The sequence below is a fragment of the Roseateles sp. GW823-FHT07B05 genome, assembly GCF_058794515.1.
On the sequence record NZ_JBXAGX010000001.1, the window covers coordinates 222963 to 336605 of the forward strand.

94 protein-coding genes and 2 tRNA genes (2 of these 96 running past the window's edge) are annotated in these 113643 nt (G+C 69.4%); 34 read left to right on the top strand and 62 right to left on the bottom strand.

From position 1 onward, the window contains the following. Positions 1-951, top strand: the 3' portion of a protein-coding gene (pgi, locus tag AC1Q7O_RS01005) for a glucose-6-phosphate isomerase (RefSeq protein WP_492659345.1). 684 nt of this gene lie to the left of the window's left edge; the window shows 951 of its 1635 coding nt (coding positions 685-1635); its start codon lies off the left edge, out of view; its stop codon occupies positions 949-951. Continuing rightward, positions 948-1568, top strand: coding sequence for an HAD family hydrolase (locus AC1Q7O_RS01010; RefSeq protein WP_492659344.1), 621 nt, complete (start codon positions 948-950; stop codon positions 1566-1568). Before pgi ends, AC1Q7O_RS01010 begins: the two co-directional genes overlap by 4 nt. On the opposite strand, the gene AC1Q7O_RS01015 is transcribed toward AC1Q7O_RS01010, so the two are convergent. The 9 genes from AC1Q7O_RS01015 to AC1Q7O_RS01055 all read right to left on the bottom strand — a co-directional run bounded on the left by AC1Q7O_RS01015 (position 1558) and on the right by AC1Q7O_RS01055 (position 10049). Further along, positions 1558-1779 (bottom strand): DNA gyrase inhibitor YacG, encoded by a 222-nt coding sequence (locus AC1Q7O_RS01015; protein ID WP_492659343.1) that lies wholly within the window; start codon positions 1777-1779, stop codon positions 1558-1560. The genes AC1Q7O_RS01010 and AC1Q7O_RS01015 overlap by 11 nt on opposite strands. Then, entirely contained in the window at positions 1776-2531 is a 756-nt protein-coding gene (gene zapD, locus AC1Q7O_RS01020; protein WP_492659342.1) for a cell division protein ZapD, read from the bottom strand. The genes AC1Q7O_RS01015 and zapD overlap by 4 nt, the downstream gene beginning before the upstream one ends. Before the next feature lie 14 nt (positions 2532-2545). Continuing rightward, on the bottom strand, positions 2546-3151 hold the full coding sequence (gene coaE, locus AC1Q7O_RS01025; RefSeq protein ID WP_492659341.1) for a dephospho-CoA kinase: 606 nt from the start codon (positions 3149-3151) through the stop codon (positions 2546-2548). Between the two features lies 1 nt (position 3152). Further along, on the bottom strand, positions 3153-4100 hold the full coding sequence (locus tag AC1Q7O_RS01030; RefSeq protein ID WP_492659340.1) for a prepilin peptidase: 948 nt from the start codon (positions 4098-4100) through the stop codon (positions 3153-3155). A gap of 67 nt (positions 4101-4167) precedes the next feature. Next, positions 4168-5385, bottom strand: coding sequence for a type II secretion system F family protein (locus AC1Q7O_RS01035; protein ID WP_492659339.1), 1218 nt, complete (start codon positions 5383-5385; stop codon positions 4168-4170). Positions 5386-5405: 20 nt separating this feature from the next. Then, on the bottom strand, positions 5406-7073 hold the full coding sequence (gene pilB / locus AC1Q7O_RS01040; RefSeq protein ID WP_492659338.1) for a type IV-A pilus assembly ATPase PilB: 1668 nt from the start codon (positions 7071-7073) through the stop codon (positions 5406-5408). Between the two features lie 271 nt (positions 7074-7344). Continuing rightward, on the bottom strand, positions 7345-8346 hold the full coding sequence (locus AC1Q7O_RS01045; RefSeq protein WP_492659337.1) for an NADP-dependent oxidoreductase: 1002 nt from the start codon (positions 8344-8346) through the stop codon (positions 7345-7347). Positions 8347-8405: 59 nt separating this feature from the next. Beyond that, positions 8406-9224: an oxidoreductase gene (locus tag AC1Q7O_RS01050; protein WP_492659336.1), complete on the bottom strand. Its 819-nt coding sequence runs from the start codon at positions 9222-9224 to the stop codon at positions 8406-8408. Positions 9225-9260: 36 nt separating this feature from the next. Then, positions 9261-10049 carry an SDR family NAD(P)-dependent oxidoreductase gene (locus AC1Q7O_RS01055; RefSeq protein ID WP_492659335.1) on the bottom strand — a complete coding sequence of 263 codons (789 nt, stop codon included), beginning with the start codon at positions 10047-10049 and terminating at the stop codon, positions 9261-9263. A 129-nt stretch (positions 10050-10178) separates the two neighbouring features. Here AC1Q7O_RS01055 and AC1Q7O_RS01060 point away from each other — a divergent pair, with 129 nt between their 5' ends. After that, complete coding sequence (locus AC1Q7O_RS01060; protein ID WP_492659334.1) at positions 10179-10787, top strand: TetR/AcrR family transcriptional regulator; 609 nt, start codon at positions 10179-10181, stop codon at positions 10785-10787. Between the two features lie 155 nt (positions 10788-10942). Here the strand turns inward: AC1Q7O_RS01060 and AC1Q7O_RS01065 are convergent. Further along, positions 10943-11019 (bottom strand) — tRNA-Pro (locus AC1Q7O_RS01065). 23 nt (positions 11020-11042) lie between these two features. Beyond that, on the bottom strand, positions 11043-11972 hold the full coding sequence (locus tag AC1Q7O_RS01070; RefSeq protein ID WP_492659333.1) for a polyprenyl synthetase family protein: 930 nt from the start codon (positions 11970-11972) through the stop codon (positions 11043-11045). Positions 11973-12333: 361 nt separating this feature from the next. Here AC1Q7O_RS01070 and rplU point away from each other — a divergent pair, with 361 nt between their 5' ends. The 4 genes from rplU (at position 12334) to proB (ending at position 15259) form a co-directional block, all read left to right on the top strand. Continuing rightward, positions 12334-12645 (top strand): 50S ribosomal protein L21, encoded by a 312-nt coding sequence (rplU, locus tag AC1Q7O_RS01075; protein WP_492659332.1) that lies wholly within the window; start codon positions 12334-12336, stop codon positions 12643-12645. 38 nt (positions 12646-12683) lie between these two features. Continuing rightward, a complete protein-coding gene (rpmA, locus tag AC1Q7O_RS01080; protein WP_119043685.1) occupies positions 12684-12947 on the top strand; it encodes a 50S ribosomal protein L27 in 264 nt (87 codons plus the stop codon). 135 nt (positions 12948-13082) lie between these two features. After that, positions 13083-14147: a GTPase ObgE gene (gene obgE / locus AC1Q7O_RS01085; RefSeq protein WP_492659331.1), complete on the top strand. Its 1065-nt coding sequence runs from the start codon at positions 13083-13085 to the stop codon at positions 14145-14147. Continuing rightward, complete coding sequence (gene proB / locus AC1Q7O_RS01090) at positions 14144-15259, top strand: glutamate 5-kinase (protein ID WP_492659330.1); 1116 nt, start codon at positions 14144-14146, stop codon at positions 15257-15259. Before obgE ends, proB begins: the two co-directional genes overlap by 4 nt. A gap of 71 nt (positions 15260-15330) precedes the next feature. Here the strand turns inward: proB and AC1Q7O_RS01095 are convergent, their stop codons facing one another. After that, positions 15331-15924 carry an RNA pyrophosphohydrolase gene (locus tag AC1Q7O_RS01095; RefSeq protein WP_492659329.1) on the bottom strand — a complete coding sequence of 198 codons (594 nt, stop codon included), beginning with the start codon at positions 15922-15924 and terminating at the stop codon, positions 15331-15333. 140 nt (positions 15925-16064) lie between these two features. Between AC1Q7O_RS01095 and AC1Q7O_RS01100 the strand changes: the two genes are divergently transcribed. From AC1Q7O_RS01100 to AC1Q7O_RS01110, 3 genes are all read left to right on the top strand, one after another. After that, positions 16065-17810 (top strand): proline--tRNA ligase, encoded by a 1746-nt coding sequence (locus AC1Q7O_RS01100; RefSeq protein WP_492659328.1) that lies wholly within the window; start codon positions 16065-16067, stop codon positions 17808-17810. Further along, on the top strand, positions 17807-18409 hold the full coding sequence (locus tag AC1Q7O_RS01105) for a lytic transglycosylase domain-containing protein (protein ID WP_492659327.1): 603 nt from the start codon (positions 17807-17809) through the stop codon (positions 18407-18409). Before AC1Q7O_RS01100 ends, AC1Q7O_RS01105 begins: the two co-directional genes overlap by 4 nt. Positions 18410-18537: 128 nt before the next feature. Beyond that, complete coding sequence (locus AC1Q7O_RS01110; protein ID WP_492659326.1) at positions 18538-20628, top strand: M3 family metallopeptidase; 2091 nt, start codon at positions 18538-18540, stop codon at positions 20626-20628. Between the two features lie 21 nt (positions 20629-20649). Here AC1Q7O_RS01110 and AC1Q7O_RS01115 read toward each other — a convergent pair whose 3' ends face one another. The 8 genes from AC1Q7O_RS01115 to hemA all read right to left on the bottom strand — a co-directional run bounded on the left by AC1Q7O_RS01115 (position 20650) and on the right by hemA (position 26665). Beyond that, positions 20650-21228: a hypothetical protein gene (locus tag AC1Q7O_RS01115; protein ID WP_492659325.1), complete on the bottom strand. Its 579-nt coding sequence runs from the start codon at positions 21226-21228 to the stop codon at positions 20650-20652. Between the two features lie 176 nt (positions 21229-21404). Further along, a complete protein-coding gene (locus AC1Q7O_RS01120; protein WP_492659324.1) occupies positions 21405-21803 on the bottom strand; it encodes a hypothetical protein in 399 nt (132 codons plus the stop codon). After that, complete coding sequence (locus tag AC1Q7O_RS01125; protein ID WP_492659323.1) at positions 21803-22366, bottom strand: UbiX family flavin prenyltransferase; 564 nt, start codon at positions 22364-22366, stop codon at positions 21803-21805. The genes AC1Q7O_RS01120 and AC1Q7O_RS01125 overlap by 1 nt, the downstream gene beginning before the upstream one ends. After that, on the bottom strand, positions 22366-22677 hold the full coding sequence (gene grxD, locus AC1Q7O_RS01130) for a Grx4 family monothiol glutaredoxin (protein WP_492659322.1): 312 nt from the start codon (positions 22675-22677) through the stop codon (positions 22366-22368). Before grxD ends, AC1Q7O_RS01125 begins: the two co-directional genes overlap by 1 nt. A gap of 57 nt (positions 22678-22734) precedes the next feature. Further along, positions 22735-23307, bottom strand: coding sequence for a hypothetical protein (locus AC1Q7O_RS01135; protein WP_492659321.1), 573 nt, complete (start codon positions 23305-23307; stop codon positions 22735-22737). A 127-nt stretch (positions 23308-23434) separates the two neighbouring features. Then, the gene (prmC, locus tag AC1Q7O_RS01140) at positions 23435-24256 is read right to left on the bottom strand and encodes a peptide chain release factor N(5)-glutamine methyltransferase (protein WP_492659320.1); all 822 of its coding nucleotides are present in this window, start codon (positions 24254-24256) and stop codon (positions 23435-23437) included. Next, positions 24253-25338, bottom strand: coding sequence for a peptide chain release factor 1 (gene prfA, locus AC1Q7O_RS01145; RefSeq protein WP_492659319.1), 1086 nt, complete (start codon positions 25336-25338; stop codon positions 24253-24255). The genes prmC and prfA overlap by 4 nt, the downstream gene beginning before the upstream one ends. A gap of 64 nt (positions 25339-25402) precedes the next feature. Further along, positions 25403-26665 carry a glutamyl-tRNA reductase gene (gene hemA / locus AC1Q7O_RS01150; protein ID WP_492659318.1) on the bottom strand — a complete coding sequence of 421 codons (1263 nt, stop codon included), beginning with the start codon at positions 26663-26665 and terminating at the stop codon, positions 25403-25405. 57 nt (positions 26666-26722) lie between these two features. On the opposite strand from hemA, the gene AC1Q7O_RS01155 reads away from it, so the two are divergent. Then, positions 26723-26998 carry a hypothetical protein gene (locus AC1Q7O_RS01155; protein WP_492659317.1) on the top strand — a complete coding sequence of 92 codons (276 nt, stop codon included), beginning with the start codon at positions 26723-26725 and terminating at the stop codon, positions 26996-26998. Here AC1Q7O_RS01155 and miaB read toward each other — a convergent pair. The 4 genes from miaB to AC1Q7O_RS01175 all read right to left on the bottom strand — a co-directional run bounded on the left by miaB (position 26988) and on the right by AC1Q7O_RS01175 (position 30545). Then, positions 26988-28340 carry a tRNA (N6-isopentenyl adenosine(37)-C2)-methylthiotransferase MiaB gene (gene miaB, locus AC1Q7O_RS01160; RefSeq protein WP_492659316.1) on the bottom strand — a complete coding sequence of 451 codons (1353 nt, stop codon included), beginning with the start codon at positions 28338-28340 and terminating at the stop codon, positions 26988-26990. The two genes, AC1Q7O_RS01155 and miaB, sit on opposite strands and share 11 nt — an antisense overlap. Beyond that, positions 28337-28714: a hypothetical protein gene (locus AC1Q7O_RS01165; RefSeq protein ID WP_492659315.1), complete on the bottom strand. Its 378-nt coding sequence runs from the start codon at positions 28712-28714 to the stop codon at positions 28337-28339. The genes miaB and AC1Q7O_RS01165 overlap by 4 nt, the downstream gene beginning before the upstream one ends. A gap of 78 nt (positions 28715-28792) precedes the next feature. Continuing rightward, positions 28793-28869 (bottom strand) — tRNA-Met (locus AC1Q7O_RS01170). Positions 28870-28895: 26 nt separating this feature from the next. Continuing rightward, positions 28896-30545 carry a rhamnogalacturonan acetylesterase gene (locus AC1Q7O_RS01175; protein ID WP_492659314.1) on the bottom strand — a complete coding sequence of 550 codons (1650 nt, stop codon included), beginning with the start codon at positions 30543-30545 and terminating at the stop codon, positions 28896-28898. Between the two features lie 133 nt (positions 30546-30678). Here AC1Q7O_RS01175 and AC1Q7O_RS01180 point away from each other — a divergent pair, with 133 nt between their 5' ends. From AC1Q7O_RS01180 to AC1Q7O_RS01220, 9 genes are all read left to right on the top strand, one after another. Then, a complete protein-coding gene (locus tag AC1Q7O_RS01180) occupies positions 30679-32031 on the top strand; it encodes a TolB-like translocation protein (RefSeq protein WP_492659313.1) in 1353 nt (450 codons plus the stop codon). 340 nt (positions 32032-32371) lie between these two features. Further along, on the top strand, positions 32372-35581 hold the full coding sequence (locus AC1Q7O_RS01185; protein WP_492659312.1) for a TonB-dependent receptor: 3210 nt from the start codon (positions 32372-32374) through the stop codon (positions 35579-35581). A gap of 225 nt (positions 35582-35806) precedes the next feature. Continuing rightward, on the top strand, positions 35807-37654 hold the full coding sequence (locus AC1Q7O_RS01190; RefSeq protein WP_492659311.1) for a rhamnogalacturonan lyase: 1848 nt from the start codon (positions 35807-35809) through the stop codon (positions 37652-37654). Then, entirely contained in the window at positions 37651-38652 is a 1002-nt protein-coding gene (locus AC1Q7O_RS01195) for a hypothetical protein (RefSeq protein WP_492659310.1), read from the top strand. The genes AC1Q7O_RS01190 and AC1Q7O_RS01195 overlap by 4 nt, the downstream gene beginning before the upstream one ends. A gap of 85 nt (positions 38653-38737) precedes the next feature. Continuing rightward, the gene (locus AC1Q7O_RS01200) at positions 38738-41140 is read left to right on the top strand and encodes a glycosyl hydrolase 115 family protein (protein WP_492659309.1); all 2403 of its coding nucleotides are present in this window, start codon (positions 38738-38740) and stop codon (positions 41138-41140) included. Positions 41141-41143: 3 nt separating this feature from the next. Next, positions 41144-42574 (top strand): nucleoside hydrolase-like domain-containing protein, encoded by a 1431-nt coding sequence (locus AC1Q7O_RS01205; protein WP_492659308.1) that lies wholly within the window; start codon positions 41144-41146, stop codon positions 42572-42574. A gap of 7 nt (positions 42575-42581) precedes the next feature. Next, entirely contained in the window at positions 42582-43574 is a 993-nt protein-coding gene (locus AC1Q7O_RS01210; protein ID WP_492659307.1) for a family 43 glycosylhydrolase, read from the top strand. 76 nt (positions 43575-43650) lie between these two features. Continuing rightward, a complete protein-coding gene (locus tag AC1Q7O_RS01215) occupies positions 43651-44559 on the top strand; it encodes a hypothetical protein (protein ID WP_492659306.1) in 909 nt (302 codons plus the stop codon). Positions 44560-44821: 262 nt separating this feature from the next. Then, positions 44822-45712 (top strand): hypothetical protein, encoded by an 891-nt coding sequence (locus tag AC1Q7O_RS01220; RefSeq protein WP_492662649.1) that lies wholly within the window; start codon positions 44822-44824, stop codon positions 45710-45712. A gap of 6 nt (positions 45713-45718) precedes the next feature. On the opposite strand, the gene AC1Q7O_RS01225 is transcribed toward AC1Q7O_RS01220, so the two are convergent. Then, positions 45719-46480: a MipA/OmpV family protein gene (locus tag AC1Q7O_RS01225; protein ID WP_492659304.1), complete on the bottom strand. Its 762-nt coding sequence runs from the start codon at positions 46478-46480 to the stop codon at positions 45719-45721. Between the two features lie 137 nt (positions 46481-46617). On the opposite strand from AC1Q7O_RS01225, the gene AC1Q7O_RS01230 reads away from it, so the two are divergent. Genes AC1Q7O_RS01230 through AC1Q7O_RS01240 form a run of 3 tightly spaced genes read left to right on the top strand, consistent with a single transcriptional unit; the run spans position 46618 to position 49315 of the window. Further along, positions 46618-47289, top strand: a complete 672-nt coding sequence (locus tag AC1Q7O_RS01230; protein ID WP_492659303.1) for a response regulator — start codon at positions 46618-46620, stop codon at positions 47287-47289. Continuing rightward, positions 47286-48617, top strand: coding sequence for a sensor histidine kinase (locus AC1Q7O_RS01235; RefSeq protein ID WP_492659302.1), 1332 nt, complete (start codon positions 47286-47288; stop codon positions 48615-48617). Before AC1Q7O_RS01230 ends, AC1Q7O_RS01235 begins: the two co-directional genes overlap by 4 nt. 35 nt (positions 48618-48652) lie before the next feature. Continuing rightward, positions 48653-49315: a DUF2306 domain-containing protein gene (locus AC1Q7O_RS01240; protein ID WP_492659301.1), complete on the top strand. Its 663-nt coding sequence runs from the start codon at positions 48653-48655 to the stop codon at positions 49313-49315. A gap of 12 nt (positions 49316-49327) precedes the next feature. Here the strand turns inward: AC1Q7O_RS01240 and AC1Q7O_RS01245 are convergent, their stop codons facing one another. From AC1Q7O_RS01245 to AC1Q7O_RS01305, 13 genes are all read right to left on the bottom strand, one after another. After that, positions 49328-50179, bottom strand: coding sequence for a hypothetical protein (locus AC1Q7O_RS01245; RefSeq protein WP_492659300.1), 852 nt, complete (start codon positions 50177-50179; stop codon positions 49328-49330). Positions 50180-50223: 44 nt separating this feature from the next. Then, positions 50224-50991: an alpha/beta hydrolase gene (locus tag AC1Q7O_RS01250; protein ID WP_492659299.1), complete on the bottom strand. Its 768-nt coding sequence runs from the start codon at positions 50989-50991 to the stop codon at positions 50224-50226. Beyond that, a complete protein-coding gene (locus AC1Q7O_RS01255; protein ID WP_492659298.1) occupies positions 50988-52028 on the bottom strand; it encodes a glycoside hydrolase family 43 protein in 1041 nt (346 codons plus the stop codon). The genes AC1Q7O_RS01250 and AC1Q7O_RS01255 overlap by 4 nt, the downstream gene beginning before the upstream one ends. A 2-nt stretch (positions 52029-52030) precedes the next feature. After that, a complete protein-coding gene (locus AC1Q7O_RS01260; RefSeq protein ID WP_492659297.1) occupies positions 52031-54394 on the bottom strand; it encodes a glycoside hydrolase family 95 protein in 2364 nt (787 codons plus the stop codon). After that, positions 54391-57330, bottom strand: a complete 2940-nt coding sequence (locus AC1Q7O_RS01265; protein WP_492659296.1) for a sugar-binding domain-containing protein — start codon at positions 57328-57330, stop codon at positions 54391-54393. The genes AC1Q7O_RS01260 and AC1Q7O_RS01265 overlap by 4 nt, the downstream gene beginning before the upstream one ends. Positions 57331-57475: 145 nt before the next feature. Further along, the gene (locus tag AC1Q7O_RS01270; protein WP_492659295.1) at positions 57476-60199 is read right to left on the bottom strand and encodes an exo-rhamnogalacturonan lyase family protein; all 2724 of its coding nucleotides are present in this window, start codon (positions 60197-60199) and stop codon (positions 57476-57478) included. A 227-nt stretch (positions 60200-60426) separates the two neighbouring features. Continuing rightward, entirely contained in the window at positions 60427-62265 is a 1839-nt protein-coding gene (locus AC1Q7O_RS01275) for a glycoside hydrolase family 2 protein (RefSeq protein WP_492659395.1), read from the bottom strand. After that, entirely contained in the window at positions 62265-63803 is a 1539-nt protein-coding gene (locus tag AC1Q7O_RS01280; protein ID WP_492659294.1) for an alpha-N-arabinofuranosidase, read from the bottom strand. The genes AC1Q7O_RS01275 and AC1Q7O_RS01280 overlap by 1 nt, the downstream gene beginning before the upstream one ends. After that, complete coding sequence (locus AC1Q7O_RS01285) at positions 63803-64558, bottom strand: DUF6250 domain-containing protein (protein WP_492659293.1); 756 nt, start codon at positions 64556-64558, stop codon at positions 63803-63805. Before AC1Q7O_RS01285 ends, AC1Q7O_RS01280 begins: the two co-directional genes overlap by 1 nt. Next, the gene (locus AC1Q7O_RS01290; RefSeq protein WP_492659292.1) at positions 64522-64848 is read right to left on the bottom strand and encodes an L-rhamnose mutarotase; all 327 of its coding nucleotides are present in this window, start codon (positions 64846-64848) and stop codon (positions 64522-64524) included. Before AC1Q7O_RS01290 ends, AC1Q7O_RS01285 begins: the two co-directional genes overlap by 37 nt. 13 nt (positions 64849-64861) lie before the next feature. Beyond that, positions 64862-66241 carry a glycoside hydrolase family 28 protein gene (locus AC1Q7O_RS01295; protein WP_492659291.1) on the bottom strand — a complete coding sequence of 460 codons (1380 nt, stop codon included), beginning with the start codon at positions 66239-66241 and terminating at the stop codon, positions 64862-64864. Then, the gene (gene rhaI / locus AC1Q7O_RS01300) at positions 66241-67536 is read right to left on the bottom strand and encodes an L-rhamnose catabolism isomerase (RefSeq protein ID WP_492659290.1); all 1296 of its coding nucleotides are present in this window, start codon (positions 67534-67536) and stop codon (positions 66241-66243) included. Before rhaI ends, AC1Q7O_RS01295 begins: the two co-directional genes overlap by 1 nt. A gap of 16 nt (positions 67537-67552) precedes the next feature. Further along, entirely contained in the window at positions 67553-69661 is a 2109-nt protein-coding gene (locus AC1Q7O_RS01305; RefSeq protein ID WP_492659289.1) for a bifunctional rhamnulose-1-phosphate aldolase/short-chain dehydrogenase, read from the bottom strand. 462 nt (positions 69662-70123) lie between these two features. On the opposite strand from AC1Q7O_RS01305, the gene AC1Q7O_RS01310 reads away from it, so the two are divergent. Together AC1Q7O_RS01310 and AC1Q7O_RS01315 are read left to right on the top strand one after the other, a co-directional pair. Then, entirely contained in the window at positions 70124-71005 is an 882-nt protein-coding gene (locus tag AC1Q7O_RS01310; RefSeq protein WP_492659288.1) for a DeoR/GlpR family DNA-binding transcription regulator, read from the top strand. Further along, the gene (locus AC1Q7O_RS01315) at positions 71002-72384 is read left to right on the top strand and encodes an FGGY-family carbohydrate kinase (protein ID WP_492662650.1); all 1383 of its coding nucleotides are present in this window, start codon (positions 71002-71004) and stop codon (positions 72382-72384) included. The genes AC1Q7O_RS01310 and AC1Q7O_RS01315 overlap by 4 nt, the downstream gene beginning before the upstream one ends. A gap of 64 nt (positions 72385-72448) precedes the next feature. On the opposite strand, the gene AC1Q7O_RS01320 is transcribed toward AC1Q7O_RS01315, so the two are convergent. The 8 genes from AC1Q7O_RS01320 to AC1Q7O_RS01355 form a co-directional block, all read right to left on the bottom strand. Next, the gene (locus AC1Q7O_RS01320; RefSeq protein ID WP_492659286.1) at positions 72449-73114 is read right to left on the bottom strand and encodes a PEP-CTERM sorting domain-containing protein; all 666 of its coding nucleotides are present in this window, start codon (positions 73112-73114) and stop codon (positions 72449-72451) included. Positions 73115-73131: 17 nt separating this feature from the next. Beyond that, positions 73132-74961, bottom strand: a complete 1830-nt coding sequence (locus AC1Q7O_RS01325; protein WP_492659285.1) for a rhamnogalacturonan lyase B N-terminal domain-containing protein — start codon at positions 74959-74961, stop codon at positions 73132-73134. 199 nt (positions 74962-75160) lie between these two features. Further along, a complete protein-coding gene (locus tag AC1Q7O_RS01330) occupies positions 75161-76402 on the bottom strand; it encodes a serine hydrolase domain-containing protein (RefSeq protein WP_492659284.1) in 1242 nt (413 codons plus the stop codon). Continuing rightward, the gene (locus AC1Q7O_RS01335) at positions 76402-77655 is read right to left on the bottom strand and encodes a rhamnogalacturonan acetylesterase (protein WP_492659283.1); all 1254 of its coding nucleotides are present in this window, start codon (positions 77653-77655) and stop codon (positions 76402-76404) included. Before AC1Q7O_RS01335 ends, AC1Q7O_RS01330 begins: the two co-directional genes overlap by 1 nt. A gap of 13 nt (positions 77656-77668) precedes the next feature. Continuing rightward, positions 77669-79333 (bottom strand): MFS transporter, encoded by a 1665-nt coding sequence (locus tag AC1Q7O_RS01340; RefSeq protein WP_492659282.1) that lies wholly within the window; start codon positions 79331-79333, stop codon positions 77669-77671. A gap of 9 nt (positions 79334-79342) precedes the next feature. After that, positions 79343-80506: a beta-galactosidase BglB gene (gene bglB, locus AC1Q7O_RS01345; RefSeq protein ID WP_492659281.1), complete on the bottom strand. Its 1164-nt coding sequence runs from the start codon at positions 80504-80506 to the stop codon at positions 79343-79345. A 20-nt stretch (positions 80507-80526) separates the two neighbouring features. Further along, positions 80527-82938 carry a glycoside hydrolase family 2 TIM barrel-domain containing protein gene (locus AC1Q7O_RS01350; protein ID WP_492659280.1) on the bottom strand — a complete coding sequence of 804 codons (2412 nt, stop codon included), beginning with the start codon at positions 82936-82938 and terminating at the stop codon, positions 80527-80529. Positions 82939-82946: 8 nt separating this feature from the next. Next, positions 82947-86858, bottom strand: coding sequence for a beta-galactosidase (locus tag AC1Q7O_RS01355; RefSeq protein WP_492659279.1), 3912 nt, complete (start codon positions 86856-86858; stop codon positions 82947-82949). A 125-nt stretch (positions 86859-86983) separates the two neighbouring features. Here AC1Q7O_RS01355 and ftsY point away from each other — a divergent pair, with 125 nt between their 5' ends. Beyond that, a complete protein-coding gene (gene ftsY / locus AC1Q7O_RS01360) occupies positions 86984-88207 on the top strand; it encodes a signal recognition particle-docking protein FtsY (RefSeq protein ID WP_492659278.1) in 1224 nt (407 codons plus the stop codon). A 126-nt stretch (positions 88208-88333) separates the two neighbouring features. Here the strand turns inward: ftsY and AC1Q7O_RS01365 are convergent, their stop codons facing one another. Then, complete coding sequence (locus AC1Q7O_RS01365) at positions 88334-88873, bottom strand: hypothetical protein (RefSeq protein WP_492659277.1); 540 nt, start codon at positions 88871-88873, stop codon at positions 88334-88336. A gap of 195 nt (positions 88874-89068) precedes the next feature. Between AC1Q7O_RS01365 and AC1Q7O_RS01370 the strand changes: the two genes are divergently transcribed. Beyond that, complete coding sequence (locus AC1Q7O_RS01370; RefSeq protein ID WP_492659276.1) at positions 89069-91120, top strand: S9 family peptidase; 2052 nt, start codon at positions 89069-89071, stop codon at positions 91118-91120. 63 nt (positions 91121-91183) lie between these two features. Here AC1Q7O_RS01370 and ffh read toward each other — a convergent pair whose 3' ends face one another. Continuing rightward, positions 91184-92569: a signal recognition particle protein gene (ffh, locus tag AC1Q7O_RS01375; RefSeq protein WP_492659275.1), complete on the bottom strand. Its 1386-nt coding sequence runs from the start codon at positions 92567-92569 to the stop codon at positions 91184-91186. 55 nt (positions 92570-92624) lie between these two features. Between ffh and AC1Q7O_RS01380 the strand changes: the two genes are divergently transcribed. The 7 genes from AC1Q7O_RS01380 (at position 92625) to AC1Q7O_RS01410 (ending at position 102569) form a co-directional block, all read left to right on the top strand. Continuing rightward, complete coding sequence (locus AC1Q7O_RS01380) at positions 92625-93482, top strand: cytochrome C assembly family protein (RefSeq protein ID WP_492659274.1); 858 nt, start codon at positions 92625-92627, stop codon at positions 93480-93482. Continuing rightward, entirely contained in the window at positions 93479-93715 is a 237-nt protein-coding gene (locus AC1Q7O_RS01385) for a PP0621 family protein (RefSeq protein WP_492659273.1), read from the top strand. Before AC1Q7O_RS01380 ends, AC1Q7O_RS01385 begins: the two co-directional genes overlap by 4 nt. 4 nt (positions 93716-93719) lie before the next feature. Then, positions 93720-95387 (top strand): sensor histidine kinase, encoded by a 1668-nt coding sequence (locus AC1Q7O_RS01390; protein ID WP_492659272.1) that lies wholly within the window; start codon positions 93720-93722, stop codon positions 95385-95387. After that, positions 95384-96844 carry a sigma-54-dependent transcriptional regulator gene (locus AC1Q7O_RS01395; protein WP_492659271.1) on the top strand — a complete coding sequence of 487 codons (1461 nt, stop codon included), beginning with the start codon at positions 95384-95386 and terminating at the stop codon, positions 96842-96844. The genes AC1Q7O_RS01390 and AC1Q7O_RS01395 overlap by 4 nt, the downstream gene beginning before the upstream one ends. A gap of 623 nt (positions 96845-97467) precedes the next feature. Next, the gene (locus tag AC1Q7O_RS01400; RefSeq protein WP_492659270.1) at positions 97468-100386 is read left to right on the top strand and encodes a ribonucleoside-diphosphate reductase subunit alpha; all 2919 of its coding nucleotides are present in this window, start codon (positions 97468-97470) and stop codon (positions 100384-100386) included. A 156-nt stretch (positions 100387-100542) separates the two neighbouring features. Then, on the top strand, positions 100543-101718 hold the full coding sequence (locus AC1Q7O_RS01405) for a ribonucleotide-diphosphate reductase subunit beta (RefSeq protein ID WP_492659269.1): 1176 nt from the start codon (positions 100543-100545) through the stop codon (positions 101716-101718). Between the two features lie 209 nt (positions 101719-101927). Next, positions 101928-102569 carry a histone gene (locus AC1Q7O_RS01410; RefSeq protein ID WP_492659268.1) on the top strand — a complete coding sequence of 214 codons (642 nt, stop codon included), beginning with the start codon at positions 101928-101930 and terminating at the stop codon, positions 102567-102569. A 127-nt stretch (positions 102570-102696) separates the two neighbouring features. On the opposite strand, the gene AC1Q7O_RS01415 is transcribed toward AC1Q7O_RS01410, so the two are convergent. The 14 genes from AC1Q7O_RS01415 to AC1Q7O_RS01480 form a co-directional block, all read right to left on the bottom strand. Continuing rightward, a complete protein-coding gene (locus AC1Q7O_RS01415; RefSeq protein ID WP_492659267.1) occupies positions 102697-103656 on the bottom strand; it encodes a zinc-ribbon and DUF3426 domain-containing protein in 960 nt (319 codons plus the stop codon). Next, positions 103653-104540 carry a 50S ribosomal protein L11 methyltransferase gene (prmA, locus tag AC1Q7O_RS01420; protein ID WP_492659394.1) on the bottom strand — a complete coding sequence of 296 codons (888 nt, stop codon included), beginning with the start codon at positions 104538-104540 and terminating at the stop codon, positions 103653-103655. The genes AC1Q7O_RS01415 and prmA overlap by 4 nt, the downstream gene beginning before the upstream one ends. An 80-nt stretch (positions 104541-104620) precedes the next feature. Further along, positions 104621-105541, bottom strand: coding sequence for an ankyrin repeat domain-containing protein (locus AC1Q7O_RS01425; protein ID WP_492662651.1), 921 nt, complete (start codon positions 105539-105541; stop codon positions 104621-104623). Between the two features lie 13 nt (positions 105542-105554). Further along, the gene (locus AC1Q7O_RS01430) at positions 105555-106370 is read right to left on the bottom strand and encodes an ankyrin repeat domain-containing protein (protein ID WP_492659265.1); all 816 of its coding nucleotides are present in this window, start codon (positions 106368-106370) and stop codon (positions 105555-105557) included. Between the two features lie 78 nt (positions 106371-106448). Further along, positions 106449-107507, bottom strand: a complete 1059-nt coding sequence (locus AC1Q7O_RS01435; RefSeq protein ID WP_492659264.1) for a Tle-like phospholipase domain-containing protein — start codon at positions 107505-107507, stop codon at positions 106449-106451. After that, on the bottom strand, positions 107504-107920 hold the full coding sequence (locus AC1Q7O_RS01440) for a hypothetical protein (protein WP_394511374.1): 417 nt from the start codon (positions 107918-107920) through the stop codon (positions 107504-107506). Before AC1Q7O_RS01440 ends, AC1Q7O_RS01435 begins: the two co-directional genes overlap by 4 nt. Positions 107921-107945: 25 nt before the next feature. Beyond that, positions 107946-109295 carry an acetyl-CoA carboxylase biotin carboxylase subunit gene (gene accC, locus AC1Q7O_RS01445; RefSeq protein ID WP_492659263.1) on the bottom strand — a complete coding sequence of 450 codons (1350 nt, stop codon included), beginning with the start codon at positions 109293-109295 and terminating at the stop codon, positions 107946-107948. A 13-nt stretch (positions 109296-109308) separates the two neighbouring features. Next, on the bottom strand, positions 109309-109773 hold the full coding sequence (accB, locus tag AC1Q7O_RS01450; protein WP_492659262.1) for an acetyl-CoA carboxylase biotin carboxyl carrier protein: 465 nt from the start codon (positions 109771-109773) through the stop codon (positions 109309-109311). Positions 109774-109831: 58 nt separating this feature from the next. After that, the gene (aroQ, locus tag AC1Q7O_RS01455; protein WP_492659261.1) at positions 109832-110281 is read right to left on the bottom strand and encodes a type II 3-dehydroquinate dehydratase; all 450 of its coding nucleotides are present in this window, start codon (positions 110279-110281) and stop codon (positions 109832-109834) included. Between the two features lie 109 nt (positions 110282-110390). Next, complete coding sequence (locus AC1Q7O_RS01460; protein WP_492659260.1) at positions 110391-110912, bottom strand: TlpA family protein disulfide reductase; 522 nt, start codon at positions 110910-110912, stop codon at positions 110391-110393. Next, a complete protein-coding gene (locus tag AC1Q7O_RS01465) occupies positions 110909-111499 on the bottom strand; it encodes a hypothetical protein (protein WP_492659259.1) in 591 nt (196 codons plus the stop codon). The genes AC1Q7O_RS01460 and AC1Q7O_RS01465 overlap by 4 nt, the downstream gene beginning before the upstream one ends. Beyond that, the gene (gene mtgA / locus AC1Q7O_RS01470; protein ID WP_492659393.1) at positions 111496-112209 is read right to left on the bottom strand and encodes a monofunctional biosynthetic peptidoglycan transglycosylase; all 714 of its coding nucleotides are present in this window, start codon (positions 112207-112209) and stop codon (positions 111496-111498) included. Before mtgA ends, AC1Q7O_RS01465 begins: the two co-directional genes overlap by 4 nt. Next, the gene (gene aroE, locus AC1Q7O_RS01475; RefSeq protein ID WP_492659258.1) at positions 112209-113036 is read right to left on the bottom strand and encodes a shikimate dehydrogenase; all 828 of its coding nucleotides are present in this window, start codon (positions 113034-113036) and stop codon (positions 112209-112211) included. Before aroE ends, mtgA begins: the two co-directional genes overlap by 1 nt. 70 nt (positions 113037-113106) lie before the next feature. Then, positions 113107-113643, bottom strand: partial view of an energy transducer TonB family protein gene (locus tag AC1Q7O_RS01480; RefSeq protein ID WP_492659257.1) — the 3' portion only. 315 nt of this gene lie beyond the right edge of the window; 537 of the gene's 852 nt are visible here — the last part of the coding sequence; the start codon falls outside the window, past its right edge — the gene reads right to left on this strand; the stop codon is at positions 113107-113109.

A 113643-nucleotide genomic window follows, 5' to 3' on the forward strand; every position in this document is an offset into this window, starting at 1 on the left:
GCGCGCCACTTCGTCGCCACCAGCAGCAACACCGCCGCCGCTGCCGCGTTCGGCATCGACACCGCGTTCGGCTTCTGGGACTGGGTCGGCGGTCGCTACTCGCTGTGGTCCGTCATCGGTCTGCCCATCGCCATCGCCGTCGGTGCCGACAACTTCCGCCAACTGCTGGCCGGCGCGCACGCGATGGACCAGCACTTCGCGTCCACGCCGCTCGCGCAGAACCTGCCGGTGCTGCTGGGCCTCGTCGACATCTGGTACCGCAACTTCCACGGCTTCACGAGCCGCAGCGTGGCGCCCTATCACCAGGGCCTGCGCCGCCTGCCGGCCTATCTGCAGCAGCTGGAGATGGAAAGCAACGGCAAGGGCGTGGACCTGGACGGCCATGCGCTGGCCATCGGCACGTCGCCGGTCGTCTGGGGCGAGGCCGGCACCAACGGCCAGCATGCCTACTTCCAGATGCTGCACCAGGGCACGGACGTCATCCCGGTCGAGTTCATCGCCGTGAAGCGGCCCAACCATGGCGCGACGGGCGAGCTGGCGGAGAAGCTGCTCGACCAGCACCGCAAGCTGCTCGCCAACTGCCTCGCGCAGAGCCAGGCGCTGATGCAGGGCAAGACCGCCGCCGAGGCGCTGACCGAGAAGGCGCCGACGGCCTCGGCCACGCTGGACCGCGACGTGCTGTCGCGCCATCGCAGCTTCCCCGGCAACCGCCCCAGCACGACGCTGGTGCTGGACGCGCTGACGCCGCGCTCGCTGGGCGCGCTGATCGCGCTGTACGAGCACCGCGTCTTCGTGACCGGCGCGCTGTGGGGCATCAACAGCTTCGACCAGTGGGGCGTGGAGCTCGGCAAGGCGCTGTGCAACCAGCTGCTGCCGCGGCTGGATTCCGGCGACACATCGGGCCTGGACGGTTCGACCGCCGGTCTGCTGACCCGACTGACCGCGGCATGAGGATCGTCTTCGACTTCGGCGGCGTCGTCTTTCGCTGGCACCCGGCCAGCTTCCTGGCGCGCGTCTGGCCGCACCGCATCGAGACGCTGGAGCAGGGCGCCCAGGTCGCGTCGGTGTTCTTCCAGAACTACGGCGGCGACTGGGGCCTGTTCGACCAGGGGCTGATCGGTGCCGACGAGGTCGTGCGTCGCATCTCGGCCCGCACCGGCTGGCCGCGCGGCGAGGTGGAGCAGGTCGTGCGTGCCGTGCCGGAGGAGCTGATGCCCATCCCGGCCACGGTGGTGCTGATCCGTGACCTGAAGGCTGCGGGGCACACGCTGCATTTCCTGTCCAACATGCCCGAGCCCTACGCGGACCACCTCAGCCAGACCTACCCGCTGACGGACTGGTTCGAGTCGGGGCTGTTCTCGGGGCGCGTCAAGCAGATCAAGCCCGGCACCGAGATCTTCGCGATGGCCGAGCGGCACTTCGGCGCGGCGCCGCAGGAGCTGGTGTTCCTGGACGACCACCCGGCCAACGTCGACGCGGCGCTGTCGCGCGACTGGCAGTCCTTCCTGTTCACCGATGCCGCCAGTGCGCGGCGCGAGCTGGTGTCGCGGCGTCTGCTCAGTGCCTGACCGGCTCGCCGCCGTCGGGCCCCAGCATCTCGTCGGGGTCCTGAGGCGGCGTTGCCGGCACGCGGAAGCTCTCGCTGGCCCACGCGCCCAGGTCGATCTGGCGGCAGCGTTCGCTGCAGAACGGGCGCCACTTGTTGCTGGGCGCGAACACGCTGTCGCCACCGCATTGCGGGCAGCGCACCAGGCGCTCGCCTTGAGCGTTCTTCTTCATTGGCACAACGCCAGTTCGAAACCGGTGTCCTCGGGTGCCAGCTTGAGCCGGCCTTCCTCGTCCTGGCGCATCAGCCGGATGGACACCATCAGCCGGTGGCCGGTGATCTCGGGGATCAGGCCCAGGCTGGGGTCGATGCGCATGCGCAGCAGCTGGTAGACGCGCCCGGCCGGCAGGCTTTGCTGGAACTGGCCGGCCGTGGCCGCCACCTTGTGCGGTGTGCCGGAGTCGCGCAGCAGGCCCAGCAGCACCTGCAGTGCCTCGGCCAGCGGCATCAGCGACTGGGCCCAGGCCATCAGGTCCTTGCGGCGGCGCACCGGCAGCAGCTGCTGCCAGTGGTAGTAGGCGGGCAGGTCGAACTCGCAGGTGCCACCCGGGATGCTGATGCGGCTGCGGATGCTCATCAGCCAGTCGTTGCCGGCCAGCGCCGCGCCGGTCTTGCCGCTGAGCGCGTTGAGCCGCTGGAAGGCGCCGTCGATGCGGGCGATGACCTCGTCCAGCCGCGTCTCGTCCAGCCCGGCATTGCCGCGGTAGGCGTTGAACTGGGCCTTGTGCTTCTCGAGCTCCTTCAGCAGGTCGCTCTTCAGGTCGGCGCGCGAGGCGACGTCGAGGATCTCGAACAGCGTGACCAGCGCGAAATGGTGATCCAGCGCGGGGTCGCGGGCCATCAGGGCGCCGAGGCGGTCGAACAGGTGTTCGAGGCGGAGCATCGTGCGGATGCTCTCGTTGAACGGGTACTCGTACAGGACCACGGCGGGAACTTCAGTCAGGGCGGCGTCATTGTTTCACAGCCCCAGCGTGCGGCCAGGCTCACGACCTCGCTTCTGAGTGCGGCCAGCGGCAGCCCGTCGTTCAGGATGACGGCGTCGGCCGCGGCGCGGCGGGCCTCACGCGTGGTCTGCGCGGCCAGCGCGCCCTCGACGCGCTCGTGCGTCCAGCCCGGGCGCTGCAGCACGCGGGCGCGCTGCGTGTCGACCGTGCAGTCGACGACCAGCACGCGCGCCACGCGCGGCCGCCAGCGACCGGACTCGACCAGCAGCGGCACGTCGAACACCACCAGCGGCGCGCGGGCCGACTCGGCCTGCGCCAGCGCCTCGGCGGTGATCAGCGGATGCAGGATGGCCTCCAGGCGGCGCTTGGCGGCGGCGTCCGAGAAGGCGAGGGCGCGCATGCGGTCGCGGTCCAGCGCGCCATCGGCCGTCACGAACTCCGCGCCGAACTGCTGGGCAATGGCCGGCATGGCCGCGCCGCCCGGCAGTGTCAGCGCACGCGAGATTGCATCGGTGTCGACGATGGCCGCGCCGGCCTCGCGCAGGAACCCGGCCACCGTGCTCTTGCCCGAGCCGATGCCGCCCGTGAGTCCGACGCGCATCTCAGCCCAGCTGGAACAGGCCGAGCACGTCCAGCAGTTCGCGCTGGCCCACGTACAACGCTGCCAGGCCACCGCCCACGAGGTAGGGGCCGAAGGGAATGTGGATCTCCCACTTGTGTCCGCGGAACAGGATCAGGAACACGCCCACCACGGCGCCCACCGCCGAAGACAGCAGCACGATGGGCAGCAGCATGGGCCAGCCCAGCCATGCGCCCATCGCGGCGAGCAGCTTGAAGTCGCCGTAGCCCATGCCCTCGCGGTTGCGCACCAGCTTGTAGAGCCAGTAGATCGACCACAGCGACACATACCCGGCGGCGGCGCCGATGACGGCCTTGTCCAGCGGCACCGTCCAGCCCAGCGCCGAGGCTGCGAGGCCGGCCCACAGCAGCGGCAGCGTGATGTCGTCGGGCAGGAATTGCGTGTCCAGGTCGATCATCGCCAGCGCGATCAGCGCCGCGACGAAGCCGCACCACAGCAGCGTCGTCGGCTGCGCGCCGAGGCGCCAGGACAGCGCGGCGAACGCGAGGCCCGTGAGCAACTCGATGACGGGATAGCGCTTGGAGATCGGCGCCTTGCAGGCCGCGCACTTGCCGCCCAGCCGCAGCCAGCCGACGAGCGGCAGGTTCTCGTGCCAGCGCAGCTGGTGGCCGCAGTGTGGGCAGCGCGAGCGCGGCGTGGCGAGGCCGAAGTGCGGCAGCGCCTCGATGCGGGTGCCGTAGTCGTCGACGGCCTTGGCCAGCTTGTCGGCGTCGGCCAGCGGCACCTGCGCGACGCGCGCCATCGCGGCGGCGTCGGTCAGTTGCGCGGCGGATTCATGCAGCCACTGCCGCTCCAGCATCCGCGGCAGCCGGTGGATGACGACGTTCAGGAAGCTGCCGATGCACAGGCCCAGGATGCCCAGCACCCAGGGCGAGAGCCAGATGGACCAGTCGATGGAGGCGAGGGGCATGGTGGGCGGCGTGTGGATGGATGCGGGCAGCAATCTACCCGCATTCCGGCGCACCGCGCCGCTCGGATCACACGACCGAGCCGATCTTGAAGATGGGCAGGTACATCGACACGACGATGCCGCCGATCAGGCCGCCCAGGATGACGATGATGAAGGGCTCCATCAGGCTGGACAGCGCCTTCACGGCTTCGTCCACCTCATCCTCGTAGAACTCGGCCGCCTTGGACAGCATGTGGTCCAGCGAGCCGGACTCCTCGCCGATGGAGGCCATCTGCAGCACCATGGTCGGGAAGATGCCGGTGGTCTGCATGGACGTCGTCAGCGCCGAGCCGGTGGACACGTCGCGCTGGATCTGCTCGGTGGCCTCCTGGAACACCGCGTTGCCCGACGCGCCACCGACCGAGTCCAGTGCCTCGACCAGCGGCACGCCGGCGGCGAACATCGTCGACAGCGTGCGCGTCCAGCGCGCGACGGCGGACTTGTACATCAGGTCGCCGAAGACCGGGATCTTCAGCAGGATGCGGTCCATGCGCTTCTGCAGCTTCTCGGAGCGCTTCCAGCTCTGGATGAAGAAGTACAGGCCGCCGCCGATGCTGCCGAAGATCAGGTACCAGTAGCTGACGAAGAACTCCGACATCGCCATGACGATGAGCGTGGGCGCCGGCAGGTCGGCGCCGAAGGACGTGAACACCTCCTTGAACGCCGGGATCACGAAGATCATGATGACCGCGACGACGATGAAGGCCACCGTCAGCACCGCGATGGGGTAGGTCAGCGCCGACTTGATCTTGTTCTTCAGCGCGACCGTCTTCTCCTGGTAGATGGCCAGACGGTCCAGCAGCGCCTCCAGGATGCCGCCCGCCTCGCCGGCCTCGACGAGGTTGCAGTACAGCGCGTCGAAGTACATCGGGTGCTTGCGGAACGCGGACGACAGGCTAGTGCCGGTCTCCACGTCCTGGCGGATGTCGTTCAGCAGCCGCGTCAGGCGCGGGTTGGTGGCGCCGCGGGCGACGATGTCGAAGGCCTGCAGCAGCGGCACGCCGGCGCGCATCATCGTGGCGAGCTGGCGCGTGAAGACGGCGATGTCCTTCTGCTTGATGGACGAGCCGCCGCTGGCGCGGCGCTTCTTGACCTTGTTGACGAGGATGCCCTGGCGGCGCAGTGTGGCGCTGACCATGGCTTCGCCGCCGGCGCGCAGTTCGCCCTTGACGATCTTGCCGTTGCGGTCCTTGCCCTCCCATTCGAAGACAAAGTCCTTGACGCCTTTTGCTGCGGCGGTGGCCATGCGCTCTCCTCGCGACTGTTCTATTCGTTGGTGGCCGACAGGACTTCTTCCAGCGTCGTGACGCCGACGCGGACCTTCACCAGGCCCGACTGCCGCAAATCACGCACGCCTTCCTTCCTGGCCTGTGCGGCGATGTCCATCGCCGTTCCCTCGGCCAGGATGATGCGCTGGATGTCTTCCGTGATGGGCATCACTTGGTAAAGGCCCACGCGGCCGCGGTAACCATTTGTGCAATTGCTGCAGCCCACCGCGCGGTAGGGCTTCCAGCTGCCGTCGAAGTCCTCCTCGACGAAGCCGGCCTTCAGCATCGCGTCGCGCGGGTACTCGGCCGGTGCCTTGCAGTTCTCGCACAGGCGGCGCACCAGCCGTTGCGCGGTGATCAGCAGCACGCTGGACGCGATGTTGAACGGCGCGACGCCCATGTTCAGCAGCCGGGTCAGCGTCTTGGGCGCGTCGTTGGTGTGCAGCGTGGACATGACCATGTGGCCCGTCTGCGCCGCCTTGATCGCGATGTCGGCGGTCTCCAGGTCGCGGATCTCGCCGACCATGATGATGTCCGGATCCTGGCGCAGGAAGGACTTCAGTGCCGCCGAGAAGTTCAGGCCGGCCTTGTCGTTGACGTTGACCTGGTTGATGCCCGGCAGGTTGATTTCGGCCGGGTCCTCGACGGTGGAGATGTTGACGCCTGGCTGGTTCAGGATGTTCAGGCAGGTGTAGAGCGACACCGTCTTGCCCGAGCCGGTCGGGCCGGTCACGAGCACCATGCCGTAGGGCCGGTAGATGCACGCCAGCAGGCGTTCCTTCTCGATCTTCTCGTAGCCCAGCGCCTCGATGCCCAGCTTGGCCGAGGACGAGTCGAGAATCCGGATGACGATCTTCTCGCCGAACAGCGTGGGCAGCGTGCTGACGCGGAAGTCGATGGACTTCGCGCCGAACTTGAGCTTCATGCGCCCGTCCTGCGGCACGCGCTTTTCGGCGATGTCCAGGCGCGAGATCACCTTGATGCGCGAGGCCAGCTTGTCCTTGATCGCGATCGGCGGCTGCGTGATCTCGCGCAGCTCGCCGTCGACGCGGAAGCGCACGCGGTAGTGGAACTCGTAGGGCTCGAAGTGCAGGTCGGACGCGCGCAGGTTGATCGCATCCACCAGCATCTTCTGCAGGAAGCGCACGACCGGCGCGTCCTCCACGTCGGCCAGCTCGGCGGCCTCCTGCTGCGGCGTGGCGTCGTCCTCGGCGATGTCGAAATCGAAGTCGCCGCCGGCGATGGACTCCAGCGTCTCCGTCGCGCTGACGCCGACGTTGCTGAGCATCTTGGTCAGCTTGTCGTGCTCGACGATGACCCACTCGGGCTGCAGCTGCGTCGCGAACTTGATGCGCTCGATGACTTCGAGGTCGGTCGGGTCCGCGCCACCGACGAACAAGCGGTTGCCGCGGCGTGACAGCGCGACCACCTGGTACTGCTGCGCCAGCTTCGCATCGATGACGTTCTGCGGCATCTTCTGCGGGTCCATCGCCGACAGGTCCAGCAGCGGCAGCGCCAGCGCACTGGACAGCGTGTGGGCCAGGTCCGACGCGGACACCTGGCCGCTGGCGATCACGGCGTTGACGAAGCTGGTCTTCTTCTCGCGGGCCTGGCGCACCAGGTCTTCGGCGGCCTTGGCTTGCAGCTTGCCGGCATGCACAAGCATGCGCGCAACCCCGGACAGGGCGGACTGGAGCGGCTCGGCAAGCGTGGTTTCCACTGCGGTGGCGTCGGCGACGCAAAGACCAGAAGTCCGTTGATTGTGCCAGCGGCCGAACCCGCGCCGGACCCGCGGATCTACCGGGTTTGCGGGACGGCGTCTGCGCGCGCCAGCCGGCAGCCCAGGCCATGGGTTGGCGCCCCGGGCCCGGGGCATGCCGGAGGCTGGGGCGTGTACGGAAACGGCCGAGGGGCTTCAGTGGCAGGTTTGCCCGGCTCTACCTGAGCTTGACGACCACCTTGCCCTTGGCGCGGCCCTGCGCCAGGTAGTCCAGGGCCTGCCTGGCCTCGTCGAAGGAGAAGACCCGGTCGATGACCGGCCGGATGCGCTCCGCCTTGAGCAGCTCGCCAATCTCGGCGAGCTGCCGGCCGTCGGGCCGCACGAACAGGAAGGCGTAGTCCACCCCCCGCTTGCCGGCCAGCTTCATCAGCTTGCGGCTCATCAGGCCGAACACAAACTTCAGGAAGAAGTTGAGCTTCTTCGCTTGCGCGAAGGCCGCGTCTAGCGGGCCGATGAGCGAGACGATGCGGCCGCCCGGTTTCAGGATGCGTAGCGACTTCTCCAGCGCGTCGCCCTTGACCGTGCCCAGCACTGCGTCGTAGCCCTGCAGGACCTGCTCGAACTCCTGCTTCTTGTAGTCGACGATCTCGTCGGCGCCCAGGCCGCGCACGAGCTCGATGTTGCCGGTGCTCACCGTCGTGCCCACCTTGGCGCCGAGCTGGCGCGCCAGCTGGATGGCGAAGGTGCCGATGCCGCCCGAGCCCGCCGGGATGAACACCTTCTGGCCGCGGCGCAGGGCCATGCGTTCCTGCAGTGCCTGCCAGGAGGTGAGCCCCACCATGGGGATGGAGGCCGCCTGCACAAAGTCCAGGTTGTCCGGCTTCAGCGCCGCGGCACTCTCCGGCACCGCGGCGAACTCGGCCAGCGAGCCCTTGCCCAGGTCGAAGATGCTCGCGAAGACCTCGTCGCCCGGCTTGAAGCGGGTGACCCGGCTGCCGACGTCGACCACCACGCCGGCCAGGTCACTGCCCAGCACCGCCGGCAACTTGAAATGCATGACGGGCTTGAAGGTGCCCACCGGGATCATGTTGTCGATGGGGTTCAGGCCCGCCGCGTGGACCTGCACCAGCAGTTCGTCGGGCTGCAGCGTGGGCCGGTCGATGTTCTCGAACCCGATGTCGGGCGACTTGCCGTAGCGCTTGAAGGTGAGTGCTTTCATGTGTGCTTCCTGGCCTCTGGCCAACTGGGTGTGCTGGTGTAGTGCGAGAGGCTGGCCCTCTAGGTCAGGCCGAACTGCTTGTGCAGCACCTTGTCGAACAGCGACCGGGGCAGGAAGCGCCGCGCGAAAGCGCCTTGCCGTGCCGACTTGCCGGACGGGTAGCGCAGCAGCGGGCGCGCGGTGAGCGCGGCCAGCACGATGGTTTGCGCGACGCTCTCCGGCGTGTCCGCCACGGCCATGGCGCGGTCGTAGGCAGCCAGGTAGCCGGCGCGCAGCGAGTCGTAGGCGCTCAACGGCTTGTCGGCGGCGGCCGTGCTCGACTCGAACGACGTCTTCGTCGCGCCTGGCTCGATGACGGCCACGCGGATGCCGAAGCCGCGCACCTCGTGGTCCAGCGATTCCGAGTAGCCCTCCAGCGCATGCTTGGTGGCCGAGTAGTAGGCGCTGAACGGCGAGGGGATGAAGCCCAGGCCGGAGCCGACGTTGAGGATGCGCCCGCTGCGCTGCTGGCGCATCAGCGGCAGCACCGCATTGGTCACGCGCACCACGCCATGGAAGTTGGTGTCGAACAGGGCGCTGACCTGTTCGATGGAGCTCTCCTCGGCGGCGCCCGTGATTCCGATGCCGGCGTTGTTGACCAGCAGGTCGATGCGGCCCTCACGCCGCGCGAGCTCGGCGACCGCGGCCTGCACGGAGGCGTCGTCGGTGACGTCGAGGGCCAGCAAGGGGTAGGCCCCGTTGGCGCCATTGGCGCCGCGCCGGCTGGTGCCGTAGACCGTGAAGCCGGCGGCCATCAACTGTCTCGCCGTGGCCTCGCCGATGCCCGACGAGGCCCCGGTGACGAGGGCAACGCGCTTGGGCTGGTTGGATGAACTCATGGGATGCCTGGGTAGAGGTTGCGGTGCCATGACGGCTCAGGGCAGGGACAGGTAGCGCTCGGCCACATGCGCCTGCTGGATGCCGGACAACAGCTGCAGCCGGGCGACTTCCAGGGCGCTCCAGCGCCCGACGTCATGCAGCGGCGGGATGGTCACGGGCTCGCGCCGGTCGAAGCCGACGAGAGCTGCATCGACCAGCTCGCCGACGTCCATCAGGTCGCTCATGGTGCTGGCGTCGATGCCGGCGCGCTCCCAGATCTCGGTGCGCGTGCCGGCCGGCAGCACGGCTTGCACGTACACGCCCTTGGGCGCCAGTTCGACGCTCAGCCCCTGGGACAGCAACTGCACGAAGGCCTTGGTGGCGCCATAGAGCGACATGCCGAACTCGGGCGCCAGGCCGACCACCGAGCCCAGGTTGACGATGGCGCCGCTGCCGGCTTCGGCGAAGCGCGGCGCCACGGCCGCAGCCAGCCGGGCCGGCGCGGTGGTGTTGAGCGCGATCAGGCGCTCGATGGCGTCGGCGCTCTGCCGCAGGATGCCGCCCGACTGCGCCGCGCCCGCGTTGTTGACCAGGATGCCGATGCGGCTGTCCTCGCGCAGCCTGGTTTCGACGACGGCCAGGTCAGACGGATTCGTCAGGTCGGCCTGCAGCACCTCGACGGCCACCTTGCTCTGCGCACGCAGGCGGTCGGCGAGCGCGTCCAGGCGCACCTTGTCGCGGGCAACGAGGACGAGGTCGTGGCCGCGTTGCGCGAAGCGCTCGGCGTAGGTGGCACCGATGCCGGTGGATGCGCCGGTGATGAGGACTGAGTTGCCCATGGACATGACGTGACCTTCTGATGAAGCGGTCAGCCATTATGATTACGATCATCATCCATTGTCAAATGTTTGATGATGAATGACATCAATATAGAATCGGCGCCGTTACAGCGACCAGATCCACCGCGAGCAAGCATGAAAGTCACCAAGGCGCAGGCGCAGGCGAATCGGGCGCACGTGGTCGAGACGGCCTCGCGGCTCTTCCGCGAGCGCGGCTTCGACGGCGTGGGCGTGGCCGACCTGATGGCGGCCGCCGGCTTCACGCATGGCGGCTTCTACAAGCAGTTCGGTTCCAAGACGGACCTGATCGCCGAGGCAACGGCATGCGGCATCGGGCAGACGACTGCGTTGGCCGGCGGTGCCGACCCGGCGGAGTTCGTCAGGCAGTACGTCTCGAGAGCGCACCGGGATGGCCGCGCCGACGGATGCACGATGGCTGCTCTGGGGGGCGACGCCGCGCGGCAGCCGGAGTCCGTCCGAACGGCTTTTGTCGACGGCATCGAGGGGCTGGTGGCCGGCATGAGCCAGCAGGGCAGCTTGTCGGGTGTCGATCCCGATCAGGCGCGTGCCAGGCTCCTCGACATGATGGCGCACGCGGTGGGGGCCATCGTCATGTCCCGGGCCTGCCCGGACGACTCACCCCTGGCCGACGAGATCCTTGCCGTCTGTCGCGACGCCATCCTGGGCACGATGCCCCAGCCGAAGCCGCCCACGGCGCCGCGGCGGCAACGACAGGCCCGATAGGGGCTCGTGACACGCCCGCGCGGTGACGGACTGCTGGCTGCGCTGTGCGCGACCCAAGGTGCGCCGCGGTGCGACATGCGGACAAACAACCCAGAAACGCAAAAAGCCGCGGAGTCCGCGGCTTTTTGCGAGTCCTTGCTGAACAAGGAAAATTCTGGTCGGGGTGAGAGGATTCGAACCTCCGGCCTCTACGTCCCGAACGTAGCGCTCTACCAGGCTAAGCTACACCCCGATGTCTTCGGCTGCGGTTGAATGTCAGGAATGACGCTCAACCGACCGAATTGCGAATTCTAGCAGAGATTCTGTCCATTTGTTGCAAGGTAGCAACTTTAGGCAATCTCCCGCCTGTTGCGCCTCGGTGCGGGCGGCTTCGCGGGTCGACTCCAGCGCGCCCGTGGAACGCACGATGGCGACGATGTCCTGCAGCTTCTCGAGCTCGCCTTCCTCGATGGCGTGGCGCAGCAGCGCGCGCTGCTCGGGCGTCGCGCGCTCCATCGCGATCAGCAGCGGCAGCGTCGTCTTGCCTTCGCGCAGGTCGTCGCCGATGTTCTTGCCGAGTTCGTGCGTGTCGCCTTCGTAGTCCAGCACGTCGTCGATGAGCTGGAACGCCGTGCCCAGCGCGCGGCCGTAGCTGGCGCAGGCTTCCTCGATCTCCGGCGACGCGTTCGCGAGCACGGCGCCCAGGCGCGCGCTGGCCTCGAACAGCTTGGCCGTCTTGAAGCGGATGACACGCAGATAGCTATCGACGGTGATGTCGGGGTCGTGCATGTTCATCAACTGCAGGACCTCGCCCTCGGCGATGACGTTGGTGGCTTCGGCCAGCACCTCCAGCACGCGCATGCGGTCCACGGAGACCATCATCTGGAAGGCGCGCGAGTACAGGAAGTCGCCCACCAGCACGCTGGCGGCGTTGCCGAACAGCGCGTTGGCCGTCGGCTTGCCGCGGCGCAGCGACGACTCGTCGACAACGTCGTCATGCAGCAGCGTGGCGGTGTGGATGAACTCGACGACGGCGGCCAGCTCGAAGCGCGCCGCGCCTTCGAAGCCCAGCGCATTGGCGAACAGCAGCACGAGCTTGGGCCGCATGCGCTTGCCGCCGGCATGCACGATGTAGTGGGCGATCTGGTCGATCAGCGCCACCTCGGAACTCAGGCGCTGGGCGATGACCGCATCGACCTGGGCCATTTCTGCGGCCAGCAGGGCGAGTGCCTCGGCAACTTGGGATGGGGGCGAGGCAGACTCGACGCGCACTCTTGACTCTCAAGCTAGGGATTGGGCCATTATAGAAACGGCCCGCGACCCGCTCCGGGACGTTGCGGGCATGCAGGCAGTCTCGAAGCCGTCGGCGCACCGCCAGGGCCGCGTTGCATGATCGGCAAGACTACGGGTATACTCGCGGGCTCTTTGCAATTCGTGCGTCTGGCGTGCTGGGCGTGGCCGGGTTGTCGAGAGAATCAAAACCCACAAAAAGGCCAGACGAACGCGCGGCGGCGAAAGCAGCGGCGGCAGTCCGGTGAGTGCACCCTCAAGGTGCGGAAGGAAGTCTATGTACGCAGTCATCAAGACTGGCGGCAAGCAATACAAGGTTGCTGCCGGCGAAAAGATCAAGGTCGAGCTGCTCGACGCCGAAGTCGGCGCCGTGGTCACGATCGACCAGGTGCTGGCAGTTGGCAGCGGTGACGGCCTGACCGTCGGCGCGCCGCTGGTGGCTGGCGCCACCGTCAGTGCCAAGGTCGTCAGCCATGGCAAGCACGACAAGGTTCGCATCTTCAAGCTGCGCCGTCGCAAGCACTACAAGAAGAGCCAGGGCCATCGCCAGAACTACACCGAGCTGGAAATCAGCGCGGTGAACGGCTGATCCCACCATCTTCTTTCGCTAATTTCTAGGAGCTAAACATGGCACAGAAAAAGGGCGGCGGTTCTACACGGAACGGCCGCGACTCCAAGCCCAAGATGCTGGGCGTCAAGGCTTACGGCGGTGAACTGATCTCCGCTGGCTCGATCATCGTCCGCCAGCGCGGCACGAAGTTCCACCCCGGCGTCAACGTCGGCATCGGCAAGGACCACACGCTGTTCGCGCTGGTCGATGGCCACGTGAGCTTCACCGTCAAGGGCGCCAACAACCGTTCGACGGTTGTCGTGACCCCGCTGGCCGCCTAAGGCGACAGCGATTGCGGGCGACGACATCGCCCGACACACGAGCCCCGGCCTGCCGGGGCTTTGTCATTTCTGAAGTCTGGCGCGTCGCACGACGGTGCGCCGGATTCAACCCAGCCATTACGATGGCCGACCGCCATGAAATTCGTTGACGAAGCCACCATCGATGTCGCCGCCGGGAACGGTGGCGCCGGCTGCGCGAGCTTTCGCCGCGAAAAGTTCATCCCGTTCGGCGGGCCGGACGGTGGCGACGGCGGCAAGGGCGGCAGCGTCTGGGCCGAGGCCGACCGCAACCTGAACACGCTGATCGACTACCGTTACGCGCGCCGCCATGAGGCGCGCAACGGCGAGGCCGGTCGCGGATCCGACTGCTTCGGCGCAGCCGCCGACGACATCGTGCTGCGCATGCCGGTCGGCACCATCATCACGGACCTGGAAACCGAGTCTGTCATCGGCGAACTGCTGGAGCCTGGCGAGCGCATCCTGCTGTGCAAGGGCGGTGACGGCGGCTTCGGCAACCTGCATTTCAAGACGTCGACGAACCGCGCGCCGCGGCAGAAGACGCCGGGCTGGCCGGGCGAAATCAAGAAGGTGCGGCTGGAGCTGCGCGTGCTGGCCGACGTGGGCCTGCTGGGCCAGCCCAACGCGGGCAAATCCACGCTGATCACGGCGGTGTCCAACGCCAAGCCCAAGATCGCCGACTACCCGTTCACGACGCTGCACCCCAACCTGGGCGTCGTGCGTGTCGCGCCGGAAAAGAGCTTCGTCGTCGCCGACATCCCCGGCCTCATCGAAGGCGCAGCGGAAGGCGCCGGCCTGGGCCACCAGTTCCTGCGCCATCTTCAGCGCACGCGGCTGCTGCTGCATGTCGTCGACCTGGCGCCGTTCGACCCCGAGGTCGATCCGGTCAAGGAAGCCAAGGCCATCGTCGCCGAGCTCAAGAAGTACGACCCCGAGCTGCACGCCAAGCCGCGCTGGCTGGTGCTGAACAAGCTGGACATGGTGCCCGAGGAAGAGCGCGCCGCGCGCGTGAAGGACTTCGTCAAGCGCTACAAGTGGAAGGGCCCGGTCTTCGAGATCTCGGCGCTGACCCGCGAAGGCTGCCAGCCGCTGATCCATGCGATCTACGACCACGTTGCCGCCGAGCAGCGTGTCATCGAAGAGCGCGACATCCGTTTCGATTCCCCCGATCCCACCGAATGAGTCTGCTGTCCAGCGCGCGCCGCATCGTTGTCAAAGTCGGTTCCAGCCTCGTCACCAACGAGGGCCGCGGCGTTGATGCCGAAGCGATCGCGAACTGGAGCCGCCAGCTGGCGGCGTTGGCGGGCGAGGGGCGCGAGCTGGTCATGGTCTCCAGCGGCGCCATCGCCGAGGGCATGAAGCGGCTGGGCTGGACGACGCGGCCCAAGGAGTTGCACGAGCTGCAGGCGGCTGCCGCCGTTGGGCAGATGGGCCTGGCGCAGATGTATGAAAGCCAGCTCAGCGCGCACGGCATGCACAGCGCGCAGGTGCTGCTGACGCACGCCGACCTGGCCGACCGCGAGCGCTACCTGAACGCCCGCTCGACGCTGCTGACGTTGATGGCGCACCGCGTGCTGCCGGTCATCAACGAGAACGACACGGTCGTCAACGACGAGATCAAGTTCGGCGACAACGACACGCTGGGCGCGCTGGTGGCCAACCTCGTGGAGGCCGATGCGCTGGTCATCCTGACCGACCAGCGCGGCCTGTATTCGGCCGACCCGCGCAAGGACCCGAACGCCCGCTTCATCGACAACGCCCAGGCCGGCGACCCGGAACTGGAGCGCATGGCCGGCGGCGCAGGCTCCAGCATCGGCCGTGGCGGCATGCTCACCAAGATCCTGGCCGCCAAGCGTGCCGCGGGCAGCGGTGCCGGCACAGTCATCGCCTGGGGTCGCGAGCCCGACGTGCTGCTGCGCCTGGCGCGTGGCGAGGCCATCGGCACCGCACTGCATGCCGCCACGGCCAAGCTGCAGGCGCGCAAGCAGTGGATGGTGGACCACCTGCAGATGCGCGGCGCCGTGAAGGTGGACGCCGGTGCCGTGACCAAGCTGCGCGGCGAGGGCAAGAGCCTGCTGCCCATCGGCGTCACCGAGGTGCAGGGCGACTTCCACCGCGGCGACGTCATCGCCGTGCTGGCGCCGGACGGCACCGAACTGGCGCGTGGCCTGGCCAACTATTCAGCCGCCGAGTCGCGGCTCATTGCGCGCAAGCCATCGTCGGAGTTCGAGAGCCTGCTCGGTTACGCGGCCGAGCCTGAACTCATCCACCGGGACAATTTGGTCCTCCGTTAGGACGGGCAAATTGCGGCGCAGCTCATATCGCTGGCGATGTGAGCGTAGACACAATTTGGTCCTCCGCTGAGTCAGCTCTGCGGCTCACCCTCGGGCGGCGTCGCCGTCGCCTCCAGCGGCATCGGCCCGCTGTGCCGCTCGCCGCGGTGTGCCGGCCGCATGCCGGCGCGCAGGTAGCGGTTGTGGTGGTTGATGCGGGGCAGGTAGCGGGCGAGTTCCGTCAGCGCCATCTCGTAGACGCCGCGCTTGAACTCGATGACGGCCTCCAGCGGTACCCAGTACTCGTTCCAGCGCCAGGCGTCGAACTCGGGGTGGTCCGTCGCGCGCAGGTTCATGTCGCAGTCGCGGCCCATCATCTGCAGCAGGAACCAGATCTGCTTCTGGCCCCGGTAATGGCCGCGCGCGTCGCGCCGGATGAAGTGCTCGGGCACCTCGTAGCGCAGCCAGTCGCGCGTCCGCGCAATGATGCGCACATGCTCTGGTGTGAGCCCCACTTCCTCGTGGAGCTCTCGGAACATCGCCTGCTCAGGCGTCTCGCCGTGTTTGATGCCCCCTTGCGGGAACTGCCACGAATGCGTCCGGATGCGTTTGCCCCAGAACACCTCGTTGCGCTGGTTGAGCAGGATGATGCCGACGTTGGGGCGGAACCCTTCACGGTCGAGCATAATCAACCTCAAATCTCTAGTTGGTTCGATTATTGCATCGGGCCGCGATTGCGGTAGCGCCCTCGCTAACCCGGAGAGTTCTCTCCCTTTTGTCGTGACTTGGCCGGGTTTTCACCCGGCCTTCGCATTCCAGCCCCGCCATGAAAGCCTCCCAGTTCTTCATCTCCACCCTCAAGGAAGCGCCCGCGGACGCGGAGATCGTCAGCCACAAGCTGATGATGCGCGCGGGCATGATCAAGCGGCTGGGCGCCGGCATTTACAACTACATGCCGATGGGGCTTCGCGTGATCCGCAAGGTCGAGAAGATCATCCGCGAGGAGATGGACGCCGCCGGCGCCGTCGAGTGCCTGATGCCCGTCATCCAGCCCGCCGAGCTGTGGCAGGAGACCGGCCGCTTCGACAAGATGGGCCCGGAGCTGCTGCGCGTGAAGGACCGCCATGGCCGCGACTTCATCGTGCAGCCGACGAGCGAGGAGGTCATCACCGACATCGCCCGCCAGGAGCTGCGCTCCTACCGCCAGCTGCCGAAAAATTTCTATCACATCCAGACCAAGTTCCGCGACGAGCGCCGGCCGCGCTTCGGCCTGATGCGCGGCCGCGAGTTCACGATGAAGGACGCCTATTCCTTCGACCGTGACGTCGACGCCGCCGGCCGCAGCTACGACAACATGTACGCGGCTTACTGCAAGATCTTCGAGCGTTTCGGCCTGGAGTACCGCGCCGTGGCGGCCGACACCGGCGCCATCGGCGGCGACCGCTCGCACGAGTTCCAGGTCATCGCCGAGACCGGCGAGGACGCCATCGTCTACTGCCCCACCAGCGACTACGCGGCCAACATGGAGCTGGCCGAGGGCGTGGCGCTGACGGCCGCGCGCGGTGCCGCGACGCAGGCGCTGGCCAAGACGCCCACGCCGGGCAAGGCCACCTGTGCGGATGTGGCCGAGCTGCTGGGCCTGCCGCTGGCGCAGACCGTCAAGTCGCTGGTGCTGGCCACCGACGAGCTGGACAAGGACGGCCACATCGTCAAGAGCCAGGTCTGGCTGCTGCTGGTGCGTGGCGACCATGAGCTCAACGAGGTGAAGGCCGGCAAGGTCGAGGGCCTGAAGGGCGGCTTCCGCTTCGCGACGGGCGCCGAGATCGACGCGCACTTCGGCTGCAAGCCGGGCTACCTCGGCCCCATCGGCCTGAAGGCGCCGCTGAAGATCGTCGCCGACCGCACGGTCGCGAACATGAGCGACTTCGTCTGCGGCGCCAATGAGGTGGACTTCCACTTCACCGGCGCGAACTGGGGCCGTGACCTGCCCGAGCCCGACGTCGTCGCCGACATCCGCAACGTCGTCGCGGGCGATCCGTCGCCGGACGGCAAGGGTGTGCTGGCCATCCAGCGCGGCATCGAGGTGGGCCATGTGTTCTACCTGGGCACCAAGTACTCAGCCGCGATGAACGCGACCTTCCTGGACGAGAACGGCAAGCCCAAGCTGCTGGAGATGGGCTGCTACGGCATCGGTGTGACGCGCATCCTGGGGGCGGCCATCGAGCAGAACCACGACGCGCGCGGCATCATCTGGCCGGACGCGATCGCGCCGTTCACCGTCGTCGTCTGCCCCATCGGCGCGGACCGCAGCGCCGACGTCAAGGCGGCTTCCGAGAAGCTCTACGACGAGCTTCGGCTGCTTGGCGTGGACGTGCTGCTGGACGACCGCGGCGAGCGCCCGGGCGCGATGTTCGCGGACTGGGAGCTGATCGGCGTGCCGCACCGCGTGGTGCTGGGCGACCGCGGCCTGAAGGAAGGCCAGGTCGAGTACCAGGGCCGCCGTGACGAGGCCGCGACCAAGGTCGCGGTGGGTGACGTCGTGGCCCACCTGAAGGGCCTGCTCAAGCTTTGAAGCGCCGGCTGCTGCTGTCGGGCCTGCTGGCCGCGCCCCTCGCGGCGCGGGCCGGCGCGCAGCTGGAAGAGCCGCTGGCGGACTCCATCCGCTCGGCGTTGAGCGCTTCCATCGCGCAGGCGGCGCCGCCGCGGCCGAAGTTCGACGACACCGAGGCGCGCATGGCCTACCTGCGCTGGTTGGGCGCCACCAGCGAGCGGCTGAAGAAGCGCAAGACCGAGACGCAGATCCGCATCGAGTTCCTGGAGACGGTCTGGTACGAGGCCCGGCGTGCGGGGTTGGAGCCTAGCTTGGTGCTGGGGCTGATCCAGGTGGAAAGCGGCTTCCGCAAGTACGCGATCAGCACGGCCGGCGCACGCGGCTACATGCAGGTCATGCCGTTCTGGACCAAGGCCATCGGCGATGGCAACGCGTCGGCGCTGTTCCACATGCAGACCAACCTGCGTTTCGGCTGCGTCATCCTGCGCCACTACCTGGACCGCGAGAAGGGCGACATGTTCCTGGCGCTGGGCCGCTACAACGGCAGCCGGGGGCGACCGGAGTATCCGAACGCCGTGTTCGGCGCGCGGCGCCAGTGGCTGCTGCCGGGCGAGACGTAAAGCCGGCTTTACAAGCGTGGCTTCCGGCCGGGCGGGGCAGGGCGGTTAGCCTTGAGGGTTTCGTCCACAAGACACCCTTGCCCATGCCCGCTGCCAAACGCATAGCGCCCCTGCTCCTGTCTGCCCTGATGGCCACCGGCCTGGCGGGCGCCCAGGCCCCTGCCGACAACCCGCTGCTGGCCACCAGCCCGCTGCCGCTGCGCTACCCGCAGTTCGACAAGCTGCGCGACGAGCACTTCGCGCCGGCGCTCGACCGCGGCATGGCCGAGCAGCTGGCCGAGGTGCAGGCCATCGCCGACAACCCGGCTGCGCCCACCTTCGACAACACCATCCTCGCGCTGGAGAAGAGTGGCCGGCTGCTGTCGCGCACCAACAATCTGCTGGGCAACCTGATGGGCGCTGACGCCAACCCGGCCCGCCAGCAGCTGCAGACCGATTACGCGGCCAAGCTGGCCGCCCAGCGCGACGCCGTGGTGCTGAACGCCAAGCTGTTCGCCCGCGTGCAGGCGCTCTACGCCCAGCGCGACAAGGCCGCGCCGTCCGCCGAGGGCAAGCGCCTGCTGGAACGCACCTATCGCGACATGGTGCGCGCCGGCGCGTTGCTGAACGACGAGCAGAAGACGCGCATGAAGGCCATCAATGCCGAGCTGGCGACGCTGGGCGCGCGCTTCAACAAGGCGGTGCTGGCCGAGGTGAACGACTCGGCCGTCATCGTCGACAGTGCTGAGGAACTGGCCGGCCTGACGCCCGCGCAGATCGCCGCGGCGGCCGACCTGGCTGCCAAGCGGGGCCAGAACGGCAAGTACGCCATCGCGCTGCTGAACACCACCATCCAGCCTTTCGAGACCAGCCTGCAGAACCGGGCGGTGCGCGAGCGGCTGCACCGTGCCTCGGTCGCCCGCGGCGCGCGCGGCAACGAGTTCGACACCCGCGCCACCGTGGCCCGCGTGCTGGCGCTGCGCCAGGAGCGCGCGGCGCTGCTGGGCTACGCGACGCCGGCGGCTTTCGTGCTGGAGGAAGAGACGGCCAAGTCCGCCGACACTGTCAACGCGCTGCTGCGCAAGCTGGCCCCCGCGGCGGCCGCCTCCGCCAAGGCGGAAGCGGCCGAGCTGCAGCAGCTCATCGACAGCGACCAGGCCGCCAAGGGCCAGCCCGGCTTCGCACTGCAGGCCTGGGACTGGAGCTTCTACGCCGAGAAGCTGCGCGCCGCCAAGTACGGCTTCGACGAGAGCCAGCTCAAGCCCTACCTGGAGCTGACCAGCGTGCTGGAGCGCGGCGTGTTCTTTGCCGCCGAGAAGCTGTACGGCATCACGTTCAAGCGCCGCACCGACCTGCCGGTCTACCAGGCCGACGTGCGCACCTATGACGTGTTCGATGCCAACGGCAAGCCGCTGGCCATCTTCATCGCCGACATGTACGCCCGGCCAGCCAAGCGCGGCGGTGCGTGGATGAACTCCTACGTCAGCCAGAACCCGCTGGAGGGCACGCAGCCGGTGGTGGCCAACCACCTGAACATCCCCAAGCCGCCGGCCGGCGAGCCGACGCTGATGACCTGGGACGAGGTCAACACGCTGTTCCATGAGTTCGGCCACGCGCTGCACTACATGTTCAACCAGAGCCGCTATCCCAGCCTGGCCCGCGTGCCGCGTGACTTTGTCGAGTACCCGTCGCAGGTCAACGAGGTCTGGGCCGACTGGCCCAGCGTGCTGGCCAACTACGCCAAGCACTACCAGACCGGCGCGCCCATGCCGCGCGAGCTGCTGGACAAGGTGGCCCGTGCCAAGCGCTTCAACCAGGGCTACACGACGCTGTCCTACCTGCAGTCGGCCATCCTGGACCAGCGCCTGCACCAGGCCACCCAGGCGCCGGCGCCCGAGGCGCTGATGGACGTCGAGGCCCGTGTGCTGCAGGAGGAGGGCGTCGCCTTCCCGCCGGTGCCGCCGCGCTACCGCACGCCGTACTTCAGCCACATCATGGGCGGCTACTCCGCCGGCTACTACGCCTACATCTGGAGCGAGGTGCTGGACGCCGACACGGTGGAATGGCTGCAAAAGCGCGGTGGCCTGAAGCGCGCCAACGGCGACGCGCTGCGCGCCAAGCTGCTGTCGCGCGGCGGCAGCGAGGATGCGATGGTGCTGTTCCGCAACCTCGTGGGCCACGAGCCGGACATCGCGCCGCTGCTGGAGCGCCGCGGGCTGGTGCTGCAGAAGCAGCCTTGAGTCGCTGATTTGTCGCGGACTTCAGGCCCTGGCCGCGAGCGCGCCCGGGTAGCTCAGCGAGCTGCCCGTGGCCGACACCGAGAACACCACGCTGGACGTGCCGGCCTGCTGCATCAGCGACGTGTAGAGCGCCATGACACCGCCGGCGCTCCTGGCCGCCTTGGCGGCCTGCGAGATGGCGGCACTCTGCTGCAGCGTCGTCGACAGCTGCAGCGCGTCCTTGGCCTGTGTCGCAATGCGGTTGGCGAACGAGGGCCGGCTGGTGTCGGCCTTCAGGAAGGCCTGCGTGGCGGCCTTGTCGGCGTCGCTGCCCTTGAGGTCGACGCTGCCGTCGCTCTTCACGGTGAACTCGATCGGACCGGTCAGCTTGACGCTGGCCTTGCCCATCGCCGCGCGCAGGTCGGCGGACAGGACCTTCTGGCGGTCCTCCAGCGTCTGGATGGCGTTGGCGTTCTTGGGCGTGCCACTGACCCGCTGCATCGCGGCGGGCGAGATGGCGGCGGCGGTGGCCGACTTGCCATTGGATGCGATGGCCTTGCTGCCGTCCTGCCCCTGGTTGGACAGATAGCCGAGCAGCGCGCTGTTGATGCTGGAAACCATGGTGCCGGCATGTTGCGGCACAGCCTTGCGGCCTAACGCCGCAACAGCGAGGGATTGGCGGCCCTGCTTGGGCGATGCGGCGCCACGGTCCGGTCAAGCCCTTGAGCCGGGCCTGTGCCCTGTGATCCAGCACCGGCCCCGTTCGTCTTGGCGACCCTCGCGTGTCGCCCTGAGGCTCAGGCAGTGTCGCGCGTGCGCTGCGTGCCGGTGAATGCCAGCGCCTGGCCCAGGCACAGAAACGCCCAGGGGCTGACGACGTTGAAGGACAGAAAGAGACCGAGGACGAACGCGACGAAAGCCAGGACGGTCAGCGCGCCGCCGAGGCGTGCGCATTGCTGAGGAGACAGCCGGTGCCGCCAGACCAGGGCCGCCATCGCGGGCACGTACAGCGCCAGCAGACCCGCCTGCACCTCGGGGTGGAGCACGCCTTTGGTGAAGAGCGGCATGTCCGGGGTGCGTTCGGGCGCGAGAGCCCAGTAGCCCAGCACGGCGATGCGCAAGGCGCAGTCCAGCCCGGCCAGCGCCAGGGCGGTCCAGACGATCCAGGAACGCTTCATGGCCACGGCGTCCGTCATCAGAGGCCGATCCAGACCTTGGGCTGCGCCTGCGCGATGCCGGCCAGCTCCAGCACGCGCTCCACCGTCTCGGCGACCATCTCGTCGATGCTCTTGGGGTGGTGGTAGAACGCCGGCAGCGGCGGGAAGCAGATGCCGCCCATCTCCGTCACGGCCACCATGTTGCGCAGATGGGCCAGGTTCAGCGGCGTCTCGCGCACCATCAGGATGAGCTTGCGGCGCTCCTTCAGCGTGACGTCGGCGGCGCGCGTCAGCAGGTTGTCACCCAGCCCGTGTGCGATGGCCGCGAGCGACTTCATCGAGCAGGGCGCCACCACCATCGCGGCGGTCGAGAAGCTGCCGCTGGCGATGCAGGCGCCGATGTCGCCGGGCGAATGCGCATGGTCGGCTTCGGACTCCAGCGACGAGCGGTCCAGCCCCAGCTCGTGGTGGGCGTTCAGGATGCCGGCGGGCGTGGCCACGAGGTGAGTCTCCACGCCCAGCTCCCGCGCGCGCCGCAGCAGCCGCAGCGCGTAGGCCGCGCCGGTCGCTCCTGTCAGCCCGACGACGAGCCTTGAAGCCATCAGGCGGCGAGGGCCTGCTGCAGCTCGCCCGACTCGTACATCTCCATCATGATGTCCGAGCCGCCGACGAATTCGCCGTTGATGTAGAGCTGCGGGATGGTGGGCCAGTTGGCGTAGTCCTTGATGCCCTGGCGCACGGCCTCGTCTTCCAGCACGTTGAAGGTCTTGATGTCGCTGGCACCGGCGGCCTTCAGGATCTGGATGGCGCGGCCGGAGAAGCCGCACATCGGGAACTGGGCCGTGCCCTTCATGAAGAGCATGACGCGGTTGGACTTGACCAGGTCGTCAATGCGTTGCTGAACGTCGCTCATGGGGATCTCGGGTTTTATGAGGAAACCCGGATTATCGGAGACGGCGGCGCCGCGCCGTCAGTAGCTGTACGCCAGGCCCAGTTGCAGCAGGGGCTTGAAGCGCAGGTCGCGCATCGCATCCTCGAAGCCCTGGGCGCTGCTGCGGCCCAGCCGCATATCGCCGACCGTGCCGGACATCAGGCCCAGGTCGGCACTGAACGCGAAGCCGCTGCCCTTGAGCCGGCCCGTGTAGCCGATGCCCAGGTAGGACAGGTTGCCGCTGGGTTCCAGCGAGTAGGCGTCCAGCCGGCTGAGCGAGAAACTGCGCCGGCCGGCGGCCAGCGGGCCGCTGCCCAGCGCCAGGCCGCCGCTGCTCTGCGACACGGACAGCGGGCCCAGCAGCAGGCCGCCGGTGGCGCGCAGGCCGCCGTTGACGCCGGACAGGCCGGACTTGGTCAGGTAATAGTCGCCCAGCAGGTTGGCGCTGAGGATGCGGGAGCCGCCCAGATGGGGCGCGGCATCCAGCCCGCCATCGTTGCTGCTGAGCTGCACGCGGGCCTGCCAGCGCGGATTGGCATCGCTGTCAGCCGAGGCGGACGCGGTGAACAGGGCGGTAAGGCTCAGGACTGCAGCGCTGGCAAGGCGGGACATGGCGGGCTCCTGCGCGGTGCAAGATGGGGCACCGGAGCTAAATACTACGCCGCCCCCGATGACCGGTGAATGAGGAACTGACGGCAAAACCTCACGCAATGGGGTCTTGCATGTTCGGCGCGGCCGCTCAGGCGAGGCCTGGCCAGCGGCCGCCGCTGGCGCGCGCCCGGCCACCGAGGTCGCGGCGCAGCGTGATGTCCCCGAAACCATGGGCAGCCAGCTGTTGCGCCACCGCATCGGCCTGGTCCCAGCCGTGCTCCATCAGCAGCCAGCCACCGGCCTGCAGGTGGGCGGGCGCGCCGGCGGTGAGCTGGCGCAGGTCGGCCAGCCCGTCGCCGCCGGGCGTCAGCGCCGTGATCGGCTCGTGGCGCAGCGCCGGCAGGTGCGGGTCGTCGCCGGCGATGTAGGGCGGGTTGCTGACGATGAGGTCGAAGCCTTCCCCGGCCAGCGGTGCGAACCAGCTGCCGTGGCGCCAGTCGATGTGTAGCGCAAGCCTTTCACCATTCGCGCGGGCGACGGCCAGCGCGTCGGCGCTGACATCGACGGCCGTGACCTGCGCGCGCGGGCAGGCGGCCTTGAGGGCCAGCGCGATGGCGCCGCTGCCGGTGCCGAGGTCGACGACGCGGGGCTCGCCGGGCAGCGCGGCCAGCCGTTCCAGCGCCCAGTCGACCAGCGTCTCGGTGTCCGGGCGTGGGATCAGCGTGGCCGGCGTGACAGCCAGCGTCAGGCCGTGGAAGGGCTGCCAGCCGGTCAGGTGGGCCAGCGGCTCGCCGTCGGCCAGGCGGCGCAGCAGGCTTTCCGCGCCGGCCACGGGCGCGTCGCCGTGCGTGACGAGCCACGCACGCCCCTGGCCGGTCAGGTGGGCCAGCAGCGTCTGCGCGTCGCCGCGCTCGACGCCGAGCTGGCGCGCCAGGGCCAGTGCTTCATCGACCGTCAAGCCGGTGGTCATGCGCGGCCGGCCTCCAGCTCGGCCAGCTGCTCGGCGGCCTGCGCGGCCAGCAGGCCCTGGATGACGTCGCTCAGATCGCCGTCCATGATCTGCCCGAGCTTGTACAGCGTCAGGTTGATGCGGTGGTCGGTGAGGCGTCCTTGCGGGAAGTTGTAGGTGCGGATGCGGTCGCTGCGGTCGCCGGTGCCGACCAGGCCCTTGCGCGTGGCGGCCTCCTTGGCGGCGCGCTCGCTGCGCTCCTTCTCCTGGATGCGTGCCTGCAGCACCTGCAGCGCCTTGGCCTTGTTGCTGTGCTGGCTGCGGCCGTCCTGGCACTCGGCCACGATGCCGGTGGGCAGGTGGACGACGCGCACGGCGGAATCCGTCTTGTTGATGTGCTGGCCACCGGCGCCGCTGGCGCGGAAGGTGTCGATGCGCAGGTCGGCCGGGTTCAGCGTGATGGCCTCGGCCTCGTCGGGCTCGGGCATCACGGCGATGGTGCAGGCGCTGGTGTGGATGCGGCCCTGCGTCTCAGTGGCCGGTACGCGCTGCACGCGGTGGCCGCCGGACTCGAACTTGAGGCGCCCGTAGACGCCGTCGCCTTCGACACGGACGACCAGCTCCTTGTAGCCGCCCAGGTCCGACACGTTCTCGGACAGGATCTCGGTGCGCCAGCCCTGGCTCTCGGCGAAGCGCAGGTACATGCGCGCCAGGTCGCCGGCGAACAGCGCCGACTCGTCGCCGCCCGTGCCGGCGCGGATTTCGAGGAAGGCGTTGCGCTCGTCGTCCGGGTCCTTGGGGATCAGCGCGAGCTGCAGCTCCTGGTCCAGCGCGGCCAGCGCTGCCTCGTTGGACGCGATCTCCTCGCGGGCCATCTCGGCCATCTCCGGGTCGGCCAGCAGGTCGCGCGCGGCGGCCAGGTCGGCCTCGTGCGCCTGGTAGCGGCGGTAGCGCTCGACGAGACCCGACACCTCGGACTGTTCGCGGGTCAGCGCGCGGTAGCGCTTCATGTCCGACGCGATGCTGCCGTCGGCCAGGATGGTGTCCAGCTCGGCGAGACGGAAGCCGAGGCGGTCGAACTGCTGGCGCAGAGAATCTTTCATGGGGGGCGGGAGTGGCAGTCAGGGAACGGCGCCGCGGGCGCCAGACGACGGAGCGAGTTCTTCGCTAGGACTGCTTGCTGCGCAGGAACAGGCGCGAGACGGTCTGCGCCAGCAGCAGGCGCTGTTCGCCGTCGCTGGCGTGCAGCTCGGCCAGCGTGCCGTGCAGCAGCTTCTGCGTCAGGCCCTTGGTGAGGGCGTCCAGCACCTCGTCCACATCCGCGCCCTTGGCCAGCAGCTTGCGGGCGCGGGCCATCTCGATGGCGCGCCAGTCGTCGGCCTGCGCGTGCAGGGCCTGGATCAGCGGCACGGTGTGGCGCTGGTCCAGCCAGTGCATGAAGCTCTGCACGCCGGTCTCGACGATGGCCTCGGCCTGCTCAACGGCGGCCTGGCGCTTCTCGCCGGCGGTCTGCACCTGCTGGGCGAGCTCGTCGACGGTGTAGAGGTAGACGTCGTCCAGCTGGGCGACCTCGGGCTCGATGTCGCGCGGCACGGCCAGGTCGACCATGAACATCGGGCGGTGCTTGCGCTTCTTCAGCGCCCGTTCGACGGCGCCCAGGCCGATCAGCGGCAGGCTGGACGCGGTGCAGGAGACGACGATGTCGAACTCATGCAGGCGCTCGGGCAGGTCCGACAGGCGCACGGCCTCGGCGCCGAAGCGCGTGGCCAGCTTCTCGCCGCGCTCCAGCGTGCGGTTGGCCACGGCCATGTGGCGCGGCGTGCGGGCGGCGAAGTGCGTCGCCGTCAGCTCGATCATTTCGCCGGCGCCGACGAACAGCACGCGCGTCTTGGCCAGGTCCTCGAACAGCTGACCGGCCAGGCGCACGGCCGCGGCGGCCATGCTGATGGAGTGGGCGCCGATCTCGGTGGAGGAGCGCACCTCCTTGGCGACCGAGAAGCTGCGCTGGAACAGCTGGTGCAGCGTCGTGCCCAGCGCACCGGCGGCCTCGGCCTCCTTCACGGCCTGCTTCATCTGGCCGAGGATCTGCGGCTCGCCCAGCACCATGGAGTCCAGCCCGCTGGCGACGCGGAACGCGTGGCGGGCGGCGGCGCTGCCCTGCATCACATAGGCGTGTTCGCGCAGCGCGCCGGCATCGACGCCGCCGGTCTGGGCCAGCCAGGCGATGGCGGGCTGCACCTGCGCCTGCGGCGCCGCCACGTACAGCTCGGTGCGGTTGCAGGTGGACAGGATGGCCGCCTCGGGCGCGCCAGGCAGCTTCTGGCGCAGGCCGGCCAGCGACGGGGCGAGCTGCTCCAGCGTGAACGCAAACCGCCCGCGCAGATCCAGCGGGGCGGTGTTGTGATTCAGGCCGAGAGCGAAGACCGACATGGGTGGCAATTGTAGGATTCGCGGCCTTCGCCGCCCCTGACACGGATCAATCCCCGCATGAGCCCTTTGGATGCTTTCTGGCATATCGCCAACCTGTTCGCGCCCGCCTGGGGGCTGGCGGCGTTGCTGGCGGCGGCCATCAAGCTGGCCTGGTGGCGCGAGGCCCGGCCGCTGCGCTGGCTGCGGCTGTGGGGCTGGGGCGCGGCGGGTGGGGCGGTAGCCGTCGTGCTGTCGCTGGTGCTGCTGGGGCGCGACGGGCGGATGGCGGGCTACGCGTTGCTGGTGCTCGGCGTGGCCCTGCCGCAGTGGTACCTGCTCAGCGTCAGGCGCTGAGCACCTCTTCCGTCGTCACGACCTCGCCGCGCAGCGAGTGCGCGAAGGCGGTCGTGATGCGCACGTCCACCAGCTGGTTCATCAGCCGCGGCGAGCCGGCGAAGTTGACGATGCGGTTGCACTCGGTGCGGCCCATCAGTTCGGACGCGTCCTTGCGGGCGTTGCCAGTGACGAGCACCTTCTCGACCTTGCCCACCATGCCTTGCGAGATGCTGATGGCGTGGGCCTCGATGGCGGCCTGCAGTTCCTGCAGTCGCTTGACCTTGACCTCGTAGGGCGTCGTGTCCTCCAGCGCCGCGGCCGGCGTGCCGGGGCGCGGGCTGAAGATGAAGCTGAACGACGCGTCGAAGCCGACGTCGTGCACCAGCTTCATCAGCTTGGCGTGGTCCTCGTCGGTCTCGCCGGGGAAGCCGACGATGAAGTCGCTGGCCAGGCGCAGGTCCGGGCGGATGGCGCGCAGCTTGCGCACGATGCTCTTGAACTCCAGCGCCGTGTAGCCGCGCTTCATCGCCATCAGGATGCGGTCGCTGCCGTGCTGCACCGGCAGGTGCAGGTGGTTCACGAGCTGCGGGATCTTGCCGTAGGCCTCGATGAGGCGCGGGCTGAACTCGTTGGGGTGGCTGGTCGTGAAGCGCAGGCGGCGGATGCCGGGGATCTCGGCGGCGTACTCCAGCAGCAGCGCTAGGTCGGCGTGCTCGCTGGTGTCGCCCATCTTGCCGCGATAGGCATTGACGTTCTGGCCGAGGAGGTTGATCTCCATGACGCCCTGGTCGGCCAGGCCGGCGATCTCGGTCAGCACGTCGTCGAACGGGCGCGAGACCTCTTCGCCGCGGGTGTAGGGCACCACGCAGTAGCTGCAGTACTTGGAGCAGCCTTCCATGATGGAGACGAAGGCCGAGGCGCCCTCGACCTTGGCCGGCGGCAGGTGGTCGAACTTCTCGATCTCGGGGAAGGAGATGTCCACCTGCGGGCGGCGCTGCTCGCGGCGGGCTTCCAGCATCTGCGGCAGGCGGTGCAGCGTCTGCGGGCCGAAGACGACGTCCACGTAGGGCGCGCGCTCGATGATGGCCGCGCCTTCCTGGCTGGCCACGCAGCCGCCCACGCCGATCATGACGCCCTTGGCCTTCAGGTGCTTCACGCGGCCGAGGTCGCTGAACACCTTTTCCTGCGCCTTCTCGCGCACCGAGCAGGTGTTGAACAGGATGAGGTCGGCCTGCTCGGGGTCGTCGGTGGGCGTGTAGCCCTTGGCGGCGCCCAGCACGTCGGCCATCTTGTCCGAGTCGTACTCGTTCATCTGGCAGCCGAAGGTCTTGATGTAGACCTTTTTGGAGGTGTCGCTCATGGCTTGATCCAGGTCTGGCTGGCGGGGATGAACTGCCACGTGGCGGACTCGGCGGGCGTCGTCGGCCAGGGCTTGTTGGCGATCTCGGCGGGGTTCAGCACCCAGACGTCCATGATCAGCCCGCTGCCCTCGACCGTGTAGTGCACGATGGCCTTCTGGCCGGTGAGGCCGGCGGGCGGCACCCACAGGTTGGTGTCGGTCTTGATGCGGCTGCCGGGGGCGAGGCGCACGGGCCGGCCGTTCATCAGCGCGTCGGGGAACTGCGTGATGACGAGTTCGCCGCGCAGCGCGTGAGCGGGAAAGGCGCGGTGCTGCTGGGCTTGGGCCGTCAGGCTGGCGGCGGCCAGAAGCAGGGGGAGGGCACAGCGGTACATGGTATGTGTCCAGTGGCTGCGAAAGCGGGCTGAAAAGACAAACGGCCCGAGCTGTTGGTGCTCGGGCCGTTCGGATTTTGGTGGCGCTTCAGGGATTCGAACCCCGGACCTGCGGATTATGATTCCGTCGCTCTAACCGGCTGAGCTAAAGCGCCTAAGCCCGCCATTCTAAGCGCACTTTTCAGGGCTTGGCAAGAAGTGCTGAAAAATTTTGTTTCGGCAGGCGCTTCAGGCCCTCGACGACCTGGGCGGCGTTGAAGCGGGCGCCGGCGTCGTTGGTGTGCGTGCGGGCGTCGGAGAACAGGCCGTCCACCGTCTCGGCGCCGGCGGCGCGGTAGGCCGTGGCGACGAGCATCGTCAGGTCGACGAACTGCGCGCCGTGGGCGCGGGCCACCTGTTCGCCCCAGGCGGCGTAGTTCTCGAAGTCGCGGGGTTGATCGGGTTTCCAGCGGTCCTTGTGCGGGATGGGCGACAGCACGACGACGTTGGCGCCCCTGGCCTTGGCATCGGTGATGTAGCGGGCCAGGTACCAGCCGAAGCTCTGCACCATTTCCTTGGTGCCATCGGGCCGGGTGTCTTCCACGGTCTCCGGGCCGATACCGGGCACCGAGCCGCGGTTCTTGCCGGCGGGGTCGCCGATGCGCGCGCCGTCGTTGTGGCCGAACTGGATCAGCAGCCAGTCGCCGGCCTTCAGTTGCTCCAGCGCGGCGGCCCAGCGGCCTTCGGTGAAGAAGGTGCGGCTGCTGCGCCCGCCGATGGCGTTGTTGACGATGTTCACCTTGCTGGTGTCGAAGAACGCGCCGAGCCGCTCGCCCCAACCGAAGGCGCCGTTCTGGCCGCCGCTGCGCACGGTGGAGTCGCCGATCAGCACGATGCTGGGCAGCCGCGGGTCGCGCGGCGCTTCGACCTTGACCTTGCGGGCATCCACGACCGGCCGGTCGTCGCTGCCGTCCGGCGCGAAGCGCTGCTTGTAGACGTCCTCCGGCAACACCTTGTTCTGCAGCAGGCCGGCGATGACCAGCTGCGCGTTGACGGCAGCGCCGAGCCAGTTGGTGTGCACGGTCTCGGGGTCGGGCGGGAACATCGTGGCCACGATGTCCTTGCCCAGCGCCTCGTAGCGTTTGGCACCCCACTCGTTGAGGTCGATGAAGGCCACGCCTTCCTGCTTGGCGACCTCGGCCGCCCAGCCGGCGAAGTTGCCGCCGGCGCGGGTCACGGTCTTGCCGTCGGCCTCCCAGCGCTTGCGGATGACGGGCGACGCGACGACCGGCGTGGCGCCCGCCGCGCGGATCTCGGCGATGTAGCCGCGCAGGTAGGCGCCGTAGGTGACGACGGTCTCGGGTTTGCCGGTCAGCAGGTTGGTGATGGCTTCCTGCTCCGGCCCGGTGCCGCGCAGCACGCCGCGGGCGCGGCTGTTGTCGTTGACGGGGCTGGCGTCGTTGTGGCCGAACTGCATGACGACCCAGTCGCCGCGCTTGATGAAGGGCTTGGTGCGGTCCCAGTGCCCGCTGGTGCGGTAGGTGCGGCTGGACAGGCCGCCGACGGCGCGGTTGACGACGTTGATCTTGCTCGTGTCCAGGTAGGCGGCGATGGGCGTGCCCCAACCCCACTGGCCCTCGGCGCCCTTGCCCTGGCCGTCGTCGCGGCCGTTGCGCACGGTGGAGTCGCCGATGAGGATCAGCGACGGCAGCGCCGGGTTCGCCGGCTCGGGCAGCGTGACCTGGGCGCGCGCGGGGTCGGTGGTGGCGGTGAACTCCTGGGCCTGCAGCGGGGCCAGGGGCAGGGTGAGCAGCAGCGACGCGAGGAGGCGGCGGGTGGGCAGGGCGATCATGGCGCGGATGCTAGGAGCAGCCGGGCCGCGCGTGCCGGCCGCGTCGGCGCAAGTTCTTGAGCGATTGGCGGCCAGCAACATCCAGCAACGTGGCCGCTTCTAGAGTGCCGCCACCTTGAACCGGGAACCCACCATGTCGTTTCGCAAGACCTCCCTGCTGCTGGCCGTCCTGATCGCCGCGGCGCCGGCCTGGGCCCAGATCGGCCAGCGCTTCCCGTCTGAAAAGAAGGTCGTGGCCGATCCCGTCACCGGCACGCCGCTGACCTTCCTGACCACGCAGCCGCGTGGTGATGCCAAGATCTATCCCAGCCATCCGCAGTGGACGGCCGACGGCCAGTGGCTGGTGTTCCGCTCCAACCGCGTGAAGGGCGAGGCCATCGCCGTCAACGAGGCCAGCGGCGACATGGTGCTGGTCACCGAGGGCGGCTACGAGGGCATGCTCAATCTCGCGCAGTCGGGCGGCAACCGGCTGTACTTCCTGCGCAAGGACCCGGCCGGCGGCAACGACAAGGTCCGCCAGGCCGTCGAGGTGGACCTGGACCGACTGTTCGCCGACAGCAAGGCCGGCACGCTGAAGCCGGCGGGCAGCTACCAGCGCATCTTCGCCACGCTGCCGGCCGAGCTGGAGGCCTACGGCGACAACGCGCTGGACGCCGATGGCCAGTGGTTCTACTTCCGCATCCAGGGCAAGGCCTACGCCGGCGCCCGGCTGCCGGCGGGCACCAAGGCCGAGCTGCCGTTCGGCCCGCGCGGCATGGGCGCCGGCCCGCACGCCATCGGCAAGATCAACGTGAAGACGGGCGAGGTGCAGCACGTCGTCTCGGTGCCGTTCCAGATCGGCCACATCCAGAGCAACAGCTGGAACCCGGGCGAGCTGGTGTTCAGCTGGGAGACGGGTGGCAAGTCGCCGCAGCGCACCTGGACGGTCAAGGGCGACGGCACGGGCCTGCGCCCGCTGTACCCGGAGGCGCCGTACGAGTGGGTCACGCACGAGGCCTTCATCGGCCGCGACGAGGTGGCGCTGGCCATCATGGGCCACCGGCCCATCCCGGGCGTCGTCGACCCCCGGCGTGCGGCGGGCACCGCCGTCGAGGGGGCCAACCCCGGCCAGGAAGATGGCTGGGGAAACACCGGCACGCGCGAGAAGCCCACGGGCCTGGCCATCGTGAACCTGCGCACGCGCGAGATGACCATCGCCGGCCAGACGCCCTCGGGCAGCGGCCTGTGGCATGTGCATGGCTCGCCGGACGGCCGCTTCGCCGTGGGCGACGACTTCAGCCGCAGCCTCTACCTGATCGACCGCCGCACGCGCGAGATGGTGCTGCTGACCACCGGCCACAAGGACACCGCGCGGGACCACCCGCACCCGACCTTCAGCCCCGATGGCCGCAAGATCCAGATCCAGTCCGCCATGCTGGCCGCCGACGGGCGCGAGATGAGTATCTGCATCGTGCCGGTGCCGCAGGCCTGGCTGGACAGGAAATAGTATCTGGGCGCGTGGCTGAATGGGTTCATGAGTATTTCGCTGCTGGATATTTGAAATATTCAGACCCAACTGCCAAATATTCACGCGGGAGAATCCCGCCGCGCCGGCAGGCACCGGGACGGTGCCATGCGCGCCCACGCTGCGCCGCAGCAAGGCTGGGGATCGCGCACGGATTTGAGCGAATGGCGCACCAGTTCAGGGTTTACGAGAATCCAACCGATCAGCGCCGTGATTCTTTGGCGCGCGGTGAGCACGCTGTGAATCTCGACCCCTAGACTGATCTCAGGGGCAATAAGGGCGGCATATCGAGTGCGCGCCTGCAGATATTCGGAGATCGAGAATGCTGAAGAAGAATTCCGGCGCCATGCCGGTGTTGCGTTGGACGCCGCTGGCGCTGGCCGTGTCGGCCGCGCTGACCACCCAGGCTCAGGCCCAGCAGGCCGCCGCGCCCGCGGCTGCCGCGTCGGCACCGGTTGCCGCCGCTGCCAAGCCTGCGGCCAAGGACACCAATCAGCTCGAGACCGTCGTCGTCACGGGCATCCGCCGCTCCATCCAGAGCGCGATCGAGCGCAAGCGCAACGCCGCCACCGTCACCGACAGCATCGTTGCCGAAGACATCGACCAGTTCCCGGACAAGAACGTCGGCGAGGCGCTGTCGCGCATCACCGGCGTGCAGCTGACGCGTGATTTCGGCGAAGGCACGCAGGTCGCCATCCGCGGCGTCGAGCCCGACCTGAACCGCGTCGAGATCAACGGCATGTCGGTGCTCAGCGCCAACGGCGCCGGCGGCAACCGCGGCGCGGACCTGCGCGAGCTGGCCTCCGAGCTGATCGCCTCCATCGACGTCTACAAGGGCGTGCTGCCCAACGTGACGGAAGGCGGCATTGGCGGCACGGTGCGCATCAACACCCGCAAGCCGCTGGACTTTGCCAAGCGCACGATGGCGCTCAGCCTGGCCGGCGAGCAGGCCTCGCTGCGTGGCGGCGCGCAGCCGCGCGCTTCGCTGCTGGTGGCCGACAAGTTCCTGGACGGCAAGCTGGGCTTGATGGCCAACCTCGTCTACGACAAGGTCTACACGCGCGGCGACTTCGCCCGCAACACCGGCTGGACTTTCCTGCGCGACTGGGACAACTCCGCCGAGAAGACCCGCACCAGCCTGGACTCGCAGTACGCCGCCGTGACGACCAAGGCCGGCTGCAGCACCTTCACCGGCACCGCCCGCACCGCCTGCGAGACGCAGTGGTACGACTACGCGCCCAACACGCCCCGCGTGGGCATCTGGACGCGTGACAACAAGCGCACCACGGTCGACCTGGCGGCCCAGTACAAGTTCTCCAGCAAGTTCGACGCCGAGATCAGCTACCAGGCCAACTCGCAAGAGCAGCGCCTGAACGACCGCAACTACGGCACCAGCTTCGGCAACAACGCCAACAACGGCACGTCGCTGAACGCGGCCCACCAGCGCCTGGCCACGCAGGCCGGTGGCGTGGCCCCGGTCTACAACGCCAACGGCACGCTGCGCACGGCGGGCACCTGCGGCGCCGTGTCCACCACGGCCACGCCGGCCGGCATGACGTTCGACAACCATGTGGTCACCGGCTACACGGTGGGCGATTGCATGAACGTCGAGTCCAACGGCACCGGCCCGTTCGGCGGCTACAACGCGTTCAGCACGTCGGCACGCGACTTCAAGCTCAACATCGACTCCAAGTACCTGCGCACCGGCGCCCGCTACAAGGACGACCTCTGGCTCATCGAAGGCATGGCGGCCACCGCCAAGGCTGACTATGACAACCAGACCAACAACATCTCGATGTCGATGAGCGCGCCGGGCCTGAAGGTGTCGCTGGACGGCGACCATCTGCCGCACTTCGACTTCCCCGCGAACTACGACCCGACGAACCCCGCGTCGTACTACCGCGCGGACATCCAGTACCGCCCCATCCTCACCAGCGACCGCGAGAGCACGGCCAAGCTGGACTTCCAGCGCGCCATCACCGAGCTGCCGCTGCTGAACCGCCTGTGGTTCGGTGGCCAGTTCACGAACAAGCACACCAAGTCCTACGGTGGCGGCCAGCGCACGGTCAGCAACGGCGCGACGACGGCGACGTCCGACGACGTGCTGACGATGAGCGGTAACGTCAACGGCGCCCTCGTCTACGACCGCCTCGCGCCGGCCGTGGCGCCCATGCTGTCCAGCCCGTTCGGCTCGCCCAGCAACTACACCAAGTACGTCGACAAGGCGACGATGGCGGCGCTGGCCCAGGCGGCCCTGCAGCCCACGGGCGGCAGCGGCTTCTTCTCCGGCTACAGCGGTGTGTCGGGCTATCCGTCCGGCTGGCTGTCGCCCAACTACGCGGTCGCGTCGCAGTCCTTCGACACGTCGCTGTTCAACCTCGACCACGTCTACAACTCGCCCGGCAACGACGGCAAGACCTACCCGCAGCTGCCCACGTTCGACATCACCGAGAAGGTGTCTGCCGCCTACGGCCGCCTGGACTTCGGCACCACGGTCTACGGCATGGACCTGGACGGCAACGTCGGTGCGCGCTACGCCCGCACGCAAGCCCACGCCACCGGCACGGTGAACATCAAGACGGCGGTGTGGAACCCGACGACGCGCGCCTTCGTCGTCTCCGGCAACGAGACCGCCATCACGACGCTGGACCGCACCTACAACGACGTGCTGCCCAGTGCCAACGTCGCGCTGACGGCGCTGGACGGCAAGCTCATCACCCGCGCCGGCTGGGGCAAGGTGCTGGCCCGCCCGAACCTGTCGCAGATGGCGCCCAACGTCAGCTGCACGATCGGTCAGGGCTCCGACACCACCAACGGCGGTGACGGCTTCGATGACTGCACGGCCGGCAACCCGGGCCTGAAGCCCTACCGCGCCACCAAGTACGACCTGAGCTTCGAGTTCTATCCGAGCAAGAGCGACCAGTTCAGCCTGGGCCTGTTCCGCAACGACATCAAGAGCTACGTGCTGCCGCAGCGCCAGCTGTTCACGCAGACCGACTTCTTCGGCGACGGTCGCCTGTTTGACGTGACGATGTGGGCCAACGGCGAAGGCGCGATCACGCAGGGCGTGGAACTCGCCGCCCGCAAGGCGCTTAACTTCCTGCCCGGCTGGGCCAGCGGCTTCGGTGTGGACGTGAACTACACCCGCATGGGCTTCAAGTACCGCTCGGGCAAGGAACTCATCAACACGCTGGACGGCTCCGTGCTGCCGTATCCCGGCATGTCCAAGAACGCCTACAACGTGGGCCTCTGGTATGACCAGGGCATGGTCAACGCGCGCCTGGCCTACCACCACCGCGACAAGTACTACACCGGCGGCAACGACGTGACGGGCAACCCGAACTTCCGCGACAAGACGGCCTACCTGGATGCCAAGCTGCAGCTGCGCGTGACGTCCAACCTGACCATCTCGCTGGAAGGCAAGAACCTGACGGACCAGGCCGAGCTGACCTACGCGGGCGACCTGTCGCGCCCCAACGAGCTGGCATGGTCGGGCCGCCGCTACTACGTGACGCTGGGCTACAAGCTCTGATCTCCGGGCCTGGCCCGAGTGGCCAATCCTGTTGCGCCTGCTTGCCAGGCGCCCGGCCTCGCAAGAGGCCGTTTTTTTTGTTCGCCCCTCGCCCAGACCTCCGCGCTGGACGCGGGCGGTCCGGTCGGTCCCCCGGGGGACGGCGCTGCTTGGGAGCGGCCCGGCGCTCGGCCCGAGGCGGGGCATGACGGCCGCGTGAAGCGTGAAGATAGAAGGAACACGGACATGACTCTCTCGTCCTCGATCTCCAGGCTGGCCTGCAGCATGTTGCTGGCGGCCGGCGTTGCTGCGCAGGCCCAGCCCAAGCAGGTCGAAAAGCTGGACCGCGGCGTCGTCGCGCTGGCCACGTCGTCGGGCGTCTTCGTCAGCTGGCGGCTGCTGGGCACCGAGCCGGCAGGCGTGCGCTTCAACGTCTACCGCGACGGCCGGCGCGTCAACCACGAGCCGCAGGCGCTGACCAACCTTGTCGACGCGCAGGGCCGCCACGACAGCCTCTACACCGTGCGCGCCGTCGTGTCGGGCCACGAGCAGGCGGCGTCGGCGGCGGCGTCGCCGTGGAGCCAGCCCTACCTGCGCGTGCCGCTGCAGAAGCCCGAGGGCGGCACCTCGCCCGACGGTGTGGCCTACCGCTACGAGGCCAACGACGGCGCGGCGGCCGATCTCGACGGCGACGGCCAGTACGAGCTGATCGTGAAGTGGCAGCCGACGAACGCACACGACAACTCGCACAAGGGCTACACCGGCCACACGCTGCTGGACGCCTACCGGCTGGACGGCACGCGGCTGTGGCGCATCGACCTCGGCGCCAACATCCGCGCCGGCGCGCACTACACGAGCTTCCTCGCCTACGACTTCGACGGTGACGGCAAGGCCGAGGTCATGATGAAGACGGCCGACGGCACCGTGGACGGGCAGGGCACGGCTATCGGCGACGCCAGGGCCGACTTCCGCAACGAGGCCGGCTACGTGCTGGCCGGCCCCGAGTTCCTGACCGTCTTCAACGGCCTGACCGGCGCGGCCATGGCCACCGTCGACTACACGCCGCCGCGCGGCGACGTGGGCGCCTGGGGTGACGCCTACGGCAACCGCGTGGACCGCTTCACGGCCGGCGTGGCCTACCTGGACGGCCAGCGGCCCAGCGCCGTGTTCGCGCGCGGCTACTACACGCGCGCCGTGCTGGCCGCGTGGGACTGGCGCGGCGGCAAGCTCACACAACGCTGGGTGTTCGACAGCGCCGCCGACGAGGCGAGCAAGCCGGCCGCGGGGCAGGGCGCGCACTGGTTTTCGGTGGCCGACGTGGACGGCGACGGCCGCGACGACATCGTCTACGGCGCCGCCACCATCGCCAGCACCGGCCGCCTGCTCTACAGCACCGGCCTGTGCCACGGCGACGCGCTGCACGTCAGCAACTTCGACCCCGCGCGCGACGGCCAGCAGATCTACATGGTGCACGAGAGCCCGCGCTGCTACGGCGAGCATGGCCTGGAGATGCACGACGCCGCCACCGGCAAGGTGCTGTGGAGCATGTCCGGCAACAAGACCGACGTGGGCCGTGGCGTCTGCTTCGACATCGACGCCGCCCACCCCGGCGCCGAATGCTGGGGCTCCGTCGGCGGGCTGATGAACGCCAGCGGCAAGCTCATCAGCGACAGGCACCCGAATCGCTTCAACTTCGCCGTCTGGTGGGACGGCGACCTGCTGCGCGAGTCGCTGGACCATGTCGCCATCGACAAGTGGAACCCGGCCGCGTTCAAGTTCGAGAACCTGCTGAACGGCAAGCAGTTCGGTGCCGCGTCCAACAACGGCACCAAGGGCAACCCGGTGCTGTCGGCCGACCTGTTCGGCGACTGGCGCGAAGAGGTCGTCTGGCGCAACGAGGACAGCACCGCGCTGCTGGTGTTCTCAACCGCCATCCCGACCGAGCATCGCCTCGTCACGCTGATGCACGACCCGCAGTACCGCGTGCAGGTGGCCGCGCAGAACGCCGGCTACAACCAGCCGCCGCACACCAGCTTCCACCTTGGCGCGGCGATGAAGCCACCGCGCTACCTGCCCATCCAGGCCACGCCATGAAGTTCATCGCCTCGTTGACGCTGCTGGCCGCTATTGCCGGACTCTCCGGCTGTGCCACGCCCGAGCCCGCCCCGCGCCCGCTGTACCGCGACCCCGTGCTGGACGGCGCGGCCGACGTGTCGCTGGTGTTCAACCGCGGCCTCAAGCGCTGGGAGATGTTCTACACGAACCGCCGCGCCACGCTGCGGCTGGACGACCCCAAGGACGTCTCCTGGGTGCACGCCACGCCCATCGCCATCGCGACCACGGACGACGGCAACCACTGGCGTGCGGCTGGCGAGGCGAAGTTCCCCGCCGAGTGCACCGGCACCACGCTGTGGGCGCCGGAGATCCAGGACTTCGACGGCGTCTACCACCTGTGGCTCACCATCGTGCCCGGCGTCCACAAGAGCTGGACCGGCGAGCGCCGCATCGAGCACCTCACCAGCACCGACCTGCGCAACTGGACCTGCGCCGGCCGCGCAGACCTGGGCTCGCCCAAGGTCATCGATGCGTCGGTCATCCGCGCGCCGCAGGGCGGGTACCGGATGTGGTTCAAGGACGAGCAGGGCGGCAGCAAGCTCAAGGTGGCCGACAGCGCCGACCTGACCACCTGGACCGTGCGCGGCCCGGTGAGCCAGTTGCCCGGTGAAGGCCCCACAGTGTTCCAGTTCGCCGGCAAGTGGTGGCTGGTGGCCGACCTGTGGAAGGGCCTGCTGGTGCTGCGCTCCGACGACACGCTGACCTGGGAGGAACAGCCCACCCGGCTGCTGGCCGGCGTGGGCCAGCACCCCACCGACCGCGCCAAGGGCCAGCACCCCGGCGTCACCGTCGTGGACGGCCGGGCCTACCTCTTCTACTTCACGCACCAGAGCGGCGAGCCCGAGGCGAAGGCGGACGACCGCTGGCACCAGCGCACCGTCATCCAGTCGGCGGAGCTGACCGTGAAGGATGGCTGGCTCCACGTGGACCGCAACGCGCCGCCGCCGGACCTGCGCTCGGCGTTCAAGGCACGTTGAAGAGACTTCAATGAACACAGCCACAGAGGCACGGAGGCATAGAGACAGACGCACTTTCTCTGTGCCTCTGTGCCTCTGTGGCCTGTTGTTTTTCCTGGTGGGCGCGGCCCATGCGGCGCTGGGCATCTCCACCACGGCCACGCTGGGCAGCCTGCCGCTTGACGGCGCCGTCATCGTCGCGGCGCCCGACGCCGATCCGCTCGAAGCCTTCGTCGCGCAAGATCTGGCCGACGACCTGAAGCGCCTGGGTCTGCGCGCCGCCAGCAAGGGCGCCGTGCAGATCTGGGTCGGCACCGCCGGCCGTCATCCCCTCATCGACGCCTCGGGCCTGGACCTCACCAAGCTCAAGGGCTGCTGGGAGTGCTTCCAGATCGCGCTGCTGCGCGACCCGGCACCGGGTGTGAAGCAGGCGCTGGTCATCGTCGGCGCCGACCGCCGCGGCACCGCCTACGGGGTCTACACGCTGAGCCAGGCGCTCGGCGTGTCGCCGTGGGTCTGGTGGGCGGACCTGGCGCCGGTGAAGCGCGGCCCGCTGCACGTGAGCTTGAGCGAGCCGCTGCAAGATGGCCCCGCGGTGAAGTACCGCGGTCTGTTCATCAACGACGAGGACTGGGGCCTGCAGCCCTGGGCCGCGCGCACCTTCGAGCCCGAGGCCGGCAACATCGGGCCGCGCACCTACGAGCAGGTCTTCCGCCTGCTGTTGCGCCTCAAGGCCAACACGCTGTGGCCGGCCATGCACCAGGTGTCGGGCGCGTTCAACGCCAACCCGAAGAATGCCGAACTCGCCCAGCGCTACGGCATCGTCATGGGCAGCTCGCACGCCGAGCCCCTGCTGCGCAACAACGTGTCCGAATGGACCGCGCCGCACGCGCAGTACAACTACGCGACGCATCCGCAACAGGTGCGCGACTACTGGGCCGCGCGGCTGAAGGCCAACGGCCGGTTCGAGAACCTCTACACGCTGGGCATGCGCGGCATCCACGACAGCGGCATGCAGGGCGGCGGCAGCGTGGCCGAGAAGCAGGCGCTGCTGAACCGGCTGCTGACCGACCAGCGTGAACTGATCGCGCAGCACGTGGGCGACCCCGCAACAGCGCCGCAGGTCTTCGTGCCCTACAAGGAGGTGCTGCCGCTGCTGCCTGGGCTGGCGCTGCCTGACGACGTCACGCTGGTCTGGCCCGACGACAACTTCGGCTACCTGCGCCAGTTCCCCGACGCCGCGCAGGCGCAGCGGCCAGGCGGCTCGGGCATCTACTACCACCTCAGCTACCTCGGCGCGCCGCTGTCCTACCTGTGGCTGAGCACCACGCCGCCGGCGCTGGTGGCCGAGGAGATGGGCCGCGCCTTTGATGCCGGCGCGCAGCGGCTGTGGATGGTCAACGCGGGCGACATCAAGCCGCACGAGGTCAACCTCAGCCACTGGTTCGACCTGGCCTGGAACCCCGCCGCCGTGCGCGCGCAGGGGCAGCCGGCCTACCTGCGCAGCCTGGCGCAGCGGCTGTTCGGCGTCGCCGACATCGCGGACCTCTGGGACGGCTACTACCGCGTCAACTTCGAGCGCCGCCCCGAGCATCTGCAGTTCCATCTGCCCGGCGAGAAGGTGCGCCGCAGCGGCATGGCGCCCGGCGTGGTGAATGACCGCCTGGGCCGCTTCGCGCGGCTGCTGGCCCTGCTGGACACCGTACGCCCGCGCGTCGCCCCGGCGCAGCGCGCGGCGTTCTTCCAGCTCGTCGAGTACCCCCTGCGTGCGTCCGCGTTGGCCAACGAGCGCTTCTTCGCGCTGGAGCGCTACGCCACGACGCTGGAGCGCCACCCGGCCGGCGCCCGCGCCCTCGCCGCGCAGGCCGTGCGTGCCGACCAGCGGCTGAAGGCGCTGACCGCGCGCTACAACGCCGGCCGCTGGGCCGGCATCCTGGCCGAGGAACCTGCGGACGGGTTGTGGACCAGCTACCGCCAGCTGGCCCCACTGCTGCCCGCCGCCGGCCTGGGCGGCAGCGCACCCGACGCGCTGCGCGACCTCGCCACGGCCGCCGCCGACCTCGCGCCGCAGTCGTTGCCGGAGCCCGCCGCGCCGCTGTTGCGCGTCACGAGCCACGACGGTTGGCGCCGCGTGCCCGGCCTGGGCCGCGGCGACGGCGTGCTGGCCGCGCAGCAGCCGGGTGCCACGCTGGCACTGGCCGCCACCGCAGCGCCCATGCCGGCCAGTTGCCTGCGCGTGCACGTGTTGCCCAGCTACCCGCTCGCGGCGGGCGAGCCCTGGCAGGCCGACGTCATCGTCGACGGCCAGACCCACGCCTTGCGCTGGCCGCGCGGCACGCAGGATGCCGCCTGGGGCCAGGGCGTGCTGGCCAACCGGCTGACCGCCACGCTGGCGCTGCCCGACCGCGCCGCCGGCCCTGAACTGCAAGTGCAGCTCCGGGCGGGTCAGCGCGACCTGATGTTCGACGGCGCCGAGCTGCTGCCCGGCGCCTGCCGCCCCGGAGGTTGACCCATGAAGCTGCTGCGCCTGTTCGCCCTTGCCACGCTGGCCTGCAGCCTGGCCGCGCCGGCGGTCGCGCTCGACAAGCCGCGCGTCTTCGTGCTGACCGACATCGAGAACGAACCCGACGACGCGCAGTCGCTGGTGCGCTTCCTGACGTATGCCAACCAGTTCGACATCGAGGGCCTGGTGGCCACGACGTCCGTGCACCAGCCACGCAAGACCGCGGCCTGGCGCATCCGCGAGATCGTGGCCGCGTACGGCAAGGTGCAGCCCAACCTGGCGCTGCACGAACCAGGCTTCCCGGCGGCGGAGCGGCTGCTGGCCGTCGTCAGCGAGGGGCGGCCCGACTACGGCATGCAGGCCGTGGGCGAGGGCATGGACTCGGCGGGCTCCGACGCGCTGATCGCCGCCGCCGACCGCGCCGACCCCCGCCCGCTGTGGGTGCCCGTCTGGGGCGGGCCCAACGTGCTGGCGCAGGCGCTGTGGAAGGTGCGCGCCACGCGCCCGCCCGAGGCGCTGGCGGCCTTCGTCGCCAGGCTGCGTGTCTACGCCATCTCCGACCAGGACGACACCGGCCCCTGGTTGCGCAAGACCTTTCCGGCGTTGTTCTACATCGCCAGCCCCGGCTTCCACCCCGGTGGCGCGTACCACCACGCCACGTGGGCCGCGATGGGCGGCGACCTGTTCCACGGGCGCTTCGTCGGCGCCGATGCGACGCTGGTGGACAACGCCTGGGTGGACCGTCACATCCGCCGCGACAAGGGCCCGCTGGGCGCGCAGTACCCGCACATCGAGTTCATGATGGAAGGCGACACGCCCAGCTTCCTGGGGCTGATCGACAACGGGCTGAACGCCCCCGAGCATCCGGACTGGGGCGGTTGGGGCGGCCGCTACGAGTCCTACACACCGCGCCGCCAGAAGTGGCACCTCGACGCCGAGACGCGGCCGCTGTGGACCGATGCGGTGGATGAGGTGCGCGGCGCCGATGGCCGCTGGCACACCAGCAATCACGCGACGCTGTGGCGCTGGCGCGGCGCGGTGCAGAACGACTTCGCCGCCCGCATGGACTGGACGGTCAAACCCTACGCGCAGGCCAACCATCCACCGGTCGTGAAGCTGGCCCATGCCGAGGTGCTGACGGCGAAGCGCGGCGACACCGTGCAGCTCAGCGCCGCCGGCAGCAGCGACCCCGACGGCCAGCCGCTGTCGTATGAATGGTTCTACTACGGCGAGGCCGGCAGCTTCACCGTCTCCAGCGGCCGCTCGGGCCAGCCCATCGAGATCCGCGGCTTCGACCAGCGCGACGCGTCCTTCGTCGTGCCCGCACAGCGGGTCATGCCGCCGGGCACCGGCACGCTGCACATCATCCTGGCCGTGACCGACCACGGCACCCCGCGGCTCACGCGCTACCGCCGCGTCATCGTCAACGTCCAGCCCTGAGGTCGCCATGAAGCTCGCAACCCTGGCGCTTTCCGCCCTGCTGGCCCTGCCGCCCGCCCACGCCCAGAACCCGCTCGCGCTGGGCAAGGATCTGCGCACCGCCGACCCGTCCGGCCACGTCTGGCCCGACGGCCGGATGTGGCTCTACACGTCGCACGACGAAGAGTGCCAGGCCGACTTCCACATGAAGGACTGGATGGCCTTCTCGTCCACCGACCTCGTGAGCTGGACCAACCACGGTGCCGTGCTGTCGGTGAAGGACCTGGCCTGGGCCGACGACTACGCCTGGGCGCCCGACGCGGCCTACAAGAACGGCAAGTACTACCTCGTCTTCCCCGCCGGCACCGGCGTGAAGGACCGGCAGAACCCCAAGAACAGCACCAAGTGGATGGGCATCGGCATCGCCGAGAGCGATTCGCCCGCCGGCCCCTTCAAGGACATGATCGGCGCACCGCTGTGGCGCAAGCCCTATGCCAACGACCCGGTGCTGTTCATCGACGACGACGGCCGCGCCTACCTCTACAGCCGCACCTCGGGCGTCAACTACCTCGTGGCCGAGATGGCCGACGACATGCGCTCGATCAAGGGTGGGCTGCAGAAGATGGACATGGGCGGCTACGAGCCGCCGATGGAAGGGCCGTGGGTGTTCAAGCGGGGCGGCCTGTACTACTTCACGATGCCGGAGCACAACCGCATCCTGACCTACTACACCGCCACCGCACCCACCGGCCCGTGGACCTACCGCGGCGTCATCATGGACGCCGAGGGCGGCAACAACCACCACTCCATCGTGCAGTACCAGGGCCAGTGGATCTTGTTCTATCACCGCTGGCTGGAGACGCCGGGCGCGACCTGCAGGAAGACGCAGCGGCACGTGGCGGCGGAGTACCTGACCTTCAACGACGACGGCACCATCCGCAAGATCGAGCGGACTTCGGCGGGCGTGGGTGATTTTCCCCGCCGGGCAACACCTGGCACCGCTGCCGGCATGACAAAGTAGTTAGCGGACAAAGGCGCAGATAAGCGCTCATGAACGGGAGGAACTTGTCATGATGAAACCGGGTGCCAGGCGGCTTGTGTGGCTGGGCGGCATCGCTGGCGCCGGCGTCATCGCTTTCGCGTTGGGCGGCTGGCGTGCCGACGGCACCGTGGCGCCGCAGGAAGCGTCGGCATCCACGCCAGGGCCGTCAACGGTGTCTGTCGGCCCGGCGGATACGGCCCCTGCTGCCGCGCTGCCCGGCGCCTCCATGCCGGCCACGGCAACCGCAGCGATCCCGGCTTCTGCCGGCTGGCCTCTCCCGCCTGCGGACGTGTCGCGCCGGCAGCGCGACATCCAGATCGCCCTCAGCAGCGATCAGCGCGGCAAGGCTGGCGAGGCGGCGAAGCACATCCAGGACTGCCTGATGGCGGAGCGCAACGCCGAGCAGCGGCGGCAGCAGATGGCCGCCAGGCAGCAGCAGTTGCCGGAACCGCTTGCTCGCGCCTTCAGGGCCCAGCACGACGAGTTGCTCGCCTCCTGCCAGGCCGTCGATGCGGCGTCCCGCGCGCAGCTGGTGCCGTTGCTTCGCCGCAGCCTGGCCGAGGGCGACAAGGGCGCTGCGGCAGGCCTGGTGCAGGCGTTGGGAAAGGACTTCAAGCTGGCGGATGAGCCCGGCGTCGTCCCGGCACTGCGCCGTGACGCCTGGGACTGCGACCGCCTCTCGCAAAGCACGCTGAGTGGCCTGGCCCGGCGGGACCCGCAGCTGCTGACGCCCGACGAGGTCGGCGCCTTGCGCGATCTGCAGCGCCTCTGGATCAGCCGGGGTCTGGAGGCCGTGCGGCGCCAGGCCGAGGGTGACCCGAAGCGTCAGGCCGCCATCGACGGCATGCTGGCCACCCTCAAGCCGCCGCCCGAGGCCAACCTCGCGGAGGTGGCGCGAATCTCGGCCGATATCCAGAGCCGCTGCCCGGTGAAGCCGGCGGGCGCCGAGGTGCGAGGACGATGAGCGGCTGCCAGCAGATCAACACGCTGGCTGCCGAACGGTCGCTGCAGCAAGCCGCCCCGGCAGACCAGCGAGCGCAACTGGCCGCACGGCTGCTGCCGGTGCTGTCCTAGAACCGAAGTAGTCCACGTACTGGCGGTCCACGCCGCGGGCGACTTCCCGATGCGCGCTGGCAAGCGTTGACGCGGGTGAAAACTACCGCCCGGCACAGCCGCCTGACGTCGGCATAGTGCGCAGCCGTGATGACTGTGATCGCTTCGTTCCCATGACCCCCTTGGCGCGGCTGGCCACCTGGTTGAGCTGCATCGCCGGCGCCTGTGCGTTGGCCTGGGTTGCGACGGTGTGGCGTGTCGACGCGGCGATGCCGCCGACACCAACCAGGCTGCAGCCCTCGCCACCTGTGCCGTCGGCCGCGCGGGTTCAGCCGGTGGCCGCTGTTGTGGCTATGCCCGCCGATGTCGCCTCGTCGCCAGCAGTGCCTGCCTCGGAGCCCCTGCGCAGACTGCCGCCCGACGCGTCGCGCATGCAGCGCGAGATCCAGTTCGCCGCCGTCAGTGACCAGCGCGGCAAGGCAGGTGCCGCGGCGCGGCTGATCGAGCAGTGCATGGCGGTGGAGCAACTGCGTGCGCAGCTCGACGCGGGCCAGGTCCATCCGGCCCTTGTGGACCGGCGTCGGGCGTTGGCGCGAGAAGAAGACCTGGTCGCCTGTCAGGCCGTGGACGCGATGTCGCGCGCGCAATGGGTGCCGTTGCTGCGTCGTAGTCTGGCGGAGGGCGACAAGAGGGCAGCGTACAAGCTGATCACGGCGTTGGGTCGGGACTTCAACCCGGCCAACGAGTCTGCCGCCATGGCGAGCTTGCGTCGTGATGCCTCGGACTGCGACTGGCCTTCGTTGCGTCAGCTTTATTTCTTGGGCAAGCGGCACCCGGGTTCTGTGACATCGGACGAAGTCGGCGCGGTGGAGCAGATGGAGCGGCTGACCGCGGTCGCCCTGGGCGACAAGCTGAAGCAGCTCGCCGACGCCGAGGCCGATCCCGGCCGCAAAGCCGCTATTGATCGTGATATCGCCGCCATCAAGCTGCCGCCGGTGGTCGCCTCGCCCGAAGCCGTTCGCCTGGCAGCGGACGTCCGCACCCGCTGCGAGGCCGGGCCCTGAAGCGCGTCAGAACCGATACAGCCACCCCGCAAACACGCTCGCCTGATAGCGCCGCTCCACCAGCGGGCTCTTCTCCACCGGGCTGCCCAGCTTGATGCCCGACACGTCGGCGAACAGCATCTCGTTGCTGCCCGTCACGTAGGTCAGCCGCAGGCCCAACTCGGCCTGCGTGGTGGATGAGCCCACGTAGACCGGCCGGCCCGTCAGCGCCTCGGCGGGCTTCACGCCGAAGTAGTAGTCCACGTACTTGCGGTCCACGCCGCGCACGCCCGCGCGGGGCGTCACGGCCAGGTCGCCGAAGTCAAAGCGCTTCTCGTACTGCAGCGTGAAGATGCGCCCCTTGCTGTGGCCCAGCGCGTCGCCCACGGCCTCCAGCGAGATCTCGCCGAACCCGCTCTCCCAGATGGCGGCGCCGCCCAGCCACAGGCTCTCCTTGCGGCGCTCCATGCCGCGCAGGAAGTCCGAGTCCTTGGCCTTGTAGCCGTCGAAGCCGAAGCGCGTGCGCAGCCGGTAGCTGACCGGGCCGGTGCTACCCAGCTTCACGTCCACCGTGGGCAGCGCGACCGACACCCACTCGTTCTCGTAGATCAGCAGCGGCAGCACGCGCGCCTTGGTCTTCACGCCGCGGTAGGGTTCGCGCACGGCGCCGGCGCCGATGCCGGCGATGGTCAGCGAACCGGGCGTTGCGCCGCCGGGCGGCGAGGTCTGGGCCAGGGCCGGCGTGGCGATCAGCAGCGCGGCGGCGAGGCGAAGGGCGTGGGCTTGCATGGACAACTTCCTTGGATGGGGGAAAGAAACGCCGCGCAGCCTAGGAGCGCCGAATTAGCGCCGGCTTAGGGGCGGCCGGGCCTCGCTCACGGCGCATCCTCACGCTGGCTTAAGTCGGCACGTTTAAGCTGCCGCGCATGCGCGCACTGCTGGTGGAAGACGACGAGATGATCGGCAAGAGCCTGACCCAGGCGCTGGCCCGGGCCGGCTGGTCGGTGGACTGGGTGCGCGACGGCGAGCCCGCCCGCGCGGCGCTGGCCGACGGCGGCTACGCCTGCGTACTGCTGGACCTGGGCCTGCCGCGGCTGGACGGCCTCAGCCTGCTGCGCCAGCTGCGCGGCAGGGGCGAACTGACGCCGGTGCTGGTGCTGACCGCGCGCGACGGCATCGAGGACCGCATCGCCGGGCTGGACCTGGGCGCCGACGACTACCTCATCAAGCCCTTCGAACTCGGCGAGCTGCTGGCGCGCATGCGCGCGCTGCTGCGCCGGGCCGGCGGCGTGGCGCAGTCGCTGCTGGGCCAGGGGGCGGCGGTGCAGCTGGACCTGAACACCCGCGAGGCGCTGCGGGGCGGCCAGCGCGAGGTGCTGACGGCGCGCGAGTTCGCGCTGCTGCGCGCGCTGCTGGAGCGGCCCGGCGCCATCCTGTCGCGCGAGCAGCTGGAGCAGCGCATCTACGGCTGGGGCGAGGAGGTGGGCAGCAACATGATCGACGTGCTCATCCACGGCATGCGCCGCAAGTTCGGCGCCGATGCCATCCGCAACGTGCGCGGCCTGGGCTGGCGCGTGGCGCTGGTCGACGCGGCATGACGCGCCGCCTGCCGTGGCCGCGCTCGCTGCGTGGCCAGATGGTGCTGTGGCTGCTGCCGCTGCAGCTGCTGATGACCGGCGGGCTGGCCTGGCTGTTCGCCGACAGCTACGCGGTGACGGTGTTCGAGTTCATGGACGGGCAGATGCAGGCGCTGGCCCGCTCCCACGCCGCGCGCAGCTGCGCCAGCCTGGACCTGCCCGCGCCGCCGCAGCCGGAGCACGAGGTTTACGAAGGCGGGCAGTTCGTCGTGCAGCTGTGGTGCGTGCAGGACCCGGCCCGCCATGTCAGCGACCTGCCGTCCGCGCCGCTGCCGCTGCAGCCGGTGGCCGGCTGGCACGAGGTGCAGGCCGGCGATGCGCCGTGGCATGTCTACACGGCGCCGGCGGGCGGCAGCGAGGTGCGGGTGCAGGTGGCCCAGAGCCTGGTGTTCCGCCAGCGGGAGGTCAGCGCGCGGACCTTCCTGGCCAGCCTGGTGGGCCTGCTGCTGCTGCCGGTGTCGGTGGCCGTGCTGGCGCGCGTGGTGGGGCGGGCGTCGCGGCGGCTGCAGCAGTCGGCGCAGCAGCTGGCGCAGCGTGACGAGCACAGCACGGCCCCGGCCAACCTGCAGGTGCCGCGCGAGATCGAGCCGCTGGTGCAGGCCTTCGAGGCCGTGCTGGCACGGCTGCGCGGCGCGCTGGCGTCGCAGCGGCGCTTCGTGCAGGACGCCGCGCACGAGCTGCGCACGCCGCTGACGGCGCTCAGCCTGCAGCTGGAGAACCTGCGCCCGCACCTGCGCGAGGCCGGCGGCGACTTCGAGCAGCTGCAGCAGGGCATGCGCCGCGCCAGCCACCTGGTGGACCAGATGCTCAGCCTGTCGCGGCAGGACCTGGCGCCCGGCCCGTTGGCCGCCCAGCCGCTGGACCTGCGCGAGCTGCTGCGGGCCAGCATCGCGCTGGGCCTGGCCGAGGCCGACCGGCGCGGCGTGGAGATGGGCTTCGTGGACGGCGCCGACGGCCCCGTCGTGCTGCAGGCCGTGGAGGGCGACCTGCGCAGCCTGTTCGACAACCTCATCAGCAACGCGCTGCGCCACACGCCCGCGGGCGGCGAGGTGGAGCTGCGCCTCACGCGCGATTTCGTGGACGTGGTGGACAGCGGCGCGGGACTGCCCGAGGCGATGCGCGAGCGCGTGTTCGACCGCTTCTTCCGCATGCCCGACGCGCCGCCCGGCGGCAGCGGCCTGGGGCTGGCCATCGCGCGGCAGGCGGGCTTGCGCCACGGGCTGCGCATCGAGCTGCGGGCGCGGGACGACGGGCAGCTGGGTCTGGTGGCCAGAGTGCATCTGCCTTAAGTCCAGATTCATTCATGCCGCCTAGATTGGGCGGCATGAACTCAAGCCACCCCTCCCGCATCGCGCGCCTCGCGGCCTATGGCCTGCTGTTGGTGCTCGCCACGTTGACCGGCGCGATGGCGCTGCGCTACGCACTGCCCGGCCAGCCGTTTGCGCCGCCGCTGCCCAACCTGCTGATGCAGCGCGAGCTGCTGGTGCTGCATGCGGTGTGCGGCGGGCTGGCGCTGATGCTGGGGCCGTGGCAGTTCTCCACGCGGCTGCGGGCGCGCCGCCCCGGGCTGCACCGCGCGCTGGGCCGGGCCTATGCCGCCAGCCTGCTGCTGGGCGGGCTGGCCGCGCTGCGGCTGGCGGTGACGTCCGAGGGCGGCTGGGTGGCGCACGTGGGCTTCGGGCTGCTGGGCCTGCTGTGGCTGGGCAGCACGGCCGTCGCGCTGGTGCACATCCGCGCGCGGCGCGTTGCCGAGCACCGGCGCTGGATGCTGCGCAGCTTTGTGCTGACGGCCGGTGGCATCACGCTGCGGCTGCAGATCGTGCTGGGCAACCTGCTGGCCGTGCCGCTGGAGACCTACTACTTCGCGCTGGCCTGGACGTCCTGGCTGCCGCAGGCGCTGTGGCTGGAGTGGTGGCTGCGCCGCAGCCCGCCCGCGGCCGTGGCGGCCCGGCCGGAGTGGCCCGACACGCAGCTCGATCTGCGCTGAGCGCGCGCCGGCTCAGCCGCGCTGCGGCGTCGCCTGTTCGGCAAACCCGCGCCACACCGCCATGGTGCGGGCCGTGCGGCTGGGCGGCTCGGGGGCGCGATCGGGCGCCAGCGCCGCCACGGTCTGCGTGACGCGCACGAGGAAGGGCAGCGTCAGCATCAGCGGCAGCGCCGTCAGGCGCAGCGCCTGGCGCGTGCCGGGCGGTGTGTCGGCCAGCAGCACGGACGTGGGCAGCGTGTGCGCGTACTGCGACAGCTGCATCGTCACGGCCTGGTGCCACTGCGCGTTGACGCCGCTGAGCGCGCAGCGCTGGCGCTGGCCCAGGTGGAAGGCCGGCGGGTCGCCCTGGGCCGTGCGCTGGCGCAGCGCTGCCTGCAGCGCGGCGGGCAGCGAGGCGAGGAACTCGTGCCCCTCCAGCTGCGCCTGGCGCTGCCGTGCCTGGGTGCGCAGCGCGACGACCTGCGGGTCGGCCTCGTCCGCCTCGTCGATCATCTTCAGCCGGCGCGTGTCGTCGTGCAGCTCCCACAGCAGCAGGCGGAACTCATGCTCCGCCGGCGTCGCCTCATGCCCGGCGATGTACTCGAAGGCGTCGTGCGCCTCCACGGCGCAGCGCGCCAGCGCACTCATGGACGACACGTCCGCCAGCGCCGCGGTGGCGGCCTGGCTGCCGTCGGGCGCCAGGCTGCGCAGCGCGCCGCAGTGGGCCACCAGCTTGAGAAAGATCTTCAGCCCCGCCGCCACATACATGGCCTGCGGCGCATAGGTCGCCAGCGCCGCCGACACGGCCTTGCCGTGCTCCAGCACGGCGTCGAATTCGCGTACCTTGGACCGGTAGTCGCCCCACGTGTTGATCGCTTCCAGCATGCTCGATTCGTTGCCCAGACAAGCGCGCTAGCGTAGGCGATGTTTCACCGGCCCAGCTTGGTGGTCATCCAGTGGGCGGCCAGCGCGGGCCACTGGCCCTGCGTGCCGGCCAGCCCGCGCAGCGCAAAGCCGTGCTCGGCCTGCGGGAACACGTGGGCTTCCACGTCCAGCCGGTGCTGCTGCGCCGCGGTGATGAGGTTGAGCGCGTGCTGGATGGGCACGATGGGGTCGTGCAGCGCGTAGGCCAGGAACACCGGGCACTGCGGCAGGCCGTGCGGCTCGGTGGCGATGCCGATGGGCCAGGCGTCGTAGAAGGCCTGCTTCTCGGGCGGCGGGAAGTCGGGCTTGCCGGCGGGGAACTTGTGGTCGCGGTGGTTGGCGTTCAGCGGCGCGTAGGCGATGACGGCGCCGGCGCTCGCGCGCTGGCAGGCCATCACGCCGGCCAGGTGGCCGCCGGAGGACAGGCCCACGTGCAGCAGCGGCAGCGGCGGCAGCTTGTCGAACAGCGCCAGCGCGCGCAGGCCGTCCTGCAGCGCGATGTCGAACGGGTGGCCGTCCTGGCCGGGCAGGCGGTGCACCAGCACGTAGGCGTCCAGCCCCAGTGTGTTCAGCCACTGCGCGACCTCGACGCCTTCCTTGTCGTGCATCAGCTGCAGGTAGCCGCCGCCGGCATACACGAGGGCGCGGCCTCGTGCCGGGGTGGGGGACGGGTAGGCGTGCAGCTCGGCGCGCGTGGGGCGGCGGCACAGGCGGTCGGGGGCGTCGCCCTCGAAGACGTTGGGCTCGCCGGGGGACAGGGCAATGACGGTCATGGTCTGGTTTCGGGCAGGGGCAGGCCGAAGTCGGGCATGCCGTCGGCGGTGAAGGCGAGGGGTTGCACGCGCGTCGCGCGGCCGGTGTCCTTCAGCGGGTCGCCGGTGATGTCGCGGTAGTTGCGGGCGTGGAAGACGTTCAGCACCGTGCCATCGGGTTCGACGAGGAAGCTGTTGTGGCCGGGGCCGTACTGGCGGTTCTCGGGGCTGCTGCTGAACACCGGGCCGGGCGACTTGCGCCAGCTCTTCGCGTCCAGCAGGTTGGCGTCCGCGTCGGCCCACACCAGGCCCAGGCAGTACTCGGCACCGGTGCCGGCCGCCGAGTAGCTGACGAACACGCGGCCGCCGTGCACGAGCACGGCAGGCGCCTCGTTGACGACGTGGCGCACCTTCTCCCACGCGTACTCGGGCTGCGTGAGGCGCACCTGCGGGCCTTCCAGCTCGGTGGGGCTCTTCATGCGCGACAGGAAGATGTCGGTGCTGTGGTTCTTCTTGGCCGGGTCGGTCTGCGCCCAGGCCATGTAGCGCTGGCCGCGGTGCTCGAAGACGGTGGCGTCCAGCGTGAAGGTGTCCCACGCCGTCTTGAGCTGCCCGCGCTCGGTCCATGGGCCCTGCATGGGGTCGGCGCCGGCGTTCTCCAGCGTCCACAGGCGGATCTTCCACGGCTCCTTCGCCTCGCCGGCGCTGAAGTGGATGTACCAGCGGCCGTCCAGGAAGGCGAGCTCGGGCGCCCAGATGTGGCGGCTCATGGTGCCGCTGTCATGCTTGCGCCAGACGACCTGGGGCTGGGCTGTCGCCAGGCCGGCGATGGAGCGCGCACGGCGCAGTTCCAGCACGTCGTAGGCCGGCGCGGTGGCCATCAGGTAGTACCAGCCGTCGTGGCGCAGGATCTGCGGGTCGGCGCGCTGCGCGACGAGCGGGTTGGGCCAGGGCAGCGGTGCGGGCACCGGCGCGGCTGGCGCCTGCGCGAAGGCGGGCAGGGCTGGCGCGAGCAAGGCTGCGGCGAGCGTCGAGCGGCGCGAGATCAGCAAGGGCAAGGTCAGGTCTCCAGGCGTTGAAGCCGTCCATCGCGGCGTTCGAATCGGGTCGTCTGGCCGGCGGCGAGGCGCAGCGGCAGCGGGGGCGCTCCACGCCAGCGCAGCTCGGTGCTGCCGCCGGCGGGGCTGGCGATTGTCAGCGTCTGCACCTCGCCGCCCTGCCAGCTCATCGCGATCTCGAAGCCGCCGCGCGCCCGCAGGCCCGACACGCGACCGGCGGGCCACGCCGAGGGCAGCGCCGGCAGCAGCTCGATGCGGCCGCGGTGGCTCTGCAGCAGCATCTCGGCGATGCCGGCCGCGCCGCCGAAGTTGCCGTCGATCTGGAACGGCGGATGCGCGTCGAACAGGTTGGCGTAGCTGCGGCTGGGGTGCAGCAGCCGCTGCAGCACCGAGTACGCGTGCTCGCCGTCCTTCAGCCGCGTGAACAGGTTGATGCGCCAGCCGATGCCCCAGCCGGTGGTGTCGTCGCCGCGGCGCTCCAGCACGTTGCGCGCGGCGGCGGCGAGTGCCGGCGTGTCCTCGGGCGTGATCTGGTCCGACGGGTACAGCGCGTACAGGTGCGACACGTGGCGGTGCTTCGGCTCGGGCGCCTGCAGGTCCCAGTCTTCCATCCACTCCTGCAGCTGGCCGGCGGCGCCGATGCGGTCGGGCGGCAGGCGGTCGCGCATCGCCTCACAGGCCTTGGCGAAGGGGCGGTCGGTGCGCAGCTCGCGAGCGGCGTCGGCGCAGTGAGCGAACAGGTCGCGCAGCAGCTGGCTGTCCATCGCCGGGCCGGCCACGACCGAAGAGCCGTGCGGGTGCGAGTTCTCCGGCGAGATGCTGGGGTTGGTGACCATGAAGCCGCTCTTCGGGTCTTTCACCAGCGTGGCGAGCTGGAACTCGGCCGCGCCCTTCAGCAGCGGGTACAGGCGCTTCAGCAGCGCCGTGTCACGACGGAACAGCCAGCTCTGCCACAGCGTGTTGACGAGCCACACGCCGCCCATGGGCCACAGGCCCCACTTGGCGCCGTCGGTCGGCGCGGCCACGCGCCAGCCGTCGGTGTTGTGGAAGGCCACCCAGCCCGGCGCGTCGTACATCGCGCGGGCCACCTTGGCGCCGGTGAGGCTCAGGTCCTCCACCATCGCGATCAGCGGCTCGATGGTTTCGCCGATGTTGCAGACCTCGGCGGGCCAGTAGTTCATCTCCGTGTTGATGTTGATGGTCCACTTGGACCCCCACGACGGATTCGTCTTCTCGTTCCACAGCCCTTGCAGATTGGCCGGGAAGCGGCTGCCCGGCCGCGAGCAGGCCAGCAGCAGGTAGCGGCCGTACTGCAGGTAGAGCGACGCGAGGCCCGGGTCCTGCCCTTCGGCGAAGCGGGCGATGCGCTCGTCGGTGGGCAAGCTGCCGTGGGGGCCGGCGCCGAGGTCCAGCGCGACGCGGCGGAACAGGCGCTGGTGGTCCTCGCGGTGTGCGGTGCGCAGTGCCTCGGGGCCGCGGGCGATGGCTGCGGCCAGCGTCTGCCGGTTCAGCGCCGCCGGGTCGCCCGACACGTCGTCGAAGCGCTTGTAGCCCGTGGCGCCGGCGATCAGCAGCCAGGCTTCGTCGGCGCCCTGCACCTGCAGCCCGCCGTTGCGCGCCGTGACCTTGCCGCCCTTCGTGACGACCTGCAGCCGGCACTCGAAGGGCAGGCTGCCTTCCACGCCCAGTTGCGCGGGGCTCATGCCCGCCACCCACAGCGTGTGGTGGCTCTCGCCGCCGCTGGTCTTCTGGTGCGGCGCGGCCAGCGTGATGTCGGCGGTGATCCATTTCGGCTTGTCGGCCGTGAGGCGCACGACGATGAGCTGGTCGGCCGCCGAGGCATAGACCTCGCGCGTCAGCGTCGCGCTGCCGGCGCGGAACTGCGTCGTCGCGACCGCCTCGTCCAGGTCCAGGCTGCGCTCGTAGCCGCGCACGCCGTCCAGCCCGGGGAAGACGAGCAGCAGCTCGGCCAGCGGCTGGTAGCTCATCTGCCGGTTGGGCGTGCCCAGCATCGTCTCGTTGGCCAGCTTCTCGGCCTCGGCGTAGCGGCCGGCGAACACCAGCTCGCGCACCTGGGGCAGGCCTTCGCGCGCCTTCGGGTTGGTCGTGTCGTAGGGGCCGCCGCCGAAGAAGCTGTTCTCGTTGATCTGCAGCCGCTCGGTGTGCGTGCCGCCAAACACCATCGCGCCCAGCCGGCCGTTGCCCACCGGCAGCGCGGCCGTCCATTCATCGGCGGGGCGGCGGTGCCAGAGGCGCAGCGGGTTGGCTGCCGGCGTCTGTGCTTGCGCGGACGGCAGGGCCAGCAGCGGCGCGCCGTAGCGCAAGGCGATCTGTTGCTGGAGCCAGGTGCGACGGGAGGTGGTCATGGCAGCTTGTAGAACTCCGCTTCGACGATGGAGAGGACGCCGCGGCCAAGACGGCTGGCACCGGTGTCGACGATCTTCTGGTTGGCGACTTCGGTGTTCACGGTTTCCGCACCGCCTTGTGCCTCGCCGGTCAGCTCGATGCTGACGACCTGGCCGCGCTGGGGCTTCAGCGGCAGTGTCACGTAGCCAAGGCTGCGCGCCGTCAGGCCCCGCCACACCTCGGTGCCATCCATGCGGATGACCAGCGGGTACTGCCGCTCGCGCCAGCCGCCGAGCTTGAGCGTGATCTCGCTGAGCGTGGCGGCCTCGGCCAACTGGAAGCGGATGGCGCCCTTGCCGGCCTCGCTGGTCCATGACGTGCTCTCGTCGTCATCGAAGGCCTTGGCGGCGTCGCCGCTGGTGGCTTCGGCGCTGGCGACCGGGACGGTGATGCGGCTGACCTTGAACGATGGCGTGGCGGGTGTTTCACCGCGGGTCGACTGCGGCGCAACGCCGTCGGTGGGAAAGCGCGTGCTCAAGCCACCGGCGACCCTCACAGGCTGTGAACTCAGCTCCAGCATCGCGGGTGCGAGGCCAGCCGCTTCGGCGCGCAGCTTGATGACACCCGCCTCCGTCGTGCTGCGCACCAGCACGCGGTTCACGCCGCCTTCCACCGGCAGCTCGCGCGCGAGCACGTAGTTGCCCGGCCCCTGCGCGATGCCACCGCGCCATTCGGCCGGGCCGTCGAGCGTGAACTTCACCAGGTCCAGCGCGATGGGGTTGCGGCGCCCCTGCGCATCGACGACCTCGACCTGCACCAGCGCCAGGTCCGCGCCATCGGCCTGCAGGCCTTGCGGGTGGGTCTGCACGCCGAGCTTCAGTGCGGCCGGTGCGCCGGCCGTGATGCGCACGTCCTCGCAGACCTTGTTGCCGTCCTGGTCCAGGCCGATGGCACGCAGCTCGCCCGGCTCAAAGGCCACGCCGGGGAAGTTGAAGACGAAGGGCTCGTTGGCCTCGGCCGCGCCCAGCGGCCTGCCGTTCAACATCAGCAGCACGCGCTTGCTGCTTGCGACGACGGTGACCGTCTTCACCGTGCCGGCCGCGTAGTTCCAGTGCCCCAGCAGATGCGCGCGCGGCTGCTCGACGTCGACCCAGCCGTCCCACATCACCTGGTGCGCGAAGAAGCCGTCCTTGGGAATGCGCATCGCATCCACCTCGCCGCTGCGGCGGTAGTTCTCGGCGCCGCGGTGGTGGGTGTTGCTGTCGCTGAAGATGATGTTCACGCCGCCCGACGACACGCGCGTGCCGGTGCCGGGCCGTTCGCGCCAGAAGTCCACCCAGCGGCGCACGTCTTCCAGTGCGTGGCTGTCCTGGTTGCGGTTGTAGCCGGGGGCGGGCTGGCCCTTGTGCTCGGGGCCGTCGCCGTCCTTGTGGAACGGCGGCGACAGCTCGTCCCAGAACTTGCGGGCGCCCTCGTCGCGCGAGTACTCGGTGGCCCACATCGGGCGGCGCGCGCTCTTGTTGACGTAGAGCATCTCGCCGCCGTACTCGGCCACGTCCTGCAGCGCCTTGGACAGCATCTCGCGGCTGCCGGCCGCGCGGCCGCCATGCGGGTCGTAGCGGTCGCGGATGGCCTTGGCCTCGGCCATGTGCTCGGCGCTGACACCGCGGTTGCCCGTCTCGATCATCAGGATGCTGGGGCTGTTGCGGAAGTAGATGATGGCGTCGCGCATGGCCTCCATGCGCTGCTCCCAGCGCCGGCCGGTCACGTCGGCCTCGGAGTCGCCCGTGGGCATGGCCTGCATGAGGCCGAGGCGGTCCAGTGACTGCACGTCCTGCGCCCATGGTGCCGTGTGCATCCAGCGCACGAAGTTGGCGTTGCTGGCCAGCATCTGGCCGTTGCCGTAGTCGCTGAGCCAGGCGGGCACCGACAGGCCGATGGCCGGCCACTCGTTGCTCGTGCGCTGCGCATAGCCCTTGAGCTGGATGACGCGGCCGTTCAGCGTGACCCTGCCGTGGCTGAAGTCGGTCTGGCGGAAGCCGGTGCGCGTGACGACGGTGTCGACGGGCTTGCCGTCGACCGTCAGCGTGGTCTGCACGTCGTACAGCGCGCCGTGCCCCCAGCTCCAGAACTGCAGGCCGGCGACGGGCGCCTGGGCGCTGACGGTTGTCGTCGCGCCGGCGGCAACCGTCTGCGCGGGGGCCTTGAAGGTGGCGACGAGCTTGCCGTCGCGGTCGCGCAGCCGCACGTCGAAGCCAAAGCGGCGGGGCTCGTCGTGCTCGTTGCGCACCTGGGCTTCGGCGGTGATGGTGGCGCGCCGGGCCTTCTGGTCGAAGCCGGCCGCGTGGATGTAGACGCCCGTGGTGCCGAGGTTGGAGAACAGCGGCAGCGTCTGGTAGAGCCTGTCGGTGATGTGCAGCCGCAGGTTCTTGGGCAGGCCGCCGTAGTTGGCGTTGAAGTTCCTGTCGGCCCACTGGTAGCGCTGGTTCGTGGCCTTCTCGCGGTAGTCCCAGGCGTTGTCGGTGCGCACGGCGATGACGTTGTCGCCCGGCTTGACGGCGCGGCTCAGGTCGAAGCCGAAGGCGGTGATGCCGTTCTCGTGCAGGCCGACTCGTTGGCCATTGACCCAGACTTCCGCGGCCTGCCGTGCGCCTTCGAACTCGATGAAGACCTTGCGGGTTGCCACGTCGGCCGGCAGCGTGAAGCGCTTGCGGTACCAGGCAATGCCGGTGCGGTGGTCGACGATGTCCTTGGCGAAGGCGTCGTCCTCGTTCCAGGCGCGGGGGAGGGTGACGGGCTGCCAGCTCTGGTCGTCAAAGGTCGTCGACTCGGCACCGGGCGCGTCGCCGACGTGCAGGCGCCAGCCGGGGTTGAAGTTGTAGACCTCGCGGGCGGCGTGGGCCGAGAAGGCGAGGGCGAGGCTCGCCAGGAACGTGGCGATGCGTGGCAGCGTCATGGTTGAGACCCGGTGGGTTGGTGGCGAGCGTGGTGCCGGGATCTCGCCCCGGCGGGCGACCTGCTTTCTTGTGTCCACAAGAAAGCAGGCAAAGCAACGACCCCCGACCGCACCGCCCACGGAGCGCCGGCAGGCCAGCGGTCGATCACGGCCGCACCAGCCCCGCCGCCTGCGCTGCTTCGTCCAGCGTGTCACCGATCAACGCCAGGTTCTGGATGCCGGCCAAGCCCCATTGCGCCGAGTCGTTGGTGCTGATGCCGGCCTGCTCGTCGAGCGGGCGGATGACGTCGACGCCGCCGATGCGCCTCACCGCGCCGCCGCCGCGCAGCGCGCGCGACGCGAAGAACTCGCGCCACGCCCGCAGCGCCAGCGCGCGGTCTTTCTCGTGGAAGGCCGCGTAGGCCGTCATGCGCGAGCAGGTGTCGGTGAGGCTGCGGCCGCCCGGGTCGCGGCCCAGCAGCGCGGCGATCTCGTTCTTCGGCGCGTTGTAGTAGCGGCAGTACTCCAGCCAGGCGCGGCGGTAGGCCGGCACGTCCACCAGCGTCAGCAGCTCCGAGCTCATCTCGATGACGCCGAACACGCCGTTCAGGTGCGAGATGGAGATGTCTTCGCCCGGGCCCATGAACTTGCCGGTCTTCGCGTCGTACGGTGCGCCGCCGGCGAACCAGCGGCGCTTCAGGTCGCCGATGGTCTGCATGCCGTTGACGAGCTTGTCGCGCCAGCGCTTGTCGCCGGTGCGTTCCCACTCGGTCAGCCAGGCGGCGATCCACGAGCCCCACGTGGTGCCGAAGCCCACGCCGGGCAGGTCGGACGCGCGCGGCCCGGCGCCGGGCGGCAGCTTGCGCGAGATGTCGACCTTGCCAATGTCGGCGTCTGAGTCCAGCAGCTCGCGGATCAGGTCGCCGCAGCGCTCGTCGGCAGTCAGGTAGAAGTAGATGCGGCGGTAGGCGGCGTTGGAGATGCGCGGCTGTTTGGACGAGTCCGACCAGTGCTGTACGCCGTGGCGCGTGCCGAAGCCCTTCAGCTCACCGAGGTGGTAGACGTCCACCTCGCCGGTGTGGCGCGTCATCGCCTCGGCAAGGCGGAACACGTCGGCGCGGCCGGTGCGCAGGTAGCTCATCCACAGCCACAGGTCGGTGGACAGTTCCGAGTTGTCCCACGCGTAGCCGCCGATGTCGTAGCGCCACATGTGGCGGTCGGCGTCGTAGCTGTGCATCACGTCGCCGTAGTTCCAGAAGCCGTACCAGCGGTGCTGCTCGACTTCCTTCACGTACTGGCCCAGTTGCAGCGCCAGGCGGTCCTCGATGAGCTTGCGGGCCGGCGAGCCGGTGTCCACCGGGTCCCAGTCGCCGAACACGCCGGCGGCGTGCAGGCGCTGTGGCGTGAGGATGGGGCGGGCCGGCGTGGCGACCTGGTCGGCCATGTCGGAGAGGGCCTGGTGCGACGGCGTGGCGCCCAGCACCCACAGCTGCAGCTCCGACGTGCGCGCCACGCCGAAAGCGCTGTCCCAGCCCGGCTCGTAGTCCTCGTAGGTGATGTTGAGGCCTTCGATCTGCTTCTCGTGCGTGTCCATGTCGCCGGGCGAGCGGTAGGAGCGCATGTCCATCGCCGGGGCCGACGGCGAGTACAGCCAGGCCGTCACGTCGGCCAGCTCGGTGGCGGCGCCGCGCACGTCCAGCCGCACGGGCGCGCGCTGCCAGAAGTCCTTCAGGCCCAGCGCCACGCCGCCCGACGCGCCACCGGCGTAGACCAGCCCCTTGGCGCGCGAGCCGCCGTTCGAGTCGACCCAGGCCTGGCCGCCCTGCGTGCGCTTCTTCAGCGTGAAGCCGTCGGCATTGGCCTGGGCCAGCGAGAAGTCGTTCCACTCGGGAATCCACTTCAGGCCGTTCTGCACCGGCTTGGCCATGCCGCTCAGCGGGGGCAGTGCCTGGCCGGCGACCTGGGCGTCCTTGTAGGCCTGGCCGGGGTCGCGGCGCAGCCCGGTGATGGGCCGCACGGCCTCGCCCCACACGCCCACGCCTTCGCCGGAGAAGCGGATGTGGCGGTCGTGCGTCGCGTTGCTCATGGGCACCTGCGCCGTCACGCCGAGGCCGGCGATGAAGTCCTGGGCGGCGTCGCCGTCCCACACGAAGGTGTGGACGATGCGCACGCTCTCGGCGCCGGCGTAGAAGTACAGGCGCACGGAGAAGGGCAGCCAGTCGCGGCCATTGCTGCTGTGCGTGCCGTCGAGCTTCAGCACGGCGCGCACCGGGCCTTGCTGCTCGACGGTGACGGTTTTGACCTTGCTCGTGAAGGACTGGCGCGCGACCTTGCCGTCCAGTTCGGGATCGGCGCCGTCCTGGCGCAGCGCGACGAGCTTGAGGTTCTTCAGCGTGACGCGGCCGGCGCGCGTGGCCTGCTCGATGAGCACGCCGCCGCCGGTGGGCACGGTCCACGCGAGGTCGCCATGGGTCACGACGATCTGCGTGGCGCTCTGCTTCACGCTCAGCCCGCCGGCCGCGGGCTTGCCGCTCTCCAGCTTCAGCGGGCCTTGCGGCGCGCCGCCGGCGATGGCGTGCGCCGTCCACTTCAGCGAGCCGTCGGGCCAGTAGGCCAGCGGCCAGGACTGCAGCGGGTGGCTGCCGATCTTGAAGTCCAGCGCCTTCGCGGCGGACCGGACCTGGCCGCGCGGCCACGGCACGCCGAACGTGGCGCCCTCGAAGCGCGACGGCGGCACGCCGTCCAGCCAGCGCAGCGTCGTGTCGCTGACGGGAGCAGTCGTCGTCGGCAGGTTGGCCGTGGCGGCTTGGGCGGTCGGCAGGGACGAGGCGAGCGAGGCGACGGCGGTGGTCTGCAGGAAGCCGCGGCGGGAGAAGGGGGACGTTTTCATTTCAGGTGCTTCCCAACGAGTGGTGGTGGCGGTGCATGAATCTCTTCGGGCCGAGCGCTGGGCTGCCAAGGGCCAGAGGCCCTTGGCCTGTCGTAGGCACAACCAGTCCGCAGGGACTGTTTGTGTCCGACTCCAGTTCACCAAGCCGGCCCGCTAGGCGATGTGCATGCGGCTCAATGCCGCATGCATCGCCGTCCCCTTGGGGGACCGGCCAGGCTCGCCCGCGTTCAGCGCGGCGGGACTGGACGAGGGGCCGCATACCAGTCGGCGAGGACAGTGAAGGCCAGCTTGCGCTGCCCCGTCTCGGAGATCAGGCCCTTGCGGTTCCAGCCGTTCTGGAAGACCGGGTGCTCGCGGCGTGGTGAGCGGAAGTCCTTCAGCACCCAGGGCGACAGGCCGCGCAGCGTGGGCACCTGGGCGGCCATCGCGAGCGTGGCGCGGTAGTAGTCGGCCTGGTAGTCCTCGCTGAATTTGCGGCGCAGCGTCGGGTCGCGGAAACCGGCCTGCGCGTCGGCGCCGAACTCGGAGAACAGCAGCGGCTTGTCCGCCGGCAGCTTCCAGCTCAGCCGTGCCACACCTTCCAGCGTGTCGTCGCCGTACCAGCCGGCATACGTGTTGACGGCGATGACGTCGAGGGCCGCGAGCAGCGGGTCGGCGAGCTGGATGACGTCGCCCTTGCGCTCCACCAGCAGCGCCGCGGAGACGAGGCGGCTGTCGTCCAGCGCGCGCACGGTCTGCGCCAGCGCGGCGTGGAAGCGCGTGCGGTTGTCGGCCACCGGCGTCTCGTTGCCGATGCTCCACAGCACCAGCGCGGCGCGGTTGCGGTCGCGGTAGATCGTCTCGGCCTGCATGCGGCGGGCCTTGTCCAGCACTGCGGGGTTGTCCCAGTCCACCGTCCAGTAGACGGGGATCTCGCTCCACACCAGCAGGCCCAGTTCGTCGGCCATGCGCAGCATGGTCTCGTTGTGCGGGTAGTGCGAGAGGCGCACGTAATTGCCGTGCAGGCCGTGCTTCACCTCGCCGAGCAGCCGGCGCGCAGCGGCCTCGTCGAGGCGGCGGGCGGGGTTGGGGGCTATCTCTTCCTCGTGGATGGAGATGCCCTTCAGGAACACCGGCTTGCCGTTCAGCAGCACGTCGCTGCCGCGCACGGCGATCGTGCGGAAGCCGATGCGGTCGCGCACGCGGTCCCCGCCGGCCTCGAAGTCGACGTCGTACAGCGTCGGCGCCTCGGGCGACCAGCGCTTCAGCGATGCGGGCGCGGGCGTGTCGAAGCGTGCTTCGCCGTTGGCGTCGGTGCGGGCCTGCAGCGTGACGCCCAGCGCCGCGATGCGCAGGGTCACCGGCTGGTTGGCCGACTGCGGGCCGTTCAGCTGGGCGCTGCCGACCAGCCGGCCGGCATCGTTGAGGCGCAGCGTCGCGTCGTCGATGAAGGTGCCCTGCGTCTGGATCAGGGTGACCGGCCGCGTGATGCCGCCGTAGAGGTCCCAGTCGGTGATCTCGCCGGGGATGCTCTGCGCGTCGTGCTTCGAGTCCACGCCGACGACGAGGCGGTTGCCCTGCGCGCGCAGCGTGTCGGTCACCTCGACGACGAAGGGCGTGAAGCCGCCCTCGTGCTGGGCGATGGGCTTGCCGTTCAGGTAGACCGAGGCGCGGTAGTTCACCGCCTCGAAGCGCAGGAAGCTGCGCTGGCCGGGCACCAGCTTCGCATCGAAGCGGCGCTGGAACCAGATCAGCCCGTCGTACCAGCGCAGCTCGGGCACGGCCGAGTTCCACGCGCCGGGCAGCGTCATCGTCGGGCCGCGGTCGAGGTCGAACTCGAAGAAGGTCGGGCCGGTCTTTTTCTCCTCGGCCGCCACGTCCACGTCGCGGAAGCGCTGCATGCGCGACTTGGCGACCCAGCCGTTGATGTCGGTCAGGCTGGTGCGGTAGTAGTCCTTGGAGTAGGTCCAGGTGCCACCCAGGTCCTGCGTGGCGGTGCGGGCCGTCAGCAGCAGCGGCGGGCGCAGCGCGTCGGCGGCGGACGCCGTGCCGGCGACGACGGCGAGCAGCGCGATGAAGCGGCGCATCACGGCTGCACCTCCAGCACCAGCACGGACTTGGCCGGGATGTTCAGTGCCAGCAGGCCGTTCCTGGCCTCGGCCTTGAAGGGCTGCGGCTTGACGCGGTCGGGCGCGTCGAACCAGTTCTGCGCGTCCATCGTCGCGGCGGTCAGCAGCTGGCCGGTCACGGCGCGCACGCCCTTGCCGCCGACGGCGAGCTGCAGCGGCAGCGCGTCGTTGGGGTGGGTGTTCGTCAGGCTCAGCAGCAGCTTGCCGTCGACCGACTTCGCGGCGCTCGCGCTCAGCCCGGGGATGCTGTACTTGCCCAAGGTGTAGTCGGGCACGCCGGCCAGCTGCACAGGCAGCGACGTGGCATCCATGAACGGCAGGTGCATCGCGAACACGTGGTAGCTGGGCGTCAGCACCATGCGGTCCTTGTCGGTGACGATCATGGCCTGCAGCACGTTGACCATCTGCGCGATGTTGGCCATCTTCACGCGGTCGGCGTGGCGGTGGAAGACATGGAAGTGCAGCGCGGCCAGCACCGCGTCGCGCATCGTGTTGCGCTGGACCAGGAAGCCGGGGTCGGTGCCGGGCTCGGGGTCGTACCAGCTGCCCCACTCGTCGAAGTAGATGGCGAACTTCTTGGCCGGGTCGTTGCGGTCCAGGATCTCGCGGTGCTTGGCGAGGTAGCCGTCGATGGTCTGCGGCACGGCCAGCGTGGAGATCCACTCGGCCTCCGGGAAGCCCACGGCCGCGCCCTTCTTCTTCCAGTCGCGCGTGGGCAGCGAGTACTGGTGGTGGGTGATGGCACTCATCTGCTTGATCTCGGCGCTGAGCGTCTCGGTCCAGTGCAGCTCCAGCTCCTGGCCGCCGCTGGCGACGAGCTTGGGCCGGTTGCCGCGCGGTGCCTTGGCGAAGGTGGCCCACTGCTTGTAGAGGTCCGCGTAATAGCCCGGCTTCATGTTGCCGCCACAGCCCCAGCTCTCGTTGCCGATGCCCCAGTACTGGATGCGCCAGGGCTTGTCGCGGCCGTTGGCGCGGCGCTCGCGGGCCAGCGCGGTGTCGCCCTCGGCCGTCAGGTACTCCAGCCACTGCGCCATTTCCTGCACGGTGCCGGAGCCGAGGTTGGCGTTGATGTAGACCTCGGTGCCGAGCTGCTCGGCCAGGTCCATGAACTCGTGCGTGCCCACCGTGTTGGGTTCGATGACGCCGCCCCAGCTGGTGTTGACGCGGGGCGGGCGCTGCGACTGCGGGCCGATGCCGTCGCGCCAGTGGTACTCGTCGGCAAAGCAGCCGCCGGGCCAGCGCACCACCGGCACCTTGATCGCCTTCAGCGCACCGACAACGTCGCTGCGCCAGCCGCGCACGTTGGGGATCTTGCTGTCCGGCCCCACCCACAGGCCGCCGTAGACGCCGCTGCCGAGGTGCTCGGCGAACTGGCCGTAGATCTGCCGCGCGATGACGGGGCCTGGCTTGTCGGCCTGGATGTCCAGCTTCACCGGCTCCGCCGCCGAGACAGCAAGCGAGGTGGCAAGGCTGAGGGCGGGGAGCAGGTGTTTCATCATTGGCAGCGAAGGATCTGGAAGTCTCTGATCTGCAATCGACTCGCGGTCGTGCGGAACGCGAAGTAGCCGTGCAGGCGGGGATTGGGATCGGCGTGCGTAAAGACTTCGTTGCTGTCGACCGCCCAGCGCAGGTGAACGGGATCGGCCGGCGTCGGTTGACGCGAAACAATCTCGATGCTGAGCGGTTTGCCCGCCTGCAATCGGGTCTGCGGCGTCATCGGGGCTTCGCCCGCCTCGGCGATGGCACCGTCAGAAAAACCGGTTAGCAGTTGGCGCGTGCTGCCCGTGTAGTGGCGCAGCCGCGTCGTCGTGTTGCCGTTGGCGCCGAAGCCGGCGTAGTAGGTCGGCAGCGTGTCGTAGCCGGCGAACTTGCCGCTGCGCGGGTAGGGCTCGCTGCCATCGGCCTCGAGCGCGTTCCAGAACATGTTCAGGTCCGACAGCCGGCCTGCGAGCGCACCGGCGCTGGCGGGCGCGGGCAGCGCCACGGCGGTGAAGCGCACGGCGTAGTCGCCCGACAGCGGCTCGCGCCACCACAGGCTCAGGCCGGCGGGCGTGGCGATGTCCAGCACACCGCCCGCGGCGGTGACGACGGCGCGCGCATCCTCGGCCTCCAGCCGCCAGCGGGCGAGGCCGGTGCGGAAGTCGTCAGCGGCGACGGGCGCCAGCTTGCGCGGCGGCTCGCACCACGCGGTCGCCGTCAGCGGGAGGCTGAGGATCAGCCCGCAAAGTGAAAGACGGAGGGCAGGTCCCATTGGCGCGGCTTGTTGTCGGGTTCGACCTCCATCAGCGGGGCCATGTAGTCCCACCAGCGGCGCATGACGGGCAGTGTCGGCAGTTCGTCGATCGGGTAGCCGGGCTTGAGCTTGAGCACCGCGAACAGGCTCAGCGTGCTCTCGTCCAGGAAGATGGAGTAGTCGTGAATGCCGGCGCCGCGCAGCGCCTCGGCCAGGTCGGGCCACAGCTCGTCGTGGCGCTTCTTGTACTCAGGCACCACGCCTGGCTTGAGTTGCATCTTGAAAGCGCGGATCTCGTGGTCGCTCATGTTGCTTTGTCTCCTAGAGAACGTCTTGTTCGGCCATGGGGCGGCTGGACACATCGCGGCGCTGCAGCGCGGGGTCGACGGACCAGTGTTCCGTGCTCAGGCCTGCCAGCGCCGCGCCGGGCCCCAGCGCGATGGGCGTGCCCAGCCGCAGCCGGCAGTTCGCGAAGCGCCAGCCCAGCACGTCCAGCACGTGGCCGCCGCGGCGGGCCTGCAGGTCCAGGTCGGTGAAGCGGAAGTCGCGCAGCGGGGCCTGGCTGTCGGCGTCCACCTCGAAGGCGACATCCGCGCCGCGGGCGGTCAGGCCGTTGATGGTGACGCCGCGCACCTGCGTGCGGCCCTGCGCTGGCGGCACCGGCGCGGCCAGCGCCCGCCAGTGCGCCGGCGCGTTGGCGCGCTCGGCGTCGGGGATGTGGGCGCGGCTGTAGGCGGGGTTCCAGTTCATCGTCGCGCGCACCGCGACCGGCACGTCGTGCAGGCTGAGGTCGCTGAGGGTCACGCCGTCGATGAAGCCGCCGCGTGTGGGCGCGCTCTTGAACAGCAGCCCCACCGGCACCGGCGCATGCACGGTGATGCGCTCGGCCGTGATGCGGCGAAAGCCGCCGGAGGTCTCGCTGCCGAAGGTGAGGCCGGCGGCGCCCTCGCGGACCACGCAGTCGCTGAGGGTGATGTCCTCGCAGGGCCGCGCCACGCGCAGGCCGTCGGCGTCGCGGCCGGCCTTCAGGCACAGCGCGTCGTCGTTGACGGCGATGTCGGCGTGGCGGATCTGCACGCGGCGGCAGGAGTCGATGTCGATGCCGTCGGTGGACGGCCCGTGCGCGTCGTCGTTGTTGCGGATGACGACGTCGTCGACGGCCACGTCCTCCGAGTAGCAGAGGTGCAGCGTCCAGAAGCCGGAGCGGCGCAGCAGCAGGCCGCCGCCGATGTGGATGCGCGACGACTCGAAGACCTGGATCAGCCGCGGGCGCTGGCAGTCGTAGTCCGACGCCCAGCGCAGGCCGCGCGGCTCGTAGGTGGCGCGCAAGGCCCAGTAGCTGTCCCAGAAGACCTTGCCGTCGCCGTCGATGCAGCCTTCGCCGGTGAGGCTCACATCGTGCTCGCCGTAGATGTTGACGAGGGCCGCCGGCCAGCGCATCTCGATGCCGGCGACGCGGGTGGGTAGCAGCGGGTAGTCGGCCAGGTCACGCGAGCCGAGCAGCGTGGCGCCGCGGTCCAGCCGCAGCGTCATGCCGGTCTTCAGGAAGAGGGCGCCTGTCAGGTAGACACCGGGGCCCAGACGCAACTCCGCGCCTGCCAAGGCCGCCGCATCGATGGCGGCCTGCAGGGCGCGGGTGTTGAGGGTGCACCCGTCGCCGCGTGCACCGTAGGCCTGCGCTTCCACGCAAGCCCGCGTCATCAGACGATGCCGGAGCCTGAAGCGCCAGCCTTCGGCGGGCGCTTGACGGCGACCTGTTCGCGGTAGCCGCTGGCGCGGTAGGCCGCCACCGGGTCGACCGCGCCGCCCGAGCGCAGGCGGGCCATCGCGAGGATGGGGCTCACGTCGGTGCGGAAGGCCTTCTTCAGCGTCTGCGCGGCCTGCAGCACGTCGTTGCTTTCCTGGAGGCCGGCCAGTGTGGCGCGGTCCACCAGCGCGGCCTGCACGAAGGCGCGCTGCACTTCGACGGCGCTGCTCATCAGGCTTTCGATGGGGTCGGTCACGTTGTGCGACTGGTCCAGCATGTAGGCCGGGCTGAAGGTGCCGTCACGCAGCGTGGCGTCGGCCAGCTCGTTGAAGACCAGGAACAGCTGGAACGGGTCGATGGAGCCCGAGTCCAGGTCGTCGTCGCCGTACTTGCTGTCGTTGAAGTGGAAGCCGCCGAGCTTGCCGAACTGCGCCAGACGCGCCACGATCATCTCGATGTTGGTGTTGGGCGCGTGGTGGCCCAGGTCCACCAGGCACTTGGCCTTCTCGCCCAGCGTCTGCGCCACGGCGAAGCTGGTGCCCCAGTCGGCGATGACGGAGCAGTAGAACGCCGGCTCGAACAGCTTGTGCTCGATGTACATCAGCCAGTCGGCCGGCAGGGCCGCGTAGATGCCCTTGGCGCTGTCGATGTAGCGCTCCAGCGCGCCGCGCAGGTTGCTCTGGCCGGGGAAGTTGGCGCCGTCGCCCACCCACACGGTCAGGCCCTTGGAGCCCAGCGTCTTGCCCAGCTCGATGCAGTCGATGTTGTGCTGGACAGCCTGCTCGCGGGAGGCCTGGCTCGTGGAGGTCAGGCTGCCGAACTTGTAGGTGTGGGCCTGGCCGGCCTGGTCCTGGAAGGTGTTGCTGTTGACGGCGTCAAAGCCCAGGCCCAACTCGTCAGCCTGCTGGCGCAGGGCCTTCGGGTCACTCGGCTTGTCCCAGGGGAAGTGCAGCGACACGGCCGGGGTGGCGCGCGTCAGCTGGTTGATGACGGCGCAGTCTTCCAGCTTCTCGGTCACGTCACGCGGCTCGCCCTTGCCGGGGAAACGCGCGAAGCGCGTGCCGCCGGTGCCGGCGCCCCAGCTGGGCACGGCCACCGCGAAGGTCTGGGCCTTGGCGGTCAGCGCCTCGATGTCCACGCCGCGACGGGACAGCATGCCGCCCAGCGCGTCGTAGTCGGCCTGCAGCTCGGCGCGCAGCTTGGCGTTGTGTTGCTCGACCTGGCCCGCGTCGATGATGTGCTTGGTCATGGGTGTCTCCTGCGGCTCAACGCGTGAACGCGGCGGCGTTGCCGGCGTCCACGTTCAGCACGTTACCCGTGCTCTTGCCGGACTTGTCGCTGGCCATGAAGTACACCGCTTCGGCGATGTCTTCCGGCAGCACGCTGAGCTTGAGCATGCTGCGCTGGCGGTAGAACTCTTCGATGTTGTCCGAGTCGATCTTGTTCGACGCGGCACGCTCTTCCTTCCACTTGCCGTCCCAGATGCGCGAGCCGCGGATGACGGCGTCGGGGTTGACGACGTTGACGCGCACGCCGATGGCCGCGCCTTCCAGCGCGATGCAGCGGGCCAGGTGGATTTCAGCGGCCTTGGCCGTGCAGTAGGCGGACGCGCCGGCGGAGGCGACCAGGCCGTTCTTGCTGGCGACGAACACCATCGAGCCGCCGATCTTCTGCTGCTTCATCAGGCGGAAGGCGCCACGGCCGACCAGGAAGTAGCCGGTCACCAGGATGTCCTGGTTGCGTTGCCAGATTTCCAGCGTCGTGTCTTCCAGCGGCGCGGCCGAGGCGATGCCGGCGTTGGACACGAGGATGTCCAGGCCGCCGAAGCGCAGCGCGGTGGCCGTCAGCACGGCTTCCACTTCCGACTCGGACGTGATGTTGCCCTGCACGGTGGCGATGGCATCCTTGCCGCCGACCTTCAGCAGGTTGGCCTTGGCTTCTTCCAGCGCGCCGGCGTCGATGTCGGTCAGCATGACGCAGGCGCCTTCCTGCAGCAGCTGGCGGGCGACGGCCTGGCCGATGCCACCGGCGCCGCCGGTGACCAGGGCCACGCGGCCGGCCAGGCTCTTGGGTTTGGGCATGCGCTGCAGCTTGGCTTCTTCGAGCAGCCAGTACTCGATGTCGAAGGCTTCCTGCTCGGGCAGGCCGACATACTTGTCGACGCCGTTGGCGCCGCGCATCACGTTGATGGCGTTGATGTAGAACTCGCCGGCGATGCGGGCGGTGGCCTTGTCCTTGGCGAAGGACAGCATGCCGACGCCGGGGATCAGGTAGATGATGGGGTTGGCATCACGCACGGCCGGGCTGGTCGGGCGCTTGCAGCGCTCGTGGTAGGCGCGGTAGTCGGCGCGGTAGGCTTCCAGCGCGGCATCCAGGCCGGCCAGCACGGCGTCCACATCGGGGTTGCTGGGGTCGAAGTCCAGCACCAGCGGGCGGATCTTGGTGCGCAGGAAGTGGTCGGGGCAGGACGTGCCCAGCGCGGCCAGCTTTACCAGGTCGTTGCTGCCGACGAACTCCAGCACCGCAGCGCTGTCGTTGAAGTCGCCGAGCTTGCGCTCGTCGGCGCTGATGCGGCCGCGCAGCGCGGGCATCAGCTTGGCGGCGATGGCGGCACGCTGTTCGGCAGCCAGCGTCACGGTCTTCACGCCGCCGAACACCGGCTGCTTGATGTTCTCGTTCAGCCACTGCTCGGCCAGGCGGATCATGTCCAGCGTGATCTCGTAGCAGCTCTTGGCGGTGTCACCCCAGGTGAACAGGCCGTGGCCTTCCAGGATGATGCCCTTCAGGTTCGGTTGCGACGTGGCCAGCGCTTCCAGCTTCAGGCCCAGGTCGTAGCCGGGGCGCTGCCAGGGCAGCCAGCCCAGCTGGCCGCCGAAGATCACTTCGGTCAGGCGCTTGCTGTCGGCGCAGGCGGCGATGGCGATGATCGCGTCCGGGTGCATGTGGTCGACATGCGCCTTCGGGATGTAGGCGTGCAGGGGGGTATCGATACTCGCGGCACGCGGGTTCAGGTTGAACGTGCAGTGCGGCAGGTAATCCACCATCTCGTCTTCATGTTCCAGGCCGCGATAACGCTTCTTCAGCGCGTTCAGCTTGTCCATGTAGAGCGTGGAGAAACCATCCAGCTTGATGGAGCCCAGGTCGCCGCCCGAGCCCTTGACCCACAGCACCTGCACGTCGTCGCCGGTCAGGTGGTCGCGCATCGTGACCTTGGCCGAGGTATTGCCGCCGCCGAAATTCGTCACGCGCAAATCCGAGCCCAGCAGATTGGAGCGATAAAGCAGCAGTTCGGGTTCGCTCAACTTGGCCGCCACGGCATCGTCCCACTTGGAGACGATCGGGGTTTGAGCGGAGGTTTGGGAATTAGCGGTCATCAGCGTGCCTGTAATCAGTCCGTATTCATCGCCGTGGCCGCGGTTGCGGGTCCGGCACCCGTCATCGGCGGGTTGTCCATGGTGGAAACGGGCCGCAGTGTGAGCCGAAACACCGCCAGCGGCGCGGCCTGTCCACAGGAAATCAAAAGGATGAGCGAAAGCGCGCACCGCGCCGGTGCCGCTCACGAAACGCTCACGGCCGTGAGCGTTTGTTGATTGACCCCGTCATGGGATTGACGTAATCTGCTTTCGGTACTGTGTTTCACCTGCGATCTGAGCGATCTTGATTGCACTGCAACATGGCGACGGCGCTCCGAGGCCCACGGCCCGCGGCGTGACCCGGGAAGGCGCCGATGACGGTGCCGTCCGGCAAAGCGATGCCCACCCCAAGAGGTCGGGCAACTTCCGAGAGACAACGGTCGCCGCCGCTGCAGGAGGGCGCCCGAGAACAAGGTGGCTTCCATGATCAATCACAAGCGTCACAAACGTCTGCTCAAACTGCTGGACGAGCGTGAGCACGCCAGCGTCCAGCAATTGATGGAGTGGTTGTCGGCTTCGGCCGCGACGGTGCGCCGGGATATTTCCTGGCTGGCCGCGAAAAACCAGCTGACGCGCACGCGCGGCGGCGCGCAGCGGCTGGAGCAAAAGAAAAAGTCCTACACGCTGAGCAGCGAGACTTTTCAAAACAACGCCCAGCAACATACTGCTGCCAAACGTGCCATCGCCCGTTATGCGACGTCGATGTGCAATAACGGCGAAACCATCATCATCAACGGCGGCACGACCACGTTCATGATGGCGGAGTTTCTCGTCGAGAAACAGCTGAAGATTCTCACGAACTCCTTCCTGATGGCCGAGCGCCTGCTCGTCACCAGCGACAACGAGATCATCCTGCCCGGCGGCAAGGTCTACCGCGAGCAGAACGTCATCCTGAGCCCGTTCGAGAACGACGTGGCCCAGCACCACTACGCGGCCAAGATGTTCATGGGCGTCTACGGCCTGAGCATCCTGGGCCTGATGGAAGCCGACCCGCTGCTGATCCAGGCCGAGAAGCGCCTGATCGGCCAGGCCGAGGAACTCGTCGTGCTGGTGGACAGCTCCAAGTTCCAGCGCAAGGCCGGCCTGGTGCTGTGCGGGCTGAACCGCGTGTCCACCGTCATCACCGACACCGGCGCGTCCGACAGCGCGGTGCAACTGCTGGAGCACTACGGCGTGCGCGTCATCACCGTGGAACCGGAAGCCGTGGACCCTCGCGTGGTGGAGGCTTCGGCCATGAGTTCGCATGACTATGCGGCCGTGCTGGAGTCGGGCGCTTACCACCGTCACGCAGGGCTGAACTCTTGAGCGCTTTGCCCTCCGGAACCGTCGTCCTCGACATCGGCAAGACCAACGCCAAGCTGACCCTCATCGACGGCGACGGCAAGACGCTGGCCGAGGCGCGCACGCCCAACACCGTGCGCAGCATGGCGCCGTACCCGCACCACGACACCGAGCGGCTGTGGGCCTGGATGCTGGGCCAGCTGCGCGAGCTGTCGGCGCTGGCGCGCATCCGCGCCATCGTGCCGGTCACGCATGGCGCCACGGCAGCGCTGGTGGACGACACCGGCCTCGTGCTGCCCGTGCTGGACTACGAGCACGTCCCCGGCGACGCCACCGATGCGGCACGTTATGCATCGCTGCGCCCTGCGTTCAGCGACAGCGGGTCGCCGCAGCTGCCGGCAGGCCTCAACCTCGGCCGCCAGCTGGACTGGCTGGCCGCGCGCTTTCCCGCCGAGTTCGCGCGGGCGAAGCAGGTGCTGATGTACCCGCAGTACTGGGCCTGGCGCCTGTGCGGCGTGGCGGCCAGCGAGGTCACCTCGCTGGGCTGCCACACCGACCTGTGGCGTCCCGCCGAGGGCGGCTTCTCCAGCCTGGTCGAACGTGCGGGCTGGGAGCGCCTGTTCCCCGAGCGGCGTGACGCCTGGGCGCGGCTGGGCACGCTGCGGCCCGAGCTGGCGGCCGACACCGGGCTGCCCGCGGATTGCGAGGTCGTCTGCGGCATCCACGACAGCAACGCGTCGCTGCTGCGCCATCTGCTGACGCTGCAGCAGAGCGGGCCCTGCACGGTGTTGTCCACCGGCACCTGGGTCATCGCCGCGGCACTGGGCTCGGCGACCCGGCCGCTGGTCGAGGCGCAGGACATGCTGGCCAACTGCGACGTCTTCGGCGACGCCGTGCCCTGCATGCGCTTCATGGGCGGTCGCGAGTTCGGCGCCATCGCCGGCGAGCGTCCGGCGCCGTTCACGAACGAGGATATCGAGCGGCTGATCGCACGGCAGACGATGGCGCTGCCCTGCTTCGCCGAAACGGGTGGCCCGTTCGCCGGCCAGGCAGGCCGCATGGAAGGTGCCATGCCGCAGACCGACGCCGAGCGCGCCGCGCTGGCCACGCTGTACGTGGCGCTGATGACCGACCACTGCCTGGACGCGCTGGGCGCCAGCGGCCGCGTCGTCGTCGAAGGCGCGTTCACGGCCAACCCGTGGTTCGGCCCGCTGCTGGCGGGGCTGGCGGAGGGGCGCGACGTGACGGTGTCCGACGACAGCAGCGGCACGACCTGCGGCGCCTGGCTGCTGGACACCTGGGGCCGCGAGGCCCAGCCGGCCGACGCGCCGGTCAAGGCCTGGAACCCGGCCGGCTGGCGCGCCTACCGCGACGCCTGGCGGGCACGGGCCGCAGCGGCCTGACGCAGACGGTTCACCCAAGAGAAAACAGCCGGCGCATGCCGGCTGTTTTCGTTGGTGCGCGGGCTCAGGCGCGGCGGCGGCGCCGCAGGCCTGCCACGCCCAGGCCGGCCAGCGAGGCCAGCGCCAGCGAGCCCGGCTCGGGAATGGTGAATGCGCGCACGCTGTCGATGGCAGGCGCGCTGTAGCCGCTGTTGTCACTGGCGCTGTCGAACGCGTAGACGCGCACTTCGCTGAAGCCCGCCGCGTCGCTGAGCCCCAGCACGTCGCCGATGCCGGCCGCGCCCAGCGACACCTTGCCGCTGCCGGTCAGCACGCCGTCCAGCCAGGTCTGCCACAGCACGTTGATGGCGAGGTAGCCGGAGTCCACCGCGAACTCGATGCCGTTGAGCCGGGCGCCCAGGCTGCGGATGGACAGGTAGGCGTTGGTGCCCGCCGTGGCGAAGTAGTTGCCCGAGAAGGCTTCGCTGTAGGGCTGGCCGGGCGCTGCCACGCAGTCCACGCCGGCATAGCCGCAGCCCCCGTTGTCGTTGGCCAGGCCGGTGTGCGTGAATTCCAGGCCACCTTCGGCCCAGGGGCTGTCGAGGTTGGTGTTGGCCTCGAAGTCGGCCGCGTAGGTCAGGTGCGTGGCACCGGGCGTGGCGCTGCCGGCACCGGTGGTCTGCACGACGGCGGCTGCCGCCGGCAGCGCGATGAAGGGGCAGGACAGCAGGGGGAGGAGGAGCTTCTTCATGATGCTGTTGGTCGCGTTCACTGTGCCGAGACGAGGTCGATGGCGTCGAAGGACAGCGCCGGGCTCAGGAAGCCTGCGCCGGCCGTGCCGCTGACGGTGTTGATGGTCAGCACGTTGGTGCCGACGACCAGCTGTGCCGCCGGGATGTCGAACGTGTACGTGCGGTTGAAGCCGCGGTAGGTGCCCACCGTCAGGTTGCGCGACACCTTGGGTGGCGCGGCCGGGATGCCGGAGGCCCAGCTGTTGACGGTGACCTGCGGGCGCGCGCCGGCGAAGTCGGCCGACACGCCCAGCCGCAGCCGCAGGGGCGCCGTGTTCTGGCCGCGCCTGAGCGTGAAGCGCACCTGCAGGCCGTTGTTGACGTCCTTCCATTGGTAGGCCGGCCATTGCGTGGCCGGGTTGGACTGGCCGACGACGAAGGGCGCGACGTTCCACGACGCCATGCGCACGTCGCTGGGGTGCATGAAGGTCAGCTTGTCGCCGTTGATGAACTCCTGCGGCGTGCCGTCCCAATGGCCGATGCGCCACAGCGCCGGCGTGGTCTCGGGGTCGGCCGTGATGGCGACGGGGTTCAGCGCGTAGTTGGCGTTGGCGGTCACCGTCACCGAGCCGGTCTGCACGGCCAGTTCGCCCTTGTAGACCGTCATCGTGTAGGTGCCCGGCAGCATGCCGGTGGCCGTGAAGTGGCCGTCCACCGGGTCGGCGTCGGCCCAGTACTGCGCCTGCGCATTGGCGAAGCCCACGGTGTAGGGCAGGCCGGCGATGCGGCCCGTCAGCCCTGCGCCACTGACCGAGCCGCGGCCCACCGGCGGCACGTAGCCCAGCAGGTTCAGCTGGCCGTACCAGCTGGTGTCGGGCCTGGCCGTCGGCGCCGAGCCGTCGTTGAAGATCATCGTGTACGTGTTCAGCACGCCCATGCGGAAGGCTTCCGTCTGGGCCTCGCCGTAGTTGACGATGTAGGTCAGCTCGTTGTTCGTGCCGGTGATCTGCTGCAGCAGGCTGCGGTAGAAGGGCCCGCCGGAGCCGCCCTCGTTGTTGTCGCGCCAGAACCAGATGCCCACGCCGGGGCCGCTGCCGCCGACGAACTCCCAGTCCTTCAGCCGGCGGTTGGCGTAGTGCTTGGAGCGGGTCTGGCCGTAGCGGGCGTCGGTGCTCGGGAAGCCGAACACGTCGCTGGCCTCGATGGCGCCGCCGGTGCCGCGCAGGTCCTCGGCCCAGAAGCTCTCGCCGCCGTAGGTGAGCAGGCCGCCGGCCGCCTGGGCCGGCCCGCCGTTGGGCAGTTTCGCGACGGGGATGCGCGCGATGAAGCGCACCAGGCCGTGCACGTCGGGCTGCTCGGTGAAGTGCGTGCCCATGTGGATGTTGGACTCGCCGCGCCGGACCACGTAGTAGTGCGTCAGCATGCCGCCCTTGGTGCTGGTGCTGGTCAGCGTGACGCGGATGTAGTCGCTCGCGTTGACCACGCCGCCGTTGGCCGTGGACGCCGGCGTCACGGTGCCGTTGGCGCTGACCGCCTCGACCTTCAGGCCCACGGCGCTGACGCCGTTGTAGAGCCAGTCAGCCCCCGAGTTCAGCTGCGTGCCGCGCGACGGGTCGGCGTACTCCACGCCCTTGTAGACCATGCTGGAGAGGTCGCCGATCGCGGTGGTGCTGCTCGCGTCCCAGCCCCGCACCTTGAAGACGAGGCCGCCATCGGTGTCGATGACGTACTGCGGCCGCGCCGGGTTGTTGTTGTCGTGGACGGTGGTGATGCTGAACGCGGCCAGCGCCGCAGGGGCGAGGGTCGCGGCGAGCACGCCGGCGGCCAGCCTGCGCGCCCATTGCGGGCGCGTGCATGTCGTGGTCATGAGGTCTCCAGTTATGTGTCTTAGTTCACGGCATGCAGCGCTTGCTGCGCCCGTGGCGGCGGACTCTATGGAGACCTGACCCCCCTGTGGAGTCAAGCGCGTGAGCGTTTCATCGCGGTACGGCGCTCACGCTGCCTCGCTATATCAAGGCGTGATTGCGGTAGCGCTCCCCGCGTGGAATTCGCGATGGCTTGGCGCGTCAGCGCAGCAGTGCCTGGTAGGTCAGGTTGCGCACGCGCAGGGCCAGCGTGGAGTTGCCGGCCGGGCGCAGCTGCGTCATCAGCAGGATGACCAGACGCTCCTTCGGGTCCACCGTGTACTGCGGGAAGTAGGCGCTGCCCCAGCCGAACGCGCCTTCGCTGCCCAGCTCCTTGAAGCCGCCCGCCTTCACGTTGACCCAGAAGCCCAGGCCGAAGCCGTCGGCGTCGCCGCGCGACTTGTCGGCGAGATGGTCGGCCGTCATCAGCTCGACGGTCTTGGGCGAGAGGATGCGCTGGCCGTCCAGCTGCCCCTTGTTCAGCAGCATCTGCAGGAAGCGCGTGTAGTCGCCCGCCGTGCTCACCATGCCGGCGCCGCCGGACAGCAGCTTGCGCGGGCCGTTGACGAAGTCGCTCTTCGCCGACGTCTCGAACAGCTTGAGCTGGCCGCCCTCCAGGCCGTAGACATTGGCCAGCCGCGCCGCCTTCTCGGGCGGCACGGCAAAGCCGGTGTCGGGCATGCGCAGCGGGTCGGTGATGCGCTGCTTGATGAACTGGTCCAGCGGCTGGCCGGAGACGACCTCCACCAGCCGGCCCAGCACGTCGGTCGCGTAGCCGTAGATGAACTGCTCGCCCGGCTGGCTCTGCAGCGGCAGCGCGGCGAAGCGGTCGGTCCATTGAGCCAGGGTCTCGTCGTTGCCGACGAGGTACCAGTCCTTCATGCCGGCCGCGTCATAGGCCGCCTTGGCGGGGCCCGGGCCGTAGCTCATGCCGGCGGTGTGGGTCAGCAGGTCGTGGATGGTCAGCGGGCGGCGGGCCTTTTCGGTGCCGCCACCGGGCAGCGCGACCTGCTGGTTGGCGAACGCCGGCAGGTAGCGCGCCACCGGGTCCTTCAGCAGGAAGCGGCCTTCCTCGTACAGGATCATGGCCGCGACGGTCGTCAGCGCCTTGGTCATGGACGCGATGCGGAAGATCGTGTCCGTGCGCATGGGCTGGGCGTTCTCGACGTCCCGCAGGCCGTAGGCCTTGAAGACGACGGGCTGGCCGTCGCGCAGCACGGCCATCACGCCGCCGGCGAGCTGCTTCGCGGCGATCTGCTCGTCGATGGCGGCGTCCAGGCGCTTCAGCCGCGCGGGCGAGAAGCCTTGCGCCGTGAGGGCCTCCGCGCGCGGCGCAGCGACGGTGACGGGAGCATGGGTGAGCGTGGCGCAGGCCAGCGCCAAGGCAAGCAGGTGAGACTTCATCAGTCGCCGAGTGGTCGGAGTTGGGTGAAGCCGGGGCTGACCGCGACGCGGAACTGCTCCGGCGCAGGCGGCTGTGCCGCCGAGATGGCGCCCAGATCATCCCGCAGCTGCGCCGCCACCGGCACCCGGGCTTCCCGCAGGCCCAGCGCCACCAAACGGGCCAACTGCATGGCGCCGTAGTTGTTGTGGTGGGTGTTGTCGAGCTTGCCGTTGTTCATCGGGTGGGCCAGCTGCGAGCGCTCCGGCCCCAGCGCTTCGTAGAACTGGATGCTCATCGCGTTGAGGTCGATGAAGGCCAGCTTCATGTCCTGTGCCACCGAGCGTGCCGCGCTGGCGTACTCGGTCAGGCTGGGCTTGAGCTTGCCGGTAGCCGCGTCGAAGTTGCGCCGCTCCATCGACGACACGACGACCGGCACACCGCCGCGCGCCAGGATGCGTTCGGCGTGCGTGCGCAGCTCGGCCTTGTAGGTCTCGGCGTTGCCGCTGCCGTCCTTCTGCTGCTTCTGGTCGTTGTGGCCGAACTGCAGCAGCACCGTGTCGCCGGGCTGCAGCGTGGACAGGATCTTGTCGATGCGCCGGCGCGCCAGCGAGTCGCGGAAGGTCTCGCCCGACTCGGCGTGGTTGGACACGGCCACCGTCGGCTTGAACAGGCTGGTGAGCATCTGGCCCCAGCTGGCGTAGGGCTCGCCGGACTGGTCGGCCACCGTCGAGTCGCCCAGCAGGTAGACGGTGGGCACGGAGACGGGCTCGATGGCCAGGCGGCGCAGCGCGGGTTGGGCGCCGTTGAGTTCCAGCGTCAGCCGGCGGTCCCAGGCCCAGGCCTCGCTGGCGATCTCGCGCTCCTTCAGCTTCACGCGGCCCGCTTCCACGCCGGGCGCTGCGGCGATGTTGGCGGTGCGCACGTTGACGATGAAGGTGCGCGTCTCGCTGGCGCCGGCAGGCAGCTTGACGCTGTCCAGCTGCAGGCGGCGCAGCTCGGCCTTGATCGTCGTGTCGCTGGCGGCGGCGGCGCCCAGCGTGGCGGTGACGCGGTAGTTGCCTTCGGGCAGGTCCACCGAGAAGAAGTAGGGCAGGCCGGCCGCGTTGCGCGCCTCGCTGGCCTCGAAGCCATGGCCGCGCTCGCGGCTGTAGGCGGTGTCGGCCTGGACCGCCACGTCACCCGGGGCCGGCTTGCCGTCGAAGTTGAAGCGCAGCGTGTCGGCCGCCCAGGCGGGGGTGGCCAGCAGGCTGGCGGCGAGGAGCAGGAACTTCATGGTGGTCGTCGGCTCAGGAGCGTGCAGGGCTGTTCTGCGGCATGTGCAGCGTCGAGTCGGCCGCGTGGCCGCTGCCGCGGCCCCACAGCTGGTCGTAGCGCCAGCCGGTCAGGTCCTCGACGATCCGACGGTTCTCGTCGCTCTCGGCCTCGGTCGCGCCGTTGCGCAGGCGTTCCACCTCGTGCACCAGCACGGCATGCGTGCCGGCGTTGAGGCGGAAGCTCCACGACGCGAGCGCGCCCAGCACCAGCATCAGCAGCGGCCCGCCCACCATCAGCGCGGTGACGGTCTGGATGGCCTCGGGGCTCTGCACGACGACCTCGCCCGGCTTGGTGCGGATGTAGCCGCCCAGGTCGATGATCCAGCCGCTGGCCATGATGGCGCCGCTCTGCGCGAGCTTGCGCACCAGCGTCATGACGCCAGCAAAGATGCCCTCGCGGCGCTGGCCTGTGACGGCCTCGTCGACGTCCGGCAGGTAGTTGTAGACCGACCAGGGCACGAAGTTCAGCGTGCCGCGGCCCAGGCCCGCGAGGACGATGGGCACGAACAGCCAGAACACGAGACTGGCCGAGAAGCCCGGCTGCGTGGGGTTGAGCGCACCGAACAGGTTGGTGCCCAGCGCCTTGAAGCTGTCGGCGAAGCCCTCAGGGCGCGCCACGTAGAACACCAGGTACAGCATCAGCGCGGCGGCGAACAGCGAGGCCGCCAGCCGGTAGGCCAGCACGGGGCCGGTGCGGATGACGATCTGGATGGCCACCATGACGGACACCAGCTGGGCCACGTACATGACCGTCATCAGCTGCGAGATGGCCAGCGTGGCCCCCATCAGCACCGTGGCGACGAAGAAGGCGAAGGCGCTGTTGAAGATGTCCTGCGACAGGTAGCCGCCCAGGTAGATGGACAGGTGCTGGCGGAAGGCGCGGATCTTCAGCGTCGAGAACAGGTCGCGGAACATCTTCACCGGGATCAGCAGCGCCGCCTTCAGCGTGACGCCGCCGTAGGTCTGCGACATGACGGCCTGCTCGCGCGTGCCGTAGGGGCGCTCCCAGCTCGTCAGCACGACGATGGTGACGACCACCGAGAACGCGACGCCGAAGATGGCCGCCATCCAGAAGAAGGTGTCGGGCGAGTCCTTGCCGCCGAACTGGTTGATCAGCAGCGTGGGCAGGTAGGAGGCCAGGATGGCCGAGCCCTGCGCAATGATCATGCGCGCGCCGGCGAACTTGGCCTTGCGCTTGTAGTCCTTGGTCATCTCGGCCGCCAGCGTTTCCCAGGGGATGAGAAACATCGTGTACAGCAGCTCGAAGAAGATGAACGCGAGCAGGTAGTAGGTGAACGTGTGCCCGGTGCGGAAGATCAGCGCGAAGCTGGGCAGCAGCGGGATGGTGATGAGCAGGAAGACCTTGCGCCTGCCGATCTTGCGGCCCACCCAGGTGTGGCGCAGGTTGTCGGACACGTAGCCGATCAGTGGGCAGGTGATGGCTTCGAGCAGTCTCGGGAGACCGAGGATCAGGCCCGCTTCGACGGCGCTGAGGCCGCAGAAGGTGGTGAAGAAATAGAACAGCCAGCCGGTGATGACGGCCTGGGCGCCGGCGCCGAGCACGTCGCCCGAGCCCCAGCCCCAGTAGTTGATCCAGGACGGCTCCCTGGCGGCAGGGTGCAGGTTCTTCTGCTGCATCGCGGGCTCTTAGATGAAGCGGACGAGCAGCTCGCCCATCGCCAGCAGCGCCATCGCCTGGCCGAACGGCATGGAGGTCAGCGGGATGTCCTTGTATTCCTGCAGCGTGTTGAACACCGGCGTGCCGAAGCTCACCTGCGTCAGCTCGCCCGCGTCGTTGATGTGCTGGCGCACCGCCAGCGCGGCCTTCACGCCGAAGGCCTCGTAGTCCTTGGAGATGTAGCCCTTGCGAACGGCCTTCAGGATGCCGTAGGCAAAGCCTGCGGAGGCCGCGGCCTCGTCGTAGGACGTGGGGTCGTCCAGCAGCGTGGGCCACAGGCCCGACGGCGACTGGAACTGCGCCAACGCCTTGACCTGCGCCTCCAGCGTGGACACCAGGTGCTGCCGGAAGGCGTCGCCCTCCGGCAGGTTCAGCAGCTCCAGGAACTCGGGGATGACGATGGTGACCCACGAGTTGCCGCGCGCCCACAGCGCGTTGGCGAAGTTGTGGCGGCCGTCGAACGTCCAGCCGTGGAACCACAGGCCGGTCTTGCGATCCGAGAGGTACTTGATGTGGACGAGGAACTGGCGCTTGGCTTCCTCGACGTAGTGCGGTCGGTTCAGCAGCAGGCCGAACTTGGCCAGCGGCAGCACCGACATCATCAGCGTGTCGTCCCACAGCTGCTGGTGGTTGACGCTGTTGTAGACGATGTGCTGGAAGCCGCCTTCCTCGGTGCGCGGCAGCTCGTGGTAGACCCACTCGGCCCAGCGGTCGATGTAGGGCAGGAAGCGGCGGTCACCCGTGCGGTCGAACAAGTAGGCCAGCGTCAGGAAAGGCGCCACCGTGTTGATGTTGCGGCTGGGCATGCCTTCCTTGAAGCGCGCCTCGAACCAGCTCGTCATGATGTCCCAGGCCTTGGGGTCGCCCGTCAGCTCCCAGACCTTGTAGACGCCGTACAGGCCCACGCCATGCGTCCACTCGAAGCCGTTCCAGCCCTTGGTGTCCAGCACGCGGCCGTCGTCCAGGCGCAGCAGGAACTTGCCGTCGGTGTCCTCGATGTTGATCAGGTTGTGGATCAGGCGGTCGATGGCGCCGCGAATGTCGTCGCGGTCCGCGCCGAGGTGGGCCGTGTGGTGGGCCAGCAGCGGGTGGATCTTGGAGGAGTCGACGGGCTTGAGGATCTGGTTGGACATGGCTTTGTCTCGGGGACTGCTCAGAAAGACAGCTCGGCGGCGGCAAGGCCGTGAGCGGTGACGCGCAGGCGCGCGGGTGGTTGATTGGAGTCGGTGCGGCGCAGGATGGCCAGGCCGCGGCCCTCGTGGACGGCGTGCTCGGCGTCGCGCGGATCATCCACGTCGGCCAGGTTGCCGTTGCCGATGCCGAGGACCTCCAGGCCTTGCGCGTCGAAGCGCAGCTTGTTCGCCGCGCCGGGCACGCGGTGGCCCTGCGCATCGACGACGAAGAACGCCACTTGCTCGACACCATCCTTGCCCGAGGCCACGCGCTGCAGCTCGATGCGCGCGGCGGCACCGGCCGTGTGCAGCGCGAACTCGGCGAGCGGCTGGCCGTCCTTCAGTCCCACGGCCTTCAGCTCGCCGGGCTGGTAGGGCAGCGTCCAGCTCAGGATGCCTTCCACCGCATCGGCGGCCTTCTGCGTGCCGACGAGCTTGCCGTTCAGCCACAGCTGCACCTCGGGCGTGTTGGCGTAGGCCGACACGACGATGGACTCGCCCGCCGGCCAGTTCCAGTGCTCGGCGACCTTGGCGCGCTTCTGCTGGTCCAGCAGCGGCGTGCCCTGGCCCGATTGCGACGCGATCTGCGTGGCCGATGCGGTGGCGGCGGCGAGGTAGACGACGGGCTTGGCTGCCCACAGGCTGGCGCGGAACGCACCGCGCGGCTTCATGAAGCCGGCCAGGTCGAACAGGCCGAAGTCCGCGCCGCGCTGCGGCCATTGGTGGGCTTCGCCGAGGTAGTCGAAGCCGGTCCACAGGAACTGCGCCGAGATGTACGGTGTGTCGCGCACGATGGCCCAGGCGCGGTAGTCGTGGCGGTTCTCGCTGCCGTAGATGACGCGCTTGGTGAACTTCGCATGGTCGGCCGCGTAGCGGGCTTCCTGGTAGTTGTAGCCGGCCACGTCGAACAGGTTGCCGAAGCCGACCGCGTCGCTCATCTCGACGGACGCCATCGCGGCGGTGACGGGCCGCGTCGGGTCCATGCGGCGCACGGCCTCCACCAGCGGCTGGCCCCAGCGCACCAGGTCGCTGGCCGGCGGCGCGGTGGGGCGGTACTTGGCACCCAGCACCGGGTGCGAGAACGGGTCGTTGGGGTAGTCCACCTCGTTGCCCACGCTCCACATAACGATGCTCGGGTGGTTGCGGTCGCGCCGCACCATGTCCTCCACATCGCGCACGCCCCACTGCACGAACTCCTCGCCGTAGCCCTGGCGGCCCGGCACGCCGACGTTCCAGCCGGCGATCCACTTGTTCTTCGTCGGCGTGAACTCGTCGAAGGCCTCGGCCTGCACGAGGAAGCCCATGCGGTCGGCCAGGTCCAGCAGCTCGGGCGCCGGCGGGTTGTGGCTGGTGCGGATGGCGTTGACGCCGATGTCCTTCAACTGCTGCAGCCGGCGCTCCAGCACCGAGACAGGCACGGCCGCGCCGAGGCTGCCCGCGTCGTGGTGCAGGCACACGCCCTTGAGCTTGAGCGACTGGCCGTTCAGCGTGAAGCCGGTGTCGGCGTCGAAGCGGAACGTGCGGATGCCGAACGGCGTGTCGGTCTGGTCGACCAGCTTGCCGTCGACCAGCACGGTCTGGCGCAGCGTGTAGAGCTGCGGCGTGTCCAGCGACCAGCGCTGCGGCTGGTTCACGGCGAGCGCCTGCGTCAGCGTGCGGCGCTCGCCGGCGGCGAGCCGGGCCTGCGTGTCACGCGTGGCGACGACGCGGCCGTCCGGCGCCAGCAGCTCGGCGCGCAGCGTGAAGGCGCGCGGGCTCGTCGCCGCGTTGATCAGCTCGGCCTGCGCCTTCACGTCGGCCTTGGTCGCGCTGACGGTGGGCGTCGTCACATAGCTGCCCCAGGGCGCGATGTGCAGCGCGTCGGTGAAGCTCAGCCGCGCGTCGCGGTAGATGCCGGAGCCGGTGAAGTAGCGCGAGTCCATCTGCCGCGAATGGTCCACGCGCACGGCCAGCACGTTGGGGCTGCCATCGGTCTTCAGGTGGCGTGTCAGCTCGAACTCGAAGCTGCTGTAGCCGTAGGGTCGGCCGCCGACGTAGTGGCCGTTGATCCACACCTGTGCGTGGTCGTAGACGCCGTCGAACGTGATGCGGGCGACGCGGCCCTTCTGCTCGGGCCCCACGGCGAAGCTGCGGCGGTACCAGGCGACGCCGCCGGCCGCATAGCCGTTGCCGCTGCCGTAGTCGGCGCGGAAGGGCTCGTGCTGGCTCCAGTCGTGCGGCACGCGCACGGCCTGCCAGCCGCTGTCGTCGAAGGCCGGCTGCATGGCCGCGCCGGCATCGCTTTTCTGGAAGCGCCAGCCGCTGTCCAGCGTCTGCACCTGGCGTTGGGCCAGCACGGTGCCCGCCACGAGGGCCAGCGCGATGCCGGCGGCGAGCAGGGTCAATCGGGTCACGGGAATGTTCATCGCTGCAGGTTGCGGGGTTGGGGCACGGGTTCCAGCGGCACGCCGCCGCGCGCGACGGCCAGCGGCACCAGGCGCACGGCTTCCAGCGCGTTGTCCGGCTGGCCGTCGGTGGTGACGGCCAGCGTCAGCGTGTTGTCGCCGTTGGGGTTCAGGATGCCGGGGGGCAGCACGAAGGTGCGCTGCGGGCCGATGTGGGCGATGAACTGGCCCAGGTTCCAGCCGTTGACGAAGATCAGCGCGCGGTTCTCGCGCTCGGAGCGTGGCTTGGTCGTGTCGCCGAAGGCCAGGCCCAGCTGCACGTCGTGGCCGGCCGGCAGGTCGAGCTTGAAGGTCGTGCGCAGCCAGTAGGTGCCCGGCGCGGGCGGTGCCGCACCGGGGGGCGTCGCGTCCCAGCCGGGCTGGGGCTTGGCCGGGTCCACGGGCAGGTGCCAGCCCATGCGCTCGCCGAACAGGCCACCGTTGTTCAGCGGGCCGCGCACCAGGTCGGCAATGTCCTCGCCGCCCTTGTTGCCCTGGATCTTCCAGGCGATGGGCACGCCGAAGCGCGGGCCGCCGCGCGGCGTCAGCGACGCCGAGATCAGGCCGCGCGCCTCCTTGTGCACGTCGTCGGCGAACAGGTCCCAGTTGTGCGAGTTGTTGCGCACGACGACGGCGATGACGTGTTCGCCGGCGGGCAGGCCTTGCAGCGTCTGGCGGAAGGTGTCGGTGGTCTCGGGGAAGGGCCGGCCGGTGTCGTGCTCCTGCTGGCCGATGAATTTGCCGTCCACCCACACCTGGATCAGGCCGGCGCCGCCACCGCCGAAGAACAGCTCCAGCTGCAGCGGCTTGGCGTCGCTGGTCTTGAAGCGGCCGCGGTACCAGACGTCGCCGTGGTGGAAGCCGTAGTCGCTCATCGCCAGCACCGGCTGGCCCTTGTCGGAAGCGGTGTAGACGTTGGCGGCCGACACGGGCGCATCGGTCTTGCGCCAGGCGCTGTCGTCGAAGGTGATGGCGGCTTCGAGGGAGTCGAAGCGGCGCGTCCAGGCGAGCGTGGTCAGGTCGGGGAGCCGAACAGCATCGGGGCCGGGCAGGGCGCTGCGGGCGGCGAGGCTGAAGTCCTGCGCGCTCGCCGCGACGGGCTGGCCGTTGAAGCTCAGCGACGTGATGCCGTCGGGCACCCAGGCGCGCAGCGTGCTCGCGGCGGTGGTGTCGCCGCTCAGTTGCAGCGTCCGGCCGTTGAGCGCCGCGGTGCGCACGAGCGCCGGGCTGCGCACCAGCACGGCCTGGCCGCCGGCCTGCAGGCGCCAGAACTGCTGGCCGGTCTTTTCGTCGGCAATCAGCAGCAGCAGGGGCGCGCGGCCACCGCCGCTGATCAGCACTTCGATGAGGCCGGTGTGGGCGTAGTTCAGCCGCAGGTCGCCGCTCTTCGCGTCCCAGCTCACCTGGCCCTGGCCGCTGAGGAACTTCACGCTGGGCTTGTCCGGGAAGCGCAGCACGGTCTCGCCGTCGTCGCCGGCACGGCCGTAGAGCAGCGCCACGTCGCGCGCGCCCTGCTGTATCTGTGCCTGCAGCTCACTGGTGCTGTAGACGAGGTGCTGGCGCTCCAGCGCGTAGCTGGCCAGCAGCAGCTTGGCGTCCTGGCCGGTCAGCGTGAGCTTGCCGGCCTGCGGCACCTGGTAGGTGCCGTCCTTGGTCTGCAGCTTGAAGCCGAAGGCGGCCGTGCCGTCCAGGTGGTTGTGCTGCGCCAGCAGCACGTGGCTGCCCAGCGCCTGGTTGACGTTGTGATACAGCCGGACCCTGGCGTTGCCGCTGTCCAGCGGCTCGCCCTTGTCCATCTGCGCGAGCACGGGCGTGGCGGCCTGCACGAAGCCGCCCATCTGCTTGAGCACCAGCGCCTTGTCGCGCATGACGCGGGCCTCGCTGATGGGCGCGCCGTAGTCGTAGCTGGTGTAGACGATGGGCCCCGGCAGCCAGCCCCAGCTGGTGCCGCCGAAGGCCATGTAGATGGAATGGATGGTCAGCGAGTTGATGAGGCTGCTGCCGTAGAAAACGCGCTGGTAGCCCGGGCCCTGGCGTTTGGCCGTGCACTCGTAGGTGCCGTTGCTGCCCCAGTAGTCGAACCAGCCGGCGCCGATCTCGGCGACGAAGCCCGGCGTGTTGGGCGAGGCGAGCGACCCGACCTTGGGGAAGTTCTTGCCGTAGATGCCCCAGTCCGGCGCCGGTGCGGGCGTGCCGGGTTGTGCGTCCACGCTGCAGACGCCGCCGGGATAGCCGTCGAAGGCGTAGATGTCGGTCGGGCCGGGGTTGGCAAACGGCGCGGTGGAGTTCTTCGGCGTCCAGTCCGGCAGGCGCGACGCGGCGTTGTGGAACAGCGGCACGGTGATGCCGTCGGCCCGCGCCTTGTCCGCCAGGTGCTGCATGTGGCGGATGTTCTTGGGCTGCACCGAGAACAGCTCGTTCTCCAGCTGGTAGGCGATGACGGTGCCGCCGCCGTTGGTGAGCTGGTGGCGGGCGATGATGGCGTTGATCTGCGTCATCCACTCGTCCGCCGCGGCCTGGTACTCCGCCGCATCGGTGCGCGCCTCGGCGCGCTGGCGCAGCAGCCAGCCGGGGAAGCCGCCGGCGGTCAGCTCGCCGTTCACGTAAGGCCCCATGCGCGCGATGACATAGAGGCCTTCCTCCTTGGCCATCTCGATGACGCGCTCGACGTTGCGGATGCCAGTGAAGTCGTAGTGCCCCGGCTTGGCCGAGTGGTAGCCCCAGGCGAAGTAGAACGACACCGCGTTCAGGCCCGAGGCCTTCATCTTCTGCAGCACGTCGCGCCACAGGCTGGGCGAGGGCAGGCGGAAGGGGTGCATCTCGCCCGCGAAGATCATCTCGCGCTTGCCGTCGATGATGAGCGAGTGGCGGTCCCAGGTGATCTTCTTCGGCTTGTCCTTGGGGGCCGTCGCGCGTTCCAGCTGCGCGGTCTCTTCCGAGATCACGGTGAAGTGCCGCACTGTGCCCGACACGCCGCCCAGTTCCTTCCTGGCCGTCCAGGTCTGCAGGCCGTCGAAGCTGTCGCTATACCAGTAGCGCTTGGTCGTGTAGTCGTCGAAGTAGATGCGCCAGCCGGGCTTGCCGTCGGCGTTCTTGATGGGCACCAGCGCCGGGCCTTCCGTCCAGCCGCCCCAGCCGGCCCAGTCGCCGGTCTTGTCCAGCGTCCACGGGCCGTCCAGAGACGGCGCGGTGGCCCGCTCGATGAACTTGGTCGTCTCGTTCTTCGTGAACGCGACATACTGGCCTTCGTGCTGGATGACGAAGGTGTCGATGAAGTTGTTCTCCAGCCCCTTCATCGGCACCGGATCGCCGAAGGTCGTGAAGCCCGCGTCCAGGGCCTTCACCGAGTAGGCCGCGAACGGACCCTGGGTGCCGCCCTTGGACAGGCTGACGATGAGGCGCAGGCTGCCGTCGCTGTCGCGGAACCATTCCGGCGCCCAGACGTTGGTGATGCCTGGTAGCTTCACCGGCACGTCGGCCACATGCGCCCACGTCTTCAGGTCGGCGGACTTGGCGATGCCGAAGGTCGAGCCGTTCCAGTCGGTCGTGTAGGCGACGTAGTAGAGACCGTCGGCCGCGCGGATGATGGACGGGTCGCGCAGCAGCGCCTTGGGCGGCGTGTAGACCTCCGAGCCCAGTGACGTGAAGTTGATGCCGTCGGCGGAGCTGAACAGGCTGAGCGTGTTCTGCGACGTCGCCATGAAGGCCGACATCAGGAAGGTGCGCTCGCTCTTCTTCACGGCGGCCATCGCGCCGGCCTGCGCGGCGGCGGCGGTAGGCGCCTGCTGGCCTGGCAGGTCCTGCGCCTGCGCGGCGGCACACATCAACAGCGAAGCCAGCGAGACCAGCCAGAGGGCGGAGCGGGGCAGCGAAACGAGAGCAGCGGGCATGAGCGGACCGGGAGTGCGGGGAGCCTCGGTCAGTTTCACCCGGTTCCCTGGCGGCAAAAAATCAAGCGCGTGCGAGAAGCGGCCAGAAGGCCACCGTCACGGCGACAGGCGAAAATGCCGGTCATATGTTCAGTTTCTTCAAGAAGTCGGCGCCGGCCCCTGCGCCCGCCGAAGCGCCCACGCTGCTGCCCGAGGGCTGGGTCACCAGGAAGGCCAGCGCGCCGGCCGAGCCGCCCGCTGCACCCGAGGTCGTGCCGGCAGTCGCTGCCGCACCCGTGGTGGCGTCTGCGCCGGTGCCCGTGCCGACGCCGGTGGCCGCGCCCGTGAACCCGCCGGTCGCTCCGCAGCCTGCCGCACCCCGGCCGGTGGTGCTGCCCCCGGTGGTGGCGCCAGCGCCGAAGGTCGTCGCCCCGCCGCCGCCCGTGCCGGCACCCGAGCCCGTCGCCGCCCCGCGCCAGAGCTGGATGGAGCGCCTGCGCGCCGGCCTGCGCAAGACGGGCGGCAGCATTGCCGGCGTCTTCACCGGCACCAAGATCGACGAGCAGCTCTACGAGGAGCTGGAAGAGGCTCTGCTGCTGGCGGATGCCGGCGTCAAGGCCACGCAGTTCCTGCTGGACGACCTGAAGCGCCGCGTCAAGGACGCCCGTGCCACCGACCCGCAGGCCGTGCGCGGCCTGCTCGTGGACGCGCTCACCGAGCTGCTGTCGCCGCTGGAGAAGGGCCTGGAAGTGGGCCGCTTCACGCCCACGGTCATGATGGTCGTCGGCGTCAACGGCGCCGGCAAGACGACCAGCATCGGCAAGCTGACCCGCCACCTCGCCGACTCCAACCAGAAGGTGCTGCTGGCCGCGGCCGATACCTTCCGCGCCGCCGCCCGCGAGCAGCTGGGCGTGTGGGCGGACCGCGCGCAGGTGGAGATCATCAGCCAGGAGGGCGGTGACCCGGCGGCCGTGTCCTTCGACGCCGTCAACGCCGGCCGCGCCCGCGGTGCCGATGTCGTCATTGCCGACACGGCCGGCCGCCTGCCGACGCAGATCCACCTGATGGAGGAGCTGAAGAAGATCAAGCGCGTCATCACCAAGGCCCAAGAGGGCGCGCCGCACGAGGTGCTGCTGGTGGTGGACGGCAACACCGGCCAGAACGCGCTGAACCAGGTCAAGGCCTTCGACGAGGCGCTGGGACTGACGGGCCTGGTGGTCACCAAGCTGGACGGCACCGCCAAGGGCGGCGTGCTGGCGGCCATCGCGCGTGAGCGGCCCGTGCCGGTCTACTTCATCGGGGTCGGTGAGAAGCTGGAAGACCTCGAGACCTTCAGCGCGCGCGAGTTCGCGCGAGCGCTGCTGGAGTAATTCCAGCGGGCCGAGCGCCGGGCAGCTCCCAAGCCGGCCCGCGTTGGGCGATGTGCGGGCGGCTCAACGCCGCACGTATCGCCGTCCCCCCGGGGGATTGGCCAAAGTGTTCCTTGGACGAGGGCTTCAGTGCGCGTGCGGGGTGTCGGCGTAGTAGCCGGCTGCCCTGATCTTGGGGAACAGCTTGCTGCGCAGCGGCCGTCCGTCGTCCTCGGCCTGCCACTCGCGGTCCCACTCGGCCACCGCCAGGTCGGTCGCCTGCAGCACGCGCAGCAGCCGCTCGCGCTTGCGCAGCGGCCGCAGCTGCTCGTCGGGCAGCGGCATCAGCACCACCGAGCGCACCACGCCGTGCTCGTCGCAAAGCGCGAAGTCCACGGTCAGCAGGCCCGTGCGCGACAGCCATTCGCGGTAGGAGTTCTGCTTGGGCACGCGCACCAGCTTGTGCAGCGGCACCTGCGCCAGCAGGAAGCCCTTGGGATGCTCCAGCGCCAGCGCCCGCGCGATGCACTTGTGCGCATGCCGGTCCGCGCTGCCCAGCACCCGTGCCGGCGTGGGCGGCCAGCGCATGACGGTGTCGCTGACGTCGTTGCGGATGACGGCGCCGTCCTGGCCGGTGAGCCGGTTCAGCAGCGCGCCCATGGCGCGGGGGAGGTGGAGGTTCAGCATGGGCTGCACGCTAGCGACCGCGCCAGGTCTTGACCACGCCCCCTTGTCCCTTGAACTTGGGGGCAAGTGTGAGCGCTTGTGTCGCCCTCCGCAGCAACCCTTAAGGGCTGGCCGCGGGGCGGGCCCATCCTGACCGATGGCATGGGGCGCCGGACTGCCTATGCTCCCGGTCTTTGTCATTCGACCGAGGCTGCCATGTCCCGTTCCCCGTTCCTGCTTCCGCTGACCCTGGCGCTCGCCGCCGCGCTGCCGCTGGGCGCGCACGCCGCCGACGCCCGCAAGGCCACCCTCACGGTGGGCGACACGCCGCTGATCCCGCGCGCGGCGCTGTTCGGCAACCCGGTGAAGTCCGGCGCGCAGCTGAGCCCCGACGGCCAGTGGCTGTCGTGGATGGCCCCGGTCAACGGCGTCATGAATGTGTGGGTGGCACCGGCGGCCAAGCCCGAGGCGGCCAAGGCCGTCACCAACTCCACGGACCGCCCCATCCCCGGCCATTTCTGGTCCGGCAACAGCGAGCAGCTGCTGTTCGTGAAGGACAACGCCGGCGACGAGAACTTTCGCCTCTACGGCGTCGACGTGAAGACCGGCGCGCAGCGCGACTACACCCCCTTCGACAAGGTGCGCGTGCGCATGCTGGGCGGCTCGCGCAAGCGGCTGGACGAGGTGCTGGTGGGCATCAACAACCGCGACCCGCGCTGGCACGACGCCTATCTGCTGAACCTGAAGACCGGCGAGCTGAAGCTGGTCATGAAGGGCGACGGCTTCGCCGGCGTCGAGATCGACGACGACCTGAACGTGCGCCTGGGCGCCCGCCCCAACGCGGCGGGCGGCATGGACTATTTCCAGGTCAAGGACAACGTTGCGGCTGACAAACCCTTCCTCAGCACCAGCCTGGAAGACAACGCCACCGGCCCCATCGGCTACACCGCCGACGGCAAGACGCTGTACTGGCGCGACTCGCGTGACCGCGACACCACGGCCGTGTTCGCCGAGGACGTCGCCACCGGCGAACGCAAGCTCATCGCGCAGGACGCCCGCGCCGACCTCGGCGCCACGCTGCGCAACACGGTCACCGGCGAGGTGCAGGCCTATGCGGTGGAGTACCTGACCACCGAGTGGCAGTTCATCGACAAGGGCCTGAAGGCCGACTTCGACTGGCTGCAGAAGCAGCTCGGCAAGGGCGAGGTCTACGTCAGCAGCCGCACCCGCGCGGACGACAAGTGGATCGTCGGCATCGATCCGGTCTCCAAGGTGGCGGCCACCTACCTGTACGACCGCAAGGCCAAGAAGCTGTCGCCGCTGTACGTGGCCCGGCCCGAGCTGCAGAACGCGCCGCTGGTGCCCATGCATCCGGTCGAGATCGCCTCGCGCGACGGCCTGACGCTGCCCAGCTACCTGACGCTGCCAGCCGGCGCCGACAAGAACGGCGACGGCAAGCCGGAGCAGGCCGTGCCGATGGTGCTGCTGGTGCACGGCGGTCCGTGGGCACGCGACGGCCACGGCTACAACGGCACGCACCAGTGGCTGGCCAACCGCGGCTACGCGGTGCTGTCGGTCAACTACCGCGCCTCCACCGGCTTCGGCAAGAAGTTCCTGAACGCCGGCAACAAGCAGTGGGGCCTGGCCATGCACAACGACCTCATCGACGCCGTGAACTGGGCCGTCAAGCAGGGCGTCACCAGCGCCGACAAGGTGGCCATCATGGGCGGCAGCTACGGCGGCTACGCGGCGCTGGCCGGGCTGACGTTCACGCCCACCACCTTCTCCTGCGCGGTGGACATCGTGGGCCCCTCCAACCTGGAGACGCTGCTGGGCACCATCCCGCCGTACTGGGAGGCGGGCAAGAAGCAGATGTACAGCCGCATGGGCGACCCGACGACGGACGAGGGCAAGGCCATCCTGCGTGCCGCGTCGCCGCTGTACAAGGCCGACCAGATCGTGCGTCCGCTGCTGATCGGGCAGGGCGCCAACGACCCGCGCGTGAAGCAGGCCGAGTCGGACCAGATTGTCCAGGCCATGCAGGCCAAGAACATCCCGGTCACCTACGTGCTGTACCCGGACGAAGGCCATGGCTTCGCGAAGCCGACCAACCGCATCGGCTTCAACGCCATCGCCGAGAACTTCCTGGGCAACTGCTTGGGTGGCCGTGTCGAGCCGCTGGGCGAGACGGTGCGGCAGTCGACGGCGCAGATCGCGCACGGCGCCGACTTCCTGCCCGGCCTGAAGGCCGCGGCCGAGAAGAAGTAAGTCGTCGCGACCTGAAAAACGAAAAGGCCCCGCGGGGCCTTTTCTCGTTGTGGCGTGAAGGGATCAGCCGCCCATGCCGGGCAGGCCCTTCATGCCGCCCATCTTCTTCATCATCTTCATCAGGCCGCCGCCCTTCATCTTCTTCATCATCTGCTGCATCTGGTCGAACTGGTTCAGCAGGCGGTTCACATCCTGGATCTGCACGCCGGCGCCCGTGGCAATGCGGCGCTTGCGGCTGGCCTTGCTCTTGCCGTCCATCAGCAGCGCGGGCTGGGCACGTTCCTTGGCGGTCATCGCGCGCAGGATGCCTTCCATGCGCTTCATGTCGCGCTCGGCGCGGTCCATGTCGGCCTGGCCGGGCTGCTTGTTGCCCATCATGTTCTGCGGCAGCTTGTCCATCAGGCCGCCCAGGCCGCCCATCTTCTTCATCTGCGCGATCTGCTGCAGGAAGTCGTTCAGGTCGAAGCCGCTGCCGCTCTTGAGCTTCTCGGCCATGGCCTGCGCGGAAGCCATGTCCACGCTGGCCGTGACCTGCTCCACCAGCGCGACGATGTCGCCCATGCCCAGCACGCGGCCGGCATGGCGGTCGGCGTCGAAGACCTCCAGGCCATCGATCTTCTCGGACACGCCGGCGAACTTGATCGGCGCGCCGGTGATCTGCCGCACCGACAGCGCCGCGCCACCGCGCGAGTCGCCGTCCAGCTTGGTCAGGATGACGCCGGTCAGCGGCAGCGCATCCTTGAAGGCCTTGGCGGTGTTGACCGCGTCCTGGCCCTGCATCGCGTCGACGACGAACAGCGTCTCCACCGGGTTCAGTGTTGCGTGCAGCTCCTTGATCTCGGCCATCAGCGCTTCGTCGATGGCAAGGCGCCCGGCCGTGTCGACCAGCAGCACGTCGAAGTAGTGGCGCTTGGCGTGGTCCAGCGCGGCCAGCGCGATGTCGCGCGGCTTCTGGTCCGGCGCGGACGGGAACCATTCGCCGCCGGCCTGCTTCGTCACCGTCTTGAGCTGCTCGATGGCGGCGGGGCGGTAGACGTCGGCGGAGACCGTCAGCACCTTCTTCTTGCGCTTCTCGATCAGGTGCTTGGTGAGCTTGGCCGTCGTCGTCGTCTTGCCGGCGCCCTGCAGGCCGGCCATCAGGATGACGGCGGGCGGCTGGGCGGCGAGGTTGATGTCGGCCACGCCTTCGCCCATCGTCGCGGCGAGTTCCTTGTGGACGACGGACACCAGCACCTGGCCGGGGTTCAGCGAGCCGACGACCTCCTGGCCGAGCGCCTTCTCCTTCACGCGGGCGATGAAGTCGCGCACCACCGGCAGGGCCACGTCGGCCTCCAGCAGCGCCATGCGCACCTCGCGCAGCATGTCCTGCACGTTGCTTTCGGTGATGCGGGCCTGGCCGCGCATCGTCTTGACAAGGCGACTCAGGCGGTCGGTGAGGGTGGATGCCATGGAATTGGAAGGTCGGGTCGCCAGAACGCGCGGAGCCCAAAAGTACACTGCGTCCATGAGTTTATCGCCCGCTCCTCTGGGAGACGCCGCCGTGGGGCCAGGCGTCGCGCTGGCCATCGCCAGCGGCCTGGCACTGCTGGGCTATGTCTGGGTGGGGCTGCTGCGTGTCGCCCCGGGCGACGCCGCCGGCGCGCTCAGCCCGCCGCGCCGCTCGGTGCCGCCCATGGCGCTGGCCTGGACGGCCCAGTTCGTCGCGCTGTTCATCGACATCAGCGGCTTCGGCCTGGAGACGCGGGGCGCGCGCTTCGGCTTCGCGCCGGCGCTGTCCATGACGACCTGGCTGGTGCTGACGGTCTACCTGGTGGAGAGCCGCTTCCTGCCGCTGCACAGCGTGCGCCGCGTGCTGGCCTGGCTGGCCGCGGCCGCCGTGCTGCTGGCCTGGGGCTTCCCCGGCGAGAGCCGCCCGCTGGCCGCGTCGCCCTGGGCGCCGCTGCACTGGGTGCTGGGGCTGGTGTCCTACGGCCTGTTCGGCGTGGCCGTGCTGCACGCCGCGCTGATGAACCGTGCCGAGACCCGGCTGCGCCACAAGCAGGCTACGCCCGGCGGGCTGCCGCTGCTGCAGCTGGAGCGGCTGACGTTCAACTTCGTCGCGGCCGGCGTGGGCGTGCTGTCGCTGGCCATCGTGCTGGGCTGGTGGTTCACGCCCGCCTGGAAGTGGGACCACAAGAACCTGCTGGCCGTGCTGGGCTGGCTGGTGCTGACCGGCCTGCTGGTGGGGCGGCGCATCTACGGCTGGCGCGGCCGCCGCGCCACGCGCTGGCTGTATGCCGGTGCGGCGCTGCTGCTGCTGTCCTATGCCGGCTCGCGCTTCGTGCTGGAGGTCATCCTGCAGCGCGGTGGAGGCGTGGTTTGAAGTATTTGTTGCTGCTGCTGTTGCTGGCGCTTGCCTTCTTCATGCTGGGCGCCCGGCGCGGCCGCCCGCGCGAGCCCGAGGCCCGCGATGACCGCCCCGCGCCGCCCGCCCAGCCCCGGGCCATGCTGCGCTGCGCCGAATGCGGCATGCACCTGCCCGCCGACGAGGCGCTGCCGGGCAAGGGTGGCGTGTTCTGCAGCGCGGCGCACCGGTCCAGCTTCGAGGCCCGCTGAGCCTGTGGCCGACGGCAGCTGGTTCGTCGAGTCGCCGCCGGTCGAGCCGGCCGAGGGCAGCGCGTCCTTCGACCGCCTGTACCGCGCCTTCCTGTCCGCGCGTGCTGCGCTGGGCCTGGCGCTGATCGCCGCCCAGCTCATCGCTGCCGCGCTGTTCACGGCGCCGGCACAGTCGACGCTGGCGCTGAGCGCCGCCTACGCCACCGCGGCGCTGCTGCTGTGGCTGCTGCCGCAGCTGCGCCACGGCGCCAGCGCGCGCAGCCTGGCGCGCATCAGCAGCCCGCACTGGTGGGCCGCCATCGGGCTGGACTTGGTGCTGTTCGGCACGCTGCATGCGCTGGACCCCAGCGGCGTGAACTACGGCGCGCTGTTCGTGCTGCCGGTGCTGATGGCGGCCGTGCTGTGCCCGCGCCGGCTGGCGCTGGCCACCGCCGCGATGGCGGCGCTGGGGCTGCTGGCCGCGGCGGCGTGGTCGATGTTGCTGGGCGTGGACGTGGGCCTGAAGACGACGCAGGCCGGCCTGGTGGGCGGCGGGCTGTTCGCCGTCAGCCTGCTGGCCGGCGAGCTGAGCGCGCGGCTGGCCCGCGAGGAGCGGGCGGCGCGCGGCAGCCTGGCGCTGGCGCGGCAGCAGGAGCTGCTGAACCGCCTGGTCATCGACGAGATGCAGGAAGGCGTGCTGGTGGTGGACCGCCGCGGCCGCGTGCGCGCGATGAACCCGGCGGCGCGCACGCTGCTGGGCGCGGCCAGCGGCGAGCTGAGCTGGCAGTTGCGCGGCCGTGCCGACTGGCAGCCGCTGGTGCAGGCGCTGGAGCAGGCGCACGCCGCCGGCCGCGGTGCCGAGCTGGACGTGGCGCTGCCGCTGGACAGCGGCGTCATGCGCAGCCTGCGCCTGCGGCTGCGCTTCACGCGCCAGCGCGAGGGCAGCGAGGAGCTGTGCGTGCTGTTCGTCGAGGACAACCGCGAGCTGCTGGCCCGCACGCGCCAGGAGAAGCTGGCTGCGATGGGCCGCGTGTCGGCCGGCATCGCGCACGAGATCCGCAACCCGCTGGCGGCCATCGCCCAGGCCAACGCGCTGATTGCCGAGGACGTCGCCGGCATGCGTGCCGAGCCGCTGACGCGCATGGTGGCGTCCAACGTGCAGCGGCTCAAAAGGCTGGTGGACGACGTGACCGAGGTGGCGCCCGGCGTGCAGCCCGACACGCAGGCGCTGGACATCAGCGAGCTGGTGCACGAGACCTGCGTGGACTGGGTCGTCGTCAACGGCCTGGACGCCGGCGCCGGCAACGTGGCGAGCCGCTTCCAGCTGCAGATCGAGGCGCCCGGGTTGATGGGGCTGTTCGACGCCGAACACCTGCGCCGCGTGCTGGTGAACCTGCTGGACAACGCGCTGCGCCATGCCGACGACGGCCCGGGCAGCATCCGCGTGCTGCTCAGGCTTGACGGCGACGGGCTGGCGCTGGTGGTGCGCAGCGCCGGCGCGCCGGTGCCGCCGGAGGTGGAGCGGCACCTGTTCGAGCCCTTCTTCTCGACACGCAGCCGCGGCTCCGGCCTGGGCCTCTATATTTGTCGCGAGCTGTGCGAGCGCCACGGCGGTCGCATCGACTTCCGCCGCGCCGCCGACGCCGCGGCCAACGAATTCAGCGTGCGCCTGGCGCAGCCCCCCTCCGCATGACGAACGCCCCCACCGCGCGCCTGCTGGTCATCGACGACGAGCCCGACCTGCGCACGCTCTACGAGCTGACGCTGCTGCGCGAGGGCTACGAGATCGACAGCGCCGGCTCGGTGGCCGACGCGCTGGCCCAGCTGCAGGCCGCCACCTACAGCGCCGTCATCACCGACATGCGGCTGCCCGACGGCTCGGGCCTGGCCGTGCTGCGCTGGCTGGAGCAGGCCGGCCGGCCGGAGAAGGCCATCGTCATCACGGCCTTCGGCTCGGCCGAGAACGCCGTCGAGGCGCTGAAGGCCGGCGCCTTCGATTACCTGACCAAGCCGGTGGACCTGCGCCAGTTCCGCCTCGTCGTCGGCTCGGCGCTGGGCCGCCAGCCGGCGGCCGCGAAGGCGCCCGAGCCCGTGGCGGCGTCGGCGTCGGACGCCGTGGGCCCGGCCACGGCGCTGCGGCTGGTGGGCGAGTCGCCGGCCATCCGCGCCGTGCGCGCGCTCATCGACAAGGTGGGCCGCAGCATGGCGCCGGTGCTGGTGCAGGGCGAGTCCGGCACCGGCAAGGAACTGGTGGCGCGTGCCATCCACGACCACGGCACGCGTGCGGACCAGCGCTTCATCGCCGTCAACTGCGGTGCCATCCCGGAGAACCTGCTGGAGGCCGAGTTCTTCGGCTATCGCAAGGGCGCGTTCACCGGCGCCAACGAGGACCGCGAGGGCTTCTTCCAGGCGGCCGATGGCGGCACGCTGTTCCTGGACGAGATCGGCGACCTGCCGCTGGCGATGCAGAGCAAGCTGTTACGCGTCATCCAGGAGCGGTCGGTGCGCCCGGTCGGCGCGACGGCCGAGTCGCCCATCAACGTGCGCATCCTCAGCGCCACGCACAAGGACCTGTCCGCCGAGGTGGCCGCGGGCCGCTTCCGGCAGGACTTGTTCTACCGCCTCAACGTCATCCAGATCCGTGTGCCGCCGCTGCGCGAGCGGCTGGAGGATCTGGGCCTCATCAGCAGCCGCGTGCTGGCGCGGATCGCGCAGGATGCCGGCGTGTCGCCCACGCCGCGGCTGACCGCCGGCGCGCTGCAGACGCTGTCGCGCTACGCCTTCCCCGGCAACGTGCGCGAGCTGGAGAACCTGCTGCACCGGGCGCTCGCGCTGGCGGGCGGCGAATGGATAGACACCGGCGACCTGGGCCTGCCGGACGCACTGCTGGACGAAGGCCGCAGCGAATCGCAGTTCGCGGCGCTGGAGACGCCCGTCGCCGCCGAGCCCATGGCCGAGGGGCTGTCGCTGCCGGAGCAACTGCCCGCCGACCTGGCGCTCTATCTCGACGAGGTCGAGCGCGCCATCCTGCTGCGCGCGCTGGAGCTGCACCGCTTCAACCGCACGGCCGCGGCGGCCAGCCTGGGCCTGTCGCTGCGCCAGATCCGCTACCGCATGGCGCGGCTGGCGATATCGGCGGGGGACAACTGAGACCCCTCGCTCGGTCCCGCCTCGCTGAACGCGGGCGGTCCTGATCGGCCCCAGAGGGGGCGGCGATGCGTGCGGCATTGAGCCGCCCGCACGTCGCGCTGCCGGGCCGGCTTGGGAGCTGTCCGATGCGCGGCTCCTCAATTGCTGCGAGCCCTGGGATTTGCCCTGCTTGAATGTTCGGCGAGCGGGAGCGCGCTGATGTCGAATCCAGCATTGGCGCGGCTTTGCGGGCCACTTCGCGCCGCAAAGCCAATGCTCATGCGGACCATCGCGGGCGTGCATCGATTTGATCGGTGCAAAGCGGCCATCGCGCTTTTTTCAATGCAAATTGAATCCCGGGTTGACACTAGGGATGTGGCCAACCCAGGTCGTCAAGCACTAGATATAGTGTTCTCTCGTGATATCCTGCTGACCCAGTCGACCCCATGACCATCACCTCGGAATTGCTGTCTGCAGTGGCTTGGCCGCCGCGGCAACCCACCCGAGGAACCAGCCGGAACGCCGGCCTGGCAATGGACCGGCGGGGCCGAAACACCACCACTCCAGCAACGCGCGATGCGTCGACCCTGTACCGGGTCTGTGCCGCGCTTTTGCCCGTCAATTCTCGATAAAAGGATCTCCTCATGCTGCATGAAGCCGCTTCGGGCCAGGCTGCCCCCGCTGCCACGCTTTCCTCGGGTTCTCCGGGCGCGTTTGGATCCGACGCGCAAGCACCCAGCGCCCCCGCGCTGTCCAGCTACCAGGCCTACCAGATCATTCGCCGCAACGGCGCCGTGGTCTCGTTCGAGCCGAGCAAGATCGCCGTCGCGCTGATGAAGGCCTTCCTGGCCGTTCACGGCACCAGCGGCGCGGCCTCGGCCAGCGTGCGCGAGACGGTGGAACAGCTGACCCAGAACGTCGTGCGCGCGCTGCTGCGCTCGCGCCCGAGCGGCGGCACCTTCCACATCGAGGACGTGCAGGACCAGGTCGAGCTGGGCCTGATGCGCAGCGGCCAGCACGACGTGGCCCGCGCCTACGTGCTGTACCGCGAGCGCCGCGCGCAGGAGCGCGCCGCCCAGGGCGAAGCCGCCCGCGCTGCCGAGCCGCAATTCATGGTGATGGACGGCGGCGAGCGCCGCCCGCTGGACCTGCGCGCGCTGAAGTCGCTGATCGCCTCCGCCTGCGAGAACCTCGGCGCCGACGTGACGCCCGAGCCCGTGCTGGCCGAGACCCAGCGCAACCTGTACGACGGCGTCGCCATCGACGAGGTCTACAAGGCCGCCATCCTGGCTGCGCGCACGCTGATCGAGAAGGACCCCGGCTACAGCCGCGCCACGGCCCGCCTGCTGCTGCACACGATCCGCCGCGAGATCATCGGCGGCGAGGTCACGCAGGAACAGATGCAGACCCAGTACGCCGAGTACTTCCCCGGCTACATCAAGCGTGGCGTCGCCGCCGAGCTGCTGGACGAGAAGCTGGCGCAGTACGACCTGGCCCGCCTTGGCGCCGCACTGAAGGCCGAGCGCGACCTGCAGTTCGACTACCTCGGCCTGCAGACGCTGTATGACCGCTACTTCCTGCACGTGGACGACGTCCGCATCGAGATGCCGCAGGCCTTCTTCATGCGCGTGGCCATGGGCCTGGCGCTGGGCGAGATCGACCGCGAGGCCCGCGCCATCGAGTTCTATGAAGTGCTGTCCAGCTTCGACTTCATGTCCAGCACGCCCACGCTGTTCAACAGCGGCACGCGCCGCTCGCAGCTGTCGAGCTGCTACCTGACGACCGTCTCGGACGACCTCGACGGCATTTACGAGGCGCTGAAGGAAAACGCGCTGCTGAGCAAGTTCGCCGGCGGCCTGGGCAATGACTGGACGCCGGTGCGCGCGCTCGGCTCGCACATCAAGGGCACCAACGGCAAGTCGCAAGGCGTCGTGCCGTTCCTGAAGGTGGTCAACGACACGGCCGTGGCCGTGAACCAGGGCGGCAAGCGCAAGGGCGCCGTCTGCGCCTACCTGGAGACGTGGCACCTGGACATCGAAGAGTTCCTGGACCTGCGCAAGAACACCGGCGACGACCGCCGCCGCACGCACGACATGAACACGGCGAACTGGATTCCCGACCTGTTCATGAAGCGCGTGCTGGAAGGTGGCGACTGGACGCTGTTCAGCCCCTCCACCTGCCCGGACCTGCACGACAAGTTCGGCAAGGCCTTCGAGGAAGCCTACGTGGGCTACGAGCGCAAGGCCGACAGCGGCGAGCTCAAGCTCTTCAAGCGCATGCCGGCCAAGGACCTGTGGCGCAAGATGCTGTCGATGCTGTTCGAGACGGGCCACCCCTGGATCACGTTCAAGGACGCCTGCAACGTGCGCAGCCCGCAGCAGCACGTTGGCGTGGTGCACTCGTCCAACCTGTGCACCGAGATCACGCTGAACACCAACGACAGCGAGATCGCCGTCTGCAACCTCGGCTCCGTGAACCTGGCGCAGCACCTGAAGGACGGCGCCATCGATCAGGCCAAGCTGAAGAAGACGGTGCGCACGGCCATGCGCATGCTCGACAACGTCATCGACATCAACTACTACGCCGTCAAGAAGGCCCGCGACTCCAACCTGCGCCACCGTCCGGTGGGCCTGGGCATCATGGGCTTCCAGGATGCGCTGTACGCGCTGCGCACGCCTTACGCGTCCGACGCCGCCGTCGAGTTCGCCGACCGCTCGATGGAAGCCGTCTGCTACCACGCCTACTGGGCGTCGACCGAACTGGCCGAAGAGCGCGGCCGCTACTCCTCGTACAAGGGCTCGCTGTGGGACCGCGGCATCCTGCCGATCGACTCGCTGGACCTGCTGGCCGAGGCCCGTGGCGGCTACGTCGATGTTGACCGATCCACCAGCCTGGACTGGGACGCGCTGCGCGGCCGCATCGCTGTGCACGGCATGCGCAACAGCAACTGCGTCGCCATCGCGCCGACGGCCACCATCTCCAACATCATCGGCGTCGACGCGTCCATCGAGCCCTGCTTCGGCAACCTGTCGGTCAAGTCCAACCTGTCGGGCGAGTTCACCGTCATCAACGAATCGCTGGTGCGTGACCTGAAGGCACTGGGCCTGTGGGACGACGTGATGGTCATGGACCTCAAGCACTTCGATGGCTCGCTGCGCCGCATCGACCGCGTGCCCGAGGACATCAAGGCGCTGTACGCGACGGCCTTCGAGGTCGACACCTCGTGGCTCATCGAAGCTGGCGCGCGCCGCCAGAAGTGGATCGACCAAGCACAGAGCCTGAACATCTACATGGCCGGCGCGTCGGGCAAGAAGCTCGACGAGACCTACAAGCTCGCGTGGCAGCGCGGCCTGAAGACGACCTACTACCTGCGCACCATCAGCGCGACGCAGGCCGAGAAGAGCACGGTCACGCGCTCGGGCCAGCTCAATGCCGTGTCGTCGGGTGCTGCTGCCGTGGTGGCGGCGCCGGCCGCTCCGGTCGCTGCCGTCGAGCCCGAACTGCCGGCGACGAACGTGCAGTTCACGGCGATCGACGACGTCGGTTGCGAGGCCTGCCAGTAAATGAAGCAGTGGCGCGAACTTGTATAGACAAGTTCGCGCCATCTGTTTCGATGCCCACGCGCAACAAACTTTGCGCGATTGATGCAAATAGCAGTTGCCGGTCCTTGTTGATTTGCACCAGCACTGCCGATAATTCGAAGCGATAGGAAAGACACCATGCTGGATTGGGACGAAGACCTGAAGTCCACTGATACCCCCACCGCGAAGCCTCTCGCGGCCACACCTTCGGCGACGACGTCCGCATCGGCGTCTCTGCACGGAGCTGCCAGCGTCTCGATTCCTGCCCCCCAGCTGTCCGGCGAGTCCACGACCGCGCGTCGCGTGAAGGCTGCCGACAAGCGCATCATCAACGGCCAGACCGACGTCAATCAGCTGGTGCCGTTCAAGTACAAGTGGGCGTGGGAGAAGTACCTCGCCACCTGCGCCAACCACTGGATGCCGCAGGAAGTGAACATGAGCCGCGACATCGCGCTCTGGAAGGACCCCAACGGCCTGACCGAAGACGAGCGCCGCATCATCAAGCGCAACCTCGGCTTCTTCGTCACCGCCGACTCGCTGGCCGCCAACAACATCGTGCTGGGCACCTACCGCCACATCACGGCGCCCGAGGCTCGCCAGTTCCTGCTGCGCCAGGCGTTTGAAGAAGCGATCCACACGCACGCCTACCAGTACATCGTCGAGAGCCTGGGCCTGGACGAGAGCGAGATCTTCAACGCCTACAACGAGGTGAAGTCGATCCGCGACAAGGACGAGTTCCTGATCCCCTTTATCGAGGCGATCATGAAGCCGGAGTTCGTGACCGGCACGCCCGAGAACGACCAGACGCTGCTGAAGTCGCTGATCGTCTTCGCCTGCCTGATGGAAGGCCTGTTTTTCTACGTCGGCTTCACGCAGATCCTCGCGATGGGTCGTCAGAACAAGATGACCGGTGCGGCCGAGCAGTACCAGTACATCCTGCGCGACGAGTCCATGCACTGCAACTTCGGCATCGACCTGATCAACCAGATCAAGCTCGAGAACCCGCACCTGTGGACGGCCGAGTTCAAGGCCGAGATCAAGGCGCTGTTCCTGAAGGCCGTCGAGCTGGAATACCGCTACGCCGAGGACACCATGCCGCGCGGCGTGCTGGGCCTCAACGCCTCGATGTTCAAGGGCTATCTGCGCTTCATCGCGAATCGTCGTGCGGTGCAGATCGGCCTCGAAGCCCTGTTCCCGAACGAAGAAAACCCCTTCCCGTGGATGAGCGAGATGATCGACTTGAAGAAGGAACGCAACTTCTTCGAGACCCGCGTCATCGAGTACCAATCGGGCGGGGCCCTGAGCTGGGACTGACCCCCCAGCCGCAACCCGATCAAGACCTGGCCAATGCAGTCACCGAGCGAAACCCGCATCAACACCCTCGAGGTGGCGGGGCTGCATGGCAATCCGATTCACCGTACCGAGGCGCTCCTCCTGGGCGACTCTCGGGCGGTGAATAGCCGTATCTGGGCGGACCGGTCCGCACAGAGCGGTGACTTTTCCACTTGATCAAGGAGAAAACCATGGCAACTGCAAAGAAGGCCGCTCCGGCCAAGAAGGCCGCTCCGGCGAAGAAGGCCGCCGCGACCCCGGCGAAGAAGGCTGCTCCGGCGAAGAAGGCCGCTGCGACCCCGGCGAAGAAGGCTGCTCCGGCGAAGAAGGCCGCTGCGACCCCGGCGAAGAAGGCCGCTCCGGCGAAGAAGGCCGCTGCACCCGCGAAGAAGGCCGCTCCGGCGAAGAAGGCCGCTGCGCCCGCCAAGAAGGCCGCTCCGGCGAAGAAGGCCGCTGCGCCCGCCAAGAAGGCCGCTCCGGCCAAGAAGGCCGCTGCGCCCGCCAAGAAGGCCGCTCCGGCCAAGAAGGCTGCTGCGCCCGCCAAGAAGGCCGCTCCGGCCAAGAAGGCTGCTGCAACGCCGGCCAAGAAGGTCGCCGCCAAGCCGGCTGCCAAGCCTGCCGCCAAGAAGGCTGCTGCGCCGAAGAAGGCTGCTGCCAAGCCGGCCGCGAAGCCCGCTGCCAAGCCTGCCGCCAAGAAGGCTGCAGCGCCGAAGAAGGCTGCTGCCAAGCCTGCCCCTGCGGCCAAGCCTGCCGCTGCTGCGCCCGCTCCTGCCGCCAAGACGGCGCTGAGCCCGCAAGCCGCGTGGCCCTTCCCCACGGGCAACAAGCCCTGAGCGTTGGTTTGAGCGGGCCGTCTGACGGCTCGCTCCCTCTCGCGCAAAACCCGGCCCGCTCACGCGGCGCCGGGTTTTTTATTGCCATGTCGGCCCGCCGGGCGCAGGCCGCGGGCGGCCCGAGGCGCTAGGGGTAGAACGCGATGACGCTGTAGCCGCTGACGCGCTGGCTGCCGGTGCTGAAGCTGAAGGACAGCGACTGCTCCGATTCCGCGCCCACGCGGACCAGCTGCGGCGTCAGCGCCTCGGGGCCGATGACGCGACGCGCGAACGGCGCGCCATTGGCATCGGTGAGGCTGAGCTCCAGCGATGGCGGAGCCACGTCCACGCCGGTCTTGTTGCGCAGCGACAGGTTGAGCTTGTAGCCACTGCTGCCGACCGGGTTCAGCGACGTCGCGTCGATGCTGAGCGCCTCGATGCGTCGCCATGGCTTCACCTCGCAGCCGAACACGCCGCACAGCCCGTGCAAGCCCGCGCGCAGCGGTGGGTGCAGCGCGGCCAGCGCATCGCGGAAATGCAGCGTCAGCTGCAGGGCCAGCAATGCGGCCAGCAGCACCGACGCCAGACCCAGCGCGACGCGCACGCCGGGCCGGTTCCAGCGCGCCGTGCTTTCCGCGCGGCGCATGAACTCGGGCACCACGGCGGGCGGCGCCGCGGGCTCGGCTGCCATCGGTGGCGGCTCGAAGGCAGGCGCGGCCGGCGGAGGTTCGGCGGGCGGGCTGTCGGCCTCCACCCAGCGCGGCTCCTGCCGCACCGGGTCGTGGGGCCAGCCGGTGGGCAGCGCGTCGGCCTGGGGCTCGGGTTCCGGTGGCGGCATCCACACCGGCTCGGGCGGCGGCGGTGGTGGTGGGGGCGGAGGCGGGGGAGGAGGCGGTGGTGGGGCCGGGGGCGGCTCCATGGCCGGCGCCGGCGCGAAGGCGGCGGGCCAGGGCGGGGGCACCTCCTGCTCGATGTCGAACAGCAGCTCGCGTGCGTCGAAGATCTCGGCGCAGCGGCCGCAGCGCACCCAGCCATCGGACACGCGCAGCTGGTCCTCCACGATCCGGAAGATCGTGCCGCAGGCGGTGCAACGTGTCGCGAGGCTCATGCGGGGCGTGTGGCGGTCATCAAGATCCAGCCCTCTTGCTCGTCACTTACGCTGAGTGCCAGCCAGGGCGCGTAGGCAGCCTTGAGTTCCTCGGCCTGCCGACTCAGGATGCCGGCCAGGATGAGGTGGCCGCCCGGCGCGACATGCGCGCACAGCAGCGGAGCCAGCAGCTTCAGCGGCATGGCCAGGATGTTGGCGATGACCAGCGGGTACTCGCCGGAAGCGAGCTCGGGCAGGCCGACGTTCAGCGTGACGCCGTTGGCGGTGGCGTTGTCGCGTGACGACGTGACCGCGGCCGGGTCGATGTCCACCGCGTCGATGGCCTGCGCGCCGTGCAGCGCCGCGCCGATGGCGAGGATGCCCGAGCCGCAGCCGTAGTCCAGCACGCGGGGCCACGGCTGGGCTTGTGTCGCGATCCAGCGCAGGCACATGCGCGTCGTCGGGTGCGTGCCGGTGCCGAAGGCCAGGCCCGGGTCCAGCCGCATGGCGCGCCGCGCCTGCGGCGGGGCTTCGTGCCAGCTCGGCACGATCCAGAACTCGGGCGTGATCTCGACCGGCGCGAACTGGCTCTGCGTGATGCGCACCCAGTCCTGCTCGGGCACGGCCTGGATGGCCTGCACGTGCACGTCGGCGGCCCAGTCCTGGGCCAGCAGCAGCGTCGCCGCCTCCGTGGCCTCGGGCTCGGTGGGGAACAAGGCCTTCACGACCGAGCGCTCCCAGCCGGCCTTGGGGGCCGGCATGCCGGGTTCGCCGAACAGGGCCTGCTCGGCGTCGGTGTCGGCGTCGGCGTCCTCGACGGAGACCGCCAGCGCGTCGATCTCCATCAGCGCGTCGCTGACGATCTCCACGTCGGCCTCGCGGCAGACGAGTGCAAGTTCAAACAGATGACTCATGGCATTCATGGGGCACATTGTCGACGCAGCCGCGCCCGGCGCGTCTGCGTGTCTTCATGGCAACTCAGGCCTCAGCCGGCCGGGCCGCTGGCTGCGTTGGCCTTCATGCGGGCGCGCCATGCCGCGGAAGACTCAACAGGAAAGACGATGCCGCGCTGCTCCATGATGCGCTTGAGCCTGTCGTAGCGCTGGTGGGCCGGCGAACCCGGCTTGAACGACTCGGTGAGGCCGCGTTGCACCATGTTGGCCGGGGTGACGCCGCCGCTGCGCGACATGACGTCCTGGATGGGCACTTGCTTCTCCGCGAGCAGCCACTCCGCTGTGTCGACGTCGTTGTAATTCAAGGCGCGCATGAACAGGCTGTACCCGTTTGAGTCCCTGACGTCGAGTGGCAGGCCGTGGTCGAACAGGATCTTCAGGCAGTCCCGTGTGTTGAAGCCGAGGGCATCGAACGCCAGCTCTGACTGATGCTTGGGCGGGATGCGGGCCAGCGGGTACAACTGCAGCAACGCATCGAGCATCTGCGCGTCGCGGCGCAGCACGGCGAAAAGGAAGGCATCGCCGTCTTCCTCGCGCGGTTCGAACAACGGGTCTGCGCCCGCTGCGAGCAGGATGGCCATCGCACGTGGGTTGCGCACGCCCGCGGCGTAGTGGATCAGTGTGAGCTGCGGCACGTTCTTGGACGATGCTGCCGGGCCTTGCGCGTTCGGGTTGGCGCCCTGCGCCACGGCGCGGCGGGCACCGGCCTCGTCGTCGGACAGCGCGGCGCGCAGCATGTCCAGTGCGGGGCCCTGGAAAAACGCTTCGGGGCGCGCCAGCTGTGGCGCGCGCGCGTCTGGCGTGTCGGCTATTGCCGCGCCCATGCCAAGAAACTCGAAGAGGCCCATGCTCACAGCTCCCAGGGCGCGGGCCAGTGCGAGCCTGCGCGCAGCGCGATGGTGATGAAGGACGGCGGGCCTCGGCCAGCTCTGTGTAGCCAGGCGCGGCCGCATGCAGGCGTGTTCCTTACTTTGTCGGTCCGCTGGCCGCCTGGGCCGCCTGCCGGGCGCGCCATGCCGCGGAAGACTCAACGGGAAAGACGATGCCGCGCTGCTCCATGATTCGCTTGAGCTTGTCGTAGCGCTGGTAGGCCGGCGAGCCGGGTTTGAACGACTCGGTGAGGCCGCGTTGCACCATGTTGGCCGGGGTGACGCCGCCGCTGCGGGACATGACGTCCTGGATGGGCACCTGCTTCTCCGCGAGCAGCCATTCCGCGGTGTCAAGATCTTCTTGATTCAAGGCGCGCATGAACAGGCTATACCCGTTCGGGTCCCTGACGTCGAGTGGCAGGCCGTGGTCGAACAGGATCTGCAGACAGTCCCGTGCGTTGAAGCTGAGTGCATCGAACGCTAGTTCCGACTGGCTCTTGGGCGGGATGCGGGCCAGCGGGTACAGCTGCAGCAAGGCATCGAGCATCTGCGCATCGTGGCGCACCACGGCGAAGAGGAAGGCATCGCCGTCGCCATCGCGAGGTTTGAACAACGGGTCTGCGCCCACCGCGAGCAGGGTGGCCATCGCGCGTGGATTGCGCACGCCCGTGGCGTAGCGGATCAGCGTGAGCTGCGGCACGTTCTTGGACGATGCCGCCGGGCCATGCGCGTTCGGGTTGGCGCCCTGCGCCACGGCGCGGCGGGCAACGGCCTCGTCGCCGGCCAGCGCGGCGCGCAGCAGGTCCAGTGCAGGACCCTGGAAAAACGCTTCGGGCCGCGCCAGTTGCGGTGCGCGTGCGTCCGGGGTGTCGGCGGTTGCGGCACCCATGCCGAAAAGCTCAAAGAGGCCCATGCTCAGAACTCCTAGTGCGCCCACCAGGCCGCGCCTGTGGGGGGATGGCAGTCTTGCCGGTTGCATCGTCATCGCGGCTCAGCCCTTGCTAGCCAGGCAGGCCTTCAGCGCCGCTTCATCGGCGGATTTGCGCGCCTCGATGGCGGCGATCACTTCATTCATGCCGTGCCGGTCGTCGGCGCTGAGCTTGTCGTCGGCGGTTGGAACATCATGACGCTGACCCGGCGCAGCGTGGGAAAAGAACTGGGTCAGGCCGCTTTCCTGGGTCTTGGTCAGCACTTCGCCTTCGACGCGGTAGGCCTTGATCAACGCGTCATCGGCGTTCTGGCGGCTGGCCAGCGACGAGTAGCGTGCCACCGTCTTGGGGTTGAGGCCTGCGGCGTTGAACGTGGTTGCGATGGCCCCGGATCCCCCCTGCGCCGCAGCCGCCATGCCGCCGCCCAGGGAGTGGCCGACGATCTGCACCTGGCCGGCTGCGCCCTTGTCCGCGATGGCGTTACCGATCTTGACGGCGCTTTGGTAGTAGTCGGAGTGCCTGTTGGCGTTCTGCGCGAAGTTGTTGTCCCAGTCTTCGGGCGCTAGTGTGGAGCCGCGGAAGACGACTTCATACGGTTGCTGCGCGTCGTTGCCCCAGACGAGCGGATCCTTCTTGTAGACCGCCGCGCGGAACTGAGAATCGTCGCGCATCAGCATGCGCTGGTTCAAGCCGAGGGCATCCAACTCGTCGTCGGTTACATCCAAAAAACCCGGCGGTGGCTGCTTCAGGTCTTCCGGCGCGTCGAGGTCGTACTTCAGGTAGACCGCCTTGGCCAGGCGCGCATGCTCGACCTGATCCATGTCCTCGCGCAGCCGCGCGGCGGCGGGCGCGTGCTCGGGGCAGGCGTTCACGCCCTTGTCGACCAGTTCCAGCCGCTGCGCACGGCGGGCTGCCTTGTCGGCGGCCATGCAGGGCTGGCAGGCCTCGCCGGCGGGCTGGGTGCCGAAGTCCTTGCCCAGCATGGCCTCGCGGGCCTGCTGGTACTCCTTCTGCGGCAGTTCCGGGTCCGCGGCGAGCTGCTTGGCGCGGGTCTCGGACAGCGACTTCGCCTGTCGTTTGGCCAGCCAGCCGGCGGTCAGGCCGGCAATGATGTCCGTCATCGCTGGCCGCCTTGCAGGCCCCAGGGCTGCGTCAGCTCGAAGCTGCGCCGCAGCGCGGCCTCGCCCGACGCCGGGGTGGCCGCCGGGCCCAGCTGGTCATGCACCCACTCGCCCAGCGCGTGCACGCGCCGCACCTCGGGCAGGGGCCCTTGCAGCACCCGTAACAGCAGCGGCTGGGCCTGCTCGAAGCCCACACCCAGCCACAGCGCGCCGAGCGCATAGCCGGCGATGCCCTGTTCGGTGCGAAAGCCCACCTGCCTCGCCTGCGCGATGGCCGCGGCGACGAACGCCTGCTGAGCGTCGGCCGCCATGGCCGCGAAGTCGGTGTCATGCCGGGCCAGCGACTCGGCCAACCGACGACTGAACCCCGCCTCGCCGAGGCGTTGCATCTGGTCGTCGCGGAGGTTCAGCATGCAGCTCGGCGTGCTGGCGTCGCCGTCAGCGCTTGTGCGCGGCCATCCAGCCTTCGAGGTAGTGGATGCTGGTGCCGCCTTCGATGAACTTCGCGTCCGCCATCAGCTCGCGGTGCAGCGGGATGTTGGTCTGGATGCCTTCCACCACCGTCTCGCTCAGCGCGATGCGCATGCGGGCCAGGGCCTGCTCGCGGGTGTCGCCGTGGACGATGATCTTGCCGATCATGCTGTCGTAGTTCGGCGGCACGAAGTAGTTCGTGTACGCATGCGAATCCACGCGCACGCCGGGGCCGCCGGGGGCGTGCCACATCGTGATGCGGCCGGGCGACGGCACGAACTTGACCGGGTCTTCCGCGTTGATGCGGCACTCGATGGCGTGGCCGCGCATCTCGATCTGGCGCTGCGTGAACGGCAGCTTCTCGCCGGCGGCGATCTTGATCTGCTGCTGCACGATGTCGATGCCGGTGACCAGTTCCGTCACCGGGTGCTCCACCTGCACGCGGGTGTTCATCTCGATGAAGTAGAACTCGCCGTTCTCGTACAGGAACTCGAAGGTGCCCGCACCGCGGTAGCCCATCTTCTTGCAGGCGGCGGCGCAGCGGTCGCCGACTTTCTCGATGGTGCGACGGGGAATGCCGGGTGCCGGCGCTTCCTCGATGATCTTCTGGTGGCGGCGCTGCATGGAGCAGTCGCGCTCGCCCAGCCAGACGGCGTTCTTGAACGTGTCGGCCAGCACCTGGATCTCCACATGGCGTGGGTTCTCCAGGAACTTCTCCATGTAGACCTCGGGGTTGCCGAAGGCCGCGCCGGCCTCGGCGCGCGTGGTCTGCACGGCGTGCACCAGGGCCGCCTCGGTGTGGACGACGCGCATGCCGCGCCCGCCGCCGCCGCCGGCCGCCTTGATGATGACCGGGTAGCCCACCGAGCGGGCGATGCGGATGATCTCTTTCGGGTCTTCGGGCAGTGCGCCCTCGGAGCCCGGCACGCACGGCACGCCGGCGCGGATCATGGCCTGCTTGGCCGAGACCTTGTCGCCCATCAGGCGGATGGACTCGGGTGTCGGGCCGATGAAGGTGAAGCCGCTGCGCTCGACGCGCTCGGCGAAGTCGGCGTTCTCGCTGAGGAAGCCGTAGCCGGGGTGGATGGCTTCGGCGTCGGTGACTTCGGCCGTCGCGATGATGGCCGGCATGCTGAGGTAGCTCTGGGCCGACGGCGCGGGGCCGATGCAGACGGCTTCGTCGGCCAGGCGCACGTACTTGGCGTCGCGGTCGGCCTCGGAGTAGACGACGACGGACTTGATGCCGAGTTCACGGCACGCTCGTTGAATGCGGAGGGCGATTTCCCCCCGATTCGCAATCAGGACCTTCTTAAACATCAGGAAGTCCTTGTCACTCGATCACGAACAGCGGCTGTCCGAACTCGACCGCCTGGCCGTTCTCACACAGGACCTTGGTGATCGTGCCGCTCTTGTCTGCCTCGATCTCGTTCATGATCTTCATCGCTTCGATGATGCAGATGGCCTCGCCTTCCTTGACCGTCTGGCCGACGTCGGCGAACGGCTTGGCGTTGGGGCTGGACGCGCGGTAGAAGGTGCCCACCATCGGCGACTTGACGACGTGGCCGGTCTCCACCGGAGCGGCTGCCGGCGCGGCGGCGGCCGTGGCAGCAGGGGCGGCTGCGGCGGCAACCACCGGGGCGGCCGGCGCGGCGGCGTAGACCGGCTGCACGGCCACGGCGGCGGCCGGGTCCGACTTGACGATGCGGACCTTGCCGTCGGCCTCGGTGATTTCCAGTTCCGAAATGTTGGATTCCGAGACCAGGTCGATCAGGGTTTTGAGCTTGCGCAGGTCCATCATGGCTCCAGGCGATGTTGTTGTTTTGGAAAGTGACAAGGAGAACCGGTGCCCGGGATCAGGCGCCGGCGGCTCCCAACGAGTGAAGGGCGTGGCGCACGGCCAGGCGGTAGCCGTTGGCGCCCAGGCCGCAGATGACGCCCACCGCCAGGTCGCTCAGATAGCTGTGGTGGCGGAACGGCTCGCGGCGGTGGATGTTCGACAGGTGAACTTCGATGAAGGGCAGCGCCACCCCGGCCAGCGCGTCGCGGATGGCGACGCTGGTGTGCGTGTAGGCGGCCGGGTTGATGACGATGAAGCGCGTGCCGTCGCTGCGCGCGGCCTGGATGCGGTCCACCAGCGCACCTTCGTGGTTGCTCTGGAAGCTCGTCAGGCTGGCGCCGGCATCGGCGGCGATCGCGCTCAGTTCAGCGTCGATCTGGGGCAGGGTCTGCGAGCCGTAGACCTCGGGCTCGCGGGTGCCGAGCAGGTTGAGGTTGGGCCCATGCAGGACAAGAATTTGCATCAAACACGTGGCGTCGCCCGGGCCCCGAGGGTCTAGAGAGCCGCCACTAAATTGAGGAAGGGCGAACTTTACGCGTTTTGCTGGCGGTTTCCGCGTGGGATAGGGGTTTTTCTCAGGACGCGGCCAGCGCACGCAAATCCTGCAGCGTGGTGACGCCCAGGCGGCGCCAGCGGATCTCGCCGGTCTCGTCGAAGACGACGGAGAACGGCAGGCCGCCCGCCGGGTTGCCCAGTTCGCGCACCAGCGACAGGCCGTCCGGCCCGCCCAGCGCGATGGGGAAGTCCAGCGGCGTCTTCTTCAGGAAGGCCTTGACCGGCTCGGCCTGGTCGATGGCCAGGCCCAGCACCTGCCAGCCCCTGGCCTTGGCTTCGCCGTAGAACTGGTTGATCTCCGGCAGCTCCTTGACGCAGGGCGGGCACCAGGTGGCCCAGAAGTTCAGCAGCAGCGGCTGGCCGCGCCAGCGCGCGACGTCCAGCTCAGCGCCGTCCAGCCCGGCGAAGCGGCGTGCCCAGAAGGCCTGGGCGACGGCGGACGCGACGGGCGGGTTCAGCTTGCGCCAGGCGAAGCCGGCGCCCAGCGCCGCGGCGCCGATGCCGGCGCCGGCCAGCACCAGCCGGCGGGTGAGGGGGCTCATGCGGGGTCCTCTTCAAGCAGTTTTTGCAGCGCGGCCAGGTCGCCGCGCTCGGTCAGGCCGCGGGCGTCGGGCTTCAGCGCGCCGCGCAGGTCGTCGAAATCCAGCACCGTCAGGCACAGGGTCACCCGCTCGTTCAGCGCGGGGCAGGGCGCGTCGAGGATGAGCATGTCCACCTGGCGCCGGTTGGCCGTCGTCTCGGCCACGTCGAAGTCGATGCCGCGGTCCAGCAGCGCGATCTCGGCGGCCTTGCTGTCGTCGCAGTAGAGCTGCAGGTGGACGTTGGACAGCCTTGTCGCGGTGCCACGCCAGACCGCGCCGGTCAGGTGCGGGCGGAAGTCGGCCAGCCGCGCCATCCAGACGGCGGCCAGCTCGCGCAGCGCACGCAGCTCGGCGGGCTGGGTGTCGGCGTTGAAGATGGCGATGTGCTCGCGCACGGCGTCTTCCACCAAGTCGTTGCCGGGTAGCGCGGCGCGTGGCGCGCCCAGGTCGCGGGCGGCGCGCTGCTTGGCCGGGCCCCAGTCCATGCCCTCGTCGACGATGAGGCGGGCGGCCGCGGCGGCGATCTCGGCGGAGAAGTCCTCGCTCATGGCAATTGCGCGCTGTTCATGCGGCCGACGATGAGGCCGGCGCGGTTGATGACGTAGGCCGAGCCCGGCTGGCGCTCGAAGCGCTTGGGCGCCGGCAGCATGACGGCCAGCCGCGCGGCCTCGAAGGCGCCCAACCGCGACACGTCCATGCGGAAGTAGTGCCGTGCCGCCGCCTGGGCGCCGAACAGGCCTTCGCCCCATTCGACGCTGTTCAGGTAGATCTCCAGGATGCGCTGCTTGCTCAGCAGCGCTTCCAGCATCAGCGTCAGCACCAGCTCCTGGCCCTTGCGCAGCAGCGTGCGCTCGCCGGACAGGAACAGGTTCTTGGCCAGTTGCTGCGTGATCGTCGAGCCGCCGATGACCTTGGCCACGCCCTTGCCGCGGGCTTCCACGCGGGCCTGGGCCTTCTCGTTCTTCTTCCAGGCGCCCTTGAGCGCCTCCCAGTCGACGCCGCCATGCTGGGCGAAGCCATCGTCCTCGCTGGCGATGACGGCGCGCTTGAGCGTGCGGGGCAATTGGGCGTCGTCCACCCACGACTGCGCCCACGGCACCTGCTGCTTCTCCTTCAGCAGCCGCAGCGCCTCGCTGCGCTGGAAGCTGGTGGACTGCGGCGCGATGACGTTCATCAGCGCGATGCGGCCGGCGAACCACAGCTGCAGGCACAGCACGCCCAGCGCCAGCACGGCGATCAGCCGGCCGAGGTGGCGCATCACGGCGCAGCCTCGATGGCTTGGCGGACGGCCTTCAGCACCGGCGCCGTGTCCGGGCGCACGCCGCGCCAGAAGAAGAAGGCCTCGGCCGCCTGCTCCACCAGCATGCCCAGGCCGTCGCGCGGCTCGGCGCCATGCGCGGCGGCCCAGTCCAGGAAGCCCTGCGCCTTGGGGCCGTACATCATGTCCAGTGCCAGGCTGCCGGGCCTGAGCACGCGCGCGTCCACCGGCGAGGCCGCACCCGCCAGGCTGGTGCTGGTGGCGTTGATGACGATGTCCTGCGCGGCCGGCGCGTCGGCCAGCGTGGCGGCGGCGAGTGGCACACCAAGATGGGCATGGCCGGCCACCAGCGCCTCGGCCTTGTCCAGCGTACGGTTGACCACCGTGATGCGCGCCGGCCCGGCATGGATCAGCGCGCCCAGCGCACCGGCGCTGGCACCGCCGGCGCCCACCAGCAGCACCTGCAGGCCGGCGAGGGGCCGGCCGGCGTTCTTCTGCAGGTCGTTGACGAGGCCAGCGCCGTCGGTGTTGTCGCCCACCCAGCCGTCGGCGTCGAAACGCAGCGTGTTGACGGCGCCGCCCAGCTGCGCGCGTTCGGTGCGCTTCGCGGCCAGCGCGAAGGCGTCGAACTTGAAGGGCACGGTGATGTTGCAGCCCTTGGCACCGGCAGCGACGAAGGCGCGCAACGTGGACTCGAAACCGTCCAGCGGCGCGAGCAGGCGTTCATAGGCGACGGCCTGGCCGGTCTGCTCGGCAAACATCGCGTGGATGGCCGGTGAGCGGCTGTGCGCCACCGGGTTGCCGACAACGGCGTATCGATCTTTCATGCTGCACCCTTCGCGCTGCGCACCGTGTCGCCGAGTGGGAGCTGAGCCCCTTCGGCCGGCCGTGCGGAGCTCATTGCTGTCCTGCCAAAGAAGTTTCCAGCCCGTCGTCGCGCGTGAACTTGAAGCGCGACGTGATGACCAGCACCTCCGCACCCTTGCGCATCTCCTGGCTGAAATTGCCGAACGGCGAGGCCGCCTGCACGATGGCGACGGCCCGGCGGTCCAGCGTCGCGTTGCCGCTGGGGGAGACGATCTCCGTCTCGATGACGCGGCCCTTGAAGTCCACGTGGATGTTCATGATGAGCTCGCCGTAGAGCTTCCTGCCGCGGTACTCGGGGAAGTCGCGCGTGCCGCGCTCCTCGATGCGGCGGCGCAGGCCGTCGTAGTACTGCGCGTAGACGACCTCGCGGGCGGCGGGGCTGACGTAGCGCTTGCGCGGCCGCGCGCTCTCCACGTTGACGCGCTTTTCGATCTCGGCCAACAGGTCCACCAGTTGGCGGCGCTTCTCCGCCTGGGCGCGCTCGGCGGCGTCGGTCTTCTCGCGCCGCGGGTCGGGCGGCGGCAGCAGCGCCAGCTCGCGCCGCACCTGCGTCAGCAGTTGCTGCTG

Excerpts from the sequence above, each read along its gene's own strand:
- AC1Q7O_RS01135 (WP_492659321.1), bottom strand. The coding sequence starts at position 23,307 with ATGTCCCGCCTTGCCAGCGCTGCAGTCCTGAGCCTTACCGCCCTGTTC.
- AC1Q7O_RS01440 (WP_394511374.1), bottom strand. The coding sequence starts at position 107,920 with ATGCTGAACCTCCGCGACGACCAGATGCAACGCCTCGGCGAGGCGGGG.
- AC1Q7O_RS01310 (WP_492659288.1), top strand. The coding sequence starts at position 70,124 with ATGATCAATCACAAGCGTCACAAACGTCTGCTCAAACTGCTGGACGAG.
- AC1Q7O_RS01050 (WP_492659336.1), bottom strand. The coding sequence starts at position 9,224 with ATGAGTTCATCCAACCAGCCCAAGCGCGTTGCCCTCGTCACCGGGGCC.
- AC1Q7O_RS01210 (WP_492659307.1), top strand. The coding sequence starts at position 42,582 with ATGAAGCTCGCAACCCTGGCGCTTTCCGCCCTGCTGGCCCTGCCGCCC.
- AC1Q7O_RS01405 (WP_492659269.1), top strand. The coding sequence starts at position 100,543 with ATGCTGGATTGGGACGAAGACCTGAAGTCCACTGATACCCCCACCGCG.
- AC1Q7O_RS01355 (WP_492659279.1), bottom strand. The coding sequence starts at position 86,858 with ATGCCCGCTGCTCTCGTTTCGCTGCCCCGCTCCGCCCTCTGGCTGGTC.
- AC1Q7O_RS01205 (WP_492659308.1), top strand. The coding sequence starts at position 41,144 with ATGAAGCTGCTGCGCCTGTTCGCCCTTGCCACGCTGGCCTGCAGCCTG.
- AC1Q7O_RS01370 (WP_492659276.1), top strand. The coding sequence starts at position 89,069 with ATGTCCCGTTCCCCGTTCCTGCTTCCGCTGACCCTGGCGCTCGCCGCC.
- AC1Q7O_RS01100 (WP_492659328.1), top strand. The coding sequence starts at position 16,065 with ATGAAAGCCTCCCAGTTCTTCATCTCCACCCTCAAGGAAGCGCCCGCG.
- AC1Q7O_RS01115 (WP_492659325.1), bottom strand. The coding sequence starts at position 21,228 with ATGGTTTCCAGCATCAACAGCGCGCTGCTCGGCTATCTGTCCAACCAG.
- AC1Q7O_RS01190 (WP_492659311.1), top strand. The coding sequence starts at position 35,807 with ATGACTCTCTCGTCCTCGATCTCCAGGCTGGCCTGCAGCATGTTGCTG.
- bglB (WP_492659281.1), bottom strand. The coding sequence starts at position 80,506 with ATGTCCAACCAGATCCTCAAGCCCGTCGACTCCTCCAAGATCCACCCG.
- AC1Q7O_RS01290 (WP_492659292.1), bottom strand. The coding sequence starts at position 64,848 with ATGAGCGACCACGAGATCCGCGCTTTCAAGATGCAACTCAAGCCAGGC.
- AC1Q7O_RS01055 (WP_492659335.1), bottom strand. The coding sequence starts at position 10,049 with ATGTCCATGGGCAACTCAGTCCTCATCACCGGCGCATCCACCGGCATC.
- obgE (WP_492659331.1), top strand. The coding sequence starts at position 13,083 with ATGAAATTCGTTGACGAAGCCACCATCGATGTCGCCGCCGGGAACGGT.
- AC1Q7O_RS01280 (WP_492659294.1), bottom strand. The coding sequence starts at position 63,803 with ATGAAACACCTGCTCCCCGCCCTCAGCCTTGCCACCTCGCTTGCTGTC.
- AC1Q7O_RS01030 (WP_492659340.1), bottom strand. The coding sequence starts at position 4,100 with ATGCCCCTCGCCTCCATCGACTGGTCCATCTGGCTCTCGCCCTGGGTG.
- AC1Q7O_RS01435 (WP_492659264.1), bottom strand. The coding sequence starts at position 107,507 with ATGACGGACATCATTGCCGGCCTGACCGCCGGCTGGCTGGCCAAACGA.
- prmC (WP_492659320.1), bottom strand. The coding sequence starts at position 24,256 with ATGACCACCGGCTTGACGGTCGATGAAGCACTGGCCCTGGCGCGCCAG.
- AC1Q7O_RS01415 (WP_492659267.1), bottom strand. The coding sequence starts at position 103,656 with ATGAGCCTCGCGACACGTTGCACCGCCTGCGGCACGATCTTCCGGATC.
- AC1Q7O_RS01220 (WP_492662649.1), top strand. The coding sequence starts at position 44,822 with ATGACCCCCTTGGCGCGGCTGGCCACCTGGTTGAGCTGCATCGCCGGC.
- AC1Q7O_RS01465 (WP_492659259.1), bottom strand. The coding sequence starts at position 111,499 with ATGAGCGAGGACTTCTCCGCCGAGATCGCCGCCGCGGCCGCCCGCCTC.
- AC1Q7O_RS01240 (WP_492659301.1), top strand. The coding sequence starts at position 48,653 with ATGAACTCAAGCCACCCCTCCCGCATCGCGCGCCTCGCGGCCTATGGC.
- pilB (WP_492659338.1), bottom strand. The coding sequence starts at position 7,073 with ATGCTTGTGCATGCCGGCAAGCTGCAAGCCAAGGCCGCCGAAGACCTG.
- rplU (WP_492659332.1), top strand. The coding sequence starts at position 12,334 with ATGTACGCAGTCATCAAGACTGGCGGCAAGCAATACAAGGTTGCTGCC.
- ffh (WP_492659275.1), bottom strand. The coding sequence starts at position 92,569 with ATGGCATCCACCCTCACCGACCGCCTGAGTCGCCTTGTCAAGACGATG.
- coaE (WP_492659341.1), bottom strand. The coding sequence starts at position 3,151 with ATGCGCGTCGGACTCACGGGCGGCATCGGCTCGGGCAAGAGCACGGTG.
- ftsY (WP_492659278.1), top strand. The coding sequence starts at position 86,984 with ATGTTCAGTTTCTTCAAGAAGTCGGCGCCGGCCCCTGCGCCCGCCGAA.
- AC1Q7O_RS01230 (WP_492659303.1), top strand. The coding sequence starts at position 46,618 with ATGCGCGCACTGCTGGTGGAAGACGACGAGATGATCGGCAAGAGCCTG.
- AC1Q7O_RS01060 (WP_492659334.1), top strand. The coding sequence starts at position 10,179 with ATGAAAGTCACCAAGGCGCAGGCGCAGGCGAATCGGGCGCACGTGGTC.
- AC1Q7O_RS01460 (WP_492659260.1), bottom strand. The coding sequence starts at position 110,912 with ATGAGCCCCCTCACCCGCCGGCTGGTGCTGGCCGGCGCCGGCATCGGC.
- AC1Q7O_RS01155 (WP_492659317.1), top strand. The coding sequence starts at position 26,723 with ATGAGCCCTTTGGATGCTTTCTGGCATATCGCCAACCTGTTCGCGCCC.
- AC1Q7O_RS01225 (WP_492659304.1), bottom strand. The coding sequence starts at position 46,480 with ATGCAAGCCCACGCCCTTCGCCTCGCCGCCGCGCTGCTGATCGCCACG.
- AC1Q7O_RS01265 (WP_492659296.1), bottom strand. The coding sequence starts at position 57,330 with ATGACGCTGCCACGCATCGCCACGTTCCTGGCGAGCCTCGCCCTCGCC.
- AC1Q7O_RS01195 (WP_492659310.1), top strand. The coding sequence starts at position 37,651 with ATGAAGTTCATCGCCTCGTTGACGCTGCTGGCCGCTATTGCCGGACTC.
- AC1Q7O_RS01425 (WP_492662651.1), bottom strand. The coding sequence starts at position 105,541 with ATGCGGCCGCGCCTGGCTACACAGAGCTGGCCGAGGCCCGCCGTCCTT.
- AC1Q7O_RS01295 (WP_492659291.1), bottom strand. The coding sequence starts at position 66,241 with ATGACGCGGGCTTGCGTGGAAGCGCAGGCCTACGGTGCACGCGGCGAC.
- AC1Q7O_RS01185 (WP_492659312.1), top strand. The coding sequence starts at position 32,372 with ATGCTGAAGAAGAATTCCGGCGCCATGCCGGTGTTGCGTTGGACGCCG.
- AC1Q7O_RS01325 (WP_492659285.1), bottom strand. The coding sequence starts at position 74,961 with ATGACCACGACATGCACGCGCCCGCAATGGGCGCGCAGGCTGGCCGCC.
- AC1Q7O_RS01245 (WP_492659300.1), bottom strand. The coding sequence starts at position 50,179 with ATGCTGGAAGCGATCAACACGTGGGGCGACTACCGGTCCAAGGTACGC.
- mtgA (WP_492659393.1), bottom strand. The coding sequence starts at position 112,209 with ATGCGCCACCTCGGCCGGCTGATCGCCGTGCTGGCGCTGGGCGTGCTG.
- AC1Q7O_RS01260 (WP_492659297.1), bottom strand. The coding sequence starts at position 54,394 with ATGACCACCTCCCGTCGCACCTGGCTCCAGCAACAGATCGCCTTGCGC.
- miaB (WP_492659316.1), bottom strand. The coding sequence starts at position 28,340 with ATGAGCGACACCTCCAAAAAGGTCTACATCAAGACCTTCGGCTGCCAG.
- AC1Q7O_RS01015 (WP_492659343.1), bottom strand. The coding sequence starts at position 1,779 with ATGAAGAAGAACGCTCAAGGCGAGCGCCTGGTGCGCTGCCCGCAATGC.
- AC1Q7O_RS01400 (WP_492659270.1), top strand. The coding sequence starts at position 97,468 with ATGCTGCATGAAGCCGCTTCGGGCCAGGCTGCCCCCGCTGCCACGCTT.
- AC1Q7O_RS01305 (WP_492659289.1), bottom strand. The coding sequence starts at position 69,661 with ATGACCGCTAATTCCCAAACCTCCGCTCAAACCCCGATCGTCTCCAAG.
- AC1Q7O_RS01045 (WP_492659337.1), bottom strand. The coding sequence starts at position 8,346 with ATGAAAGCACTCACCTTCAAGCGCTACGGCAAGTCGCCCGACATCGGG.
- proB (WP_492659330.1), top strand. The coding sequence starts at position 14,144 with ATGAGTCTGCTGTCCAGCGCGCGCCGCATCGTTGTCAAAGTCGGTTCC.
- prfA (WP_492659319.1), bottom strand. The coding sequence starts at position 25,338 with ATGAAAGATTCTCTGCGCCAGCAGTTCGACCGCCTCGGCTTCCGTCTC.
- accB (WP_492659262.1), bottom strand. The coding sequence starts at position 109,773 with ATGGACCTGCGCAAGCTCAAAACCCTGATCGACCTGGTCTCGGAATCC.
- AC1Q7O_RS01335 (WP_492659283.1), bottom strand. The coding sequence starts at position 77,655 with ATGAAGTTCCTGCTCCTCGCCGCCAGCCTGCTGGCCACCCCCGCCTGG.
- AC1Q7O_RS01250 (WP_492659299.1), bottom strand. The coding sequence starts at position 50,991 with ATGACCGTCATTGCCCTGTCCCCCGGCGAGCCCAACGTCTTCGAGGGC.
- AC1Q7O_RS01410 (WP_492659268.1), top strand. The coding sequence starts at position 101,928 with ATGGCAACTGCAAAGAAGGCCGCTCCGGCCAAGAAGGCCGCTCCGGCG.
- AC1Q7O_RS01035 (WP_492659339.1), bottom strand. The coding sequence starts at position 5,385 with ATGGCCACCGCCGCAGCAAAAGGCGTCAAGGACTTTGTCTTCGAATGG.
- AC1Q7O_RS01395 (WP_492659271.1), top strand. The coding sequence starts at position 95,384 with ATGACGAACGCCCCCACCGCGCGCCTGCTGGTCATCGACGACGAGCCC.
- accC (WP_492659263.1), bottom strand. The coding sequence starts at position 109,295 with ATGTTTAAGAAGGTCCTGATTGCGAATCGGGGGGAAATCGCCCTCCGC.
- AC1Q7O_RS01320 (WP_492659286.1), bottom strand. The coding sequence starts at position 73,114 with ATGAAGAAGCTCCTCCTCCCCCTGCTGTCCTGCCCCTTCATCGCGCTG.
- AC1Q7O_RS01095 (WP_492659329.1), bottom strand. The coding sequence starts at position 15,924 with ATGCTCGACCGTGAAGGGTTCCGCCCCAACGTCGGCATCATCCTGCTC.
- AC1Q7O_RS01275 (WP_492659395.1), bottom strand. The coding sequence starts at position 62,265 with ATGCGCCGCTTCATCGCGCTGCTCGCCGTCGTCGCCGGCACGGCGTCC.
- AC1Q7O_RS01380 (WP_492659274.1), top strand. The coding sequence starts at position 92,625 with ATGAGTTTATCGCCCGCTCCTCTGGGAGACGCCGCCGTGGGGCCAGGC.
- AC1Q7O_RS01165 (WP_492659315.1), bottom strand. The coding sequence starts at position 28,714 with ATGTACCGCTGTGCCCTCCCCCTGCTTCTGGCCGCCGCCAGCCTGACG.
- AC1Q7O_RS01120 (WP_492659324.1), bottom strand. The coding sequence starts at position 21,803 with ATGACGGACGCCGTGGCCATGAAGCGTTCCTGGATCGTCTGGACCGCC.
- AC1Q7O_RS01270 (WP_492659295.1), bottom strand. The coding sequence starts at position 60,199 with ATGAAAACGTCCCCCTTCTCCCGCCGCGGCTTCCTGCAGACCACCGCC.
- AC1Q7O_RS01125 (WP_492659323.1), bottom strand. The coding sequence starts at position 22,366 with ATGGCTTCAAGGCTCGTCGTCGGGCTGACAGGAGCGACCGGCGCGGCC.
- AC1Q7O_RS01180 (WP_492659313.1), top strand. The coding sequence starts at position 30,679 with ATGTCGTTTCGCAAGACCTCCCTGCTGCTGGCCGTCCTGATCGCCGCG.
- AC1Q7O_RS01110 (WP_492659326.1), top strand. The coding sequence starts at position 18,538 with ATGGCCACCGGCCTGGCGGGCGCCCAGGCCCCTGCCGACAACCCGCTG.
- AC1Q7O_RS01285 (WP_492659293.1), bottom strand. The coding sequence starts at position 64,558 with ATGGGACCTGCCCTCCGTCTTTCACTTTGCGGGCTGATCCTCAGCCTC.
- AC1Q7O_RS01330 (WP_492659284.1), bottom strand. The coding sequence starts at position 76,402 with ATGAAGTCTCACCTGCTTGCCTTGGCGCTGGCCTGCGCCACGCTCACC.
- AC1Q7O_RS01430 (WP_492659265.1), bottom strand. The coding sequence starts at position 106,370 with ATGGGCCTCTTTGAGCTTTTCGGCATGGGTGCCGCAACCGCCGACACC.
- AC1Q7O_RS01235 (WP_492659302.1), top strand. The coding sequence starts at position 47,286 with ATGACGCGCCGCCTGCCGTGGCCGCGCTCGCTGCGTGGCCAGATGGTG.
- AC1Q7O_RS01175 (WP_492659314.1), bottom strand. The coding sequence starts at position 30,545 with ATGATCGCCCTGCCCACCCGCCGCCTCCTCGCGTCGCTGCTGCTCACC.
- AC1Q7O_RS01340 (WP_492659282.1), bottom strand. The coding sequence starts at position 79,333 with ATGCAGCAGAAGAACCTGCACCCTGCCGCCAGGGAGCCGTCCTGGATC.
- AC1Q7O_RS01365 (WP_492659277.1), bottom strand. The coding sequence starts at position 88,873 with ATGCTGAACCTCCACCTCCCCCGCGCCATGGGCGCGCTGCTGAACCGG.
- rhaI (WP_492659290.1), bottom strand. The coding sequence starts at position 67,536 with ATGACCAAGCACATCATCGACGCGGGCCAGGTCGAGCAACACAACGCC.
- hemA (WP_492659318.1), bottom strand. The coding sequence starts at position 26,665 with ATGTCGGTCTTCGCTCTCGGCCTGAATCACAACACCGCCCCGCTGGAT.
- grxD (WP_492659322.1), bottom strand. The coding sequence starts at position 22,677 with ATGAGCGACGTTCAGCAACGCATTGACGACCTGGTCAAGTCCAACCGC.
- rpmA (WP_119043685.1), top strand. The coding sequence starts at position 12,684 with ATGGCACAGAAAAAGGGCGGCGGTTCTACACGGAACGGCCGCGACTCC.
- AC1Q7O_RS01070 (WP_492659333.1), bottom strand. The coding sequence starts at position 11,972 with ATGGCCCAGGTCGATGCGGTCATCGCCCAGCGCCTGAGTTCCGAGGTG.
- AC1Q7O_RS01010 (WP_492659344.1), top strand. The coding sequence starts at position 948 with ATGAGGATCGTCTTCGACTTCGGCGGCGTCGTCTTTCGCTGGCACCCG.
- aroE (WP_492659258.1), bottom strand. The coding sequence starts at position 113,036 with ATGAAAGATCGATACGCCGTTGTCGGCAACCCGGTGGCGCACAGCCGC.